This window comes from Richelia intracellularis HH01 (assembly GCF_000350105.1).
In the GTDB taxonomy this organism is placed as follows: Bacteria; Cyanobacteriota; Cyanobacteriia; order Cyanobacteriales; family Nostocaceae; genus Richelia; species Richelia intracellularis.
Genome location: NZ_CAIY01000027.1, coordinates 173,015 through 288,357 on the forward strand (window position 1 = coordinate 173,015; position 115,343 = coordinate 288,357).

The window sequence follows — 115,343 nt, forward strand, 5'->3', positions numbered from 1 at the left end:
AGATATTTATGGTGAAAAGCAATTAAGTTTTAACTTATCTCATTCTCAGGGTTTAGCATTATGTGTAGTTAGTTACGATCGTACTTTAGGTATAGATTTAGAGTATATTCGCCCCATGTCTGACTTACTTTCTCTTGCAAAGCAGTTTTTTGCTCCTTCAGAATATAGTTTAATTCAGTCTCTCCCTCCACAACAAAAGCAAGAAATGTTCTTCCGTTATTGGACTTGTAAGGAAGCTTACTTAAAAGCTACTGGGGTGGGTTTATCCAAGTTAAGGGAAATAGAGATTAACATTGGGATGAAAGACTCAGCAGAATTAAACAATAGTCCTAATTGGCATTTAATAGAAATCAAGCCAGGTGATAATTTTGTTGCTTCGATGGCAGTGAATGGTTTCGATTGGCAAATTAAATATTGGCAATATTAACAGTTGAGGGTTGATATTGACTTAAATTAGTCTAATTTCTGTGTATAGAATCCCGACTTTTAATATCGTAAAAGTCGGGATTCTGAGGCTTGCATGATTTTGTTTATTTTGTTTGCTTATTAAAACCTAGTAGATATTCTTAGTATGTTATTTATTTTTCCATTTATTAAGGTTTGTTAGACTTTTATAATGGAAAATTAATATGCAAATAGCCTTCCCAAAAATCAGCCTGCATAATTAAAAAAAATGCTGATATATTCATCATTATTTATAGTGAATTTATACTGTTAATTGAAACCGAAAAGCTGTATTTATTTTCAAAATACAGCCGGGTATATCTCACCTGTTAGCAAAATGGAAATCAAATATGTGATAAAATAAGTTATATCTTAAGTAGTTTTAAAATAAAACCACTAAGTATTTGTTACTTTACCCATATCATAGTAAAAGTACAATAAAATATTAAGCTGCACCTAAAAAACCATTCTGAATCAAGAATGCAGAATAAGTCATCAACAATTCAGAATCCAAAGGAGGACATACAATCCCGCTACCTGCGAGAGCATTTAATGTCTCTTCACAACTTATTTTTGGTCTTCTGGATTGTAAGTATAAATCAGGGATAGTGATTTGCTCATCAGACCACCTTTCTAGTAGGAAAGGGCGTAAAGTGTACAGTGGATTGTCAGGAGAAGATAGATTATTAATTAATCTTGCTTGCCATTCTTCGTAAGGAATCTTCTCTACTGGAAAACCCATGGAATTAATCCAATCTACCAGATGGCTGAGAGGTTTAGGCTGAGGATGTTGTAAGTGGGAAGCTTTACCAATAAATTCTTCTTGCTGGGATAGATAAACAATTGCCTTACTAACATAATCTACTGGAGATGCATCTAATATATAATCCACATCAGGGAAGCATCCCATTTGAATGCAACCTTTTATAAATAAGTTAATAAAATCACTAGTATTGCACATACCCGTGCAACTATCACCTGCGATTAGAGGAGGTCTATGAATAGTAATAGGAATTCCACGACTACCGGCCAATTTTACAAGCTTTTCGGCCACCCATTTGGTTTGGGAATAACCAAGAAATATGCCCTCCCAATTTTTGAATTCATCATTCTCCCTAACAATTTTACCAGCATATGCAGATGACTCAAACACCGCAACGCTAGAGATATAGTGTACTGCTTTGAGTTTGAATAGGCTTGCCATCCTTAGGACCTCTTGAGTTCCCAAGACATTGGGTGCTTTAAGTGCAGAGTAAGGATAAACATAGTTGAGCATAGCACCACTATGATAAATAGTATCAATATTCGCTGCCAGCATCTCAAAGCCTTCTTGACTAATTCCCAGGTAGGGCAGGGATAAATCCCCTAATACAGGTATTATTCGCGACTCAAATTTCTCTTCCCACAATGCATAAGATTTTAAGTTCAGTTGTAATTTTTGCTTTCCAGCATTAATATCATCTGCTCGTACCAAACAGTAGATGTCTGCATTAGTTTGCCGCAACAATTCGTAGATGATAAAAGCACCTAAAAATCCTGTTCCCCCTGTTAAGAAGATATTATCGACTTTTCCAGCAAATCGGGAGGATTGAGAAGGGGGGACAATAGTAGGTTCTAGAAATATTTCTGCATTTAGATCTAGATCTGTCGATTCTCGAATAATTGATTTGGTTTGACCATTATGTATTATCCCTGCATTAATCTCTGCTGACTCTTCTGCTAAACGTTGGGATAACATGGCAATATTAGGATAATGCCACAACAGTGTAGGAGATATTTCAAACCCCAATATTTTCTCGGTTTTTGTTACCAACAACATTGCCTGGGTCGAATCCAAGCCATACTCTTCCAAAGGTTGTTGAATATCGATTTCTTCAATTTTTACTTGTAATGCTGATGCTAAATTAGAACATAACCAGTCTTGAATTTCTGAATGGGTATAGGCTTGTTTTATAGCCATCATCTTTACACCTCTAACGTAGAACTAATGGGGTAATAGTGGCTGTATTGATCAGCAATTTGTAGTCCTTGCATTTTTAAACTTTGAATCCGGTATAAAAATGCGGCTCCTGTCATTATATGGTTGGCAATATCAACTACATGGCGATTTTCTGGTGAAGTTAGGTAGGAACCTCTTACCCAGTCATTAAAACTACCCATAGCTGGGCCACACCAAATTTGGTAATCTAATTCTCTACCTTTCTCTCCAGTATTCGACCACCGTGAGGATAAACCCAAATACCAACGAAAAATTAATGCCATTTTCAATTTAGGATTATTAAGTGCTTTACCTAATTTGTCAGGATTTCTTTGCGATAAATAATTTGCTGTAACTTCCCAAACTTCATCTAAGGCCATACGGAAAATTTGTTTTTCTAGCTTCAGTTTTTCCGTATGGGGAATTTCTTCAATAGATTTATAATTACGGTAAAGCTCATACAATTTTTGTGCGCGTAGAGCAAACATTGTTCCTCGTTTAAGGACTTGTAATTTCACACCCATTTCAAACATATCTGCGGCAGGTGCCATCATTACATCAGCCATTTCCGCTTGGCTTAGAAGTCTCTTAGCATGTTTGCTAGCTCCAGACTCTAGACAAGATTGATTCACAGAACCAGTCACTACATAGGCTGCACCCATCATAAAAGCAGCAAGAGCAGACCCAGGGGTAGCAATACCTCCAGCAACTCCCACGCGAATGGGATAGGTGTAATTATATTTGGCTTGGATTTCATCCCTTAAGGTAATTATGGAAGGGAGAAGGCATACTAAGGGTCGGTTATCAGTATGTCCTCCAGAATCAGCTTCCACGGTAATATCATCAGCCAAGGGAACTTTATTGGCAAGTTTAGCTTGTAATTCGGTGATTAGTCCCTGAGATACCAAACCCCGAAGTATTTTTTCTGGGGCCGGTTGCATAAATTGGGTAGCAACCTCTCGGCGCGAAATTTTAGCAATGATTTTGTTGTTTATTTCAATTTTATTGACAGAGTTAAGACTAAGTCCTACAGCACGATAATAAACAATATTGGGGGTAATTTCGAGAAAAGCCGAGGCTTCAATTGTTTTAACCCCATATTTTAGATATAGATCAACCACACACCTTTCCATAGATGGCTCATGGGGACTATGAATTAAATTGAAGGCATATGGTCCTTGGGGTAATTCCTTTTGGATGTGTTGAATAGCTGCCTCAATTTTTTGGATTGGTAATCCTCCTGCACCAAAGGAAGCAAGTATTTTAGCCTTACCTAGAGCAATGATCATATCTGCGGAAGCAATCCCATTAGCCATAGCCCCGGTTGCATATGCGCACTTTACACCATGGAATGAGAGAAAATTACAATCACCTAGTTGCTGGGGGAAAATTGGAGGAGTTGCCATCAAAATTTTCACTTCAGCGACATCACTTGGAGATATGTAGCCGTCGTTGGTAATGCCAATTTTATCGTTCGTTCTAACTACATAGCATGGTTTATGAAGAGTAAGTAGGGTTTTTTTTATGGCTTCTGGTGTAAAGCAGATTTTTTCTAAGGAGCCTTTCCAAGTTTGGTTGGTATGATGGTATGAAGTAAGGCGAAGCCCGTTGTCTAATAGGACATTTGCTATGCTCACGGTTGATTTCCTTATCTGAGTTGTTTTATGTGGGAGCACAAAAAATAGGAGAGAATGTAGAACTATCTTTTCTACTTTTCACTTTTCAATTCTTCCAGAAGTTTTTCAGCACAGACGATTTGTAATTGAATAATTTGACTCATTTGCTGGCTAAATTCCTGTCTAGATTTGAGAAAGTTTTTATGGGTTTTGTGAAAAAAACCATTATTTTTGTGTAGTTGTTTATCAGTAAGTTTAGTATTGAATATTGCTATGGTTGACATTGAAGGTGCCGGCTGTGGATTTTTTTTATTAACAGTCTTGACGATTTGTGGGGTAACTGATGGTATCTTTGATGCCTTAGGAATAGCCTTTATGTCAATTCCATGTTTTCCTTCTTGCTGGGGAGCAATGAATTTTGTCTGAGGAGAACAAATAGCCTTGTTAGCAATACCGTGAAAAATTTTTTTATTCTCTTTTGTGACAATTTTGTCAGTGAAACTATCTCCGCCCAAGATGACTTTTCTTTGAGTTGTTTTTGCTTTGTTATTTATTGGTAATTTCGAAGCAATTAAGGGAGATAAGTCTATATCTACTTGATGGCTAATAAGTTTAGCTAGGGCTTTGATTAAACCAGCATGGTCATCTAATCCCCGACGGTTCAAAGATACGGCAAGATGAGGGCGGTCATTTAAGTTCTTATCTATCCATCGAGAACACACATTGCCTGCACCAGTTTCAATAAAGATTCTAGCCCCATCAGCATACAATTTATTTACTAGACGGGGGAAATCTAGTTGTTGACAGAGCCCAGTAGCTATGCTACTGGCTATAGTTTTGCTTCCTAAGGTAATGGGATAATATTCTGCAGCAGAGTAAAAGATTGAATTTGGGAGTTTTTGCTTAATTGGCATGGTGTTTACTCTAGTAATTTCACCATATTCAGATCGCATTGCTGGACAATGGATAACATGGTCGAATGGAGCCCTAAAAGCATTGCATCCAATTGTTTTGATGACGCGATCACAAGCCTTTGGCTCACCTGCTATGACTACTTCCTCAGAGGTATTAATTTGAGTAAGGAAAACTTTTTTCTCGTGTTTTATGCACTCTTGCACGTAAGATGGTGCAGCAACTAAGACGTAATTTGCCCAAATGTTATTATCTGGGGTGTTGTGGGAAAGTAAGTGCCAGTACTCACGAACGGCGTTTTTTGCTCCGGCAAGTCTATCGATAAATAGGGAAGATTGGTGTAAGGAGTTAACGCCTTGAGTAAACTTATCCCACACTTCCATCGCAGTCATCATACTGGTTTCCCCTAAGCTATAACCAAAGACAAATTTGGGTTTGATTTGAAATTCATCCCGCATAATTTGGGTGATAAATCTGGTGAATAGTATATCTACATCAAATATTGCCAGAGGATCATTGAGGAATTGTCTTTCCAAATTTTCCAGTTGTTGGAAGGAAAGTTTGTTAAGACTCCGGGGAAAGACTTTTTGGGAGATGTCTGCAACTAAGTCTTGGAGTTCGGCAATAGCCACATCATCATAAATGTGGGGAAAGAGACGAAATAAGTTACGGGCAATACCAAGGTAGGAGTTGATGGCGGCAGGGTAAACATAGGCAACTTCGCCGATTACCCCTAGAGGATTACCAGTGAAGTAACTACCTAGGGGAGTTTGCCAATCTTTATGGGTTTCTAAGGCTATTAGCATACCCTTATATGCTGAATTTATTTCCCTGATTAGTTCTTCCTGATTGTGCGCCAAGATTACAAGTGTATATTGTCCTATGGGGGATTGTTGATACTTAATCAAGGCTTGGTTTGAAGCATTTACCAGGGAAGTCCCATCATTTACGGTGGCAGCTAATGTATCTAATTTATTAGATATATCTGCGGTGCTATTAGCAACAAAAGGGAATAAATAGAAAGGAGTCTGTTGTAAAAACTTATTACTTTCTCTTTTCTTTTTCTCGACTCCTCTTTTTCTCTCCACCCCCTGTTTTATACTTGCCTCTTCTTCTGACAAAATTATATGAGCATAACTGCCATTAGCACCTATACCATTGATAGCTGCCATTCTTTTACCTGCTTGTTTCTCCAGGAACCAAGGCCGAGATTCTGTGGCGACATAGAAAGGACTACCATGCCACTGCGTCTGATTTTTGACTCCCGTCCACTTCGGAGTTACCGGGATATAATGATGATATAAACAGAGGGCAGTTTTAATTAAACTGGCAATACCAGAGGCTACATGGGTATGTCCTATATTTGCTTTAACACTACCAATTGCACAAGTTAAATTGCTGCTACCATTAGCATAAGCTTGAATTAAACCATCAATTTCTACCTCATCTTTTTGCGGGGTACCACTTCCTACTACTTCCAAATAGTTAATATCTGTATTATTTACTCCGGCATTTAATAATGCTTGTTGACAAACCTCATGAATACAACTTGCATTTGGAGTTCCTAGATTATCTTCCTGTTGTGTAAAGTTAATGGTATCAATAACTGCATAAATCTTATCTTTTCCTTGTTTCACAGTCTCATGGCTTTTTAATACCACTGCACCTGCACCCTCACCAACTACCCAACCATCAGATTTTTCATCATAACCTAGTGTATTTACCCCTTGGTTAATGGGGGCAAACTGGTTATGTAATAGAACATTTTCCACACCACCCGCCAAATCTACTGCACCAACTAGTACCGCATCAGCTTCTCCTGTAGTAAGTAGGTGCTGTGCAACTTCCAGTACTTGGAAAGTTGAATTTTCATCAGTTGTCATGGTAAATACAGGAGCAGTAAAATCCCATAAGGAAGAAATACGACTCGCCATAATATTGGCAATATAACTTACATACTCGCTGCTATCTATGGGGTTGTGAATACTATCCTTTACTATGTTTAACAGTAGATCTATTTTATCTGTTGGGAGGGTTATCTCCCCAGCAACCAAACCTTCCCTAACTTGCCAATCACTATTCCATCTTTGCTGTAACTGATGTACAGATAACTCAGTCTCTGCAGCAATCACTACCGCTACATTACTACCAGGTTTAATATCTGCATCTATTAAAGCTCTTTCTGCCACCTTTAACATTAATAGTTGTTGTTGGTTGAGCTTATCTAATTCATTGGGAGGAATCTTACTAGAAACGGTGTCAATGGTAAACTCTTTAATGTAAGCCCCATCGGGTGCTTTACCATCTTTTAAACCATACTTTTTTAACAATTCAGCTTGAGTTTCTATACCATGCCATCTCTGAGAAGGTAAAGGTATAAAATGCTGCCTTCCTTCGTAAATAGTACGCTCAAAAGCATCTAAACCATCACATTCTCCAAAAAGGGCATCCATCCCTACAATTGCAACCCTAACAGGTTTCATTGGTTCTGAAGGAGTTACTGACTTGTCAAGATTACCTTGTTCTAAAATCATATGGGCATTTGTTCCACCTAGACCAAAAGCACTAATAGCTGCACGTTTTATCGGGTTTTCCCAATGAGTATTATTAGTAACAACCCTTTGGGGAGAAATCACATGATTTTCATCGCCTTGGGGTTGATTAACATTTATTGTTGCAGGGATCATACCCTCATTCATACTCAACAACACCTTAATTAGACTTGCTGCACCTGCCGAGGTTAATAAATGCCCTATATTGGATTTTACCGAACCTACTAATGGTTTGGCTTGATATTGTCCGAAAAAAGACTCAATAGAGTTAAGTTCGGTGGCATCCCCTAATAGAGTACCCGTAGCGTGGCACTCCATATAATCAATTTCCCTAGGACTAATACCAGCCTCTTTATAAGCACGTTGAAATGCCAAGGTTTGTCCCTTTACATTAGGACTAAGTAAATGTTTACCTTTCCCGTCATTGGATAGACCATTACCACAGATAGTTGCATAAATGCGATCACCATCTCGTAATGCATCACTATATCTCTTCAAGACTACCATTCCCGTACCTTCAGCAGTCAACATTCCTCTGGAAGTTTTATCTAGGGGACGACTAATATCATTGTTTTCAGGGTAGCCTTGTATACCAGAAAATAGCATCCGTAGGAATAAAGGATCGGCACAACTAATACCTCCAGCCAGCATTAAGTCTGCTTTATGCGCCCACAAATAGTGAGATGCTAACTTAGTTGCATATTGGGGTGAAGAGCAGGCAGCATCAATGCAAAAATGTATGTTAGATAGAGATAAAGCTTGAGCAATAATAGCCGTAGGTAATCCGGATATCATTGCGTTATAGAGAGAGGTTGGGGATAATTGGGTTACATTAAAGTCTGGTTGTTGTATTAATTCTTGAATTGCAGGGTTAAGGACTTCTTGATAAAGAGATGTAAATATTCTATTAGATAACTTTGTAGGTAGGGAGAGGTTACCTAAAATAACCCCTGTTTTTTTAGAGTTTTGGGCTTTTCTAAATAACCACTATGTTGTAGAGCTTGTTTTGCACTATAAAGTGACCATTTGAAGGTGTCATCTAATTGTTCTAGGAATAACGGGGGGAGATTATATCCGTTGGCATTAAATTCAAAGTTGCGAATAAATGCACCTTTAAGAGAGTAGATTTTATCAGGGGTGCGTTTTTTATGGTTATAGAACATGCTCGGTTCCATCCCCATCTGTTGAAGAGTAATTGAGGATATGGAATCTTTATTATTAATGAGATTTTGCCAAAACTCCTGGGGATTATTGGCATCAGGAAATAAGCAGGAAAATCCAATAATTGCTATTTTTTCCATTATTTTGTTCGTATATTTTTTAATGTATCTCAGTTATAAACTCAGTTATAAACGTCGAAAAAGTGGTTTATAACAAATAATTTTACAGATCAAAATTAGTTTATTCCTTGTATAATCTCTTTTATTCCTGTTTCATTGCCATAAGTTTAGCAGGAAATATAATACCTTTTGCCCCTAAAATTTGAGAGTATAATTTTCCTTTCTCATCATGAATATAGAAATCTGCAGATACTCCTGTAACAGTTTTACTGGTAATTTCACAAGAGACATAGAAGTTTGTATGATCAGGTATTTGCTCAAACTGCTCATATCGGGATAGTCCTCCAGGAAGACAAATTTGTTGGTGAAAATAAGATAACCATAGCCATAACCCGTGAGTACTTAAATCTGTTGTGAACCCATTAATCCAATAAGCAGGAAATTGTCCTTGTTGCTGTTTACTAATTTCTTGCCAAAAGCATTCTGTAGTAATTTTTGTTTGGTCAATATTGATCACTCTTTTTATTTGCTGAAAGGAAGGGCCATGGAATAGTGAAGATACCCCTTTTTGATAGAAATCTTTACCTGTTAGGGTAATTATATTATCTAGACTTAAATTTAATCTTTGGTATATAGGTGCAGGGGGTATATCCCTAAGTAATATGATGTTAGCGCTAAAATGATAAATGGGTTTACCTTGGGGGTTTTTACTCCAAATTTTACCTTGAAATTTTACTTCATGTTTGTCTGCACTTTTAGCTATCTCTTGCAAGTCTAAGAAATATTCACTTGCTAAAGTTTCATTGAATGTAATGCCTTTGAGGACTTTAAATTCCCTACAACTAAAAGCTTTATGTCCAGGATAAATTTTCTCACAGGTATCAGATATCCAAGATACAGCGCAAGTAGCAGGAAGAACAGGATTACCTGCAATTACATGATCATGTAGAAATGGATTTGCTGATAGTTTTAGTTGACGGCGAATAGTATATTTCTTTAATTCTGTTCCTATAAATGCAGATGGGGGAATAGTGGGACTACCAATTATCAACTGGGTTGTATCATTATGCTGTGCTTGTAATTCATTTACTAACATTTGTGTCCCAACTTTTATAGGAATAATATCAATTCCCCGTTTAGTAAACTCCTTTTTTAATTGTGGTGTTACCATTCCACTATCCCAAGCACCCCAGTTAATTGCTACTACATGACAACTAGGGTATTTTTGCTTAACTAAATGAGCTGATTTGTTAAGAATTTCATTTGCGATTGCATAGTCTGACTGTCCTATGTTACCATAAAAGCCGCTGACGGATGAGAATAAAACTAAATATTCTAGCTCACTTGAATTAACACATGATAAAAGGTTTTCTAATCCTTTGACTTTAGCATTATAAACTTTCTCAAAATCATGTTCTGTTTTCTTTTCAATCAGTTTATCAGCTAAGTTTCCCGCACCATGGATAATGCCTGTTACTTTACCCATTCTCTCAACACAAACACTAATTTTTTGATGTAAATCCAGGGTATCTGTAACATCAACATTTAAGTAAGCAACTTTGCTACCAGTTGCCCGAACATCTGATAAAGTTTGTTTAATTTCTCTATTTCCAACAATTTGTTTATAGAGATCTTGTAACCTTATTGGTGTAGGTTTTTCGGACCTACTAATTAGATAGTCCATAATCCGCTTTTTTAAAGAGGGTTCATCAAAGCACTCTTTCGCAAATTCTGGTTCATTATTGATTAATTCAGAACGTCCCAAAATAATAAATCTACAAGGGTATTTTTGTGCTAAGTTAACTATGCATTTAGCGGTAATTCCTTTAGCACCACCACTTACAACAAAAACTGATTCCGGCTTGATTTCTACGTTTACAGACATAATTCTCCTATTTGTTTAAATCAAATTATGTGAAGTGGATCCGGTGAGTAAGTATACAAATATATGAGTCCAATAATGTCTCTAATGTGGGAGTAAATCAAATTTTCACAATGTAGACAGAATACCTATTACGAGGGTATTCAGGAACTTTTTTTGGCGTAGAATTAAGTATAATCATGGTAATAATAATTAGGGCAATTGTGGCTCCAATTAAAACGGGAAATAAGTAACTGCTATTGATATCAGTATTTAATTCTGCCAAACAAATATCTCCTAGCTCTTTTTGTTGGAGAGATAGTTTGATAGATGACCTGTAATTTATATAACCCTTAGCTGTTATGCTTAATTCACCTTGCTGTATAGCAGTATATCTAGAATAAATTACTAGTTGGTAAATTCCCTCTATGTCTGTATAACTAAAAACAGTGGTATCGTCTAATTTCAAATAGACTCTAGCTCCACTAATAGGAGCTTGTCTGCCCTGGTCTATCACACGACCAGTGTATGCGATGCTGGTAGGATATGACATGTATAAATAGCATCAGGATGCAGAAAAAAACAGATAAGATTAGCGAATAGGGAGCAGAAAGCATAGGGAAAACACTATATTCTTGTTACTCCCTTACTATTTTGCTCCTTTAACCTAGTAATTAGGCTATTAGAGTTAACCTTCCTTGAGGACCATAGGCTACTTCAGTGAGATAACGGTTAGGGTCATGTAATTCCGCAAAAATGTAACTGGCTGTATCCTCCGCATTAATATCGGGACTAATATCTATAGCTCGACAGAAGACTCTTGGCCATTCCCAAGTCATACTCTTGCTTAAACCGAATAATCCTGCTCCAATAGCTCCAAAGTTGATTTTCTGTTCTAATCCAAAGGCTCCATCTAATCTAGCTATGGTACAGAAATAGCTACGTCCATTAATATTTGCAGCTTGATTAAGGAACTTTTTCAAATGTTTTGCCATTAAAAATATCTGTTTCACTATTGCTTTTTCCTCGGGAAAGTACGCAACCGGATTGTGGTTATAGCTGATGAATATAGGATGTAGATGTATGAATGCTCCCACAGGTCCATAATTAGTTGTAATTACATTTAGTTGCTGCTGCAGGTGTGCTTCGCTTAAGTCCTCTAAGATAAAGCGGCTGACTCCCAAAGGTAGATTAGATTGTTGGGAAATCAAGGAAGGGGGAAAACTTAAAACTATTACTTTCCAATGACATTTTATTAATTTATTGGCAAGTTCATATGTCGTAGGAGAACCATCATCGGTAATGATAGCGATATATCCTTCTGGTAATGTTATGTCCAGAAAATCTGGTTCAGGAAGAGTTTGTAATCTACAGGGAAGTCGTTTGACATTGTGTTTTAACTCTCTTAACTTACTAGGAAATTGTGTAGGTTGAGACTTTTTTTTTCTCAGTTGCTAGTTGCTGGAGGTAATCAACAATTTGAGCAATAGTACGCAATTCACCCAACTCTTCCACATTATCGGGTTGTGGCAGTTCTGGGTACATTTCCTGCAATGCACCCATGATTTCTACACGTTTGATGGAATCAATCCCTAAATCTGCCTCCATATCCATATCCAGTTCTAACATTTCTACTGGATAACCTGTTTTTTCGCTAGTAATAGCCAATAGATTTTTGGATAAATTGCTCAAATCTACTACTGATATGGCTGCTGGTTCAGTTATTCCCTCATCAACCACTAAATTTTCTTCTGTGAAGTCAACAATATCTTTTTGGACAGTAGCAGTTCCAACTAATACTTCAGTTTCATTTCTAAGAGGAACTTCTAGAGTTGAAGATACTAGGTGCTCAGAAGCAGATTTAGCTACTAAGGATTTCAGGTAATCAACAATTTGAGCAATAGTACGCAATTCACCCAACTCTTCCACATTATCGGGTTGTGGCAGTTCTGGGTACATTTCCTGCAATGCACCCATGATTTCTACACGTTTGATGGAATCAATCCCTAAATCTGCCTCCATATCCATATCCAGTTCTAACATTTCTACTGGATAACCTGTTTTCTCACTTGTAATCACTAACAGGCTTTCAGATAAGTTGCTCAAATCTGCTATTACACTTTCAGTCACATCTTTATTTATAGCAGTATTAATATCTGTTATAGCCTTTTTGTGTAAGGTTTCTATAGCTTCTTCTGCTACAAATGATGTTGGTGTTTGCACAGCTTCTACAGCGACATTAGTACTATTATTCACTGCAGATGAATCCTGAATTTCCCATGATTGAGAATTAGCAGTGACCAAATTCTCTTTTTTCTCAGTTTTAATAGATAATTGGCTGGTAGATTCAACAGGGTTAATTTGAAGTTCTGGTGAATTTGACGGACAAGTGTTTACAATCGGGTTTAGTTTCTCGGAGATGGCAGAGTTTTTCTCTACTAGTTCAACTGCTTCCGCACCTATCAAATGGGAATACTCCTTTTGCATTAGTTGGAAAAAGTTTTTGGTGTATTCCACCTGCTGTTGCAAATATTGCTCATGAACCCTCAAAGTATCACCCTGCTGAGAGTGGAATTGCTGTATGCTTTTATTTAAACTCTCAATCATCTTACATTTCAATTGAGTCATTTCTTTGCTAGAAGCACTATGCGCAAACAAGGAATTTTTTTGCTGCATTAGTTTGAAAAAGCTGCGGGTATACTCTACCTGATGATTGAGATAATTACTATGAATTTCTAAATTATCACTTTGATTTTGCTGAAATTCAGTCAGGACGTACTCTAAACTAGATAAAATGCTTTGATAATTATTGATTTTATGTTGATTCTGCATGTCTGACTGAGAATTGGGGAGAAGAGAAGCATGGGAAACCGAAGTTGGGATCTGGGATGATGAAGTTATTTCCGAATCATAACTTGTAATATTAGCTTTACTTTTCTCTTGAATATTATTAGCCTTTGCACTCAATTCGACCTTTCCTAATTTTTCTTCAGAAGATAAAATAGGTGCAGATTTTTTACCTTCCACTTTTACAGAACCATTTGTCTGGAAACCTATTGAACTTGAACTAACTTCACCCATTGGAACTATTTCTTTTAGTTCTAAATCTGGTTTTAGGATTTCCATGTTCAGTCTACCATTGCTATTTTTTCTAACTGTCTGAGTATAATTGCTACCCTTAGTACTTTGTATGTGATCTACCTGATCAATATTTTGCAATGCCTGTGCAAACCCTTGCTTGGTTTTATCAGACACATAGTTCATACCATTTAACTGGAACTTTAAACCCTTTTTGGTTTCCGTTTCTGGAAGTGGCTTAGGTATATAATAAGGATCAAGGTTTTGCAGACATAAACCAACTACTCGCAATTGTAGTACAGCTTGGCGTAATAAGTGATCACTATTTTTCTGAGCACTTGGATTTAGAGCAATCGCCAAATGAGGACGCTCACCCAAGATATCTTTCACTAAGTTAGTGAGAATCTTACGGGGACCAAATTCAATGAAACAATAACCACCTGCATCATAGATATTTTCAATTTCCTGTTTAAACAAGACAGGGTTGGAAATATGAGTTTCCAAAATTTTCTGAATCTCTGATGAAGTTTGTGGATATTCCTTCGCCGTCACATTCGTATATACAGGTACTTTGGGAATTTGGAACTCCACATCCTTAATAGCAATGGCAAATGACTTCTCGGCAAAAGCAATCAGAGGAGTATGGAATGCTGCTGCTACAGGTAGCAATACTGCATTGCTACCTTGTTGACGTAACAAGTCCTTTAGCTTATGGATATCTGCTGTAGGTCCTGCTAACACTACTTGCGTGGGGGAATTAAGATTAGCTATTGCAACCTTAGGAAATTGCTTTAGTATAGCCTCTATTATCTCTAACTCTGACTTTACTGCCAACATGGTACCAGTATCATAGTTGGGATATTGAGGAGCTGCCATAGCCTGTCCACGAGACTTTACTAGGAAGCAATAATCTTCATCAGTTAGTACTTCTGCGGCCCATAATGCTGTTAATTCCCCAAAACTGTGTCCAGCAACAAAATCGGCTTTAAATCCGGCTTGTTTAAGAATTTTATACAGCCCAGAACTCAACAGACCAATGGCAGGTTGTGCATATTCTGTCCTTTGTAGTGCAGCAGCTTGACTATTTCTTTCCATCTCAGTGAATACCGGATTGGGAAATACAACTTCGGATAATGGCTTTAATTTCTCTTGCAGCAACAGACCATCCATGTAACTATACATTTGCCGCATTTGTGGAAAGTTCATCACAATTTCCTTACCCATTTCCAGGTATTGGCTACCTTGGCCGGAGAATAAAGCTACTACCTTACCATCTAAATTCATTCCTGTTGCACGGTAGAAAATCCCTTGGGGATGTTCCCAAGATTCTTCAGCAGACTTATTTTTCAACAAATCTATACTCATTGCCAAAAACTTACTAACTTGAGTTAGAGAATCAGCAACAAATCCTACTCTTGCATTAGTTGGAGGAATTTCTAAATACTTACAATTCTCAATCAGACTAAGATAGTACTTCTCTCTTTGTTCCGATTGCAACTGATTTAGTGTTTCTTCACACTTCTCTAACAACTTAGAGGGGCTATCTGCATACAGCAAGACCTCAAATCCAGAGTGGTTTAGACGGTAAGCCTGCTCGTGTTCTTTTTGATATTCTTCTAACACTACATGGTAATTAGTTCCACCAAATCCGAAGGAACTTACACCTGCTCTTCTAGGGGGTTGCCCCTCTGCTCTAATCCATGGTCTAGTTTCGGTATTTAAGTAGAAGGAAGAATCCTTAAGGTTGAGTTTGGGATTAGGATTTTTAACATTGAGGGTGGGTGGTAATATCTTATGATGTAGTGCCAAAGCGGTTTTAATTAAACTGGCTACTCCAGCAGCTGCTTTTGTATGTCCAATTTGGGATTTTACTGTCCCCAAGGCAATATGTTGCCGTTTTGCATCAGTTTCTCCAAAAAAGTCTCGTAGGGACGCAAATTCTGTGGGGTCTCCTGCCATAGTTCCCGTCCCGTGTGCCTCAATTAAGGTAACAGTTTCGGGTGCAAAACCTGCATCATTGTAAGCACGACGTAATGCTGCAACTTGCCCTTCCTTGCGAGGAGCATAAATACTCTTAAACTTTCCATCACTGGAGGTACCAATGCCCTTGATAACAGCATATATATTATCCCTATCCCGTTCTGCATCTTCTAGGCGTTTAAGCACCACCATTCCTATACCTTCACCAAGCATCATGCCATCTGATTCAGCATCAAAAGGCTTAACTCTTTCCCCTGGAGAAACTGCAGGGGTTTTACTGAAACTAATATAAGCAGTAATAGAATTATCGGTGTCAACACCACCTGTGATCATCATATCGCAACGATGATCAACTAATTCCGCAATTGACATCTTTAAGGCAGCTAGGGAACTAGCACAAGCTGCATCTACAGTGCAATTTATACCCCCCAAATTCATACGGTTAGCAATCCTTCCCGCAATCACATTGGATAACATTCCAGGGAAAGAATTCTCGTCCCACTTTACATAGGCACTTTTGATTTTCTCAATGATTTTTTCTGTATCCTCATCAGATAAGCCACTATTTTTCAAGACTTTTTTCCAAATAGGATACTGTAATCTAGACGAGAGAGCAATTCCTAATTTAAGAGCTGCCGAACCTAAAACTACCCCCACATTTTCACGATTAAACTGACGTTCTAACCCATAACCAGCATTGGTCATAGCCTCTTTTGCAACTACCAAACTGAGTAATTGGGAAACATCAGTAACTTCTAATATATTAGGGGGTATACCAAATTCCACTGGGTTAAAATCCACATTAGGAATGAATCCACCCCGTTTACAATAAGTTTTATCTTCTAGAGTTCTGGGATTAGGATCGTAGTAATCATCAATATTCCAATGGGAAGTTGGAACATCAGTAATGCAATCTATTTTATTAACAATATTTTGCCAATATTCTTGTATATTTCTTGCTTCAGGAAATATGGATGCCATCCCAATAATTGCAATGGGAGTATGATGCAGTTTACGACCTATATTATTTAACACAGATGTTTCCGACCTCATTTTCTTTTCCTCTATAAACTTAACTACCGCCTGTTCGCAATTATTAATCTGCCCTTCTAATTGTAATAAGGCAGTATCAACCCAAGAAGCAGACATAGGAACAATATTTGTTGATAGTTGATAGTTAACATAAAGTTTTGAAATGATTGAATATCAATCATTTCAACTTGCTTTAAACATTCATCTTGAAGTTTATGATATTGTGGCAAAACTAAGTGGAGGTATGATCCAAATATTTCATTGTGTTTTAGCTTACTTATTTCTCAATTACAGTGTAGAAAAATCACAATTAATTAGTTCTAATACTATCTATTGAATCCCTCAGTAATTTGAACTACAGTATCATTTATATCCTAACCAATAAGCCAAAAGCCTACTTGGATAAAATCAAAGCTAAATAGGATAAACTACTTGCTTTTATCAGGATAATTTAGTGCTAATCTCAGGAAGTAATTTGATTTAAAAAACATATTTTCTACCTTAAGTTGATACCAAATATTATCTTTGTTTTTACCTTATAGTCTTTATCCAACAGCTATTCAACATCGAATTTTTACTTTATAAAATTTAGGTATTAGATTATGAAATGCTTGATTCCTGATACTGTGGCATCAAGTCAATAACATTGTTGTAACTTGAAAAATAGTCTCTAAGAACATTAGCAGCTTGACCTGTAAACTCAATCCATTCTGAATTATTAACATGCTCAGATGTAAATTCCCAGGGAACTTTTATAGATTTAGGAGTAGCTATGAGAACATAAATTCTTTTTTCTCCAGAACTGGTTTGACCATCTAGCCTTATAGCAGCAACGTAGTTAGTATTAATAACAAAGTTCTGTATCTTTATAAAAGCCATAGCAAATTACAAAGTCCAAGATAATATAGTTTAAGAAATATGGTGAAAGAATGTTGACAGATTTGTTACAGAAAAAATATATTTTCTCCGAGCTTATCAAATTGAGTAAACAGGGAAAAAGCTGTAAAAATAAACCATATGAATTGCAATTTAGTATTAAATTTACACATGTTTAATCGACTCAATAATATAGTTTATTGCCGATCTAGCTATAAAGTTTATTAATAAATAACTAACATATATGCAATTTAAAAAAGAGTTAGATATTATTCATTTCTCAAGAAAATATTTATCACTTTTATAAGTACATTTTAAGAACTAGTATCAATAAACGCTAGCTTCTATAAAAAAATACTGTGATTTAATATGTTCGTCTCTATATAAAGGTTAGCCTAATAACATGAAAAATATTTTATTGTCAACTAAGACACAGAGATAATTAATACATGGAGTGTGTTTTTCCAGTACCATATCTTTTTCATAAAAACCTGATATTTTCTACAAAGGCGAGTAAGTTTAGATTGTAGATATGAAAAGCTAATAGGCAATGAAGACTAGATGGATATTGTGTAAAATACTTTTCTTAAAGTTATTGTTGGTTAGATTCGTTAGCTAAATATTATATTCTTTTTTAACCTCTAACCAACTGAGGTTGCATGCCAGTAAGGTTTTGCCAACGCATTAAACCACGATGAACAAATTCCCGATTTCTATCACCAACAAGGCATATACGTCCCATTCTTTCACAAGTTACCAGAATTTCACCCTGTCCCATAAAGGGAGCCACTACCAAATCATTGGGGCTAGTATACAAGTGTAATAAATAATTAATAATTCCCTCTACTCCTTCCACTTGAATTGGTATAGGTGGTTGGGGAATAGATTGTTGGGCAAATATCCCCACATAAATACTTCCAAGCACAAATTCATACTGAAAATTCATCTGTTGCTGGCGACAAAATTGGTAAATATAGCCCTGAGAGCGTAAAACAGCTACAACTTTGGCTTTTCCTATCAAGTAATCGTGATTCCATGTAGATGATAAAGTAGCGATTGCTAATGATGCATCTTGTAATAATAGGTTGATAAATTCGCTACTAGTAGTATCCCCACTATATACTTGATGTCTCCCTAATATCCATTCTCTAATCGATCCAGACTCTTTTACTGAAATAGATGCTGGTGCAATTTTTAACTTAGCGTCCTGGGATACCAGGATATTCTGTAAGGTAATTAGTTGTAATTCTTTTCGCTTTGCTTCAGCCTGTTCTAGGATTTGCCTTTGTTTTTCTATTTCAGTGGTTTCCCCAGATTCCTGGGCAGCTTTTAGAGACTTCTGTGCTTCTCCCAAAATAGTTTTCACTGAACTAGCAGCCCTGGCTACCTGCAAGAGTTTTGTGGGACTATTAGCGATTGCAGTTCCCTTAATTATCTGCTTTACTTCTGGAGCAATATCCTTGGCAATTTGTTTACCATGTTGGAGGGTACGTTTGGAATATCCAATTTCTTGAGCAAATTCCAAGTTTGTTTTGACTGGTGGTGAAATAGTTTCACTACCTCCCAGAGTATATTGATTATCCCCTGACTTAGCTTTCAGGCCCATATGTGTTAGTAATATATCCCTCTCCAGCCATAGTTCTGCTCTTTCTAAGGCTTCTAACTCATTGCGGATCAAATTTTCATCAATCTCTGCCAATCGAGCTTGTTCATTACTTTGATAATCAACAATATGGCATTCAATTTTCTTTATTCCTAATTGCTTATAGGCTGTAAGGCGATGCAGTCCAGCAATTAAATTCAATTGTTTATCTATAGTAATAGGATTCAATAAACCGTTAGCTTTAATTGATTCCTTTAATTGGGTTACTTTTTCATTCTTTATCGGACGACGATTGGCATCAACGTGAATTTGGTTTATGGTTATTTTAGGCATAATTAACTATCAGCAAAAAATTAATTTGTATATTCACAGATGAATATCACTAATATAGTGAATATTGCTCTTATTGATTTTGAATTTTCAGATAAGTTTTACCAAGTAATTCTATTTAATAATGTAGATATTAACACAAGTATATGTCTACTGAATATGGATTGTACTACTAATAGGTTAAAAGTAACTTATTAAGAAGATTTATAAGACAATAGAGAAAAATCTAAAATGCAAAATAAATATTGCCAAATTAATACATAATTATATTTCAACAGTAATTTAATTAATAGCAATATTTAACCCTAGATTTTTATAATCGCTAATATAAAAAGATTAATATTAGCGATTATATTACCTGAGGTAATACAGTATACAAGACAAAATTATGATCAGTTTTACATTTTTTTAATGTACATATATTATATGTATAATTGGTGAAGTTGTAACTAGTAAATACTGAATTAGTCAAAAACTAGTCATACTCAAAATTAAGAACAAAATATGTACTGAAAACTAACATCAAAAAATGTAATCATTATATGGCTTTTGATATAAATTATTTGAAATAATATTCTTATATAGTTAATTGATAGATGTATTGGGGAATAAGTTTTAATTAAACTAAAATTTATATCAACCTATCTAGTTCTAATACTTATTACCTTCTGTTATTGTACAAAGTTTAACAATTCTTGTAATTAGGTATTAAATTATTGACAAAACCTTCAATTATTTTGATAATAAAATTTACTTATTCCACAATATATTGCTAATTGATCAGAGGCACTTTAAAATGTATGTGGAAATCACTAAAATCTCAGGTTCATTTTTATGCTTAATTTAACTAATTAATGATAGACTATTCACACAGAATATGTATATAATTACACTATTATAGGCTAACAAACACCTAAATTTATGTGTAAAAACTATGCTCAGATTTCAATAAATTATTTTTCGAAGTTGATAAAAGATAATAATATACTCTAAGTTTAAAACCGAAAAATATTATTACTAATAATAAATATTCTCTAATAGAAGGATCTATAATTAGATAATAAATCATGATTTAATTATTTTTTAAGTCTTATAAATAAATAGGAACATCAAATTTTAGCTTCAAACCTAAGTTGATTAAAAACAAATCTAATTTACTTATATTTATTATAAAATAAGGCAAGATTATAGCCTCAAGACATAAGAATTTTGCGCTAATGACTGCTGAGACTTATAAATGAATGAGATTGATTTAGAATCATAGCTAAAATTGTTATTTTATAACACAGCTAAAATCAAGTAATACTATTCTTATTAAGAATGTAAATATTCACTTTTTCTAAAAAATTAGTCAGATTCTGACAGAGGTAGAATACGAAATTGCATATATTATCACATGCTTCTATAATTTTGCCAGCCTATATAAATACTTGATTAGAGTAAAAATGAGGTCAATTTGAGGAATTTTGTACTTGATATATTTCATCGATGGAAATCAACTCTTAAATGTAGGTTTATAAAACTATATCAGTGATGAGAGACTATAATTAATAATTTGTGCAAACCTAGTAAAAACTATGAAATATTGCATGATAAAGTTTATTTATGAGAACATTTTTTGTATGTTAAATAACAGATTTATCATTCTTTAAGCAGGATACAAATTTGATATTTTTTTTGTAGCAGATTTTTGCTGCAAAAATCTGCTACTAGTTTTTCGTAAACTTTTTTCTGCTTAATCTTTGATTAAGCTTAAGCTAATGATATATGATAATTTTATTTAAGCTTGACAAATTAATAGGGGAATATGCATATTAGTTTGACTATTAATATAGTAGAGTTTCAAAGAAAATGAATTATTATTCAAATAAGTCTATACTGTTATCAGTTGCAAAAAAGCTAGTAATGCTTAATTATCCAGTTATGTTCTGGAACATTATGAAAAATACAATTGTTCTTGGATCTCATAATTATGAGAAGAAATTAAAGAATGTTATAGCTTGTTCTCTTCCCAACATTTTCAACTTATGAGCCAATGAAATATTTACCTCTAAGTTAAAATTCTAATACAGCCTCAAAAATGATTAAATTTCGTAATATTCTCTTCAAAAGAATATTATTTTGAAAATTTCCATATGTTACTAGGGTAAACAGAATTTACCTAACATTTTGATGAGTTATTTAGGATGGAGAGTTAATCTATTTCTTGATATAAAATAGTCAATAAAGAGAAAACATATATGGGATTTTTAATGACTCATCATAGGTATCAAAATATCAGTAATTATTATATAGACTTGTAATTTTAGTCTATAATCGATCATAAATACTTATGAAAGTATTATTAACTTAATAAGATAGAGTAAAATTTATACAATTATTTTAACTTTTTAACTCCTCAGAGTGTTGGGTATATATACATGTTGATATGGGTAAGACTTGTTCTCCTACATTTTAAGACTACTCATACAATATGTATCAGTGTATTATTGACAGAGCAAATATATAATGAATAATTTTCGATTTCAGATTGTTTATTTTTTAATTGCATATAACACTATATTTATCATTCTCAAAAAAGCGTAACATCTGGTTTCAATATCTTGTGATTTTACTGTTTCTTATGACCACTTTACTATTCTCACTTTGTAATATATCCTTCACATATAAGTGTGCTTTGGTTCCTTTAGACATTAAACTTGTTTCAATCAACCTTTCTGCTAACTGTTTGTTTACTGTTGTTTAGTTGGTATTAGTTGATCTCTGAATTACTTTTATCAAAAAAAATTGCGCAATTTTTAAGTTTAATAACTTAAATATACTTACCTAAATCAACCTGATTCATATTTCTCCTCAATAACCTATTATTTAGATTGTCATCTCATTATGTTAATAGTCATAATTTCAAGTCCCTAAGTTCATCTTCACTTTAAGCTGATCTATTTTATTGTTAAAGCCTTATCAATCTTATTATTAGCTGCTCTATGCTTGTTATCTATTTAATTATGATTGATACTAGTTATGCTATTAACAAATATTTTCATATTTTACTATTTAATTTTAAAGGTTAATGCTTTTTTATACCAGTGAAGTACCATTATGCATTTCACTATTATCAATACTCCACTACCTGAATCATTTCAACAAACTATATTTCCTCTTGTAACTGAAGAAACATTCATTGTTGAAAAGATCAATTATATTAGGGTTTAAAGTGATTAAAACAAAGAAATATGGGACTAATAAAGCACCAATATCAAACTGATTTGCTTGTTAAGCTAAAGTATCTTATACCCTTATAAATCATTTAAACATAAGCCTTAGAAAATGAGATTAGTAAAGGTAATAGAATACAAACAAATAAACAAAAATCTAATACAAATTAGACCATAAGCTTTTACCTTGCAAATAATATCATTAGTTCATCAATACTTTATGGTCTGTTTAAATAGAGCTAGATAGCTCTATTTAAACAGACCATAAAACTAGATGATAGATACTTTCTAGCATATATAATAAATACAAAGCAAAAGACAAAATATTATCGCTATTGTCCTAAAAAAAACAGGAAATTTATGACTAAAAAGAAGGTAAATATAAGTTAGATGATTTTATATATTTAATCTGATTTACTTACTAAAGTTTCTCAAAATACATCCCTACTCTATTACTTTATTAAACATAGCAACCATAATAGAATTGGAATCAAAATATGGCAATAGATAGAAAACGACAATTATTTCCATCATCAATTCAATGGCATATTATTGTAGTCACTTCCATTACTGTAATAGTTGGACTAGTTTCTTTTTACAGTTATTCTAAACTCAGATCAAATACTACTAATCGAGCAGTAAAATTCCCGGAGAAAAGTCAGTTACTTAAAAATCAATCTACCAGAGGAGCAAGGGTTGCTATTACTGCTTTGGGAAATCTAGTTCCAGAGGGTGAAATTACTCAACTTTCTGCACCTAGTTCCTTAAGTGGGGTACGGGTAGAAAGATTACTGGTAAATGAAGGAGATAAGGTAAAGGCAGGACAGGTAGTTGCATGGTTGCAAGGATATACTAAAGCTGCTGCTGCATTGCAACAATCAAAAGACAATTTGAAAGTAGCAAAAGCAAAATTACTACAAGTTAAAGCAGGTGCAAAATCAGGAGATATAAATGCCCAACAAACAATTATTGAGCGTTTAAAACAACAATTACAAGGAGAAATTATCACTCAAAACACGATTATTACACGTCTAGAAGCTCAAGTTAAACATGCTAAAACTGAAAATGATAGATATAAAAAGTTATATATAGATGGAGCCATAGCAGCTTCCATTACAGACTCAAAAAAATTGCAACTAGAGACCTTACAACAAAAACTTAAACAGGCTAAAGCAAATCTAGATAATACTTGTAATAGTATTCAAAATCAATTGAAAGAGTCAAAAGCTAGACTTAATAGTATTAAAGAAGTACGGATGGTAGATGTTAATTTAGTAGAAGCTGAACTCAAAAGCGCCATGACTGCAGTGATGCAAGCAACAGCAGAATGGAATTTAACCCATGTAATTTCTCCTATAGATGGAAAGGTTTTAAAAGTTCATGCAAAAACTGGGGAAGTTGTTGCCACATCTGGGATTGTAGAAATTGGCAAAACATCTCAGATGTACGTAATTGCAGAGGTATATCAAACAGATATTGAAAATGTTCGTATTGGACAAAAAGCAATTATTAGTAGTACGGCTTTTAATAGACAGTTACAAGGAACTGTGGAAGATATTGGTTTATTGGTTGATAAGCAAAGTATCTTAAGTATTAATCCTGGGGCAGACACGGATAGGAGAATTATCAAAGTAAAAATACGTATTGATAATCTAGAAGATAGTCAAAAAGTTGCCAGACTAACTAACTTGCAAGTTGATGTAGCTATCAAAATTTAGAATATTCTTCTTACTCCCTATTCCATTTCACATTTTTCAATCAATCCCCAGAGGTTGTAATTATGCTGTTTAAAACTCCCTTGGGATTGTTACAGTTAGCTAGAAACAAAATTCGTTCTTTAGTAGCTGTAGCAGGTATTGGTTTTATTGTAATTTTAATGTTTATGCAACTTGGGTTTCAAGATGCGCTCTATTCCAGTGCTACCCAAGTACACCGAAGCTTAAGGGGAGATTTATTTTTAGTTAGTTCTCAATATAAGTCCTTAACTGCCATTCAAAGTTTTTTTCGTAGTCGTTTATATCAAACACTAGGCTTTGAAGGTGTAGAGTCTGTCTCTCCGATGTATTTAGGATTTGCTAAGTTCAAAAATCCAGAGAATGGAGAGAAATATTCTATTTATGTAATTGGTTTTGAACCAGGTAAGCCGGTAATGAAGTTACCGGATGTTGAAGCTAATACTGATAAATTAAAAGTACCTGATGTAGTTCTGTTCGATAAAAACTCTCGTCCAGAATTTGGTAACGTTGCCAAAAAGTTCGAGGAAGAGAATAGAGAACAAGTCATTGAAATCTTCCCCTTTGATTCTTTACGGGGATATCAAGTTAGAGTGGGTGGCCTATTTAAATTAGGACCATCATTTGGTGTAGATGGCAACCTAATTGTCAGTGATACCACTTTTTTACGTATCTTTCCTAATAGTCGTCCCTCAGAAATTATTGATGTTGGGGTTGTCTGCCTCAAGCCAGACATAAATCCAAAGAAAGTCATAGCCAATTTACAAGCACAATTACCAAAAGATGTAAAAATATTCACTTACAATGACTTTATTAATTTTGAAAGGAAATATTGGGCAACACGAACCCCAATTGGTTTTATTCTTAATTTGATGTTAACTATGGCTTCCATAGTAGGAATTGTCATTGTTTATCAAATTCTCTACAGTAATATTTCTACTCAATTAACTGCCTATGCCACATTAAAAGCCATTGGTTATAAAAATAACTATCTGTTATTGATTGTTTTTCAACAGGCTTTTATATTAGCTGTAATAGCATATCTTCCAGGTTTTATTATTTCTGTATTGCTCTATGATTTTGCTATGGATGCGACTAAGCTACCAATTATAATGAGTTATCAAAATGCAATTTTAGTATTGATATCATCAATATTAATGTGTATGACTTCTGGGGCATTTGCAATTAATAAACTGCGTTCTACAGATCCAGCAGATATCTTTTAGAGCATCATTTTTTGGGGGTTAAATAATACCAGGGATAATTTTACGTCCGTTTTCTATCATAACTACAATAGTTAATCCTATTTCCATTGACAATTCCCCTTTAACCTATTCTAAGAATAATGACTCATAAAAATAGAAATGTACTCATCACAGGTATTGATGAATTTATCGGTTTACGTACTGCAGAAAAAGCAATCACACAAGGAATGAAAGTATGCGGATTGCAAAGTTGTAAAAAACAGAAAAAAAATGTCCAGGATCTAGGTATTGATATCATTGTTGGTGATATTAATGATCCAATGATAGCTCAAAAAGCTTGTCAGGGAGTTGATGTAGTTATACACACCCATGAACTTGCTAAAGAAGGAGGTGAAATAGAAGAATTTCGACAAGTAAATGTCAAAGGTACCATTAATATATCCAAAGCAGCAAAAAAGTCTGGAGTGAAAACTTTTATCCATATTTCTAATGCTTTAGTGTATGGCTTTGATTATCCTCATCTTGCTACAGAGGATAGTAATCTTGTAGGAGAAAATAACCCTTACTGTGAAACTAAAATAGAAGCGGAAAAAGCATTATTAGAGCTGAATTCTCCCCCCAATTTTGGTGTAATCATTATTCGACCAGGAGATGTTTATGGACCAGGTAGTATCCCTTGGGTTGTAAGGCCAGTAATGCTTATGAAGCAGAAACTATTTGCATATGTTAATGATGGCTCTGGAATAATTAACCATTGCTATATTGACAACCTCATTGATGCCATGTTTCTCTCTATAGAGAAGCAGCCATATGGGGAAATATTTAATATTACTGATGGACAAGAAACTTCTTGTAAAACATATTTTAGCTACTTGGCAAAAATGACTAATTTACCTATACCTTTTGCACTACCAAAAGATGAATTAAAGCTATTTTTAAAATTACGTTATCAAGGACAAAAGTTATTCCGTAAGCCTGTAGACATTTTTCCAGAAGCTGTCGATTTTATGTCACGCCCACATGCATATTCTATTGATAAAGCACGAGATATCCTAAACTATGAACCTAGTGTAAATTTAGAACAAGGTTTGGAAATTACTAAACAATGGTTGCAGAAAACAAACTTAAAAGAAATAATTCTATAGACAAATAGTAATTATAGTTTTTATTCTTTGTCTGGTTGCATCTACTATTTTCTAAAAAATAATTAATTCTCATTAACAAGTGTTCCTAAATTTAACTGTAATTTATAAAAAATATGTTAGATAGTATCATAGACAAATAATTTTTCATGCTTTTTTCAAAACATATATCATATTTGATTGAGATAACTCAGTTTGTATCTTTTTATTTCTTCATAATTAAGTAAAATTGAGATAGATATTTTATATATCTGAAAAATAATTTAGAGTGAGTATTGGTTTACCTATATATGATAGTGAAAACTTTATGAAAGAAGCTATAGACTCAATCTTTGTACAAACTTTTACCGATTTTGAACTGATTATTTCTGATAATGCCTCTACTGAGAGTACTGAATCTATTTATCAAGAATATGTAGCAAAATACTCCCGTGTAAGATACTATAAAAATGATATCCTTGGCGGTGCTCCAAATTATCACCGGACTTTTGAATTATCTACTGGTGAGTATTTTAAATAGGCAGCCCATGATGATGTGATTGCTCCAGATTTTATTAGTAAATGTGTTGCAATATTAGAAATCCTGACACAGTTTTATATCATTCTCTTATTTCTTGCATTGATGAAAGTAGTAATTTTATTAGAAATAATAATGTCCATCTCCATAAGTATTTATCAAAAATAAATGTGAGATTCCACGAGTTATTAGCTAAAAATCTGTGCTATCCAATTTTTGGATTGATTCATTCTAGTACTTTGAAAAGTATAACTCTTCAAGGTATTTATAGAACTGCAGATGCTATTTTCTTATTAAGACTAGCAATGTTAGGAAAGTTTTATGAAATACCTGAATATCTTTTCTTTTTATGCAGTCATCTAAAACAATCATTAAGCATTTTATTTCCAGACCATATGTCATTTATTGATAATAATCATAAATATATATTAGGTCTATTACCTGATCTATATGGTTATGAAAAATGGTTCGATTCATCCAATAATGAAAGCAAATTATTATTTCAGTATTGGCGTGTGTTTTGGGAATATTTACGTTCTGCATGGCTAGTGACAATGATTTGCTATGAGTGCTTCTGTTATCATATAAGTCTTATTAAACAATTTAAGGGTATACAACCACTCCTATTTAAGGATTTCATCGCTGCTAAAATATTATGGGGAAAATTTACAAAATATAAAACTGCTGATACACTTGCTATAATAGTAAATATAATTCAATATCCCAAATAAGAAGTATGTATTTGTTTATATCCTAGGAGAATGGATCTATTTTAGAAGCTTAAAGCCTTCGCAGGGGTATTTCTAACGGAACTATAAGTCATTCACTTTAAATGCCTATTTCCTAGCTTAAAATATGGAAAATATACCGTTACCATTATTCATAAAAAATGTGTAAAGTAAAATAAATTGATATACTTTGATATTGCTAGAAGAAGATTTAGAATCTCTAATAATTATAAAGCCTCAATTAAAATAGGTATATACTTATTACATTGATGCTGATTTTACTCTTAATGGAAATAACAACATTAATATTTATATAAAATATAACTAGATTGAAATTGAATTATTGAGTGAGTTTGGTCAGCCTATGGGAAATACTACTGTTATGCGTAAATATTTTTATTTCATAGCTGTTCTTATTTTTCTATTGCTTAGATATAGTAAAATGCAAAATTTGATACAAATATCATGAATAATTGATGATTATAATTACAATTATTGTTTTTATTTTAAATAAACTAAGCTAAATGCAATAAGATATACAAACAAACCAGTCAATGTAATATATGGCTAAGATCTATTATAGACAATAATCATAAGTACCGATGAAAAATATTTTTTCCCTTTCACATATAGGCTCTAGCAATTTCTGGCATATGAACCCTACTAATTGCTAGGAACAAAGGTAAAATCATAATCTTCAAGAGTTTTTTTGTATATTAGTTTAATAGTTGATTATATTTCAGTTTAAAACCTGGGCAAAATTAGCATAATTTGTGATGCGGTTACGTCCTTTAACTCATGATCTGCTGCCTTAATCCTGATTGCCCTAATCCTCTTAACCCTGATAAAAGAAAGCTTTGTCAAACCTGTGGCACTCCTCTGGTGTTACTACTACGAAACCGTTTTCGTGTGATTAGGGTGCTTTCTGATGAGGGAGGATTTGGTAGAACTTACTTAGCAGAGGATATTGACAAGCTAAATGAAAACTGTGTTGTCAAACAATTAGCACCCAAATTCCAAGGTACTTGGGCAATTTCCAAGGCTATGGAGCTTTTTCAAAAAGAAGCACGACAACTCAAACAGCTTGGAGAGCATTCTCAAATTCCTACTTTATTAGCTTACTTCGAACAAGACAACTATATGTTCTTGGTACAGCAATTTATCGATGGTCATAACTTATTAAAAGAATTACAGTGGAAAGTATCTTATACATCAGAAGATATTAAAGATATTTTATTGAGTTTATTACCTGTACTCAAGTTTATTCATGATCATGGAGTCATACATCGTGATATAAAACCCCAAAATATTATACGTCGTCAAAGTGATGGACGATTATGTTTAATTGACTTTGGTTCTTCCAAGCAATTGACAGCCAGAGTACAGATGAGAACGGGTACTTCTATTGGTTCTCATGGTTATTCACCCTTAGAACAAATTAGAGATGGTGCAGCTTATCCCGCTAGTGATTTGTTTAGTTTAGGGGCTACTTGTTTCCATTTATTGGCTGAAACTTCTCCATTCCAACTATGGATGGAACATGGTTACAGTTGGGTAAAAAATTGGTGTAAGTACTTACGCACTCCTATCGATAGAAATCTAGCTAAAACATTAGATAGACTTCTGCAAAAAGATATAAAGTATCGGTATCAATCAGCAAATGAAGTCCTCCTAGAACTAATAGCTAATATGGAAGTAACTCCTGCTTTTATAACAGAAGAAACTGTAGCAGGTACCCTCCCCAAATTACCAAGTCAATTACCAATTACTCCTAAAAAGTATTTCAAATTAATTAATATATTAGTTGTAATTTTTACAGTGTCTATGTTAGGTCTGGGTGAGTTTTGGTATAAACAGTATATTCATATAGAAAGTAGTATTTATACTAATAGTAATAAGCAAAACCACCAAAAGGTTAATAGTCCTCATGCCTCAACTACAGCTTCTGCAAATTCCTGGAAAAGTTTTTCTTTAGCTAATACATTGGAAGATAAAAATCAACCTATAGCTTGCTTTGCATTTAGTCCAGACGGTACTACTATTGCCAGTGCAAGTAATCAGGCCATTAAATTGTGGAGTGGTAAAACTGGACAGGAAATATCTATTTTAGAGGGACACTCTGAGCTGGTTAATACCTTAGCTATCAGCCCTGATGGGAAAACCCTTGTCAGTGGAAGTGACGATAGTACTATTAAGTTATGGAACTTAGCAACAGGTCAGGAAGTTAGGACTTTTTCCGGGCATAAGAGTGGAGTAAATGTTCTGGCTTTCAGTAATGATGGACATATCTTAGCAGACGGGAGTACAGGCGGAACAATAAGACTATGGAACTTATTGACTAGGAAGGAAATGCTTGCGATTACCAAGCACAAGGGAAAAATAACTAGTTTGATTATTGCCCCTGATAATAAAATCTTGATTAGTGGGAGTGATAACAGTACCATACAACTATGGTATTTGGTTTCTGGTAAAAAAATTCTAACTCTCCAAGGACATTTGGGAGAAATTACCAGCTTAGCTATTACTCCCGATGGCAAGACACTTATTAGTGGGAGTAATGACAAAACGATTAAACTGTGGAATTTGAAATCTGGCAAACAAGTTTCCACATTTAGGGGTCATGTGGGGAAAGTAAATGCTCTGGTAGTCGCACCTAGTGGCAAAATCCTAGCTAGTGGTGGTGATGATAACGCTATTAAACTATGGGAACTCGAATCTGGTAGGCAAATTACTACTCTTAAAGGACATGAGCAAGGAATAAAGGTAGTTGCTTTCAGTCAGGATGGTAAAACTCTAATGAGTGGTTCAAAAAAAATGATGAAAATTTGGGAGATTAATCGTTAGATTTTTTAGGATGATTACTCGTTACGCTTATCAGCGTAACCATAGATAATTCCAACTATATTTTTTTGAAATACCCTAGAACGGTGCAATTTTTCAAGAATGGTTTTTCGCATTATAGATGATAATGGCGGTTATAAAAATAACATTCGATTAGTAGTTAACATTTACTATGATAGAAAATCATTTCATATGGAAAAGGTTAGTTATTTTATCTGGCAATTACAATATATATCCCAATGAATCAATCAAGTTACATTAGTCTAACTCATCAATATTATATATTGACTAAACATTGCAATTACTGCAATATATAGAAGCCTAAAATGACTAATATACCTACTAAAACCGCTTTTTAAACTCCAAAGTAGCCCGGCTATCATCATAAAAGTTGGTTGAACCACGAAGACGAAATTCCCCGTCCATCCTATAGTTTAAACCTAACTGAATCGGGTCATCAGTAGTTAATATTTTAATTCCAGAAGCAGAAATTCTAGGAGTAATATCAATACCAGTCTCAGTCGCCAATTCCAGCTTAGAATTACTTCTACCAGCTTTAGGGTTTTTGTAAATAATAGTCGGAAATATTCGTAACTCACTCAAACCAAAACTATTACCAATTTGATTAAAAGATTGTTGAAAATTATTCAGCACTGCGGAGCCAGCAATATTCATCAAAGCTAAAGTACTACCACCATTTTGGTGTTTTTGACCAAATCCACCCCCTAATAGTGCAATGATCTCTGTTTCGGTTCGGGCTGGGGCACTTCTAAGCACTAAATTATCATTTAATTGACTTGCTAGCCCTTGTACACTTGCTTCCACACGTACATTTTCTAAGGCTGCTAAACCATTATTATTAGGTTTATTAAAATCTGTACTTTGAATTACATCCAAAACTTTGGCAAATAAAACAATATCCAAATATGGATCTAGTCCTTTATCTTTAGTAAAGACAGCTTTGTGGTTATGGCCACGAGCCAAACTCAACTGGGTTGTAAATAAATTTACATTACCTTCTTTTAACCCTATTATTCCATCTGGTGAGGGATTATCCAGAGAACCATTAACATTTAATGTACCTGTAGCTAGGAACTGGAAAATAGGAGGGCTAGAAATTTCTATGTTTTTCCCTAAATTCAATTGTAAATCTAGAAATTTAATACTTGCAAAATCATACTCCAAATTACTCTGACTTGAGTTTTCGATTCGTTTTATCTGTTTGGGTTTTGGAGAAAAACTCTGGCTAGAAATATTATTGTCTGGTATCTGGATAGAAATATTATTGTCTGGTAGGATTACGCGACCTTCACTTAGGTTTACATTACCACTAATATTGGGATTTAAGAATGCTCCAATAACTTCTAACCTTCCGCTAGCATTTCCTTGATATAGGCCCTTAAGATTTAATAATAACTTATCAAAATAAACTGTTAATGGATTATCTATTTGTGTGTTATGGTTACTAGCGATCGGAATTTCTCCATGAGCTTTTACTTTACCAAGACTATAGTTACCTTGGATATTTTTAACAATGATGCGATCAAAATCAAAGTTAATTTCCCCTGTAACTTGTGTCAATTGTCCTGGTAACATTCGGGTTGAAAAGATAGCATCATTTAATCTGGCAATACCATTTAATTGAGGGGATCTCCAAGTGCCATCAACCTTAATGTCTATTTCCCCTTCACCTTTTTGGAAAGCCAATTCATCGGTAAACAAGTTTAATACAGCTAGACCTTCATTTTCAACTTGTATATGTAATTCAATTTTATTGCTTTCTGGGGTGACAGTAGCAAAAGGCAAACTGTAGGGAACACTACCATTAATATTTACTGATTCTAGGTTAATAATTTTCAACTCACTACCAAAATACAAACGCCCATTTGTATAACTAAAGCTAGAATCTGCTAAATTCAAAGGTTTCTGATTAATAGCCCCATTTATAATACTAGCCCTACCAATAGCATGGGGATTATTAATACTACCGGACAATGCTGCTGTAGCGTTTAGATTACCGGTAATATTTACTGGTAACTTGATGTACTTGTTTAATAAATCGAGGGGAAAATTTTCTATCTCCAGCTTACCATGTTGGTCCTGACTGCCAATATTACCTGAAAACGCAATAAGTCTGTTTTTGGATTGAATTCGCAATGGCAGTAGTCTTAAGGATGCATTTTGAAAACTACCTTCGGCAATTATACTATCAGCATTATACAAATAGTTTAATTCCTGATTTTTCCATACCCAATTTTCACCATTAAGTTTGAAATTAACATTCGTACTTTTAGTTGTATCCAAGATAATTTCACCATTTATAATGCCTTTTAAATCAGACAATTGTGGAACTATCCCTGATTCTTGACGTTGTTGCTGTTCTAAAAGTGCTTGTATTTCGTAAAAACGTTGAATTTGTAGTAGCAAATTTAACTGGTGCTTACCTGCAGCCTTGGTTTTTAAATCATTGGACTTACCATAGGTTTGTGTGGCTTTTCTTCCTTGTATATCTTGAATTTCAAATATTTGTAAAGCGGTGATAATATCTTGAACTAGTCCCTGTTTTATATTTATATTTGCCTGGATTTTGGGTGATTTTGCATCTGTGATAATATTACCTGCAAATGTATATCTACTATCACCTTTGATAAGTTCACTCCTAGCCAGTTTAATTGTACTATTTGCATAATTAAACTTTGCTTGTAGGTGTTCACCTGTGATTCTTCCAATTTTTGGGTTGGTTATTGCTAATTCTCCAGAAGTTGCTAATGTCTGCTGATTAATTAGCAAATATCCACTCAATTCACCCTCAATTACTCCTGTGCCGATAGGTGTTTGAGATGGCAGTTGTACACCTAATGTTTTTAGTGGTAGTTTTTCTATATTAATAGATAACTTATTCCCCTGAGTTTTCCCAGTGCCTGATGCTTGATTACCCTTAACTGAAAATAATTCTGGATAACCTTCTTCATTAAAGCTTAGATCAATTTTATCTCTTATACCATTTACATCTAAATTTAAACCACCATCTAGTTTTGTTTGTAGAGTTCCCATTAATTTAGATTCAAAGGCAAACTGATTTACCACAAAGTTATTTAGTTCTATCTGCCCTTGAATGTTTAACTTATCAGGTGTGCCTGTAATTTTACCACGAAAGTCAGTTTTTCCTTCTACAGGTATTGTTGCAGGTAGATTCAATAAGAGTTGGTCCAAGTTGTAATTTTTTAGGCTTATATTTAAGCTCAAATTGTTAATTTCTGGTAATTTTCCATCCTCAATCTTGGTATTTAGATAACCATTAACTTGTAAACCTGGGCTGGTAGATTTTTCCACAACCAGTTTGTTACCCATCCACCGCACCACTCCAGATAATGGATTTTTGAATAATCCAACTCCTTGGGATAGATTTACTTCCCCCACAGCACGTACATTTGCCAAACTGAATTTATCCACTATACCTGTAACTTGAAACTTGCCATCCATCTCACCCCGCATTTGCTCATTAAATTCTTCAGCAGATATACCAGTAGCCGTCACTGCAGCTTTATAACGCCCGTTATTTAATTGAATGTTTTGAGCAATGACTATTCCGCTGGCCAGATTGAGCCTTCCCTCCCCACTAGCTTGAGTATCTATAAATTTAAAGGGAGCTAAAGAGCCAGCAATACTTAATTTGCCAAGTATCCTACCCCAAAATTGCTTTGGCACTTCTTCTACCAGTTCTTGCAATGGGACATGGTCAAATTGGAGTTGTGCTTTATACAGCCCAGATATTAGTTGGATATTATTAACTGCAATAGTACCACCATCAATACTTAACTTGGCATTACCCATTAATTGGAGAGTTTTCGGACTAAGATTATTTATATCTCCTGCTATTTTAAATATTCCATTCAAGGGATTTGCTAGGATTGAGTGGGATCCTTTAATAACTTGGCCCAGCTTAACTCTGGTAGCTATTACTTGAGCTACAACATTTTTCTTATTCAGACGAATATTCGATATGGCTAATGTACCACCACCAATTTTTATCTCTCCTCGTTGTGTATCTATCTTATCGATTGTAAATGGTGCAGAACTACCAGAGAGAACAAAACGGCCATTAACATCTACCCCATTCAAAGAAATATTCGGTAGTTGTTCCTTATTAATAAAAGGTTCTATATGAACATCAGCAGCCTGTAATATAGTATGCCAGTTTTGATTATCCCAAGTACCAGTAGCTACAACTGTGCCATCCCCCACTTCTAATTCCACATTTTGGAAACGAATGGTTTTGTCTGGATAAATAATAGTTTCCCCTTTTGCAGGGTAGGTTGCTTGCGGTGCTTGCCATTCAAGAAAGGTTTGAAAATTTTTAGGGGTACCAGTTAGTAATGCAGTGGCATTAAATTTACTAATTTTTAATGGGAGTTTGAGATTATAAACTTGAGTTAAACTATCTCCAGGAAATTTGTTTGCAACTAAGCGGAAATTGAAACTCGGAGAGTCATCCAACTTCATAATGCCATCGCCTGTTATCTTTCCTCCTAACTTTGTTTTCCCTTGAAGATTCCAAATTGAAATTAAACCACTGCTGGTAAAAAATTTAAACTTACTTTGGATATCTTGAAAATTAACTTTATCAATATAAGTTGGTATGATGGTGGCTACTGTACCGGAAATAACTGGTTGAGTTATTGCACCCCCAACTTTAATATCTGCTTTTACCTTTCCATTTACATATACAGGAACCTCAAATTGTAAGGATTCTAAAGCTTTGGATAATTCTACACTCCTAACCTTTCCTACCAACTGATAACCATCTTGTCTATGAATGATCCCATGTGCAGCCAAGGGAATATTGCCGTAATTCGTAGTGATGTTTTCTAACTTTATTGTCATTCCTTGGAAACTAATATTACCTTGGGATTGTCTGAAAGTTTCTGGTGCTTGAGGAAACTTTATCTGCATACCTTCCACAGCAACTTTCCCAAACATTAGTGCTTCTTGCTTATGTGTTAACTTAATTTTTACATTTCCTCTAGCTCGTCCTCCCTGTAGCTCAATAGGTAATGGTAGGACTTTTGAAACTTCGGGAATAAATATATCCTTTACTTGTATCTGCAAGTTTCCAGATGAAGTTTCGGGATGAACTGAACCTCGGAAATCTATATTACCCCCACTACCAACATTTCCTCCCACTTGAAAAATAATTAATTGGTTATTATCTTGCAATTGAGCCAGACCATTGAGTTGGGACAATGAAACAGGATTTGCGATCAAAGCCTTCTTATCAGATTTGTTGGCTTGGTAGGGTATTAAGATTAATTTTCCATTAGTAATTCGTAGCTTATCTAAGTCTATTTTGATTAATCCAAATCTACTGGAAGTAGCTAAAGTGTTACTAAGCCAAGTTTCTTGAGAATCTTGTTGAATATAAACATCTGGGTTGACTAAATTTATATCTAGATTTAGTTGATGTTGGAAAAGCAATTGCCACAAATTAAAACTGATTTCTAACCCGTCCATAATGATCCTATTCTTATTTGTAGGTATAGCAGGGATCTCAGAAGGGGCAAATTTTACCCCTAATAGGGAAAGTCTTTCTACCTTCCCTAATTTGAATGGGCGATTCAGTGACTTAGTCAAGTTTTCCTCTACCAGAGGAACTAAATCTTTTTGAATAAATGTCCATAACCGCCAAGTACCAACGGTCAATCCAAGAGAGAGCATAATACCCAAAGCAATTCCACTATGTCTGAGTGAAAAAAACCATAATGGTTTGCGATTATTGGGGTATGACTTCATATCTTGGTGGGGAGATTTATTCATTGAATTTGACTTGATGTTGTTATTACAAGGAGGAATTATAGCAGGAGGTAGGAGTTACAGGGTATCAGATAAAAGCTGATTATGTTTTGGATATTGATTATAAATTTATCCTTACTTTTAAGTACATCCTTATAGTAAAAATAGACATTTACATAGAGTAATTCAATATAGCTATAAACTTATTAAGTAAGAGCTATCAAATTGGTAAAACTCAATAACCATACTTTTATAAATATGGTACGATACTGTCTTGAATCAAGAATGTAAATTATCTTTTGCTAGCAGTTATTTCTAAATAATTTCATACGCCTTTAAGACAATAAAAATCGGCGAGAATTATAGTGGATTAAGTATTTGCTAAACATCCTTTATTTTAAATAAAATAATAATATTCTGGTTTCAAACTTCAGCTATTCATGAGTAGAGTTCAAGTAACCTCGAAATTCAGATTTAATCCTTATTTTAATATTTGTTGTTTAATATGTGACTTAGAATATTATATATCATTACTGTGGACTAATAATTTAACTTAATGCATTCACTCAAAATTTGATTTTCTCTATTTTGAAAACTTAAATTAGATGATTTTTAGATTTAAATGTCCAATTTGTCTACTATCCACTCTGCAATCCATGCTGCACATATAACCTGGTTCTAAGAAAATTACAAATACAACCAGAGTAATAGCAATCTTAAGAAATAGAAATATATGTATTCCTAAGAGACTAAAGGATAATCTAATTGAGGCAAAAATATAAAATTATCTGTTAATACGGCTTCACTCACTTAAGTAAATAGTTACTGAAAGAAAATTTCATATTTAAATAATAATTTTCTTATTACTGATATTCTTAACTTAATTTCCGCCTTTAATATTAATAGATCCAAAAATCAAGAACGGACGACTACACCTATGCGCATTTTTGTATTATTGTTTAATGCTGGCACTGATAATGAAGGAGTTCATACAATTCAAGAAGATGATCGCAATAAAATTCTCATGTTTGAATCTAAAGATGATGCTACCCGGTTTGCCCTACAATTAGAAGCTCAAGATTTTCCAACTGCATCGGTAGAGGAAATTGATGCTGAAGAAATCAAGGAATTTTGTCAAAGTGCTGGTTATGAATGGGAACTAATTATTGAAAATGAAGCTTTAGTAATTCCCCCAGAAAGAAATGTGGAAGAAACTAATTGGCAAGAAGATAGAGGTAAAAAAGAAAATGATCTTGATTCAGCAACTAGCCATAAAGCGGAGGAAGAAATTTCAGGTACAGAGTTAGACAATATTCGTCGTCAACTGGAAGGACTACTATAATTAGTACTTTAACGACTTTCCATATGACGTAATAACGTAATGTGTAAGCTTGAGAATAGTTAATTGCAAAGGTGAAAATAAAGTCAGTTATAGATTTATATCATTGTTGATATATAATCAGCCATATGAGAAGATATAACTCATTTGGCTCTGACCTATTGTAATTAAGAAAAATAAAATAAGATTTCAGAGCCAATGGATAAACTTGCAAGGGTGTGGACATCTATAATAACGGAGCAAGTTAACCTCAATAGTCTATACTTTGACAGACTTTCTTCACTAGAACTGATTAAATAATTTTATCACGACTATAAAAGGCGACAGAGATGATGGCCAGTTTGAGTTAGTAGTTAGAACAGGCAATCTATATGACCTTTAATTGCTTGCGTCAGGAAGATATTTATTTTATATAAGTACGGGAATTTACGGTATGCTAGACGTGCCAGATATTCCAAGTTACTTGCCAAACTTCTGATTTTTCCCAGGTTGGGTACATAATATCTATTAATAATGTTACTAGAGCTTTAATAGGCAGTTCAGAGAGTTTAGAAGATTGTGATTAAGATGGAGCTAATTATGATTATCAAATGTCAAACTGGCAATTTGCATATGATAGTAGGAATTATAGCTATAGGCCAATCACACCTTTTCTATGCAGTGCTTTGCAAGCCACTTGTTAAAATTTTGCAGGAAATATTGCACATTGCAATCGCCTGTGTGTCTTACTCTCAAGTAATTCCTGATATTGATATTCACTTATTCACTGGAGCATAAATAACCGCTGGATATACATTATTTTAATACTAGTACAACAACAAAACTTGCCTTGAAAATCTGGCTGATATGTATAGCATGCTTAGATAAAGTACATGGCAATTATATAAAAGAAAAGAATTATTTAGATAACACTACTAACTTCCAGTATGCTACTCCCACTTTATGATTATTCCACAAAACCTGGTCACCATTGTTGTGTTGCAGTCAATTTAATATCTAAACTTTGCCAGTATTCTTTTTCAAGAATATCAATTACCTCATCAATTTGCTGTCGGTACTTTTTTAGTACTATCAACAAGGCTTGGCGATTATATTTTGCCATCATTACCCCTAAATTTGGATTACCACTACCTACGCAACTTGTGTCACGAAAGCCTTAACTAGCAAGGTGTTGAGCTAGCTCTAAAACTTTGCTATCACTTTCCTCCATACAGGCTGTAATCAAGGAAGCACTAACCATAACTGGTAAATGAGAAATCCAACTCACCGCTAAATCATGACTTTCCGGAGAGGAATAATATAATTTTGCTCCTAATTAGCCTACTAATTCTGACATTACTTCAACTACTGACCATGGGGTTGTGTCTGCCAGTATCAATACATAGGGTTTATCAAAAAATAAACTACTTTGTGCAGCCTTAATACCACTATCTGACTTTCCAGCCATTGGATGTCCACCAATAAAGTTTTGCCAATGGGGAGTTATGGCCCTGACTATAGGGTTTTTTACCGAGCCGATATCTATGATAATACAACTTGTAGATATATGTACGGTTAATTCCAAGAACTTTGGCATAATTAAATCCATAGGTGTACAAATAAATATAATATCTGCATGTGTCATCAGATTAGTATCTATCCCTGCTACATCCACACAACCCATATTGATAGCTGTTTTGCAGGTAGATGAACGATGACTAACTCCCAAAACATAATGTCCTTGTGAGCGTAAATCAAATCCTAAAGAACCACCGATAATTCCTAATCTAAGAATGCCGATATTCATAGGTATAATAGTCTAGATTAATTTAGACTCAAAAATTATAAAATGCCATCATGGGTAGAAACTTAATTGATGTTGGAGTAAAAATTAAATCAATAAAATTATTAAGCTGATTTAAGTACTTTCTATCCTGCAGATCTTAGTTTTTTAGTATAATTTTTTCTTTTGTGGCATCTTAATTATGACTATATTGGCAAGTGGTAAACTATTGCACATATGCCCATGTAATCCTTTGATAAGAAGATATGGAAGAACTTCTAATCAAAGTACTTGTATTAGTTTTGTCTCTCTTATTATGAATTTTCACTTTAAGGATTTAACTAATAGCCTTAACAGTTAAAATAATTATCTATAAAAATTTATAAGGTGTGTAGGCTGAAACAACATTTGTCTAAAATTCACATAGTTTGCAATAGTGCCACAAGCAAATCCTTCGCTTCTATTATATTGATTTTTCTGCTTTTACTATTTCTCATGACACAATCAAGGCAAATTGATGTAAAACTCAACATCAACTGCCGCAGATTAGTCTTATATGGTTATCGTGTGTTAATTACACTACCTGTTACTAGTAAATTATAAACCAAGTAATGAGTTTTGAATGTATTTACATCTTCAAATAATCTGTGTTTACATTTATGAAAACTAAATTAGGGCTGAATTGATTTTAAATCCTGTTGACAAAGTGTATTTTTGTCTGACGATCCGCTGGGTTTAGGAAAGCATCCTAATAGTCACAGATTAGCTAACCACTAACAAATCCTTAGTAATTGATTTGCTAACTATTACTTTATCGGTTTCATCTAAATCAATATAAGCAGTATCACCCATATTAATCTCACCATGTAGAATTGCTTCTGCTAAAGGATCTTCAAGATAATTCATAATCACCCGACGCAACGGTCTTGCTCCATAAGAAGAGTCATAGCTTTGTCTGACTAATAATTCTTTAAATTGATCACCTACTTTCAATTTAATGTTTTTTCCTATTAAACGACCAGCAACTTCTTTTAATAATATTTCAGCAATCTGTTTGATTTCTTCTTGTTTGAGTTGTGTAAAGACGATAATTTCATCTAACCTGTTGAATAGTTCTGGACGGAAATAAGCTCTTATCTCCTCACAGACTAAGTTCTTAATGTAATTATAAGCTGCTTCTGCCCCATTATTATTCAATTCAAAGCCCATAACACCTCCACCTTTCTCGATAACCTTAGAACCAAGGTTGGAGGTCAAAATAATTAATGTGTTATTAAAGTTTACTTTCTTACCCCTACGATCCTCAATATGACCATCTTCTAGTATTTGTAGTAGTATATTCAATACATCAGGGTGTGCCTTCTCAATTTCATCAAACAGAACCACTGTGTATGGTTTTCGCCGCACAGCCTCAGTTATTAGCCCGCCTTCGTCGTATCCTGCATAACCAGGGGGAGAACCTATTAGTTGAGAAATATTGTGACGCTCCATGTATTCGGACATATCTAAGCGGATCATTGCATCTTCCGAACCAAATAGGCAAGCTGCCAAAGCCTTAGCCAGGTGAGTTTTCCCTACTCCTGTAGGACCAGAAAAGAGAAAACTGGCAATAGGACGATTAGTATTCCTTAAACCCAAATGAGCACGACGAACAGCACGGGAAACAGCATTAACTGCCTGCTCTTGGCCAATTAGTCTTTGGTGTAAGATTTCTTCCAAGTGAAGTAAAAACTCGGATTCAGACTCAGTCAACTTATTCACCGGTACACCAGTCCATGCAGTAACTATTTGAGCAATATCTTCCTCTTCTACAGTAACACTTTGGACATTTTTCCCTATTTGAGAGTCTTGAAGGTTTGCTATCAATTCCAACTCCCGATCACGTAGTTCACTGGCTCTTGCAAAGTTTTGTGTCTTCACTGCTTCATTTTTCTGCTTGATAACACTATTAAATTCCTCATCTAATCCCTTATTCTTAGTTTTTAGAGAATTACGCAAGTGTACCCGGGAACTAGCCTCATCAATCAAATCAATCGCTTTATCTGGAAGGAAGCGATTATTAATATAGCGATTTGACAACTTTGCAGCTGTTACCAGTGCCCTATCAGCTATCTTTAAACGGTGGTGTTGTTCATAAACCCCACGCAAGCCATGCAAGATTTCTATAGTTTCTTCTACGGACGGTTCACCCACTAAAACTGCCTGTAAACGACGTTCCAGAGCGGTATCCGGTTCAATATTCCGGCGATATTCATCTAGGGTTGTAGCTCCAAGGCATTGTATATCTCCTCTGGCTAAAGCAGGTTTAAGAATATTTGCTGCATCTATTCCTCCTTCAATGCCCCCAGTCCCTATCAAGGTATGAATTTCATCAATGAAGATTATTATATTACCACCAGTGCAGATTTCACCTATAATATTCTTGAGCCTTTCTTCAAAGTCCCCCCGAAAACGAGTGCCAGCTATAAGTAACCCCATATCCAGGCTAAATACTTGTTTCTTCAGCAAAATCTCTGGGACATCCTGGTTATAAATGCGTTGTGCTAAACCTTCTGCAATAGCAGTTTTACCGACTCCTGGTTCACCAATAAGAACAGGATTGTTTTTCGTTCGCCGACCAAGAATTTGAATTACCCTTTCAATTTCTTTTTCTCTACCAACTACTGGATCAAGTTCGCCTAACTCAGCTTCTTTAGTGAGACTTCTGCCAAATTCCTCTAGAGTACTGTTATTAGAATGTCTGATATTGCCACCAAGGTCATTTGTCACTACTGGTACATTTTCACCCAAGCGACGAATCACCAAATTACGGATCTGAGAAACATCTATTCCTAAGTTTTGTAAGACTTTAGTAGCTACACCTTCCCCAGCCCCAGTTAATCCTAAAAGTAGATGTTCCGTACCAATGAAATTATTTTCTAAACGGTGAGATTCCTTAAGGGCCTGTTCAAATAGTCTTTTAACCTTCGGGGTAAAGGGAATTTCTGGTCTTAAGTAACCAGAGCCCCTACCTATAATCCTTTCAACTTCTTGACGTGCCTCTTGGTGAGTTACTCCTAACCCAGTGAGTACTTCGTTAGCAATACCTGTTTTTTCTCCAATTAATCCTAAAAGAATTTGTTCTGTTCCCACAAAATTATGTCCCAGGCGACGTGCTTCTTCCTGGGCAAGCATAACCGCCTTAATAGCTTCAGAAGTAAATTGTTCAAACATAGCAGGCCTTGTTCTCTTGCAGCACGGTCGGGATCAAAGTTACTTCACCCTTACCAGGACGTCCATAAGTACTTTGTTCACAATTAATATATCTTTGTTTAAAGTTTTGTGGCAGTAGTGAGAGCCGTAAGAGCTAAGGTGTATTAGCCGTCTTTGGAATTTAAGGCCTAAAAAAACTTTAGATTATCTTCCTAAACTATAGCCTTGAAATCATAATTCAATGACAGACTATTTAGTTCTATAAACTTTATGGGACAATAATATTATATGATGTAATTTTTTTTGTATTATATTTCAACAATGTTAAAATTTTGGTGTATTAAAAGATTAGTCATTTACTGATAAATATACTTTCCACATTATAAAGTAGAGTCAATACTCTGATGATATGTATACCAAGTTTTTGACTTTAGTTGTTACAAACAATCAACACATTTAGTTTGTTTATGGGGAACAAGAAATACTGCAACTATTTTTACTTAATATATTTCAAGACGACCGTAAATCTAATTCCACTTGGCTACTATAAGTTATACTTGCTGTAACATATTCAGTATTATAGTAACCTTATTCATGGCACTTTAGATGATCTTTGTTAAAATAATATCCTTTAATTTCATCTATTGTTCTCAAGTGTTTGCAAATATATATCTGTACTTTTATCGAAAAATTGAATTTACATTTTTCTGAGTTTCGAGAATCTTCAATTAAGAAAAGAAAAATTATGCATTATGTTCTGCATGTCTCCATTAAAATTATAAATGGATTGCCATATAAAAATTTAGCTTATTTTCCGAAAAATCCATATACTTATTACTCAAAGTATATTCTAAAACTGCTTATTATCTATTCAAATAAGTGCTTATATTATTCTTTATTAAGCTCAATTTTAATTGGATAATAATATTAATTAATTTGTGATATGTCCTCATAAATAAAACTTGTATACTTAGGGAATTAGCCTTTCCTTCGAGGAGCTCTATACATTATCTGGGTATCTATTAATAGTTGATATTATGATTTAGATGCAACCATTTTTTTACAAATAAACAGTAAGTATGATGAGTTTTGCTATTGTATCTAGTTAGCCAAACTCCGAAAGAAATAATGTGTTATTTTATGCTAAACTTAACATAGTAATTAAAAAATAAATTAGCAAAATATGCCAACAAAAACTAAATTAATTAGCTAGTTAGCTTACAGGCAAAACTAATAGGTGACAAGTTATAAAGTTTTTGTAAAATATTTGGGCAAAAAATAAATAATTCTTACCGTCCTAATCAGGGAGTAAAATATCTGTAGTTTGCCAATATTGCAAACCACAGACCTTATGTTTTAAATTAAGTTGTTACTCAATTTAAAATACAAGGCTTTCCATCATTACTGATGCCTAAAATATGTGAATATTTGGTTTATATAATATATTTTTATAATAATGATTAGTAATAATTAATTGCAAACAGAATTAATTTATGTGTGTAATTGAACTAATTTCTGGTTTCTAACCATAGTGAATTTTTGTAAACCAAAATTAGGTTTTTATATCGTTTTATGTCACTAAAACTATGAGTTAAGCTTTTAATCACAATTTTCTGATAAAAACTTCATAGTACCTGAGAATTAGGCAAGCTATTGCAGTTTATTTAGATCAAGCCTATCAGCACAGAATACGCATCAAAGGAGCTTATAAAAGCATGTTCACCCACGTCAAGTCTACCATTCGTCACATCGTACCCGATGACTTGCGGGGACGGCATTTACTCAAAGTGGTCTATGTCGTATTGGAGTCCCAGTATCAGAGTACCTTATCGCAAGCTGTGAGAAATATTAACAATAAAAATCACAATTTAGCAATTGAGATTAGCGGTTATTTGATTGAAGAACTCCGGGATCAAGAAAATTATCAGTTATTTCAAAAGGATGTGGAAAATGCCAATATTTTCATTGCTTCCTTGATATTTATTGAGGATCTGGCAAACAAGTTGGTAGAGGCAGTAAAACCCCACCGTGATAAATTAGACGCTATAGTGGTTTTTCCCTCAATGCCAGAGGTAATGCGGTTAAATAAAATGGGCAGTTTTTCCATGGCACAATTGGGGCAGTCTAAGAGTGTAATAGCTCAGTTTATGCGGAAGCGTAAGGAAAATTCGGGTGCTGGTTTTGAAGATGCAATGCTTAAACTATTGAGGACTTTGCCTCAAGTCCTCAAGTTTTTGCCCTTGGAAAAAGCTCAGGATGCCAGGAATTTTATGCTTAGTTTTCAGTATTGGCTTGGGGGCTCTTCTGAAAATCTAGAAAACTTCTTGTTAATGTTAGCTGACAAATACGCATTAGGAGCTATTGAGGATTTTCGGAATACCTCTCTACAATATGAAGCGCCTATACTCTATCCAGATATGGGTATATGGCATCCTTTAGCCACTACCATGTATGATAATCTGCAGGAGTATCTTAACTGGTATAATGGTCGTGAAGATATTTGTGAGGAGCTAAAAGATCCAATTGCTCCTTATATTGGTTTAATAATGCAGCGTACTCATCTAGTTACTGGTGATGACGCTCACTATGTTGCCATGGTTCAAGAGCTAGAGTCAAGAGGGGCAAAAGTTATTTGCATTTTTGCCTCCGGGTTAGACTTCTCTAAACCTGTAGATACTTATTTTTACGAGCCAGCTAGCAATACCCCCTTAGTAGACTCAGTAATTTCTCTGACTGGTTTTGCTTTGGTGGGAGGACCAGCACGTCAAAACCATCCAAAGGCAATCGAGTCATTGAAAAAACTCAACCGCCCTTATATGGTCGCTTTGCCCTTGGTATTCCAAACAACAGAAGAATGGCAAGAGAGTGAATTGGGTTTACACCCAATTCAAGTGGCATTACAGATTGCTATTCCAGAGTTGGATGGAGCTATTGAGCCAATTATCTTATCAGGCCGAGATGGTACTACTGGGAAAGCAATTGCTCTCCAGGATAGAATTGAGTCAGTGGCACAAAGAGCCATCAAATGGGCTAGTTTACGTATTAAGAGCAGGATAGATAAAAAAATTGCCATTACTGTATTTAGTTTTCCCCCAGATAAAGGAAATTTGGGTACTGCTGCATACCTAGATGTATTTAGCTCTATTTACGAGGTAATGAAAGTACTCAAGAATAATGGCTATAATTTAGCGGAACTACCTACTTCTGCAAAGGAGTTAATGGAAGAAATAATCCATGATGCCCAAGCACAGTATACTAGCCCCGAATTAAATGTAGCCTACCGGATGTCTGTAAGAGAATATGAGGCTTTGACTCCTTATTCTAAGCGTTTGGAGTTATCTTGGGGAGCTCCTCCAGGACAACTCAATAGTGATGGGCAGAATCTTTTAATTTACGGTAAACACTTTGGAAATGTATTTATTGGAGTTCAGCCAACTTTTGGTTATGAGGGTGACCCCATGCGGTTATTATTCTCCCGTTCCGCAAGTCCTCACCACGGCTTTGCTGCCTACTACACATACTTAGAAAAAATATGGGATGCAGATGCTGTGCTACACTTCGGAACTCACGGTTCATTGGAATTTATGCCTGGAAAACAAATGGGAATGTCAGGGGAGTGTTATCCTGACAACCTAATTGGAACAATTCCTAACCTCTATTACTACGCAGCTAATAACCCCAGTGAAGCGACAATCGCCAAGCGTCGCAGTTATGCAGAAACCATTTCCTATTTAACTCCCCCCGCAGAAAATGCAGGACTGTACAAGGGATTACAAGAAATGAGTGAATTAATTAGCTCTTACCAAACTTTGAAAGATAGTGGGAGGGGAGTTCCAATTGTTAACACCATAATGGATAAATGCCGGATGGTGAACCTGGATAAGGATATTGATATTCCGGAAATTGATGCTAGAGATATGAGTTCTGAAGAACGGGATAATATTGTAGGAGCTGTTTACCGTGAATTAATGGAAATAGAATCCCGCTTGTTACCATGTGGATTACATGTTATTGGTAAACCACCCAGCGCAGAAGAAGCAGTTGCAACTCTGGTAAATATTGCTGGTTTGGACCGGGAAGAAGAAGGAATTATTAGTCTACAACGAATTATTGCGAATAGCCTGGATAAGAATATTGATGATATTTATCGCAATAATGACAAGGGAATTTTAGAAGATGTACAGTTGCTAAAAGATATCACCATGGCTACTCGTGCAGCAGTAAGTTCCCTAGTTCAAAAGCAAACAGACTCAGAAGGAAGAGTTTCCTTAATTTCCAGACTGAATAAATTCAATTTAGGTAAAAATGAACCCTGGGTAGAGATACTGCACCAAACAGGTTACCCTAAAGTTGATCGGGAAGCACTTAAACCTTTATTTGAGTACTTAGAATTCTGTTTACAGCAAATCTGCGCGGACAATGAACTTGTGTCATTACTCAAGGGTTTAGAAGGGGAATATATTTTGCCAGGTCCTGGTGGCGATCCTATACGTAACCCAGACGTACTACCTACTGGTAAAAATATACATGCCCTTGACCCTCAAGCTATTCCCACCGAAGCGGCAGTAAGGTCAGCCAGAATAGTAGTTGATCGGCTATTAGAAAGACATATAGTGGAGAATGGTGGGAATTATCCTGAAACAATTGCTTCTGTACTTTGGGGAACTGACAATATTAAAACCTATGGTGAATCACTGGCACAGATTATGTGGATGATCGGTGTACGTCCTGTACCAGATGCATTGGGAAGAGTAAATAAATTAGAATTGATTCCTTTAGAAGAGCTAGGGAGACCAAGAATTGACGTAGTTATAAATTGTTCTGGTGTATTCCGCGACTTATTTATTAACCAAATGAGTCTGTTGGATAAAGGTGTAAAAATGGCTGCGGAAGCAGATGAGTCTCCAGAAATGAACTTCATCCGCAAACATGCAACAGCTCAGGCAAAGGAGATGGGAATAAATCTACGTCAAGCTGCTACCCGCGTATTCTCCAATGCTTCCGGATCCTATTCATCCAATATAAACCTGGCAGTGGAAAATAGCACTTGGGAAAATGAAGGGGAATTACAGGAAATGTACTTGAAGCGCAAGTCATTTGCTTTTAGTGCAGACAACCCAGGGAGTATGAAACAATCTAGAGAGCTGTTTGAAAACACTTTGAAGACAGCAGAAGCAACATTCCAAAATCTTGACTCTTCCGAGATTAGCCTAACAGATGTTTCCCACTATTATGATTCAGATCCCACCAAATTAGTAGCAAGTCTGCGTGAAGATGGCAAAACTCCAGCATCTTATATGGCTGATACAACCACAGCGAATGCTCAAGTAAGGACATTATCGGAAACTGTGCGTTTGGATACACGTACTAAACTGTTAAATCCCAAATGGTATGAAGGTATGTTATCTCATGGTTATGAAGGTGTGCGGGAATTATCCAAACGATTGGTAAATACAGTAGGTTGGAGTGCAACTGCGGGTGCAGTTGATAACTGGATTTACGAGGATACCAATGAAACCTTCATGAAGGATCAAGAAATGCAGGAGCGTTTATTAAAGATGAATCCCAATTCCTTCCGCAAGATGGTAACAACATTACTGGAAGCAAATGGAAGGGGTTATTGGGAAACAAGTGAAGAGAATCTTGATAAATTGCGCCAACTATACCAGGAAGTTGAGGACAAAATTGAAGGGGTTGAGTAGTTATTAGTTGTAATCTCTAGTTTTTTTTCGAAAGATAGAGAAATTATTAATAACCTCTCTATCTTTCAGCTTCTCACATTTCAAATTTTTGATTGTAGGCTATAAGAGCAAGTTTTTTTAGAAATATGCATATTACTTTTATCAATACCAATCTATAATAAGTTCTGATAAGATATTTAAGAAAAGCGAAGATATATTGGCCATATCAATAGAGTAATGGAAGGTAACTTTATTCGAATGCCTCCTACTATAAAATACACTAAGAATATTTGGGATACAAATTACACTGAAATTATTGATGTTCGTTCTCCAAGCGAGTTCTACCATGATCATATTCCTGGTTCCATAAACTTACCGGTTCTTGATGATAATGAACGTGTTGAAGTAGGAAATATATATAAAAAAAATTCTCCGTTTCAAGCTCGTAAAATTGGTGCAGCTTTAGTTACAAAAAATGTTTCTCAACACTTGATTAAATACTTCGCTAACAAGGATAAAGATTACTTCCCCCTGGTGTATTGTTGGCGTGGAGGTCAGCGCTCTGCTAGTATGGCTGCAGTATTGTCCCAAATTGGCTGGCAAGTTGTAATTTTATTGGGAGGTTATAAAACATATCGTAGCTATGTACGTCAAGCACTTGAGGATTTACCCAATCGATTCAATTACCGTGTTATATCTGGTTTAACAGGTAGTGGAAAAACTCTAATATTGCGTCAATTATCCCAGAGAGGGGCTCAAGTTTTAGACTTAGAAAGCTTGGCAAATCATCGCGGTTCATTACTTGGAGAAATATGGTCAAATGAGTCCTTGCCACAACCATCACAAAAGTACTTTGAGACTCTAATTGTACAACAGCTTCAAAAATTTCACTCTCATCAAATAGTATGGGTAGAATCAGAAAGTAGCAAAATTGGAAGGGTTTACTTACCAATTCATTTATGGCGAAAAATGCATATTTCCAATTGTATGCAAATTCAAGTACCCCTAGACGTAAGAGTCAGTTTTATCATCCAAGAATATCCTCATTTAGTTAATAATCCTGATATTTTAAAAGCAAAAATAGCCAGATTAAAATCTCGATATGGAAGTAATACAATCAGTGATTGGAACAATTTAATTACATCCAGTGATCCACATGAATTTGTTAAAAGTATTCTTCAGTCACATTACGATCCTGCATATTTTAAATCCCTAAAAAATAATTATTTAAAAATCAAGCCCACGTTGTATTTAGAAAATTTATCCATACCAACGATTGAAAACTTGGTAGATTATTTAATTCATTATAATGATAACGTGTTATGCTAACTGACTTAAAGTTAAATAATTATTTAAGCTGATAATGGCTTTATTCCAATAGTGTAAATAAAAACATTATTCACTTACTAATAACTTGTCTTATTTGAGTACAAAAAATTAATGTGAATTGATAACATAATTGTAAGATTATTATCTATAAAAGAAAAACATTAACCACACGTTCTGATGCATAATCATTTTTATAATAGTTATTATACTAATATTCGATTTTATCACCTCTGTATTTATCTATAATCTGTTGAGGATATTTAAACAGAAATATTCTAAGAGATTATAAAACTATTGCAAATATCTAATTATAGTATTGACTATAGCATTATACGAAATAAGTATGTAGTATTTAGACAATAATGATTCACAGCATGGTAATTGGGTTAATTAACAATATCTGATTCAATTACAGTAAGTAAATTTCAGCATAAAAAATCTTTTTTCTCAATAGTTAAAAAACATTTGGAGAATTCCACAATAATAATTTATGCCCAACTATAATGACTCCTATACTTTTTTTACATCCTGAGTACATAAAGATTCCTCAAATAAACTCTTAATAAGTAAAGCCTTCCATATGCTTCTAATCCCTGAAAGAGTAAACCATGTTACACTCATAAAGTGTAATATATTACATATTCACTTTAATGTGAAATAACTTTAGAGATAAACTCCAATACATAGATGTTTTTAGAAAAGTAATAAAAAGCTGCATGTATGTATTAATTATGTATGAGTTCATAATAAATATGGACTTCATATTTATATCTATAATAGTTTGGTTACAATAATCAAATTATTGGTAAGTCTATAATTGTGTATATTTTGAATTCCTGGGATAGTTATGACCATATCAATCATTATCTTATTATTAAATATATATACTGAAAGATTTTTCTAGCCTTTCAAATATTCTCTTGACTTTTAATCTTTGATTCATTTATGAACTGATGAAGCTTAGATAAGAACTCGGTAATTTTCTTGAATCATTACTAGAAGAGACCTAATAATAGTGTGAGATTTTACAAAAATATCCAGATGTACCACCCAAATAGTATTTGTTCAAAATGAATATTATATTAAAAGCAAAAGTTAATGAGAGTATTAATTCATAGAAAAGTATAATGATGAAAGTTTTTAATTTTACATAAAGGTACTAGTTCACTTGATTGTGTATTTTTTTATTGAAAATTATTAACCTTAAACCTATATTATCATAATTAATGATTTAAATAGTATGCAATTGCAAGTTGATAATTGAAATAGAAAAATTTGTAAAACTATTGCGAGCTTTATTCTTACTAATTGTAATCACTTATAGATTGGGGATCATATATACATGATCAACAAATACTAATATTAGATATAGGGGTTTATATTATAATTAATTATCAGTAAGTAAGATAAGAATCTATACTGGAAAATTTTTAGTCTATTTAATTATAATCTTATGATACATATATATAATGAATTTATTTAATTATTTGGCTTTTGAGCGTAATGAATCTTAAAACTTATATCGGCATTGATTTAATCTACTATAATTTACCAATTACAATATTTGACTCTATTGCATTACATCAAAAATGACTTATATATTAATTTAAAAGGATCAAATATTATAATTGTATAAAATTCCCTCTATATCATTAGGGAATGTATAGTAAACAAGAAGTTCATGAATAGTACAAACAAAGTTATCCAAACAAATTGAGAGACATACAATATAAATTTATTGAATGAAAGGAGTTATGAAATTGATGATATATGGTAGGTCATGAACGCAATTTACTGAAATTTATTAGGATGATTTAGATGATAAAGTTCATCAAAACATTTCTCTCTATGGCAAATAGCATATACATATTTCTATAACTCTTATAAATTCAGAATAACTTGTTTGAGATATGACAAGGTGTAGTGATAAGAATACTAAAAGAAGTAAACGATTTATCATACATTAATATTTTGTCATTACTGCAATGAATACCAATCACAGTATAAAAGCCAGGTAAGTATACTGAAGGCTAAATTACCTCTCAGGTTAGTGAAGTTTTTCCTAAGTTACCCCGCTCAATATTAGTAACGGTTCACTTTTATCTATTCCTATCAAATGTTTATAAGTATGTTTTTTACTCTTGATTAGGAGAACTGAATTTTTATTTTTCTTGGGTTTAAATATATTAAACATGAATGTTAACTACACAAACTAATTATAACTTTGCCAACCCTATAAAAGCTCTCAATGAACTTTCTTATACTGCTTAATTGATCTTTTGTAAGTGTGGTGTTTTACCTAAATCATATTCTAAAATTTCCTGGAATTAGGGATTATTTATTCAATAAGCTTAGGCTCTATCTATAGAACACCATGAAAAATCTCCGTAAGGTTAAATATTTGATAATATATACACTGGGAACTAGAGAATACAGTTTTGGTTCCTTCCTGAAAAGCAGTCTTAGACGTGAGGCCATTTACCTTTCAGGCAGAGTAAAGTACAAGGAATTTTTGATTAAAGCTTCTTAAGGGTTTAACTATAAAAATTTATATTGTTCTTTGTTTAAAACTATATCTGTGTCTGTTTGGTGGCTTACTCTAATGTTTTTTCTTGTTTCCCAATAATTATTGGCATATGAATTTTAGATCTGAAAATATCTTGAATAAAAGTGTAACTTTTTTATTTTTCCTTCCTCTGAGCTATTCTAAGCTTTGCGGAACGTGATCGCGGGTTTTGAATAATTTCATTAGGTTGTGCAACAATTGGCTTTTTGGTCAATACTTTAAGTAGGGGCGCATTTCTGAAGCCATGTTTTACTAGCCTATCTTCCAAGCTGTGAAAGCTTATAATGGCAATACAAGCATTTGGGATAAGGGAGTGTGGAGCTTTTTCTAATAGTTTCTCTATAGATTGCAATTCATTATTAACAGCAATCCTTAAGCCTTGAAAAACTCTAGTAGCAGGGTGAATCCTACCATGCCTGTATTTACTAGGAACCCAAGATGAAATTGCGTTAGCTAGCTCTGTAGTTGTGTAGAAGGGTCGTTTTTGCACAATTTGTCGTGCAATTCGACGGGAAAGCCTTTCTTCGCCATAACACAAGAAAATATCTGCAAGTTTTTCCTCATCCCAAAAATTAATGATATCTTCTGCTTTTAAAGCCTGTTGTCGATCCATCCGCATATCTAAACCCGCAGTATGGCGAAAACTAAAACCTCTTTCTGGCGTATCTAAATGGTAAGAACTAACCCCTAAATCAGCTATAATCCCATCAAAACTCTCATTAATAAAGTTATAAGCAGAGAAACTTGTGTGGACAAATTCAACCCTATCCTTAAATTCTGCCAAATGTTTTTTTGCTGCATCTAAGGCTTCCTCATCCTGGTCTAAAGCTGTTACCCTGACATCTTTTGCCGCCTCTAAAATTAGGCGAGAGTGTCCCCCACCTCCTACTGTTACATCTAAGTAGTGTCCTCCCGAGATAATCGCCAAACCTGAAATTACTTCGTGGCTTAGTACAGGAAAATGAAAAAAATCTCCCCTCCCCATGTTCTCCAATCCAAGCTCCATATAATAATTGAAGGAGTATAGAAAAATAAAACTCAACCCTTCTCCAAATTACATCTGAATTGGACATTTTTTATAGGGAAGGATAAATGGGAATAATTAAGTTAAGCAAAAGGGTGAAAAACCTAATTTCGTTCCTATGCGAGAATGGTCATTCCCTAACCTCTATTCCTATGATTTGTTAAATGTCCACCAAAACTTGCCCTGGGTCAAATTGGCATACGAACAGTTAAATTTTAAAGTCTTCACAAACTGGAGAATTAGGACAATATGGTAAGAATTGAAACACGCACTGAGCCAATGGTGTTGAATATGGGGCCACACCATCCCTCCATGCATGGGGTTCTACGGCTAATTGTCACCTTAGATGGTGAGGATGTCATTGATTGCGAACCAGTGATTGGCTATTTACACCGGGGAATGGAAAAAATCGCCGAAAACCGTACCACTGTTATGTATGTTCCTTACGTTAGTCGTTGGGACTATGCGGCGGGAATGTTTAATGAAGCTGTAACCGTAAATGCACCAGAAAAATTAGCAGGAATTACTATTCCCAAACGTGCTAGTTACATCCGTGTAATAATGCTTGAGCTAAACCGCATTGCTAACCATTTGCTGTGGTTTGGTCCGTTTTTAGCTGATTTTGGCGCACAAACCCCTTTCTTCTATCAATTCCGTGAACGGGAGATGATTTATGACTTATGGGAAGCTGCTACTGGGTATCGTATGGTTAATAATAACTACTTTCGGGTTGGTGGAGTAGCTGTAGATTTACCCTATGGTTGGGTGGATAAGTGCTTAGATTTTTGTGATTATTTTCTACCTAAGGTAGATGAATATGAACGCTTAGTTACTAACAATCCTATCTTTAGGCGACGTATAGAGGGTATTGGTACTATTGCTCGTGATGAAGCCATTAATTGGGGATTATCTGGTCCAATGTTACGAGCATCTGGAGTAAAATGGGATTTACGTAAAGTTGACCACTATGAATGTTATGATGACTTTGATTGGGATGTACAGTGGGAAACAGGCGGTGACTGCTTGGCTCGTTATATAGTAAGAATGCGAGAAATGCGGGAATCCGTAAAAATCATTAAACAAGCAATCACAGGAATTCCTGGTGGACCATATGAGAACTTAGAAACCAAGCGGATTCAAGAGGGTAAAAAATCTGAATGGAACAGTTTTGACTATCAGTATATTGCTAAAAAAGTTTCACCTACTTTCAAGATTCCTAAAGGCGAGATATATTCTCGCGTTGAGAGTGGAAAAGGTGAATTGGGCATATATCTAGTAGGGGATGATAATTCTCTGCCCTGGCGCTGGAAAATTCGCGCTGCTGACTTTAATAACCTGCAAATCTTACCTCATTTACTTAAAGGTGTGAAGTTGGCAGACATCGTGGTCATTTTGGGAAGTATTGACGTAATTATGGGGTCTGTTGATAGATAGACTTCATTGTAATTATTTATGTTGATATAATAGAGGCGTATTCTGTTACGTCTCTGTAGCCTTTCCCAGAAATCGGGAAAAAGATGAGTGCTTATTTATGCATTTTAATTATCAATGATAAAATTCTTTGTAAATGATGAAGTGTTCCAAAGTCTATATATTGGTCAACAAAAACTAGACTTTTCAAACTTCAGGATTGACTTTATAGATAGCCTATACAAGATTTTACTAAATTATTGATGTGGTTTACAGAGAAAATTCCTGGTATGAACTATAAATAAACAGCGCTTATTAAGCTCGTAAGTAACATAAGTAAAATTTGCCCATATCAAACAAAATTTAAATTTATCAGAAGTTCAATTCCCGAAAACAACTACTGTAAAAAGTTAGATAGGTGCTTTAGCATAAGAATCTTTATGTAATATGGATGGGTAGTCACAAAATTATTCAAGTAGTTTTAAGACTTAAAAAAATCAAGGTATTCGTCTGACAATCAATATCTGGTTGATATACTGCACTTATGGCTAGTCTATGCTTGCATGTAGCCTATTAATCTAAGACTTATCATCCAAGGTTTTAAAAGTTTTCGTATAAAGTACTAAAATCTACGAATAGTAGATAGTAGAATTTTCAATTCAATATTTGATAAATTTTTAATAAATACTTCATAACATTAAAAATTTCAAGGTGGATATTTTCTGGTCGGGCCTTAGAATATGATTGTTGAACGATGACTGTTCTGATCGATTAGCATGTGCTGGATTCTACTAGCATGGAGGAAAATCTGGTTAGGATTTAATCCAGTTTTCCATTTTAATGAATCGATAAATATAAAAACCGAAACTAGTAAAGCTAATCAGTAGCAATTGATAGGTAATTCTATGGATTATAATCCAGCATTATATGAAGTTATAGCTCACCATATTACTACCAGTCCTAAGGAACTAATTACTTTTGCCCAATACATGGATTTAGTATTGTATCATCCTCAACATGGTTATTATTCCAATCAAGAAATAAATATAGGTAAAAAGGGAGATTTCTTCACTTCTGTGCATTTAGGAGCTGATTTTGGCGAATTGTTAGCTGAACAGTTTGTGCAGATGTGGAACATTTTGGGAAATCTACAATCATTTGCTTTAGTTGAAATGGGTGCAGGGCAAGGATACTTAGCACTAGATATACTTAAATATATCCAACAACAGCACCCACATTTCTACTCCTGTATAAATTATATAATTGTGGAGAGGTCACCGGCCTTAAAGGAAGTTCAGCAGAGAAAGTTGGTAGGATACCCTGTTAATTGGCAGACATTAGAAAATATGCCTAGTAATTCTGTTACTGGTTGTTTTTTTCTAATGAGTTAGTTGATGCCATGACAGTGCATAGATTCCATATTATTGAGGGAAAACTTCAAGAGATCTATGTCACGACTAAAAATATGTTGCAAGATGGAGGAAAAGACAAATTCTCCCAACCTTTATTTGCTGAAGTCTCCGGAGAACCATCTACACCAAAAATAAGGGAATACTTTCAGCTAGTTAATATAAATGTTGAGAACTACTCTGAAAATTATCAGAGTGAGGTAAATCTAGCAGTTTTAGAATGGTTAGCTATAGTTAGTGATCGCTTGCAATGCGGTTATATCTTAACCATAGACTATGGTTATCCTGCTCATCGCTACTATAACCCCATGAGATCAAAAGGTACTTTACAATGTTACTGGAAACATCAACGTCATAATGACCCTTACATTAATATTGGCAAACAAGATATTACTGCTCATGTAAATTTTACTGCCCTGGAGAAATGGGGCAATTATTGCGGTTTGACAAAATTAGGTTTTACCCAGCAGGGATTATTTCTAATGGCTTTGGGGTTGGGAAACCGCCTGGCCTCCCTTTCCTGTGGAAACCAAAAAATATCCCAATTGCTATATCGCCGAGATTTACTACACCAATTAATAGATCCGATGGGACTAGGAGGATTTGGTGTTCTATTGCAATCTAAAGGACTTCAAAAATCTAAAATTTCTCAAACACTCAGAGGATTTACTACTCCTGATTTGTCCTAAGTCTTTAATACCAAAACCCTTTCGAGTCCGAAGCTAACATTATTTAGAGCTGAGGGATAATATAATGCAATGACAAATGCAAGTTATAAAACTTTAGAATTAAAATTCTCACTTGAAAATATGAATTGGATATTAGGGGAATACTCTATCTTAATCCTTATCTCTTCTGTACTAGGGTCATTTGAGAGCAAGCTAAACCCATATATATGTGGGTTTACAAAAGTTTGCCCCTTTTTACGATTGGGACTAACTTGGAAAAATTAGAAGACAAGAGAGGAATAACAATCCCCTGATTTGCTAATTTGAATAACATAATTACAAATTGTAATAATTAGAAAGATTATTTTGATATTGGAACAATTGTTTATACTGTTAAATCAACGATTGCTAAAATTATTACAAGGGCAATTTTTGTTAAAAATATAGATGAGAAAAGGAGCATAACTATGAATACTCATGAATTATTAATGCTGATTTCATTATTAACTCCAGGAATTTTACTTTCAGTCATAATCATGGCGACTTTCGCCGCAGGGGGATAGGTTTTCAAGATTCATGCTGGGAATTAACTAATAATTTTATGACTCAGCAATGAACAACTTTCAATTGACAGCAAACGCTCAACCATTGGGAATATAAACAATGAAGGTGGCATTTCTGGGGACTGGATTGATGGGACAACCTATGGCTCAAAGACTATTAGCAGCTAATATTCCGGTTATAGCCTATAACCGCACCCTAGAAAAGTTAGAGCCATTAAAAGCTGCTGGTGCGGAAATTGCAGCCAAACCCTATCAGGCTATTCGTGCTGCTGATTGTGTGATACTTATGCTTACTAATGCTGCAGCTATTTACAGCGTTTTACTTTCTGATCGCTCTTCTGGGGCAGTACAAGGACGCAGTATTATCCAAATGGGGACTATTTCGCCCACGGAAAGTAAGGAGATTCAAGATACTGTGGAAATTGCGGGGGGAGAGTATTTAGAAGCTCCTGTATTGGGTAGTATCCCAGAAGCAAGAACTGGGAAGTTAATTTTGATGGTAGGGGCTTATCGAGAACAATATTATCGTCACTTAGATTTACTAAAGAATTTTGGACCAGAACCAGTATTGGCAGGTAGAGTGGGAAGTGCTTCAGCCCTCAAATTAGCAATGAATCAATTGATTGCTTCCATGACTACAGCCTTTGCTCTGAGTCTGGGCTTTATCCGGCGTTATGGTATAGAAGCAGATTTATTTATGCAGGTCTTGAGAAATAGTGCCCTATATGCACCGACTTTCGATAAGAAGCTATCAAGAATGTTGAATGATAATTATGATAACCCTAATTTCCCAATAAAACACTTACTCAAGGATACTGATTTCTTTATCGAAGAGGCTAAACTCGCAGATCTGAATGTACACAGCATTGAAGGTGTAAAGCAAATCATAGAAATGGCCATGAAAATGTCATTTGCATATGCAGATTACTCCTCCATATTTGCTGCTATTGAATCAGGAGACCACTCAAACTAACCTGCTCGCAATTATCATATCTCTAATATTATTTGCATCCCCTCAGCCTAATTTAATGAAAATTTTGGGGTAGTTTAACTATTATTATTCCCAATCATTTGTAGTCAACTTGGTGGTATTTATCAAAACAGTGTGGGGAATTTGCAGGTTATTACGAGTATCATTTACATCATTATTTTTCACAGTTCCGATGAAAGAGCTTGCAGGGTTTTTCACTTCTTCCAGGTTTGTGGCAAACTTTATACCGTGCTCAATTTTTTTTGTGGAAGAAACCAAATCACTTAGGCCATCAATTAACTTTTTTAAGTTCTGACGAAAGTCGGGGCTACCTGTTAACGCGTCTAAATCAGAGGTAATTTTTTGAGTATTTTCAAAGGTTACCCTGGCAGAATCTAAAGTCTTTTGTAAAACAAGTAAATTATCTGGACTGCTCAGGGTTGTAGTAACATATTTAAGACTGGCTGAGGCCTGGGCTGCATTCGCAGAAAGAGTTTCTAAGTTCCTAATTAGTTGTCCTTGGTTCAAACGATTAAGGGTTGGAGACAAATTATCCAAATTTTTCAGCAATTTATTAGCCTGACTAACTGTTAAACTAATATTCTTGGCCGTAGCACCAAATTCATTTGCCGTATCTCCCAATTTAATAACTGCTTCCGAGCTTGATGTACTAATCTTATCTGCGGCTTTGGAGATAGAGTTTGCAGCACTTGAAAAACTGCCGAACTGGCGTTTTGCAATTCTTGTCAACTTAGTAAGTTCACTGCTCAGTTGAGCTATTTGTGATGCAGCAATAGAGGTATTGTTTAAAGTGTTATCGATATTAGCATAGAAGCTAGGGTCAGTATATACTTTAGCTAAACGACTAGTAGTACGGATGAGCTCGTCCATACTAATACCAATTCTACCCTGAAGACGGGAACCATTACAGACTATAAGTGTATGTTTACAATTAGGGTCTAAAGGACCGGCAACTCTAAGAGTAGAGACAAATGGTTTTTCGGGTGTAATATCAATAACACTTTCACCAATTAACCCAGATTGATTGGCTTCTACAACAATGTTTTTAGGGATAATTAGTTCTGACTGAGAGATTTCAATTTCTACCTCCACAGTATTAGGCCCTGGTTGTATAGAATTAACTCGACCTACTTTAACACCACGATATCTTACAACTGCACCTTTTTGCATTCCCCCAGCATTTGTGAATTCCACGATCACTTTATAGGTTTTACCAAATACAGCAAATCGACTTAACCAGAGAACTGCTCCACCTAAAATAGCCAATCCCAATAATATCAATAATCCTACAGAACCCTCTCTAAAAGTCCTTCCAGATACAAAGGGGATTTTTCTTCTTAGATTGTTTACCTTATCTTTTTCTGACATTAACCTGCTACCTGAATTGGTCCTGATAGATTCCCACTCATAAATTGTCGAATTAAAGGATGGTCTGTATTATCAATCTCGCTTATCCGACCCTGCCATTGGAGTTTACCCTGATGGAGAAACACTATTCTATCGGTTGTACGGCGAATTGTGCTATCCTGATGTGTCACAATGGCATAGCTCCCCCAGGCTCCTTGGATGGACTGCAAATGACAGATCAAATCTTCAATTACTGTAGAGGCAATAGGGTCTAAACCTGCTGTGGGTTCATCATATAGTAGAACTTCTGTACCCTGTTTAGGATTGTCTGGATTGGACATAATTGCCCTGGCAAAACTTACTCGTTTTCTCATTCCTCCTGAAAGGACTGATGGGTAAAGATCTCCCGTTCCTGATAAACCCACCATGTCTAGTTTCTCATTTACTAGTTTCCGAATACATGATCGCGGCAACTTGGAATTTTGATATAGTAAGAAACCCACATTTTCCTCCACGGTTAGAGAATCAAATAATGCTGCTTGCTGAAAGACCATACCAATGCTCACCCCATCAATGCGATCCTCAATTAAGCCTTCTCTTTTAACTCCTTCAATGTATACTTCACCACTATCAGGTTCCATTAGTCCCGCAATTATCCGCAAGATTGTTGATTTTCCTGTACCACTAGGACCAATAATTCCAAGTGCTTCCCCACGACAAATTTGTAAATCGACATTATCTAATACCTTTTTATTACCAAAACTTTTAGAAATACCTTTTAATTCAATAATGACTTTAGACATGGTATTTTATGTTTTATATTTATGGACAGTAAGGAAAACTTCCAATAGAACTATCTTAGAGGGTTTTGCTTTTTAATCTAATTATTATCTACATAAGTAATTGATATATCAAAACTCACTCAGTGTTTAGTATTATTACCATCAGATAATTAAATTAAGTGTTATATTTTATTTCTAAACAACTTTAATTATTATCTAGTAATACTGAGCTGATCCTATCTACTTTCTAGTAGTAATAACAGTTGTTAGCAGTTATGCCATTTGTTTTTCTGTGGATTTTTAACTTTCTAATAATATAGAGTATTCTTCGTATAAATTTTTGCTTAGAATTAAAACTGTTGGGCTGGGGCTTGTTAGCAGTAAAATCTAAAATCTGATTTTAACTACATTATCATTATTCTATTTTTAGTCACTTTCATACTGTAATGGGTTAGAATCTGAATCTACTCGGTATTGGTATATAATTAAGGTGGATATGGCTGTATACATCTTGTTTGACTAATTATCCTTAACAAGAGTGGCAAATTAGGATTTATGTAATCAAGCAATAAGTGGGGGTTTCAAAATTATCCTAGTCACTATATCTAGTAGAAATGTTTCATCTGAATTTATATTAACTTTTCTTTTCGGAAGATTTTGTGAACTCACTTTCAAGAAGTGGTACTAAGGCATAAATCATCTCGTAACTGAATAACCACTTCCTCTAAACCTACAGAATGAGATGCCTTAAACAAAATTTGATCACCTGATTTAATATATTTTTTCAGTCCTGCTAATAACTCTTCATGGCTGTTAAAACACTGGCTAGGTACACCAACTGCTTTCTCTACAATCGCTTCAGTATCCTCACCATCCATTAACACGACCAAACCATCCAACTGTAACTCTCTTACCGTTTCACCGATTTTTTGATGTAATTGCTGTGATTGCTTTCCCAATTCTCTCATAGCACCCAATACAGCAATTCTCCTTTTACCAGGTGTTTGCGACAGCAAATTTAAGGCTGCTATCATCGCTTCTGGTGCGGCATTATAAGTTTCATCTAAAATTACTATTTTATTAGGTAAAGTAAAACGTCGTGATCGCCCCCCAGGTATATCCACCATTATTCCTGTTTGTAAGGTAATCCAATCAATATCTATAATCTTAGCTATAGCTAAAGCAGCCATGTAATTAGAGGCAATATGACGACCAGGCATAGGTAAATTAAACTTCATTCCTTCAATATCTAGGGTTTGTAGGTCAATTAACTTGCCTCGAATATCTCCCCCAGTAAATCCAAATGTAATCACCCTTCCGTGCCATAATTGGCTTGCCACCTCTATAAGCAGAGGATTATCATAATTTAATATTGCCACACTGTCCTGAGACATTTGTGCTAGCAGTTCGCATTTTGCCGATGCAATTGCTGCTTCAGAACCCAGCAAGTCAATATGTGCTTTACCCACATTTGTAATAACCCCAATAGTTGGACTAACAATGTCCGTTAACTCGGCAATTTGTCCTGCACCTCGCATTGCCATTTCTATTACAGAATAATCATACTGGGCATCTAACTCCAATAAAGTTTTTGGCACACCAACCTCATTATTAAAGTTTGCATAAGTCTTATGAACTTTACCCTTAGTAGCTAAAACTCCAGCAATTAACTCTTTGGTAGTAGTTTTACCAACAGAACCAGTTATCCCTATTACTGGTATGTTAAAGTGATCACGCCACCATCTAGCAATCTGCTGGTACGCCGCTAAAGTACTTCTAACTTGCAATATAGGGAAACCTTCATCTTGGTACTCAAAGTCGGCTATAGCAGCAATTGCGCCATTTCTAACTGCTATTGATATAAACTTATGGCCATCAAATTTCTCCCCCCGTAAAGCTACAAAGACTTCACCTTGCTTAATAATCCTTGTGTCTGTTTGTACCCCATTAATGATTTGCACCAAAGCTTCTATCGATAAATTAATAGCCTTAGCACCAATAATGTTGACAAGTTGATTAAGAGTTGCAAAACAAGGCATAATCCCATATTACCTTTGAAAATTTTAACATTTTAAACCCCTTAGATTCAAAGTAATTTAACAGTCTAGTCAGTACATTTATTAATTAGGGTAGAAAGCCTACCTGCTAGGAGGAAATCAAGTTACAATCAAATCAATTTAATAATTTACTTAGATAAAAAAACAAGGTGTATTATTTAGCTGGTATAGTTTATAATCATCCAAATTAATTAGAATAGTACCAAAGAAGTTAAAACCCCTTTAGTACATTTTCTTAGCAGTGGTAATAGTTGGGATAAGCCAAGTGTTGGTATATTTGTTAAATATCTACTAGAAAATGGCAAAGCAGGGGGATACTTACCTAGTTATTACTTGTTTTTATTTCCTTTCCCTTAGGGAATCTTAGGGAAGTAATTTCAATCGTCCATAACTGATTGTCCTTGGTTTTTTATCAAAATGACTTTTACAATCTGATTGGCCATATCACTGTTAATATTCAAACAGTGGTAAAGATCACTGAGGAAATCTTGCTCTTCAGTTGTCATATCGCCGTCTGAAAGCACCATATCTGTAGCTAATGCAAAAGCTGATTCCTTTAAGTTGTCTGGTAAGGAAGATTGTGCTGCTCTAAATAAGGTATCTATTCCTTCAGTCCGCAAAAGATTGAGGAGTTTCTCAAACATATCTACAAGCAGATCATTAGTATAAGACTGAAACAACTTCATCCTAGATAGGATACCTGATACGTGATGCGATTCTTCTTTAGAAATATGACCATTTGAAGCTATTGCAGCTAAGGTAATAGCAACAAAAGCCTCCTCTGGACAAAGAATATCTTGAAATTGATTATGAGAATCTAATACATTCTTATCAAATAAACTCACTTGTTATTTGCTCCATTCAATAAACACCTCGTCTACAGTATTTACACGCATAAAAATGCACTTAAATGTAGAAGAATATAATATCTTGAGGTTTATGTATTTTAGTGTTCCCAGTATTTTGCTCTGGTTAACACCGGAAATAAGTGGTTTTAACATAGGTGATTTTTATTACTAGACTTTAACGAAAATGTTTGGGACTAGCAGGATAAATATTATTTTTTTCGATAGATCCAACAATTGCTAAGCCGATAGCTGAGACTACAATCAATATCAGGACAGAAATTAAAAAGGCATTAACAAATATCCGCAAGGCTTCATCGAAAAAGAGGTAGGTAGTCATAGCTCGCATCTCAACTCTATGTTGCTAGTAATATTTACTTTCTCCAGCTACAAAAAACAATTTTCGCCGAAAAACTACCAGCATTTGCATATTAACAAAACTTTAAAATTTTGGCGAATTGTACAGAAGTTTTGCAAAAGTATTTGCGGTAAAATATAATGGTAATTATCTTATGTGTAAACTTTTAATTTTTTGTACTGAATAATTCCTGGGCAACATATTTACTTTCTATGTAAAAATTTTATATTTTTTGACTATTAGATAATTAAATAACTTCAAGATTTAGGATTTATATAGTAGGTATTAGGTAGTAATAAGAGTAGCAAATTCTAGGAATACAGGTAAGAAAGATAACCTACCGCTACAAAAATAAGGCAAAATATTAAAATATTTGTTGATGAAGTAAATTATAGATATACTTATAGAGTATAAAAAATGATATAGTCACTGAAAATTAGGTTAATCTAACTAGAAAATCAGTAGATATATTAAGAATAATAGATAACTAATATCGTGAAGTTTTGTAAAAATAACTACCAGTAAATTTGCTAAAATCAAAAAGCATATTTAAGAATACATCATAGGGGCTAGGAGTATATTCAGAGTTTTCATATTTAGGAATAGAATTTTGCTTTTTTGAGTATTATAGACTTGAGGTTTGAAAACTAAAAAAGTATAAGTGCTATAGAAAATATAGAATCCAGTAGTGAAACAATCTACATTATAAAATATAAAGTAGTACAGGCTTTAAAAAAACTGTGAAATGATAATATATCAAATACAAGCGTGTCTTTAACATTTATATAGCAAAAAAACTATACATAGACCCTTGTATTCATTTAATAGTAAAATACATTAACTGGGCTACTACAAGTATTTTTAATGCGAATAATTAACCACAGACATTTGTACTGCTAAAACCAGTAAAAACTTTTGCATAACCTAGAAAAACAGAAATTAGTGTGGTAATACTTTTAGCAAAAACCCAATAAATAGCTATAGTAGTATCTACGAATTTCGGTAGTCTCAAGGATTTAATTGTGGTAAGTAATCATTTTGCTTTATTTTATTGTTCTAGCTCTCATTCTCATACAGATTGATAAGCCATTATAAAGATTTGGGAAGTTATAAAGCTATACTTTTATCTCATGCTTTTAATATTTGTATTTGATAATAGTTATACAGTAAAATCTCAAAGGAAATATTAGGCAAATTTAATTGAATATTTCAAGAAACCAATTAAATTGTGTTGTTCAAAAAACAAAATATTTGCTTAATATGTATCAGCTTTACAGGTTAATTTTTTCATAACTATACTCTTTTGCAAATATCTTGAAATATGGATTTACTTTGCAGGTAGTTATTCTAGTTATAAATAGAATTTGAATCTACTACTTATTTCTTGATAAAACTGGAAGAATAACTAGTAAGATCATTATACTAATAATAACTAAAACTTATGTTAATTTAACAGTATCATAAACATACTCAATATTTTTATGCATATACTTAACCCGTTAAAACTCTTTCAAGATAATTTCCATAGAGATATCTAATAAAATTATCTTGAGTTAATGAAATTAAATATTTTATGGTCAAGATAACTCTTGAGTAGTTTATTCTACTACTCAAGAGTTAGTTAAACTCAACAAAAAATACAATACTCCTTGAATTTTCCAAGTATTCTATTAGTTCTGATATTTATATCTAAATTCCCAACTACATTTTGAGTAGGTTTATTTACAACACAAAATTCGGTTGAGATCTCAAGTTTGAGGCAAAATTTAATTGTGCCATTGTTCTCTAGACTATCTGAATATGCAATCGAATGAAAACTTAACTTAACAAATATTCCTTTTAGGATTAATAAAAAGAAAGGTTAAGATTTTATTTCTTAATAAGGCCACCTCTACCTGAATATACTCACTATCAATTCCGCCAGTTTTATCTCGATTTATAACCACCCAATAAATTATGTAATTAGAAGTTAAATAATTTATTAATGCAAGTTTTACTTAATACTTATATATAGCAAGATACTTCTTTTTGTTAATTAAATTTATATATAACTTTTTTGCACAAAAACTATCTTTATATATGGTAATAACTATGCCATAGTTAATAACTTGAAGTCGTCTAGTAATTTATACGGGTACACTATATAGCTATGACTAGTAAATTTATATATAATGCTAATTAATACAAACATTTTTCGATATAGCTTTAAACAGGTAAAATACATAATTACCAACAAAATATTTACAACTAATGCAATATAAATATTTTATACTCCACACAAATTGAAAATGATTTTAAAGTAGAGTATCAGTCAAAATATAATGGTACTTTTATTATCCAATCATTCATTAATATACTGATTTTTAAGATCTGAGAAAGAAAAATAGCTAATTTAATATTAAACCTAGTGAAAAACTATTATTGATTTTAATTAATCACTCTAACAAATAAGGTTTTTTGTTTTATATGAGATGTATTCTGGAATAAAGTTAAAAAGCTATTAAAATATTTTCTGAGATTCAGTGGTTTAAATTTTAATAACTAGAATACTACTCATTTCTTGGTTCATAAAAGCTCTATCTAATCAAACTAGGGTTTTTATGAACCTATTACTTTCCATATAACGTTTACAATAAATTTTGCAATACGTTCTTAGCAAGAAGATTTGTTTAATAAAAAAGAATAAATTAAACAGTATAGCAAGTTTTATTGATACTGTTAATATGATTAATGTATTTATAATTTATGTAGCCAAATACAATGACATCTTAAAACTCTAAACACTCAAAAAATAAAAATGAATTGCTTGTATAAAGTGAAAGTGACACCTATAAGTACTTTTTATTATAATTTCAAAATAAAATGGGTTATTTTTAAGATCGGTAAACCTCAGCAAATCTCACTATAAATTGTGTAGTGTAAAGTATAATTGATGGTATCTAAAAATAGATATATGCTTAGCTAATTCAAAATCTAAAGTATAATATTAATTCAAAGAATAAAAATATAAATTAGGGTTTAACGTATATCATGTGCAAATAGAAAAAATACTTTTATCTAAGTAAAAAATATACACTGCAGATTTTATTAAAAAGAATTTATAGCAATTGGATATGGGATATTTTGAAGATTATTGATTTAATTATCACTAATGTTAGGACATATATTTCTTGCTTGATTAATTTCTGAAATAGACCTGATTACATATGATAGTTAGCATGCTTTTTGCATTTCATATGAGTATGTAAATTATTACACCACAATATTAAATTTGATTTGTGTAGCTAGTATATATGAATTCTTAATGTAGACTAAATCACACTAATTACTAATGATAGTGATCATTAGTAATTAGTGTCCTTATTTTAATGAAGTTATTAGTGAATAATTATGTTAACTTAACATAATTATAAAATTCTAGGTTCAAACTAGCTTAAATAACCAGCACGTGTCAGAGCCACAATAAGGAATTTCGCATTCTATAAATTATGAACAATGACAACTTAGATTTATTTGTATTGACACTTTATATTATCGGTATTACCTATACATTTAATCGTATGGTTGACTCTATCGGTGATCGTATAAAAGTAGAGTGTGATGCAAGAAAAACTATTACCGAGCAATTAAAAAGGCAAAATTTGGAAGATAAGTTAGAGATATCCTTTTCTTTAAAAGGGATATATCCAATAGATGAACCTGATACCCTATTCATGAACGTTAAAAATAAATCTGAGAATTTAGCAATTTATGTGGATTGGGATAATAGTTCTATTGCAGGTATTGATCAGCGGTCACGGCGAGTAATTCGTAAATCACCAGACTTAGTTAGGGATTTGGCTGTACCTCAGATTCCAAGTTTGATTGTTCCTGGTAGAACTCTCAAAGAATCAGTTACTGCAGAAGATGTATTCAAACGAGATAAAGAAACAGGTACATACTCCCCAGCTCTTCCAATAGCTAATATTCCTGGGTTACAAAAAGGAGGAAAACTCCAAAAAAAGCAGTATATGGATTTTATGAGTGGCAAGATAGATTTTGAGTTTTCTCTGGATTTAGTTTTAAGAATAGCAGAGGCTACCTATGGTGTTAACCAAGGAACAAATATTCCTCTTGTTTGTATTGTTAATTGCCCTTTTAAAATTAAAAAACTTCCTTGGACTTATGCACTTCCCTGGAATAGAAAGAAGTAATGTAGTAGAAGAAATAGAAAGAGAGTGGTAAGAAATGAGTTAAGAAGAAGATATTTTGACTATCAACTATCGACTGTAAGTCTCCTAACTTTATCATTAGTTTCCCATATGCAACATAAAATACTAAACTAATTAATAGGAGAGAGTAGGTGTAGGCGGTTACAGAATGGTGTAAACACCATTTTGAGGAAAGTCCGGGCTTCCTAAAGACCTGACTTGCTGGATAACTCCCAGTGCGAGTGATCGTGAGGATAGTGCCACAGAAAAATACCGCCTCTAAATTTTAGATTTCAAATTGCAAATTTTAGATTTTAGAATCAATCGAAAGTCCAAAATTTAAAATTTGAAATCCTTAGGGGTAAGGGTGCAAAGGTGTGGTAAGAGCACACCAGCAGTATCGAGAGGTACTGGCTAGGTAAACCCCGGTTGGAAGCAAGGTCACAGGAGTGATGGTTGGTCTTTTACCGACTCCGCTAAATTAGAGCCGCTAGAGGTGTTTGGTAACAAACATCCCAGATAGATAACCGCCCTCATGAGTTAATTGCTCATGAGAACAGAACCCGGCTTACTACCAACTCTCTCTCTACTAATAGTTTTTACTGAATAGATAAAAAACATCTCCAGAATATATAATTAAGTAGGAACAATGGGACTATAAAGGGGTATAAATAAAATGAAGGAAAGATCACCTTACAAAAAACGATGCTATTACAAATTATGCCTAGCTTTTTTCCAGAAACATTTAATTAGGCTTTATTAGTATATATTTTAGATGTTAGCAAGTCTATTTCTTTATCCAATAAGGTTTGATTACCCTAGATTTAGATTTAATTTATAAAAATTCTTTGAATGTAAGTTTCCTACAGATGAGATCATTTTTTACTTGAAAATTATTAGATTTTTTAGGATACAATTCAGGGTTATGATCAAGACCCTATAAATAATTTTTTATGGGAGACTTATTTTGACCATAAAATAAAAATATCACCATTGTTATACTTCAAATTTAGATGCTTGATAGAAAGCATAATTTTTGTCCATAAGAAGTTTTCTTTATTCTTTAAGGAAAATATTTGTAATTAACTTTTATAGTGATACACATAGAAAACCAAACTAGAATCATTTTCCAAGACTTTTTTCATTTGTATTGTATATTGATACATATAAAAAATACTTAGAATTTGCAATTATTGCTGACCATTAGAAATTTTTTATGATACTTTTGAGAAAACTAAATATTTGTTTTTAGGCCAGTCTGTTGGTAGGATTAAGGTACAAAAAAACAGTTAAATTAATGCCTTATTTTAGTTGTATAGTATAATTTTTACTTTATATTTAGACTTGCATTAGTTTTGAGAATAAATCTGAACTATTTAAGTTTACTCAGGAAAATATAAAGAAATAAGCTAATTACTTTTTTCATAACTCTATGCTTTGAATTGTAGGACTTTACAACACTTACTTAAACCTAGTCTAGATTTATTGCCTCAAGGCAAACTTAATAAAACATATTTTGGACTTGATTTTACTCCTATCATGATTTTTTGCGTTTCCATTCAAACTCTTATTCTTTAGAAAACTTGCTAAGTTGCTTATATCGAAAAAAATATGTGCTGATTCTTCTCTAGAAATGATTGTTATTACACTTTATAAATACCTTGTAGTATAATCTTTAATCCTTATTCTTTAAGATGTCATATACTTAGCTTAAGTCTGTAACATCAATAAATTTTTAGCAGGCTGGTAAATAAATATTATCAAGTTCGCAGTGAGCTACAAATTCATTGTATAAGGGTTAAAGTACTTGCTACAATACCCTTAATTTTGTCTCAATAAGAACTTTCACAGTTGTAAATATGAAACTAAAATCCAAGTTAAGGGAAACTCATTTCCCCTAACTTTACAATCAAGTTTTAAATCATCTGTGTTTGAAACTGAGACCATACTAAATTCCACTCCCACCTATCAGCACAAAAATTTTCTTAACTATATTATCAACATGCTTTAATGAAACTTGCTTATCCACGTCGACAACGCCAACTCGAAACTTTAGTCAAAAAATTAGGCTTGTCACTAGAAGAACCAATAAAGTGGGATTTACTTGACTTAGCACTTACCCATCCTTCTGTTTCAGATTCTGACAATTATGAACAATTAGAATTTTTGGGGGATGCAGTAGTACGTTTGGTGGCAGCAATAGTTTTATGGGAAAAATACCCAGATTTTCCAATTGGAGATTTTGCTGCTATTCGTTCCGTGTTAGTAAGTGATCGCATTTTGTCAAAATTGGCTAAGGAATATGGTTTGCAATTATATTTACTAGTAGCAGGCAGTGCTAGTGGTGATCGAGTAGGACAACAATCCCGGTTAGCAGATGCTTTCGAAGCGGTTCTTGGTGCGTTATATCTCAGCACCAATAATTTGGAGTTAATTCGTCCCTGGCTGGATAGTCACTTTTGCAAACTCGCCACTGAAATTCGCCGTGACCCTGCCAGGCTTAACTACAAAGCTGCTTTGCAAGAATGGACTCAAGCACAGTTTAAGGTGTTACCAGAATACCGAGTAGTAGAGATACCTCCTTCTGTACGTAATCAAGAACGCTTTATAGCTGAAGTATGGCTGAACGGGAAAAAATTGGGGAATGGTAAGGGACGTTCTATTAAAGCTGCAGAACAAGCAGCGGCAAAAGTAGCTTTTTTATCAGTAAATTGCCCACAAAAATCTTAAACCCTTGCTAATTTAAGCTGCTACAAACTATTATATAGCTATCTGTAGCAGCCAATTAAAAAATGCACTTCCTATGATTAATATTATTAGATAATACAAGTATTTACTAATAATTTTTATTACCTATTATGAATTTTAAAGTAGCTAATACCAGAAAGTTATTAACAACTATTAAGCATTCTTTTAACTAACCAGATAATTTATCATTAAAAACTCAGTTACAATAGGTAAGGAGATTAAAAAATTTAGCCACTACAAATACTGTACATACTCATTATCCTCTGTTGAGTATGTACTTCAGTAAAAAGAACACTTTTTAGCTAAAAACACTAAACTTTCAGCCAGAGTAGTATTATGAATTTTGCTTAGCATATAGAACTTTAAATTAATAGTTAGTTCTATTATTAATTAGAATATTTAAGTTATAGTGAGGCTAGTTGTTATTTATAATATTGCAATTTTATTGATTGGTTATAGCAAACTTCTATCACGAAAATAGAATCTGGGATTACAATATATCTACAACTTCAAAGATCAAAAGTAGCTACAGACTTATTATGAGTAACTCCTAAATTTACTCAGTCTTGAAATCAAATATCCAGCTGTATTGACTATATTAGTATTAAGTAATAACTATTGATAATAGAAGGTTGACCAATACTAAGTCAAACTTACTATACTGGAGTTCAAAACATTAGACTGATAATTTTATATCCATCGATTAATGATATATAATATCAACTATTGTTCAATAGTAAATTTTATAAAAGGCTTTTAATTTATTCTAGTATTTGATACTCTAAATACTAGAATAAATCAGATATTTACTTTAGTCTTCTTGACAGCATATTAGTAAATAGACTAACTGACTTAAGAGCTTTCTTCTATTTTTAGAAAAAACTACCTAATAGTAGAACGAAAATCGATTTGTAATTTCATTTGATATCTATCAGTTACCAGGGACATAAAAATCCTTATTTACTAAGTCAAGAAAAGATTTATCCGCTTATAAATTTATTATTAATGGTTTTGATATACTAATATTAGTAAGTATTTTATAACTGCTTAAAAAGCATATCATAAATGTATGATTATGATATGGCTTAGTCATATCTCTTATACTTTGATATATTTCTACTAATTAATTTAAGTAAATAGAGGTTGAGGAAAAATAAGTGCCCTTCAATATACCTTTTAGAACCCATTATTTACAAAAAAATTATGCAATTTATACTTCGCTTTTTCCCAAAATTATCAGTATCCCAGACATTAGTCTCAATAGTAGATATAAAACCGATTTCTTAATCAGGATAAAGTCTCCACTTTTCTTGCTTAAGCGCGATCAAAGCTAATTTTCTCTCTGAAGAATTTGTAGATAATTTATATCTTGGTAAAAATTCAAAAGAGGTGAACTTATGGCAAGGATTGCAAGAATAAATACATAGGACAAGCAAAAAATCTTCTATTGCCTGTAAAACAGAAATAATAACCCCTACAGCAACAGAAGTTATAGCTAAATTAGAGATGGGAGTTATTAATATTAGCTGTGGCTTGGGTTTATTACAGTTTGATAAGAAACAAGAAATATTAAAAATGTGAATAGTCTGTGAACATCACAGGGTTTTTTGAGTATTCTTACAGCAGATAATCAAGTTCAAGAAAATATAGATATTTGGGGCTATACTAGTAATCCTCTAAATTTAATGCAGGACACAAAAAGGCAATTCGACAGCAAGAACATTTTTAGTCCCGGGCATTTTGTTGGAGAGATATGATGAACCTCAGATAACAAGTGAGAATCTGAAATTAAAAATCCTATTCTTCGTATATTTATACTATTTCTTAATAAGAACAGTATTAGACATTAGCTATGCAAATTCCGTATTATAAAAACGGTCAGCAGATCAATATAAAAAAGCTTAAAGGTTTTGATAATAAATAGCCAAAAGATTCTAAATTAATTGATAGTTGCATGCACTATGGGTTTTATCTTTTCATCTATCCTACTTATCAAGTAATTGGCAAATAAATGGATTCCCCTAGTGGTAGAATAAACTTAATATATGCAACTAATAAAGGGAAAATAGCATTAAGTAAATCCACAATAAGGCTTTTGATTCTTATGTAGTTTATTTATTATGTTATCATACATCCTTCTAGGATGGAACATGATAGAACATGATAGGCTAATAGCTGCAAGTAATCTTATGCCCGCTGTTTAAAAAATTCTGCTATCCGCAAAATACTTCTATCCCTATTTTTCTATATTAATAGGTTAATATTTTTCTTTTTTGTCCTCTTATTTTCTCAAAAACTGGGGTTTTCTAAATTCTTTTATGCCACAAAAATACTTTATAATGTCTCCCATATTTTTACAGTGATGGAATCTCTTCTGACAGAGGCCACTTTAAAATATTTCCAAGATGATTTGCCAATTATTATTCTTGCGTAACAGAAGAAATACGATTAGGTGTAATTAATTCTGGGTTGCATACAAGTGAATGCAGCAATTTGTTGTGGTAGTACAGAAGTTTATAATATTTTGCAATCTGAAATGGCAGAAGAATTGTGGTGATCAAAGGTACAAAACCTCTTTTCGACCTAATTCTGGTTGTAGTTTACAGATTAGGAAACATTTACAGGAAAATCAGATAATTATCATACACCCTATAGAATTTCTGGACTATACAATTCAGGATAAGAAGTTAACAGGTATGTAGCTAACCCACAATAATAATTTTATGAATGTCAAGGTTATACGACTTCCCGCTTGAGTACTTTGTGAGTGTCTTCATAAAAGATAAAGGTGGTAATAAAGAACTTTAATTATTTACACTTACATCAATGATTATGCTTTGGGAGCAAGATATTAAATAAATAAAATCCATACAGTAAAATCTATAGAATTAATAAGTAAAGTGAATAATCTTGCATACCCACATAATATATCCTATACATGAATGGTTTCAAAGACTTAGGTAAATGTCATGATTTTTGCTCAATCCACTTATGGCGATCTTGAATCAGTCTAAATATCTGTGAGGAGGAGAATATTTAATACAAGTTACTAGTCTAGCAGCTTGAAAAATTAGAATATTAGGATATAAATATCCCAGCGGTTAAATATACCATTATAATTAATCTGGTGAATAAGTCTACTTGAGTTTATAGAGGTAGTAAACAATGGAATTGACAGTAGAAAATGTAGAAACTGTATTAGATGAAATGCGTCCATATCTTATATCTGATGGTGGTAACGTAGAACTAGTGGAGCTTGATGGCCCCATTGTAAAACTTCGTTTGCAAGGTGCTTGTGGTTCTTGTCCTAGCTCTGCCATGACTTTAAGAATGGGGATTGAACGTCGTTTACGGGAGATGATTCCAGAAATTTCCGAAGTAGAGCAGGTTATTTAAAAGTTAGTTTAGCTTGCTATAATGGCATCATTTGCAGAACAACTCTTCTATTACTTTCAAATAAAGAGCTTTTAGTTAGGAATTTATAGTTATATACCCTATTTTCAGTTTATAACAGTACACTCTTGCTTAAACCCAAAATTATAGGGATTTAGATAAAGGGATACTAGCAAGAGTGACTATTTCTAAATAGTATCACATAGACAGTAAAACATTTAAATAAGTGACAATAAATGGAAAGGTAAACCAAGATCTTAAAAGATTAAACGTATACTCATATTTGCAGTTTTCTTGGTAAAAGAATATAGAGCTAGTCAGAAAAAACGCTAAGGAATAATATAAGGTTAGATTTCGATCGGTAAAACTTTATAAGTGTAAATTAATGAAATTATTAAGTTTCTACTGGGTAGCAGCTTAAAATAATCTTCACTAGTAAATAGGATTACTTAATGTCAACTTAAACACTGGTTTATTTGCTAGCAGGTCTATTTTACAAGATAGAATACCCAAAACTGGAAAGTCTAAAAAATAAACTGTTGGTATTACTCATACTCACATACAACTCTACGTGAAGTTCCATATCAGTTTTATTTAGTCAAAACTTAAAATATTAAGGCACTAGAATAGTGACTAAAATAATATGTTTATCCTTCACAATACAATTCAAACCCCTTATATAAAAATTCCACCCGTGGCTTTATTTGGTTAGATAATATGAAGACTTATTATCTCCTACTAATCTAATAGTTTGATTGTTTCTCTACTATTGAATACTTATGAATTATGATTACTATCAGATGCTTTTATAGGTAATATCTTGACTTGTAAAAACTGTTTGAAATTGAATTTCTGGAAGTTTTAATAGTATACATCTAGCATTTTAGAAGTTGTTTATATACCTACCTATATGCAATATGCTTAAAACTGTCAGAAACAGCTCTTTATTTTAGGAATATAATCAAGACACTAATGCGGAAATTATATATTTCCATTTTAACTAGTTAATTGCAAGGCAGTTTTATTCCTTTGATTTTTTTTCAAGTTGTGGTCAATCCAATCCAAAATTAATTTATTAATTTCTTCTGGATTTTCATCATGAGGACAATGCCCAACATTATCCAAGTATATTACTTGTAAATTTTGATTATACTGGGCAAATTTTTCTGCCAGCACTGGGGGAATTAACTTATCTTGGTTACCCCAAATTAATAGAATAGGAATAGTTAAGTTAGATAAAATATCTTTGATATTAGGACTAAAATTTTTACTGGTAAAACCCTGCAATAAAGCTACAAAGGTACGGGCTGAACCATGGTCTTGTGGAGGCCTTGCAAAAATATCTATTAATTCATCAGTGACAGCTTCAGGATTGGCGTAAGCGATGATAACCCAACGACGTAACACAATAGGATGGCGTACTATGTAAAATAGGGGTTTAAGTAACAACGGTGATACAACCATGTTCTTAATACCCATTACCACAGGATGTAAAAAAGCTGGGGTTATTTTTTCTTCCCAAGAGAGGTCAGGTAAGCTCATAATCACTGCGCTCTTTACTATTTCTGGATGGCTTGCAGTTACAGCTAAGGAGATTAACGAACCTATAGAATTACCTACCAAGACTACTGGCTTACGAATAAAAGCTCGCCAGAAATCATATATTTGCTCTACCCAAAGCTTCACCTTATAATTAGCCGGAGCTTTTTGGGAGGCACCAAAACCCAACAGATCCAAAGCATAAACTGTGTGGTAACTACCCAATACTTCTAAATTATTTCTCCAATGACCAATGGAAGCACCAAAACCATGGATCAAAATCAGCGGTACTTCTTGAAGAGAATATTCGTGGGGGCGAATGAAAGTATAGCGAATTTGCCAACCCCTCCAAACCCAGTTTCTCTGATTTCCTAACTTATCTTGCCACTTCATAAACCTCTCTCAAGCTAATCTCCACAATAAAACTCTATGACCAGGAATTTTAGAGCTGTTTCATATAACAGTAAAATCTATGTTTTTCTATCCCCATCTGTTCTGGTTTACTTAGTCAAGTATCCCTATGAAAGTGAAACAGCCATGACATATTCCAATCTCGATTTTTAAAGTCACTTTACAGATGCTAATGGTATCAATAACTATTAGGAATTAACCCCATTATGACCTTTGAAATTAAGGCTTCCCAAGAAGTTTTCCAATAGAGTATTTAAGACTATACCCCTCTAATATTCTATAGCTTCCAGGTTTTGGGAACCTAAGCATCAAAAACTAGCAGAATAGTCTCTCTCCAAAAGAATATTATTGATATCCAAAGCGCCTAGAGTTTATTTACTCTATAGTCTGAGTATCTAAATAATGGCATTTCAGGAAAAATTATTACAGTTAGTTTGTTATATTATGTAATATTAAGTAATCTAAAATAAAAGTACCAGGGAAAACCCTGCCCATTTTTATACAATACATAACTTACTCCCATGTACCATCAAAATGTTGCAAATATCAAAGAAACAATTGCGCCATAATATATTGGTGTTGTTTACGGCAGGTTTTTTATTCTGGTGTAGCATGGGCTCATTATTACCTACATTACCCCTTTATATGCAAACAGTAGGAGCAAACAGACAGCAAATTGGGATTGTTATGGGTTGTTTTGCTATAGGAATACTGTTATCCCGGAGATGGATGGGAAAAATGTCTGATTCCTACGGACGTAAAATAGTATTATTAATAGGCACTTCTGTAGTGGCTATTTCTCCTTTATGTTATTTGGCAGTGAGTTCCTTACCCCTATTAATGTTGATTCGAACTTTTCACGGAGTAAGTATTGCTGCTTTTGCTACTGCTTATTTAGCTTTAGTAGTGGATTTAACACATGTGAGTAGACATGGAGAAGCAATTGGATATATGAGTTTAGTCAATCCCCTAGGAATGGCAGTTGGTCCAGCTGTAGGGGCATATTTGCAGGCGGAGATGGGCTACTCAGCCTTATTTATTGCTTCTTCTTTCTTTGGTTTACTGGCATTGCTGTGCATTGTATCCGTTATTGACCCTCCTACTCACAAACAACCCACAACAGTAAAACAAAAGGGTTTTTGGACAACTTTAGCTAGTCCTAGAGTTAAAATTCCCTTTCTGGTAATGTTTTTTTTGGGAGTAAATTTTGGGACACTACATACTTTTATTTCCTTATTTATAAAAGATACAGGAGTAGATTTAAATGCAGGACTATTTTATGTTGTAGGTGCAATAGCAAGTTTCAGTTTTAGGTTATTTGGTGGACGGGCCAGCGATCAATTCGGCAGGGGTTTGCTTATAACAGTAAGCCTTGCAGTCTATGGGTTAGGAATGTTTTTTATCTGGCAAGCAAATGATATTAATACTTTTCTCTGGGGAGCATTTTTAGAAGGAGCAGGTTATGGTACAGCTGTTCCTATAATTACTGCGATGATGAGTGACCGCTCCCGGGCTTATGAAAGAGGACAAATATTTGCAGTATGTATTATGGGTTTAGATTTGGGAATTGCAATAGCTGGCCCCATTATTGGCTATATTGCACAACAATACGGCTACCGTAATGTTTTTGCCTTAGCTACGCTATTAACTCTCTGTGCAATTCTTGTATTTCTTGCTTTTTCCAGCAAGAATATTCAAAACTCCATAAGTTTTGCCTTGGGTAAAGGTAGAGACTTTTATGCCTTGAATAATAATCCCCCAAGTTAGTGTAAGGGTAGTACATTTGAGTTGGGACGGGTGAGCATTTTTCTCAAACTGTCTCCCGTAATATACGGACGAGGAGGGATTCGAACCCCCGACACCGTGGTCCGTAGCCACGTGCTCTAGTCCACTGAGCTACACGTCCTTGCGAGTAATTTATGATAGCATAGGTTAGCCAAATAAAGCAAGGAGACTATATAAATTTAATCTACTTAGAGACCCAAAAGCATTCACAGAGGGTAGATATATCGACAAAAATAGCTACCAATTACTACTAAAGTATAATGCTTACAAGCAACTTTGCTGCAATTGCAAGATGGTAATACTCTCAAAAGAGATGTACTAGTAACTGCGAGATTAGTGGGAATTGGGGGTTTGTGTATGGTATTTAAACAGATATCTAACTGAATCCCTTTGTATCAATCACTATCAATACAGAAAGTAGAGATACTAATAGATACTAATTCTATTTGATGAGTATCACTAATGATTAAATCCAATCGATGGTCAAAACAAAAGCGGAAACTATAGTATAGATTGACTGCTTTTTCTATAGCAGCTTTAACCTTAATATGTTGTCTGAAAAAGCGCTGGAAAAATCCATTCAAATTGAATCTGTTCACTATATTATTAGTAAGCCTGGTGGCAGATAAGCGGATTAACTTAGTGGTGAGTAGTAAAAAGACGAATAAGAAAGATATAAGGCTATTCCCTTGTTTATCCAAAATTTAAAATCTATAATTGTTTGACTCTATATCCCGTAAAATAATTACTGCTGAAGTTTTTTAAAAACTACCAAACATAAGATTTATGCCTCCCAGTTGGCCACGAAAACCCAATCGCGAAGATCCAGCCTACCGTAAACTAGATGATCGCATGAACTTTGCTGTTCATTTAGCAATTCTGGCTGCTAGCAATTCTGGATTGTGGTTCTTCCATATTTTTATTAGAACTAACAAGCAATGGCTGTATTGGTTCACTTCTTCCTGGTTGGTTTTACTCTTAATTCATTTTCTCTATGTGGTTTTAATTGCCGATTACACAGAAGCCAATAGTGAAAACGATATAATTTAATTCAAGGGAAAACAGTAACCCAAATTGCTCATTTCCCAATGCTATTTTTAATGTGGCTATAACATGGGAATAAAGTACGAATACAATATTCATTAGATGGGGTTATTCTGATGGTTTCAACTAATACCAACAAAATAATAGAAGCACTAGCATTTGAAATAGGTGATAATCTATACATAGATATAGCCAAGTGGCATCTTTATCTTTCCAATGCAAAACTACATACAGTAGTAGCAGAAAAAATGTACCCATTATTAGTAGATAACACAATAACTGAAGATCGAATTTTTGAGGTGCTAAGTTCAATTCCGGTGAAAATTGGAGGAGGAAAAAAAGAACTGCCTTTGACTGATTTACTGACCTTGCAATCTCAAATGCATCTAGTTAATATCATGAGAACATTTCAACAGGAGATTTGAATTTTATTGCTAGTCAATTTAATGTGGCTGTTTAAAAAAAACTATAACAGCAGAAATAGCCTGGTAATTGTGATAAAATCACAAACTACTACTGCTGTGTAGTAACGGGATGTAGCGCAGCTTGGTAGCGCACTTCGTTCGGGACGAAGGGGCCGCAGGTTCGAATCCTGTCATCCCGATTAGTATAAATTTTATTCCTTTAAATAGATATAGCAACATTAATATATCCTTGACCCATTGATCAAACAGCTTAATTAGATAATTGTGTTAATCCCAATAAATAAGTCTGTATTACTTTTGGCATATTAGTAGACTTAGAAAGTTTAATGATTATTAGACTTTTTCTTGCGGTGAATAGAGTCACCAGATTATTTTCCTACTTTATCAATCCATGAATACATAAAGTATTACTAATACTAATTCAACCCTTGATATGAAAATGTTCAAACTTTGATATAAATATTCAAAACTTGTTGATTTCTTGAGCATATTGAAGAACATGGTACCCCTAAAGGCAATCATTTTTACTTTTATGTAAATATGCTCAACTTAATCAATCATTACCCACCCAACCGCATCGAAATGTATAATTTATCTTAAAAATTTTTCTATAGAATTTTATCTGCCTTCTGATAATCTAAAGCATACTCTAAAACCTTTTGTAATATATGCGTTTAGTCATGAGGTTAAGCATGCTTTTCATTAAAGCAAAGTTTTATTAAGTCGGGGAGTATATAACATTTGAATTAAATAATAGGATATGGCCAGATTCTTTCTGATAGTCACTTAATTAGGTTTTACAACTCATTTTTTTAGTATCCTACAGTAGAATAAATTGAATTAATTAACTGCTAGTTTCTACAACTAACTGAGCCACCCTCACCAGATTCTTGCCTGGTTTTCATTGTGTATAGGATTAATAGTAAAGTGCAATCACTGTTTTCTAAAACAATTTATAAAACTAACTCCGGAATAAACCTTCTAATACAGAGAAGTCATAGATTTAGGATTTCATACCACATGCTTATTGTTTGTATAGGTATTAATAATTGTTCTAGTTTATGATTACGCCGTCCCAAATGTTTCTAACGATGAGAATTATAGAAAATATAATTAAGAGAATTACAGCAATTAGCAGGAGTAAGTAAATCTACTAGTAAAAGTTAAAGGGTTATATTTTTTCTTAGTTATTATATTTACAAACAAATTGCTTGAACACTATAATGGATGTTCTACCTCATATAACTATTCTATAATTGCGCCCTTAACAAGCTCCTCGTCTCAGCATTTCAATAGCTTAAATAGCATAAGTCTTGATCTGATTTTTTTGACTGTAGCACCTCTAATATTACATAAATTAACAGTTGTCAGGAAATTATATCCTTGAATTTTTTTATTAGCAGGTATGATTGATGTCATACGGAAAATGATATAACAATGAGATTTCCTCGAAAAGATCTACATGGCTAACTTTTTCAGTAGACATTCCCATATAAAAGTATTTAATTTTACCCGTAGCATATCAGAGCTGATTGCAACTGCAATAGTCTTTGTGTTTTGCTTGAGTGGGTGTATTCCCTTGGGTAAGATGTCTAGCAAGACAAGGAAGGGGTTTACTATTACAAAAGATGCTAATACGCGAAATAAAAAAGTTATTCTCACAACCTTCACAATACTTGCTGATATGGCTCGTAATGTTGCAGGAGAAAAATCACTTATTGAATCTTTAGTTAAGCCAGGTTCGGAAATTCACGGCTATGAGCCTACCCCCAGTGATATAGTCAGAGCAAAGAGTGCAGACTTAATATTAGATAATGGTTTGGGTTTAGAGCGATGGGTAGAGAAGTTTTATAGCAATTTAAAACATGTGCCTCATATAACCTTGAGTAAGGGCATTATGCCGATCAACATCAGAGACAAGACCTACGGAGGACAAACAAATCCTCATGCTTGGATGTCACCAAAATTGGCTTTGAAGTATGTCGAGAATATTCGTGATGCTTTGATATCATTAGATCCAGATAATACAGAGACTTATACTGCTAATGCACTAGCTTATGGTGAAAAGATTAAACAAATTGATCAGAAGTTACGAAGAACCGTTGAAAAAATCCCGGTGAATAGGCGTTTTATCGTGACTTGTGAAGGAGCATTTTCTTATCTAGCTAGAGATTATGGGCTAAAAGAAGTATATTTGTGGGCAGTTAATTCTGAGAAGCTAGCAACTCCACAACAATTAAGAAAAGTCATCAGAATAGTTCAAGATAATCAGATTCCCGCAATCTTTTGTGAAAGTACTGTTAGTGCAGATGTTCAAGAACAAGTAGCAAAAGAAAGCAACACAAAATTTGGTGGTGTTTTTTATGTCGATTCACTTACCGGAGTAAATGGGGCTGCACCAACTTACTATAGGTTAATAGATTACAATATTAATGCTTTTTCTAATGGTTTTAAAAAGTCGAAAAACTGATGGTTATTTATTAGCTTTGTAGATAAGTGTATAACGTATTATTTAGCATTTGTTTTTTGATAAAAAGCTGCAATATATCATTGAATACAATAGAATTCAACAAGTTATAAAATATTATGTCTATAACTACAGTTAGAGTGGAAAATGTCACAGTTACCTACAATGGTAAAGTAGCTTTATATAGAGCAAAACTAGAACTAAAGTCCGGGTCTATAATTGGCTTAGTAGGGATGAATGGTTCTGGAAAGTCGACTTTATTTAAAGTCATTATGGGCTTTGTACCTCATAAAGAGGGATATATCCTTATTAAGGAAATGCCTATAAAAAAGGCACAAAAGCAGAACTTGGTTGCTTATATACCTCAATCTGAGGACATAGACTGGGACTTTCCTATAAGTGTCCAAGATGTAGTAATGATGGGGCGTTATGGCTATATGAACTTATTAAGAATCCCCAGCTCAGATGACTGGAAGGCGACAGCAGAGAGTTTGTCAAGAACCAACATGAGTGAATTCAAATATCGACATATTGGAGAACTTTCAGGGGGACAAAAGAAGCGGGTATTTATGGCACGTGCCTTGGCACAAAGAGCAGAAATAGTTCTTTTAGATGAACCTTTTGCAGGAGTAGATATTCAAACAGAGAAAGCTATGATTGAACTCCTATTAGAATTAAGAAATATGGGCCACACAATTTTAATTTCAATCCATGACCTACCTTCTATTTCCACATTTTGTGATGATGTGGTTTTTATTAATCGCTCTATTCTAGCATATGGGCCTACAAGAAGAGTTTTTACTGAAGAAAATATTGCCCTCGCATTTGAGGGAATGATACCAACTAAAGAAATTGTGAATGGTAAATAATTGCTCCCTACTTACTAAGTGAATCACAATTCAGCAGTAATATTAATTAGAAAATACTTCAACTCTTTGCTTAACCTTATCTATTTTTATAAGTTTCTATAATTTCCAACTTTTTATGCATAAGAAATTATCTGGAGAAAAATATTTTGATTATTGAAACAATTTGGCAATGGTTTGTTGCTCCCTTACAATTTGAATTTATGCTCAAGGCTATATTTGTCAGTGCATTAGTAGGATTTGTTTGTTCAGTTTTTTCATGTTATATGACCCTGAAAGGGTGGGCTTTAATGGGGGATGCGGTATCTCATGCTGTTCTTCCAGGTGTTATTATCGCCTATATTTTGGGTATTCCCTTTGCGATAGGGGCTTTTGTATTTGGCCTAGGTTCAGTGATTTCAATGGGGTTTATCAAATCCAAAACTCGAGTTAAAGAAGATACAGTGATGGGTTTAGTTTTTACCGGCTTTTTTGCTTTTGGTTTAGTACTGATTTCTAAAATACCAAGTGGTATAGATATAATACATATTCTCTTTGGAAATGTTTTAGGTATTTCCGACCAAAAATTAATTCAAACAATTATTATTTGCACTGTTGCAATAATATTCTTGATGATATTGCGTAAAGACCTACTACTATTTTGTTTTGATGCAACTCATGCTCGTGGTATTGGATTAAATACCACCGTACTGTATTATGTATTATTAACATTATTAGCTTTAACTATTGTTGCTGCGCAACAAACTGTGGGAATTATTTTAGTAATTGCCATGCTAGTGACTCCTGGAGCAACCGCTTACATGTTGAGTGATGACTTTGGCAACATAACATTAATTGCTGTTATTTCTGGAATCTTTTCAGGTGTTGTAGGTACTTATATTAGCTACCATATTGATGCCGCAACAAGTGGATGTATTGTATTATTACAGACTCTATTATTTGCAATCTCCATGGTTTTTGCACCTAAGCATGGACTTTTAGTAAAAACACTAGGAATACATAGTCATTGAATTAGAAACTGTTGAATTGTAATATGAATGATGTGGTCGCAGACCAGTAATATAGCCGGGGTATATCTCTCGAGAAATAAGCAAAATCTAGGGACCTTGGTAAATTCTCACAATTAAAGCACCACCTAGAGTACTTGTAAAACTTATTTAATTTAAAGTTTTTATCTGGTAAATAAGAGAAATATATAGTGTTGGCTTGGCATCCAGATAAAAAGTTATAAATACCGAGCAGATATTGAACCAAGAATACGGTGAATAATTAAATTGAATGAGAAAGTCTTTATTCTCCATAAGAAAAATGGATTATGTCAGTAGATAAAACCCAGTCAAATAGATATCTATAGAAATATTTTGGGGTAAGTTATTTATGCCAGATTTAAATTTTATGGTGGAACAGGGCAAATAATTTTGCCATAGTATCTTCAATGATCTTGATGGTCATTAATAACCCCTGCTGTCACAAAGTCAGGGGGGACTCACTTGACAGCGGAGCAAGGCAATTAAATCAGACACAATGAAGTTATATAATTGTCACTACAACACCTAAATCACTTCTAAAGCAATCCCTATTAAGATTTATGTTACGAGTACTAACGGAGAGAGAGGGATTCGAACCCTCGTATACGTTACCGTATAACAGCATTTCCAGTGCTGCGCCTTAAACCACTCGGCCATCTCTCCAAACACTATGAGGTTTTATCCTACAATGAAATTCTACAAACTGCAATCATTAAAGAATATATTTCACAATTAGTATTAAAAAATGTCGCAAGATTATAAAGTTCAGATTCACGACCATGCTAAAAGTATAAAGTATAGTTTAAAAGTCCCTGATGATTACTATATTCTTCACTCTGCAGAACAACAAGGTCATGAGTTGCCATTCTCCTGTAGAAATGGTGCTTGTACTACTTGTGCTGTAAAAATATTGTATGGAGATATTTACCAACCAGAAGCCATGGGACTATCTCCAGAATTAAAGGATAAAGGTTATGCTCTATTGTGTGTTAGTTATGCTTGCTCTGATTTAGAAGTTGAAATTCAGGAGGAAGATAAGGTGTATGAGCTTCAGTTTGGGAAATTCTTTGCGAAGGGTAATGTGAAATTAGGCTTGACATTGGGTGAAGACTAGACTCTGTAAAAAAAGTCAGGAGATAAATAATGGCTATTCTTACTATTAAGAATAGCCATTGTTGCATTGCTATTCAATCAAGATAAAATCTTTAATCCATAAGAAATATGTTTTTCATCATGAAATTAATCGAATACAATATATTGGCTACACTCGACGCAAAAATGATGACTTAATGAGTTAAAAGTTTTCAAATATATACTAATTAGACCTAAACCATTATCCACAAGATTTATTTGATGGTAGGTAGGAAGATTAACAAGTAAATAATTTCTCACTTAAGTTGATACTTATACCTTGATAGTGACCTTGGTTGTGGAATAGATATGTTTGACATTAGAATTTTCCAGTATCATATATTAGTTTCAAGTTGTATTATTTTCCTTCTAGTCGGAGGATGTGAGTTTGTTAAAAAGTCAGAAGAAACAATTAAAATACAGGTAAATGTAAGTCAAGTGGTTAGTGGGCAAACCTTGGAAGTAAGAGGTATAAATAATCAGTCTACCTTGATTTCTCAAGTTAAATTAATTGGTGTAGAAGCACCTAATCTGCGTCAACGCCCCTGGGGAATGAGGGCAAAAAAAAGACTACAAGAACTGATTGGTAAAGGAAAACCAATCATCCTAGAATTGGATATTCTTATCCAAGATAAAATTGGTAGAACTCTAGCTTATGTGTGGAAAGATGGGACACTATTAAATGAGCAGTTAGTTAAAGATGGTTATGTATTATATGTATCAAGTACACCAAATCAAAAATATACCCCCCGCTTGGAGCGTGCCCAACAATGGGCAAGACTTACGGGCGGGGGAATTTGGAACCCAGAAAAGCCTATGCGCTTAAGCCCTCATGAGTTCAGTCGTCAGTATTGGTGAGAAATAATATGGGGAAAAATAAATGAATGATTTAACAATTTCCTATTGGATTTATAATCAAAAATTTAGTTATGTCTAATCTAAAAATATTTCTCGATGTTGCTACGGAGGGAGCATTGGCTGCCGGAGCCCTTTTGCAAGACTATCTAGGCAAAGTAGAAGATACAATTATGGAAAAAGAGCGACCAGGAGATTTAGTGACTGTAGCAGATAAAGAATCTGAAGCAGTTATATTGGATTGTCTGCACCGCCATTTTCCTGAACATGCAATTCTTGCAGAAGAGTCTGGTAACTTAGGAAACTATCAAAATGAATACCTCTGGGCAATAGATCCTTTAGATGGAACTACCAATTATGCTCATCAATATCCTTGTTTTGCCATTTCTATCGGTTTGTTGATCAATGGTGTTCCTAGGTTGGGTGTAATTTATGATCCTCTTCGTGGCGAATTATTTCAGGCTGCTATGGGTTTAGGAGCTACCCTAAATCGTCACCCTATTTGTGTTTCTCAAACTAATAAATTGGGCAAATCCTTATTGGCGACTGGATTTGCTTATGATCGCCGGGAAACACTAAATAATAATTATGCAGAGTTCTGCCACCTTACCCACTTAACCCAAGGAGTAAGACGTAGTGGGGCTGCATCTATCGACTTAGCACATGTGGCTTGTGGACGTGTTGATGGTTATTGGGAAAGAGGTTTATCCCCCTGGGACATTGCTGCTGGAGTAATTCTAGTCCAAGAAGCTGGGGGAAAAGTTACTGCCTATGATGAGGGGCCACTAAAACTATATTCTGGAAAGATTATGGCTACAAATAGTATAATACACAAAAGTTTAAGCCAAGAGCTGTTACAGGTACCAGCACTGAATACATGGGGCCAAAACTAATTTTGAATTTATAGCCCCTTATAATAACAAACAAATTAGACTAGAAAATGCCTTTAAGACTTAATTTACTAGGCAATTTTTCTGTGTTCTCATGTTAACGTTAAAATCGGCTCATGATGCTTCTGAAATATTGCAAAGATTTTGGGGAAATTTATGGCTAACAAATCTAAAACCAGTCTTGTTGGGTTTAGATCAGAAAAGAAGTCTGAGTGTGGTGATTTATTTTGTGGTTTGTTTGGTAGAAAGAAAAAATAATGGTGTATCAACCCCCAGCAGGAGCCAGGGACTTGCTGCCCTTGGGTGTGGCTCAAAAACGCTGGATTGAAGATAAGTTACAGCAGGTGTTTCACCGTTGGGGATATCACAGAATTATTACCTCAACCCTGGAGCGTATGGACACATTGATGGCCGGGGGAGCAATTCAAGACTCCACAGTCATTCAACTGCAAAATGCCAATGATGAAGAATTAGGGTTACGTCCAGAATTAACAGCTTCCATTGCCCGCACAGTGGTAACTCGCATGGCTGGTAATTCCTATCCTCAGCGTCTTTACTACAATGATAGGGTTTTTCAACGTCCGCCCAATATACAACATAATCAACCTCAAGAATTTTTTCAAGCTGGAGTGGAATTGCTCGGTGGTGGTGGATTAATCGCTGATGCTGAAGTCTTGATGATTGTTGCTAATTGCTTACAAGGTTTAGCAATCAAGTCATGGCATTTAATTCTCGGAGATGCAGGAATTACTCGCTCACTATTAAAAATTTTCCCTCAACAGGTACGTCCTCAAGTACGCCAAGCAATTGCTAACCTTGATCGAGTTGCTATTGAAAAATTGTCATTGAGTGAAGAGCTAAAGGCACATGCTAAAACCATATTAGATTTACGTGGTAAGCCTCATGATACTCTCAAAAAAATCTATAAATTTGATTTAGGAAAACCCCAGAAAGAAGCAGTAAATAACCTAAAAACGTTAGTGGATTTAATTGAATCCCAAGTCGACTTATCTTTAATCCTTGATTTAAGCCTCATTCAAACGATTGATTATTATACTGGAATTGTATTTGAGGTCGTTAGCAACGCAGAAACAGGAGTAACTATTCTAGGTAGAGGAGGTCGATATGATCAACTATTAGGGCTATATGATCCTCAGGGAGAAAGTATACCTGGTATTGGTTTTGCCTTTTCAATAGAAGGTTTATACCAAATACTTTTACAAAATCAGCAATTGCCACAGGCAATTCCTACTACTAACTGGTTAGTAGTTCCAGAAACCCCCGACGACTATGGTTTAGCCTTTGCCCATGCCCAAAAACTCAGGGATTCCCAACATTTAGTCAGAGTCGAAGTAGATTTGGTTAGCAAAACGGCCGCAGAAGTCAAACAATATGCTATTGACCGAGGCATTCTTCAAATTGCCTGGATTAAAGCAGGTTCTTTACCAGTAATTGAATTAGTCCACAACCAAGAGAAATCGCAGAAGTTTAATTATTTGCTTAACAAACCCAGTAGATGATAGTTTTATCTTTTGCACTTAATACTTGATTTAGGTTTTACCTTAATGAGTGATATCTATCACTATTGTAGACATATAACAATAATGAAGACAAAAGACGGTCTTAAGTTCAAATTCGCTTAAATAAGCAAAACCAAAAGTACCAAATCCAAAGAAAGAAAAACATAAGAGAAGAAAATCCATGACACATACAATTGTAACAGGAGTCTGTGAGGGTATTGCAGACTGTGCAGATGCTTGTCCAGTAGCTTGCATTCACCCAGGCCCAGGTAAAAATGCCAAAGGTACTGATTGGTATTGGATTGACTTTGCCACTTGCATTGATTGTGGTATTTGTCTTCAAGTATGCCCTATTGAAAATGCTATTCTTCCAGAAGAAAGACCAGACTTACAGAAAACTCCATAAAGAATAAATTTCTATAAGGAAAAGCTCATTATTTTTTAGCAAAATAGCAAGACCATATTTAGTTTGAGACGAACAATAAATATCTTCTTTCAGGTAAGATTTACATACGTTTTGTAAACTTGATTTTAATAGTATGGCAACTGAATTATTATTGCAAATTTTAGACTAATGCTATTATTTAAAACTTTGTTAACAAAAAGTCAGCAAAATGCTATTTATATAGCTTAGACTGAATTTTCGAACTTACCTACAGGTTATTTTAGCTTAAAACCTAGATACCAAAATATATATGATATTGAAACTGCTTAAGAATCACTGGAATATAACCAAATTTTCGAAAAAATCCCTACACAGATAGCAATTTATCTATAGCATTGAGTATAAATCATTACCTTATATATTCCTATGATATTACCATAGAAATAGTTGTAACTATTTGAGTCAATATAATAGTTATTACCAACTATACAATAGCTAATGAGTTTATGTTTCAGCATTTCACTAGCAGTTTGTTGTCAACATATAGGTTTAAATTTGACTAATGTAAATGAATATTCACTTAGAACATATTAGTTATACAATTTGATTATTCCAGAATACAATTGGTAGACTAAGCCTATGACTGCTAGTCTTATTAGTTATTTATCACTTTTACTTTCTCTCTATAGCCAACATTGCAAATTCAGCATTTTCATGTCCAAAAGCAATTATCGATGAAAAGACCATAGGCCTAATTATATAGGGAGGCTAAATAATATGTTTCTATATATCAAGGCGTTGATATACCTGATCTAAATGTTGGAGATGATATTGAGGATCAAAGCAAGTTGCAATTTCTTCAACAGATAACTTCCCATTAATACGGTCATCTTGACTAATTAAACTACGGAAATTTCCATCTGGCTTGTTCCAAGCTTTGTTTGCATTTTCTTGTACCAGTATATAGGCTTCTTCCCGACTCACTCCTTTTTTTAACAAAGCTAATAATACTCGTTGGCTAAATACCACACCCCCGTAACAATTCATATTCCGAGCCATATTCTCAGGATATATGAGGAGATTTGTTACTAAATTAGTTGTCTCCTCCAACATAAAATAGGTCAAAATACAAGCGTCTGGTAGAATCACCCTTTCTACAGAACTGTGGGAAATATCTCTTTCATGCCATAATGCTACGTTTTCCAAAGCAGCCACTGCATAACCCCGAATAATTCTTGCTATTCCAGTTAAACGCTCTGAACAAATTGGATTGCGCTTGTGAGGCATAGCACTAGAGCCTTTTTGACCTTTAGAAAAGTATTCCTCTACTTCTAAAACATCTGTTTTTTGCAGGTTGCGAATTTCCACAGCAAAACGCTCAATTGATGAAGCAAGCAGTGCTAATAATTGTACGTAATTAGCATGACGATCGCGGGAAATTACCTGAGTCGAGGCACTATCTGGTTTTAATCCTAACTTCTTGCAAGCAAGCATCTCTACCCTAGGTTCTATATTTGCATAAGTACCAACAGCACCAGAGATTTTTCCGACAGCAATATTTTCCTGTAATTGGTTTAAACGTTCTTGATGGCGTAAAACCTCAGCTAGCCAACCAGCTAATTTAAAACCAAAAGAAATAGGTTCTGCATGAATACCATGGGAGCGGCCAATCATTACTGTATATTTATATTCCCTGGCTTTATTACGTATTGCTACGATTAACCTACCCAGGCTTTGTAACAACAAATTCAAACTAGCTACTAATTGCAATGCCAAAGCTGTATCTAGCATGTCCGAACTAGTCATACCCATATGTATATAACGTCCTGCATCACCAACAAATTCATTAATATTTGTCAGGAAAGCAATTACATCATGGTTGACTTCAGCCTCAATTTCTAATATCCGTCTAGGGTCAAAATTAGCCTTTGTCTTGATCTCTGCAACTGCCTCTTTTGGGATATAACCCAGTTCAGCCTGTGCCTCACATACAGCAATTTCTACTTTTAGCCAAGTTTGAAATTTATAATTATCATTCCAAAGATTGGACATTTCTGGCAAAGTATAACGCTCAATCACAATTCTCTATATTGTAAATACAACTGTCACATTGTACAGGAGAATGGAATAAAGGAGGCACGAGAAAAATGGAGTAAGATAAAGGGAAACAATCATAAACTGATTAGTTCTGCAACATACATGATTAGAAACATCATGGATATATCATAATAACAGTTTCCACAATAGTATTTATGTAACTCTTCTACCTGTAGATATTGTTGGTAATTTCCTTCGTTTCAACATCTGAACAAATCTTTTGATTTTTTCATTCTTAAACGTTACATCTTCACACAATAGAATCAGGGAATAATTGATGATATTAACAAATAATTGATTCTTCGATGATATCTTGAGCAAACTTCACAACGTATCTCAAAAAAAGTGTTTATTAGAAATACTCACAGCCTAGCCACTTAAAGTCAACTAGCTAGCGTTACAAATGAATATATTGCAATAATAAACTCTTGTTATAGATGATATTAAGTAAATAACATACCATGATTATATGGGAATGATATAAACTTTCTGAGTAACCTTGTGCAACCGAACTTTGCCCTATTCATGTCCAGGCAGTTAAATTAAAATGACGCATTTATTAAGTAATTCACAGGAAAATCAAAAATAGTATCATAGGAAATTTAAGAGATTTTAACTTTCAAGTAAAAATCTGAATTAAGCCTACTTGTACATTCTATTGTTCTCTAACGATTAGAGATAATGTCAAAATTATATTATGGACACCATGCTAGGTACTCCATTTTCGCTAAACCTTGCTGGGAAAATGGGATATTTGTTCATTAGTTGTGATATTAACCTTAAAATTAACATATGGAAACTGCTCCCCTGTTCATAGCAGTAGCGTTTCGAAGAATACTGGATTGGTAGCGTTGACGACTGACAATTCAGGAACAAGGATCATAGTAAGTAAACTAGCTGTTATGATAGTCATCTAGCTTGTGCTTCATGTTTGCAGAAGTAAGATTGGCATACCAATCAAATATCCCCAGAATGACAGTATGATTATTTCCAAACACCAAGTCTTAAAAACTTTACTCGGTTTTCAAAAAACCAATAAAGTCATTTAACTTGTTGAAACATACAGCTATAGAGGAAGCATTTCATATTTTTGGGTTTTGGAATCATAAATAAATATTTAAACTCCATAAACCAGACCAAGGACCAAATATTCAAGTATTGTGATAGCATTTGGAAATTGCTACATAAATTTAAATATTCATGATGGAATTATGGTGATGGAATTATGGCTCTGACGCAACAGCAAAAACAAGAAATTATTTCCCAGTATCAAGTTCATGATACTGATACTGGCTCATCTGATGTACAAGTTGCAATGCTAACAGAGCGGATTCAACGCCTCAGTAGTCACTTGCAAGCTAATACAAAAGACTATTCTTCCCGTCGCGGTTTATTAAAACTTATTGGCCAGCGCAAACGCCTTTTGGGTTATATAAATCAACATAATCCTGAACACTATAAAGCCTTAATCCGACGTTTAGGTATTCGTGGGTAGGTTTTATCCTGTGTCTATAGAAACAGAAAGAAATCAGCTTGCCTTTGCATCAAGCAAAAAGCGTGAAAATTCTAATGAGGCTAATACTAAAACGGCAAAGAATTTTCAGAGTAACCCTGCTAAGCGAACAGGATATTCTGAAAATGCCGGCTATATAAAAGAGCAACTAGCAATACCTAGGGCAGTTAGTCAAAGGATGATAAGAAGAGTTGCTGCATTTTGTGGTATACCAACCTTACTAAGCATTTCGACTCTTATTATTAGCTATTTGATATTGACTTACACGAAGGTTGTATTGTCTCCTGTAATAGTATTGCTATTAAGCCTAGGTTTCTTTGGATTAGGATTTGTCGGTATTACCTATGGTGCAATATCTGCTTCCTGGGAAGAAAATAGAACTGGGGGAATTATAGGTTTGCAAGAGTTCAGTACCAATTGGGGACGAGTGACAGATATATGGCGTGAGAACAAGCAGAAAAAGCATAATCAATAGTGTTTGTGTTTAATATTTAAATATGAACTTTCTCTGTTGGGTAAAAATATAATCAACGTTTGATCGTCCTTGGAAATAGTGTTTTCTCTGATTCTAGATAATAATTGTCCAGAGTCAGCTGTTAATATTAAATTTTATTCAAGTCAGACCCAACACTGCTAAGTATAATTACATACAAATGTTGCTTTTATCATACGGCCCGTGTGCCTAACGGGTCGATGTTAAAGACAAGATTTAGGTTTTTAGCCAAAGCCACTAGGAAAATAAATTTTTATGGAAATTTTTCATACCAGTAAGAATGGTGTACTTAATTATCATTAGCTAAGTTATTTGATAGGTAAATTGAACACAGTCAGGGAATTTGGCATGATTGTAGTAATGAAAATCGGCTCCCCAGAAGCAGAAATTGACAGAGTTACTGATGAACTCTGTACTTGGGGCCTGAGTCTGGAGAGGATTATTGGTAAGCATAAAGTGGTTATCGGTCTAGTTGGTGAAACTACTGATTTAGATCCATTACAAGTTCAGGAATGTAGCCCTTGGATTGAACAGGTATTAAGAGTGGAAGAACCCTATAAGCGGGCTAGTCGGCAATATCGTCATGGGGAAGCTTCTGAAATAGTAGTAAATACTCCAGAAGGGGACGTAGTGTTTGGAGAACACAAACCCTTGGTTGTAGTTGCTGGTCCTTGTTCTGTAGAGAATGAGGAGATGATTCTTGAGACAGCAAAATGTGTTAAGGCCTCAGGGGCAAGATTTTTGCGTGGTGGTGCATATAAACCTCGTACTTCTCCTTATGCCTTCCAAGGACACGGTGAGAGTGCCTTGGAATTATTGGCAGCAGCTAGTAAGGCTAGTGGTTTAGGTATTATTACAGAAGTAATGGATTCTGCTGATTTAGATATTGTAGCTGAGGTTACGGATGTGATCCAGGTAGGATCAAGGAATATGCAGAATTTTTCCTTATTGAAAAAGTTGGGAGCACAAGAAAAGCCCGTCTTGCTCAAGAGAGGTATGGCTGCAACAATAGAAGATTGGCTGATGGCTGCAGAGTATATTTTAGCTTCAGGAAACTCCAATGTAATTTTATGTGAACGGGGAATCCGCACTTTTGATCGCCAATATACTCGTAATACACTTGACTTATCGGCAATTCCAGTATTACGGAATTTAACGCACTTGCCAATTATGATCGATCCCAGCCATGGTACAGGTTGGTCATCCTATGTGCCATCTATGGCAAAAGCTGCAATTGCTGCTGGTTGTGATTCTTTAATGATTGAAGTACATCCAAACCCTCCAAAAGCTTTGTCTGATGGCTCTCAATCTTTAACACCAGAGGCCTTCGATGGTTTAATGAAAGAACTTTTAGTAGTGAGCAAAGTCATGGGAAAGCTGTGATAAACAGAATCTGCTGTATTATAAATATTCCTACAAAAACACTATAACAGTTATCCTGGGCATTGTGTTTTAATGATAAAAATGAAGTAGTTGGGGGACTTTCCCCCCAATTGCCCCTAAACTTAAGACCTTAACTCCCTTGATATTTTTAGCATTGACTACTAAAACTTATAAATTTGGAAAGTAGAGGTTTATATGTTTGGACATTATTCTTAAGTTAAGAGAAATAGAGTACTATCGACACTGAACTTTTTCTTATTCCGTTATTATCTCAACGCATCCTCCTACGTCTACCGCCAAAACTCCTAGTGGGAGTGCGATTTATAGAGCGGCGGTTACTGCCAAAACCACTATTAGAATTACGTCTTATTATAGGGCTAGACTTACCAGAACTTTTCAAATTACTACTACCAAATCCAGAACCAGTACTACGATCACCAGTTTTCTGTCTTTTGGGTGTGCGTATACCTGCAGAAGCGTCAGAGCTTCTTAAAGAGCCTGTCTTGCGGAAAACGGTACGATTCTTAACCTCTGCCGGAGGCTGATTATAGCGCTGGCGGTAATTATCCACTGCTGCATTATAGCTATTACCATAACCACCGTAGCCACTGAGGTTAGCACCTGGCTGATAAACGGGTGGTACATAATATTGTGGTCTAAACAACAAACCACCTAAGGCTTGACCTGCTAGAGCTCCAGCAAAGGGTGTCCAGAAGTTACTTTCCTGACGTACAACTACAGTTTCTTGTTGTCCAGTTTTAGGATTAATTTTATTCTCAGTAACATTATGGACATAATCCAACTTAAAGTCCTCTGTGAGATAGAGCACTGATTGCTCATCATCTACCTTAAGATAGGTTTTTTCACCTTGTTTTATCTGCTCATTTGTTAGTCTTGCCATTTTTAACTTACTGGAAGTATAAATTGGTGTAGGGCTGTTGAGCAAAAATAATGTATAGTTACCATCGCCATCATTATACCTGGCTTGTTGTACTGGATACTGACCGCTCCTAATTTGAGTTTGAGGTACTCTTTCTGCCTGGGCACTTCCATTAGTTAAATTACTAGACTCCTGAGCACCACTACAACTGACTGTAGTCAGGCATAAAGTCAGCGTTAAAAAAACAACCGTAAACTTTTCTAATATCTTCATCAGCATTTTACTATAAATCCCCTTTCTTTTTGAGCTTAACAATGACCCTATGTCAACAGTCAAGTAGGGGCTACCACACTGCAAAATATTATTCAAAATTACGAGGCAATAACTTATACAGATAATAGCCTAATTGAATGAAGTATCTCTTGAATATCTGCTAAAAAATTCTAAAGCCTTCTGCGAACAGAAAATAAATTCTTTTCCTTACAAGTTTTCTGTTACAAGAGGTTTCACAACTTAGTTAATTAAGTAAGATCCTAAATTTTCTAGCACTTAAAAAATTGACCTAAAACTTCAATCAAGTGTTAGGAATTTTGTATGATATGAATTGTACTTCATAAAATTCACAGTTTATGTAAGATTAGAAATGACTTTGTATAATTATGAATAGCCCCAATTACTAAATTACAAACCTATAATAGGGTGAATGTGTATTCTGACAATTATGTTAGGGATTCAGATAATTATTCAACTATTATTTCTATGTTATTACAGTATGAAATAATTACAAGTAATACATTGGTTACAGAATTATAATTTAACCCCTTATTGATTCTCAAAAAATCTCATCAGACTTCATTCTCTTATCTCCTAATCGATGAGAATAACTTTATAAGGGTATCAATTCAGGATAATACTGAATTAACTGATCGTTGGTAAGATCATCCCCAAATTGAGCAGGGGAAAAGTGAATTTGGATGGCCTGGAGTAGATGATTATAATGTAAATTAATAATGGCTTTAAGACCCTTTTTAAGGGCTGTAGTATCGGCTATACTTGTTTCTAGATCTTCTACTTCTCCTTTATAAGCTACTGTAATCATTACTACTACATTACGAGTTACCGGAAGGGATAAAGGATATTTATCATCTGCTTCAATATAGCTTGAACTGCTCAGATAACGTTCAGCAGAATCAGTAAATATTTCATTTACATAATCTCCAGCATCTCCTTCGTCCCAAAATACATCTCCTTCATTGGCAGCAGATAGCCAGTTTTCATCGTATTGTAGTAGTGTCTGACACACTTCTACTAATTCTTCTCCCAAAATATCCAAATTACCATCTGCATTGATTGCCTTACGAGCCACATCATTTAACACTCCCAAAATTGGAGCAATATCAGGGCCAGTTAAATGTACAAATAACCTGCAGACTACATAACGGGTATATCCCATCATTTTATTAAATGCGTTCCGCATATTTTACTCCTAAACAATCACATTCATTACAGCAGTGGTATATTGCATTATCTTTGTGCAACATACTCACCTTAACCAAGGTATTTTTCTAAGATAACCCCTATGCACCCTTTTATAGGTTACTTGCCTTTATAAAGCGCATACCATTTGTAAAAATACGAGACCATTATCTAATAATTTTCTCCTTTTATTGGTTGCTTATTAACAGCCTGAATTATATGAAGCACGGGGATTATCCTTATGTACTCACTTAATTACCTAGATAGTATTATCTTTTAAGTAAAAAAATAAAGATAAAAGAGATAATAACTTATGGTGTATTTCCTGGTGTTGTTCATAGGACAGATATACGAAATTACTCATCCATATCATATATGTCTTTTAGTTTAATTATCGTCTCTGATTCTGGTTTTCACACCTCAAATACATCTGCTGCATACAAACAGATTCAGGTTTTTTCTGAATGTCTTATTTACTTCCCTGATTTGTATTTTAGTATTTTCTTATTATGATCTTATTATTATATAATCTAATTGTTCATATAATACTTATTTTTCCATGACAAGTAATTATCTACTCCAATTACTCTATTACTAACATTCCTAATGCTTTACTGTCTAGATAGACTAGCAGATATTTTTCAAAACTTGTAATATTTTCCACAGTATGTAACTCCTTATTAGTAATGTTCCTCCTCAACATTAATACTTGCAATAACTACTAAATATATAAAACTATAGTGATAATAAAAACAAAATATAATATTTTGCAGGAGGGGTAAAATTAAATATTTATTCTTTTCTTTTTATAATAACTCTATTGATATATAAGTATTTTGCTGAAAGTCTAAATTACGACATACAGATAAACTCATTGTAAGTGGCTTATGATGAAAATTGAGAGACAGGATACTCACCATTTTCATGAGTCTGCATTCAGAATGATTGATGCTATAAAATTATGTTTAACTATAGCCTTAGTTTCCAAGAATACCTTGAGTTGTTGAGGAGTATATTCGAAATTATCAATAGTTTGTAACTATAGTTAAATACAAGTCTGGCAATATTACTAACCAACAAAAATACTCTGATTATGGAGATTGCAATTACTTCATTTTCACATCTTGAAATTTAAATCAGATAACTATCCGTATGATAGATATCTGATATTATTTGTGTAATAAATGTGTTTTTTTATTTAGAAATAAAGTACAATTACTGATGTGATTCTTCCATATTTCCCATAACCTTAGTCAAAATATATTTTGACTAAGGTTATGATGGGATTGCTAGGCAACACATATTTCATAATATGGCCTGCCATAACAACAAGTTTTTTTAATTCTTACAGACAATTCTTCAAGGAATAATTCAATTGGGTTAAATGAAAATACTTACTCCTGAGTATCTTCCTGGTTCTGCTTTAAGGAACCAGTGGGGGCATGAACCTTGGATTTCATGTAAGTCTAGTTGTACGTAACATTCATTAATGATTGATGACTTTTGTTCGACAAAACAAATATTGTTTTGTCAGGTGGAATTTGAGAAGACAACATATATGAGTGGTTTAACAGAAGTTGCTGCCGTTCAATTATTAGCTAGTGGGTGACGAAATAATGAGTGAAGCAGAAAACCCAAATCACAAAGCTGTGAATGAGTCGTTAAATGCTCTAAATTCACCATTATCCAAGCAGGTGTGTCCCTTCTATTATGTGAAGTTCCAGCAGCCAATGGTAAATTCCCAACAACCGCCGGCATTGGGAATGAATGATGATAATGAACCATTAACTATAGACATCTCGGCAAATAAGGGTATATCTAAAACTTGCTGGTTTGTAGAAACAGATAGAGAAAAGCAAGGCTTATCTGATGGTGAATCCCAAAAATCTCTGGAATTGAACACAAAATTGTGTGGAGAGGATAATGACTTATATCAACAATTGAAAGAGCTTAAACAGGCTCTAGCTAACACTGAAGAATCTTTACAATTGCAAAAGAAACGTTCCTGTATCACAGAGTCACTATTTGTTCAACAAACCCAAGAATTGAGTGTAGCACAAAATCAAATAAAAACTCTATGTACCGATTTAGACATGGCGGTAGAAGCAGTACAAAATGCAAAACGTCAAGAAGATTTAGCGAGGAATTATAAGATGCATTTAGAGCTGAGCCAACAACGTCTGGCTCAATTGGAAAGGGAATGTACCACGATGCAGGCAAACTATGATGAGCAATCTCACCAACTACTGCAATCAGAAAATAACTGCCGGGAATTGCGTGCCAGGTTAATGCGGCAACAACGTCAAACACTTCAATTCAAGGCAGCATTAGAAAAATGCTTAGATGTATCTGTACCTACCACGGATTTCCTAGAGGATATAAATAGTGAAGTCTTTGAACATAATACTAATATTTCTCAATTAGCTAAGACATTATTATTCCATACCCAACCGATTCAACCATGGTCTGCCAATACTGAATCTGTTGCTGATGATTTAGAGCATACTTGGGAAGAATTATATTTATCATCGGATGAAGGGAGAGTTGAAACTACTCCAGTACAATCCTTACACTCTTACTGTGAGACCACATTATCATCTTCAGTATTTGAAGAGTGTCCTGCAGAGGATAGTAAATCTAATATTGTTTCAGAAAATAACATTATAGGGAACCAAGCATGGGGTGAGAAATTAGACTTTGCAATCCAAACTTTATTAGAGCATCAAAATCCGTCTAACCTTTCTGCATCAGAAATTGAAGCAATTACTTCATTAGAATCTAATTCTTCATCAACTTATAATATCCATTTAAGTCCTGAATATGAGGAAAGAAGTGATGCCCAGTCAATAGTAGAAGCTAGGGAAATGAGGAAATCAATTTTACCTGCTATTGAAAACGCAGATAATTATTCCGTTACAACAATTGTTGAGCCTTCGGAATTGCCAATTACTGAAGATTATTGGTCAGATGTGCCACTAGTCTCTCCTTCAGATGTATTGGGGAATAGCAACTCTGATAATTCTTGGAATAATTATGATGAAGAAAAGGTTTCCCCATCACCAGTAGTTTACCCCCAACGTCCTCCTAAAGGGAGGAAATCTTTTGCATCGGTAGAGCTACCGAATTTCCCTTCTTAAAAATCTGCGGAATAAACAGTTTGAATTAACAATCATGTCATCGAAATTCTTTAGCTGCACAAAGAGAACAGACTTGCCAACGCCTTATTTCCCCTGGGGGGGTAGGGCATTGACACTTGGGGCACAAAGGTATAAATTGTGAACGTTTATCAGTTAATTTTTTCCAATTGGTAAAAGCTTCATTGATACTTGTTTTTTCTTGATGATTGCAATCAGAAATATTAATGGTCTCAATATAACTAGGATGTTCCTGGGGTAGGTTGTTGTTGCTATAATCACGGGTCTGGTTAGCTTGATTTTGATTGTGCTGCCAAGAGCCGGTGGAAAAATGAATATCTTGCAAAGGAGAAGGTAAAATAGAATTGATTTTCACTAATAACCTTTTGCGTTCGAAAGTGAGGTTTTGAGACCAAACGGCACTATAGGTAGCAACCCGCAATACTCCCCTTTTTATTGACGTTGGCTGAGTATGTGCTGCAACAACTTCCCCTACGATTTTCTCCCATGCAACTAGCAGGATTTGTAAAGGCTCTTCTGCCAGTTTCGTCTGGATTTGCAAACATCCTAAAATATCATTAACCGATTGCCAAGACATTATATTTGTGTAATTACCTTAATTAAGCAATGAAGTTATTAGTTATTGACATCAATATTGTTTCATTGGAAATGGAGAAGAAAAAATATTCAACAATTAGTAAACTCTACTGGAAATAACTCAATTGCCTTTGATACATACTCTATAAATAGGTAAAACTTTGATTTTTCCGATAAATCTCAGTAAAAGTTGACTAGCAACCTGAGAAATGGAGAAAAGAATGTTAGACTCACTTACATCACGAAAGAATTAAGTTATATGAAGTAAAAAATTTAAATCTTAGAATTTAAATTTTTTTGACCCTATTGTACATTTTGTTTACCCAGAAGTTAAGCCGAAAGTTAGGTAGGCAATGAGCGAACACCCCAGATCAAATCCCAATAATTCATCTCCTAAAAGCACCGCAATTATATTGAATCCAATTCTTGCCCAGGCATTGGCAAGCCTAGAAGTGCAACTAGATGGAGAATTAGCCCGTTATAGACGTACTAGAATTGGTTCTAGAACACCAAACCCTCCTCGTATAGTTAACTCTACCAGCAAGCAATCATTGGGATTAAAATCATTTAGTCCCATAGTAGATCCCAGTAATTCATTAGCCATAACAGAAAGTAAAACTGATACATCTGCAAGCATAGCAAAAACAAAGGAAATAAGGGAAGTCTGTAAACAAAACCAGTCGACTAAAACAGCAAAAACTCCCAATGCATATTCATCTGGTAATATTGCTCCTGCAGATGCGAAAGGTGATGTTAATATCAGTGCTGCAGACGCCAGAAAATACTTTATAGAACCAGAAGATTGTTTAGAATATTCTGGGGCACCTTTGCATAGTTTGATGGAAGAGCAAAAACAAACAACAACCCAGAGCAAAAATAAAAATGATATTAGCATACTAATGCTAATATCCAATTTGGGTATTGGTTGCATGTTGTTGCTACTATCTGCCGTGGCCATTGTCTATTTGGTAATCAACCGGAGAATCTGGCCCCAAATTAACTTCATTAGGTTACTTCAGAATCAACTGCCTGAAATTACAGACACAAGAGTAAGTAATTCAAATATTACAAACCAAAAACAAACTCCTAGTTATCCAATACGTCAATACCCGAATTTAGCAGTACAAGATGTACCAGAGGTTGATAAGCCTAGAAATGTAGTGGGATTAAACCCTAAAACTGAGAATAACACTGTTGTCGTTCCCATACAGACATTTGAAAAATCAACCCCCAAATCTAAAGTTACTTCTACTCCAAAAACTTTTCCTGCAGCCTCCCATTTATCATTAGCTATTAAACCTTCATCTGATGGTTTTTACCACATTGTGACTGAGAACCAGAGTAATAATATCCTAACCAAAGCGAAGACAATTGTTGGAGATGCTTACCTATCAAATAATAAGAAAATTATTTATTTAGGTGCTGTTAAGACTAAAGCTAGAGCAGAGAAACTACTAAAACAATTAAAAGCTCAAGGTCTTATTAATGCCACAATTAAGCAGCCTTAAGCTTTAGAATAGGGCAATTTAGGTGATAATAAGAGCATTAAGATTTGAGTAGGGATGGGGAAAAAGTGAAAAAACAAATATAAGTAATTTAACCTCCACCCTTCACATTTAAAATCCATAATCGAATAGATGATTGAAGAATATTAATGGAGGGTTTGACATGAGTCTAATCGACCGTATCCTGCGGGTAATTCGTGCAAACTTTAACAGTTTAGTTTCAAATGCTGAAGATCCGGAGAAAATTCTTGAGCAAAATATGATGGAAATGCAGGAGTATTTGATGCAATTACGGCAGGCGATTGCAGCTGCAATCGCAAATCGAAGACGAACAGAACGCCATGCAAATCAAGCTCAGTCTCATTCTGAAGAGTGGTATCGCCGAGCCAAACTAGCTGTAAATCAGGGTAGTGAAAACTTAGCTAGGGAAGCACTCACCAAGCGTAAAGAATATCAGGAAGCCACAACCACTTTGTTAAAACAGGTAGATGAGCAAAATGAGGTGGTAGCAATGCTGAGAAATAATATGCGAGCCTTGGAGTTGAAAATCTCCGACATGAAAACCAGAAAAGATATGTTTATTGCCCGTATCCGTTCTGCTGAGACTTCTGCAAAACTCCAGGAGATACTCAATGGAGTCAGAGAAATAGGTAGCCTGAGTGCTTTCGAACGGATGGAAGACAAAATTTTGCATTTGGAATCGCAACAAGAAGTAATGCCTGTAAGTAGTACCACAATTGATACTTTAGAAGATAGCAGTAATATTAACGGAGAACTCACAAATATAAAAATGCAGCCAAAATATATAGGATATCCAGAATCAAAACAATTACCAAAGAACGATAATTAATACGGCCAGGAAATTATTTGTATGTACTAGTATAAATGGAATTTACCTTCTCCTCTTTAACCCAGTCCCATTTTATAAATGGGACTGGGCAATTGCTGAATTGGTAGCATATCTTAAAAAAATAAGAGAAATACTTGTGGTTAGTCATCAATCTCAATCTGAAAGGATTACATTGAAATAAGTAGCCATAAAATTTTGTAAAAAAGCTAATTGCCTACAAGGCATGTAAATCTATTACAGGAAAAACAAAATTATGGGATTGTTTGATCGCGTGAGACGACTGGTCAGTGCTAATTTAAATGATTTGGTAAATAAAGCTGAAGATCCAGAGAAAATACTGGAACAGTCTATATTGGAAATGCAGGAAGATATAGTACAATTGCGGCAGGGTGTGGCTCTAGCAATTGCTGCTCAGAAACGTACCGAAAAACAATATAATGATGCTGCCAGTGAGATCAATAAGTGGCAGCGAAATGCGCAACTAGCATTGCAAAAAGGTGATGAAAACCTTGCCAGACAAGCCCTAGAGCGCAAGAAAACCTTCAGTGAAACATCAACAAGTCTCAAGACAAGTTTAGATCAACAAATTGCTCAGGTAGATAGTCTTAAACGAAACTTAATTCAACTAGAAAGCAAACTTTCCGAGGCGAAAACCAAGAAGGAAATGCTCAAGGCCCGGATTACTGCTGCTAAAGCCCAAGAGCAATTAGGTAGTATGGTTAAAGGAATGAATACCAGCAGTGCTATGGCAGCTTTTGAGCGCATGGAAGAAAAAGTGATGATACAGGAAGCTCGTGCCCAATCTGTCGCTGAGTTAGCCGGCAGTGATTTAGAAAATCAATTTGCTCAATTAGAAAGTAGTGATGTTGATTATGAATTAGAAGCTTTAAAGGCACAAATGTCTTTAACTAGCAGAGAAAAAAACAGTCAACCCCAACTACCCCAGCAATCTATTAAAAACCAACCTATTCCCGAAAATCAAGAACCTGTGGATACCGAGTTAGACACTCTACGTAAAGAATTAGATCAAATGTAGGTTTTTTCCCTTTGTTTTATTTCAATTCTCCCACACATTCTTGGTTGTGGGACTTTACTTTGCACACTATATAATAACATCTGGGAAATGTGGCTCATCAGATTGCTAATTATAACAACATCATTTAATTTTTATAATTAGTATATAGGATAGGAACTACTATAACTATACATTAAATAGAATTTATTAATAAGTTCTCTTTCATTCTTCATTACTGTAAACAAATAGTTTATAGGGAATAACAATATTATCTTACTATTTTTATAGTTCCAAGAATCCAAAGTTAATTTGAATTAGAATGAATACTATATAAGATATACTTAGTATTATTCACAGGTTTATATTAATTTCATCTTACTTAAGCTCAATGTAAGCTTACACATTTTCCTATAAATATTATAGATTATTGTTTTTTCAATTTTTAGAGGGTTTAATTAAATATTCAAATTTATTAATCATAATTTTTACAATTCCATCAAAATGCCTAAATATTATCCTATACTATACTTAACATAAATTCTAGTGATATTGGCTTATTATCCAAAGTATGCTTAATATATATATTTTGGAATTTATCATCATCTATAATATTTCTTAATAGACTCAGCTATATTTCATATCAAAAATAAGTTCTTGTAACTCTAAAAGTAGATAAAATTTGAGTTGAAATATAATACAAAATTATTTGCTTCGAGAGAATCAGCAATTATTTTTCACCATAATTTAAAAATAATATTGGCAAGAAAGACAATATACTTATTATTCATAGACATTAATAAAAATCTACAAATTTCAAGTCAAATACTTCATGCCCAATAATAGTTTCTCTTAAAAACCTGGTGGTACTTTTAGTAGTGTAGTTACTATTTCTATCTTAGAGCCATAGCCTAATTGCGCTACGAAATTGATTAATAATATTATTGGTAGTTTGGGGCAGGTTAGATAGTTCCTCAACTAAATCTTCTGGAGTCACACCAAAAACCATTAGTATCAATACAATGATCAAAACTGCTATCATTGTACTAACCACAGTTTTGACAACCTTAAGCAATGTTGTAAATACTAACCAAGCAACCATCAAAGCTGCAACTAAAACAATTAAGCTCATTAGTCTAATGTTAGATATATGGTTTTTGCATGTTATGTCATTCTAGTGCATCCAAGGAATTTTCATGCAATTGCTATTTATTAAATGTGAGTTTTAAATAAAAATAGGTAATTACTAATAGTTTAATCAAGGTTAAAGGATATAAACAGGAAGTATTAGCCTAATACTTCCTGTTTATTCAAAGTGTGAAGTGCTATCTATTTTTTGAAGTGAGCACTTAAATCCGTTTATTATCCCCATTTAAATTTACATGTATGGGTGCTAAAACTAATAAACATAATTAAATATCCCAAGTTTAAGCATGATATTAATTCTGACTCAGCACAAAAATGATAATTATTAGTTTTATAAAATTAAGTTAGAAGCTATATTAGGAGATACTAACAGTCATTCTTCATTTTCTACACTTTTTTATTTTACAACATAACCCGTACTCCATATTATCAGGTATGCGTGTTTTATACGATGCCTTCATAACCATGTAAATCTTTTCTACAAATTTTCTTAAGTTATCCTAATAAAAACTAACACCCTCTTAACCACAAATATGGTAATTAGTAGGATTGATACTGACACTGCAGCTTTCCACAAAAAGTATTAAAGCTATTAATGAATGATATGAGCTGTGCAATTTATATTTTGTTAACCCCATATTTTTGTCCAAAACATATTTTGGAATAACTTGTAATTCATACACCCATAATTGTAAAATTGGACTCTAAAAATAAAATTCTCAGCACAAACATCAAAAATAATAAGAATACCATTTACCATTCAGTAGTTTATGCTGGGATATTTTTAAATATTAAGGATTTGCTAATTCTGCTATTTAAGCAGCTGTAATTTTGTATTTATAATAGGGAAATGAAAATAACACTTGCTTTAATTATTATGTAGTTATACTAACAATCCCAGACCACTGAAATTTTTTTAGATTATCCCGACGGTAGGAAAAAAAGTACTCAGGAGTTTGATAGGTACAATACGGAGCAACTGCTATTTGTTCTCCACGAATACCCATTAGTTCCATTTGTAAATAATTTATCCTTCGAATATCTAAACGAACATGACCTGGCTTTTCATCTGGTATCACTGGGGGGTTATTTAGGACTTGCAATGTATTAATAATTGCCTCTTCCTCTTCATAATTGAAAATACTAGCTCCAACTTCTACCGCTGTTTGTTTTGAAACCTGGTAAACTACCCCTGTGATTGCAGGTCCCATGACAATGCGAAGGTTAGTTAATTTACTCCCATTTGCCAATAATCGATGAATTGCTTGGGGAATAATTTTGGCTGCCGTTCCCCGCCAACCTGCATGTATTGCTGCCACATTACCTGTTTGGCTATCTGCAATGAGTATGGGGGTACAATCAGCGCTAGCAACCCATACAGCTTGCAAAGGCTTCTCACTTATCAACCCATCAGCCAATGCCCAACTAGATACTTCACTCTTATTTTGAGCATATCTTTGCAACCGGCTATTGATTTCTCCAGGAGTTATTACCACATTCCCATGTACTTGCTCTAAGCGATACCCAGAAGCATCTTCATGCAATACTCTGGTTAACTCGGTTTCTGGGGGATGAGACCAAAATTTTTGAGTAAAAAATCCATGGGGCCAATCCTCTAATAAACTACAAGTCAAATAGGGTAGTCCTTGCCAACTTTGCCAGTTCCAACTGTACATATTCCAAACTAATATCAACCAACAAAAACAGTCGCCAATCAATGCTAACTTTAACAAATAGAATAAGAGGAGTAAGGTTTAAAGGTTAACGTATTTTTCCTATCTTTACCCCTTCTAGATAAATTTAGGGTAACCCTAGTGTTATTGGACAAACAACAGTTAGAAAAAGCTCTAGCAGTAAAGCGCAAGTCTGTTTATTTACCATTTTCTCTACATATTTTTGACATAGTCTCTTCTACAAACGATATTCTTTGGAATTTAGTCGATCAGGGTGCAGAACCTGGATGTGTAGTTATCGCAACTCAGCAAACTTCAGGTAAGGGACAATGGGGACGTCAATGGTTATCACCCCTAGGAGGATTATATCTTTCTGTAACAGTTCCTACCCATAACTTATCTGCCAACAGAAGTTATCAACTAACATTTGCTACCGCTTGGGGAATTGTTAACCAATTGCAAAACCTTGGTATAGACATATCTATAAAGTGGCCTAATGATTTAATTCTTGAAGACCGTAAACTGGGTGGTATTCTTACAGAAACCAAAGTAAACAAAGGAAAAATTACCCAAGCATTGATTGGCATTGGTTTTAACTGGAAAAACCCAGTACCTGAAACAGGTATTAATTTGGAAATGTGGCAATCTAATAAAGTGCAAAAAATAATTCCCAATCTAGAAATTTTGACTTCTCAAGTTTTGCTTGGAATAGAATTAGGAATACAGTGTCTCTTCCAAGAAGGAGTAAATGTATTGTTGTCAAGTTACCTCAAGTTACTAACTAATATTGGTAGCTGTATATATATCAATAATTCTTTTGGGACTGTAGTTGGTGTAACTCAGACTGGTGAGCTTCATATTCACATGCAAACCGATGACACTAGATTGGATCGAAATCCAGATATTTATCTCCAGCCTGGTCAAATTAGTCTTGGGTACCAAAAACCTTAATTAAATTAACTTTGGAATTACTTTGTGCTTGCACGAATTCCACAAAGGGAGCCAGTAGCATTCTGGCTCAATCTTTATAAGCGCACTCAAAATAGAATCAGAGAGGAAATTGCTTCAGATAATCAAAATCCCTAGGCCCGTTTGCACAGACTATATAATACTCCAGAATAATACAGGTTTTTATGAGCAGAATTGCTTGAGCCCGCTTGATAGTGTTTTATTGTTGATCCAAAATCAACCAGTAGTAATTAAAAAGAAAATCACATCAAGATATTATTTTTTCCAAAGGGATACCTTTACATTTAAGACTTGGTTATAAAAACCCAATTCAAATCAATCCTAAGCCGGATACTTACAAATAAGTAAATACAGAGCAGAAAACTATACCAAGCGACAATAACTACTTACATAATCTAAACCTCATAACCCAAAATAATTATTATCAACTGCTACAACTGTTGTAAAAGCTCATATCAAACAACCAACAATTAAGGACACATCATATAAGCAATAATCAATACTCTCTCAAATCCGTCTTTGAAACTTTTATGACGAGAGTGGGATTTTCACTTCTGTCATGCATAACTTAATAGGAGTAATTGCAATCATATAACTAATAACATTATCAAGAGTGGTATTTACACTACAGAAATGCTCTTCTAACATCTAACAGATTAGTCTAATCCCAGTAATTACCAAGTTCGAGGTAAATATAACACACTAAGTTATAGGAATTGCCTATTTCAATTATCTTATTAAAATTAATATTGGTTTACTTATGGGCATACTTATTTTTCCGATGAAAGCTTATAAAATTATGGTTGCAGACTGCGATAAACAAAATTATTAATTGTGACGAAACTTAACAGATTATCAACTAATTAGATGGGCTGTATCTCTAATACAGGAAAAATTGTTATAGAAAACTTGTGGTAATGCAACTAATTAGAGATTTAAAAACCCATATAAGGTATGATTTGTCTATGCTAGGAGTTATTTTTATGTTTTTTATTGTGTTTTATATTTAGTTTGAGTAATTCAGTACTAAGTAAATTAAACCTTGCAAAAAATTTTACAATTAGAGTCAAATAAGACTTAACTTTACATCTATGTAAGGTAGAAGACCAACATGAAAATGGAAATGTAAATGTAAATAGTTAGTCAATATTTTTTATTTTCCTACAAATATCCATGTTCGTTAAGAAAACTGGAGTCAATATCGTTTTTACTATCATTTCCCTTGAAAGGTATAGTTGATTTACCAACATTGAGGAACCTTTCCACATACTTACCTAAAATATCTCCTTCTAAATTCACCCAACTACCATATGTTAAATATTGGAGATTAGTGTCAGTATAGGTTGTGGGAATGACAGCTATCTTAAATTTGCACAATTCCTGATCGTATTCTGCTACTGTAAGGCTGATACCATTAACAGCAATACTGCCCTTGGGAACAATATAACGGGCTATTGCATCTGGCGCAACGAACTCCATTTCCCAAGAAGTGGCTGTTTGTATAACACTTATCATCTGACCTATTCCATCGACATGACCCATGACAAAATGTCCCCCAACTTTGCTATTAACCCTCAAAGAAGTCTCCAAATTCACGTATTGGTTGCTTGTTAATGCTTGTCCTAATGTAGTTTTTTGGAGGGTTTCTGGGGAAATAGTAGCAATGAACCCATTGTCAAGTTTCTTTTCTACTGTTAAACAAACACCATCCACAGCTACACTATCTCCATAAGCCAAATCAGTCATCATTAATTTTGAGTTATCACCAACACAAGTAATCTGCCAGGAATTTCTCCCTACAGGTTTGATTTTTCCTAATGTCTGGATTAATCCTGTAAACATGGCTTTCCCTATCGATTCAATTCTATTTACCACTTAATTAATTTGAAAATGAACTAGTAATTCCCATAGTATTTTTTCTATTGGGAGCATATTGACTCACTATGTTTTCTGTATAAATCACACAACATTCTGTTTTAAATCAAGGCATACTTAATAAAGCAAGTTATTGTTGGATCTTTTTGCTAAAAATTACTCTGATATTAACAATTTGGGGATTTAATGGGGGCAATTCTATAAGTGCTAAAACTCGTATTTATATTTCTTCCAGCCTTGAACAGAAAAAGCATGACTTGTTAATGTTTTTACCTAGTGCTCAAAGTATTATAGAGGCATAGCCAATGATTGAGATGAAAGTCGCCGGCATAGCATTGGATGCCATTACCCGTAGCCCCATTATACTCTTGAAAGATGCTTCCGAACGCCGCGCTTTGTTGATATATATTGCTCTGGAACAAGCCAGAGCAATTATCGGCCCATTGGAAAACCAAAAGCCTCCTAGACCTTTAACTCACGACTTAATGATGAACTCTCTTGGGGAATGGAACATTAACATAGAAAAAATTATTATTCATTCCTTAGAAAGAGATACATTTTATGCATCTGTGATTTTGCAGCAGGGAGAATTTAGAAAGGAAATAGATTCCCGCCCAAGCGATGCAATTGCATTAGCTTTGCGTGCCAATGCATCCATATGGGTTATGGAGGAAGTCATTGCCAATGCCTCTATCCCTATAGATCGGGATGCAGATGAGGCTGAGCAAGAAGCATTTAGAGAGTTTATTTCTAATCTTTGTCCAGAAGACTTAATCCGCTATTTTGGAACTAGTGAAAACAGTTAAATATTTATTTGGGGTTAATTAAGATAACATACATAATTCAGGATGCAATATCGACCAGATGCAATATCGACGTTTTGGCAAAACAAATCTTTTCCTCTCTATATTTTCCCTGGGGACTATGCGTTATTTGACAACACCAAAGAATGCATATGACACTATTAATGCTACGATTTCACACGGAATAAACCATTTAGAAACAGCCAGGGGTTATGGTCAAAGTGAGGAATTTTTAGGGAGGGCATTTGCCGCAGGACTTCCAGTACCTCGTTCTCAACTCTATATTACTACTAAAATACCTCCCACTGAAGATGCAGACACAATGAATCGGTATATCGATGAATCCTTAGCTAGGTTAAATGTATGTTATATCGATTGTTTAGGGATTCATGGTATAAATACCTGGGAGCATTTAGAGTTAATTAAAAATCCTAATGGCTGTATGCAGGCTGTATGGAAGGCCATCGATGATGGGCGAGTTAAACATATAGGATTTTCTACCCATGCACCCTTAGAAGTTATTTTAGCTACTATTAATACGGATTTTTTCGAGTTCGTTAATCTACATTATTACTATTTTTTTCAACGTAATGCTCCGGCAGTTGAGTTAGCCTATCAAAAGGAAATGGGCGTATTTATTATCTCTCCTAGTGATAAGGGGGGACGATTGTATACTCCTCCTCCAACTTTAGTTAAGCTGTGCCATCCTTTTTCACCCTTAGAAATCAACTATAGATTTCTGTTAAGTGATTCTCGTATTACGACGTTGAGTGTTGGTGCAGGAAACCCAGATGAATTAATCAAACCTTTACAAACTTCTGATAGTATTCATCCTTTGACAGAAGAAGAAAAAAGAGTGTTCCATACTTTAGCAGATTATTCTTATCAAGCATTAGGCAATAGCCAGTGTAGTCAGTGCTACAAGTGTTTGCCCTGTCCGGAAAATATCAATATCCCGGAAATATTAAGACTAAGAAATCTTACTATTAGCTATAACATGAAAAACTATGGGGAATACCGTTATGGAATGCTAGAAAATTCTGGTCATTGGTTTCCCGGAATGAAGGGGAACAGGTGTACAGAATGTGGTGACTGTTTACCTAGATGTCCAGAGAATCTAGATATTCCCAGTCTATTGCAAGATACCCATACAAGATTGCAAGGAAAACCTGGTAGAAGGTTGTGGGGATGAGTATAGGTCAAGAAGGCTAGGGATTACTACTAAACTTCACTATATCTCTTTATCCACATAATATTCTTTTTCAGAACAGAGTCAGTAAGATTTGACATAGTTGAGCATAACATGAATTGAATTAGTCAAAACTTCTTAATCAAGTTAATTTTTAATTTTCAATGTACGATAAACTTAATAAAAACCAACCCTATAAACGACCAACATGGCATGAATATTTCCTAATGTTGGCTAAATTAGCAGCTACTCGTTCAACTTGTCTAGCCTTCCCTGTAGGAGCTGTAATTGTTAAAAATAAACAGATACTAGCCACAGGTTATAATGGTCCTCCCTCTGGTTCTGCCCATTGTATTAATCAAGGCTACTGCTACCCTGACCTCAGCAGTTGTGATGCCAGCAAAACTTTACCTTCACGGGCTATACATGCAGAGGCTAATGCAATTGCTCAAGCTGCTAAACATGGTATTTCTACAGACATGTCAAGTATTTATGTTACCTTAGAACCTTGTTTATCTTGCCTTAAATTAATTATTTCTGCCGGGATTAAAGAAATATTTTATGAAACCACTTTTAACACACAGGATAAAGCTTATATCAGAGATTTATTTATAAATGAAGGTTTAATTAGATTAAAAAAATTAATTTATCACCTGAAATAGCTATTAGAGCATCCCAATTTCTCCTTAATCCTACATCTTTGACTCGAGACACTAATACACTTCATTAGTTGTACTTGAATAGAAGCCATTAAAAAGGCATTATCATACAAACATATTTGATTTATTAAAAAAATAAAACCCGAAGTGAATTGACCAAGTTATACTACCATGAAAATTACTATCCTAAAAAATACAAATAGTATTTTCAGTGTAATTAAAATTAATTTATTAAACAACATAATGAAAAAATAACACTATTTTAAATACCAGTGATTTTAACAGGGAATTGAGATTCAAGATACAGGCTTGTTTGTATTTATGGCAGTATTATGTATAACTTTCCTAAAAAATACTTGTGATTACTATAGAGCAACACAGTTATTTTGTAATCTGAAATACAAGCAATTTACTGCATTAGCTAGGAAGAGTTTGTAAAGTAAATAACTGTTTTTGCCATAACTATTTTTGAATAATATTGTAATAGGAGTTAGTGTGAGACATGATTCATAGTATAGAAACTAGTAGTACAGTTACAGGTAGTTCATATTACAGCAAATAATATAACTTTTATCTTTATCTAAGTAATAGATTATAAATATAGCTATAGAAGAGTTAATATATAAAATCGACTCTAATTCCACATTTTTCCTAGACTTAAATAAAAGTGAGCATAGATATTTTATTATTAATAATTTGATAGAGAAATTAATTGTGATAAGAACTTGAGGAGTATTACGACTGTTGTGATAATGGATTCTGAACATCTCCTAATGCTATATTCTAAGGCTTAAATTTATCGGATACAGTATATTAATTTGCTTATAAGTTATTGTCTAAAACGATCAATAATCATATTATTTGGTTGGTAGAATATCTAACTACCTTAATGTTATAAATATCTATACATATCTGCGTTAAAATTGCTTGTAGTGCATGTAAGTCATTGCTTCTTATTATGAAGAGATATACAACTATCACAGCTGGGGCCTGTCAAATAGATCCTATAAGTCGATATAGTTTCTGGAAAATAGTGAAAAGTAGTAGGTTGGTAGTTTAATATCGGAATACTAAATATTGAGAAAGTATTGAACTAAAAGTTATTAATGTAGATAAGAATTTGAATGAAAATAATTTTCATTCAAATTCTTATAAAATTTACTGTGACATAGTTTTCCAGGATAGTCATAGTATTTTCATGAAGCACACATGATTAAATGAAACACTGAGTTTCATTTTTTTGCTTTTAGTTCAATATGCTGATTTTAAGCTATTTACGATGGTCAGGATATGTATGTTATTTTTGGAATCTTATAAATTTCTGAACCATTTAAATTACTCATAGAATTTTCCTGAGTTTGCCTTGCTAAAAAATAGCATACCCTTACTTTTGTAATAATGATAGTCATTAATTGCAAGTATATTTTTGCCTTTTAGTAGGAAAATATAATTTTTATTTTTGGACTATTGGAAGCATTGAATAAGACCTTTCACCTCATAAATCATGATTCCCTTAACTCCATTATTCTTCTCAAGATTTTTACATACTAATTCATTTAACTTCCTTTTAATAAGACTATCTTTTTTGCTAAAGTATATTTTAGCAAATGCCCGTTACTTTTTACATTAAACTATGAATCTTAACAAGTGATATCTACATTAAAGTTTTATATTTAAAGTAAAAAAAACGATGTTTCAAGAATCAAGTAGTAGAAGGGTAATTCCTATCAAAAAAAATCTTAGGATATGGATTCTTAGAATAAAGTAATTATTATTTTATGATTTATAGATATTGCTAAAAGTTTATAATAGTAGCTTGCTTTTCCTCTTTAATCCTGAATATTACTTGCTATTAGTTGCTTTTATCTTAGAACCCTATAGATACAAGATATTGTTCTCATTTAGCAATTAAATATCTATTCTTATTTATTACTAAATATAACTATTAGCTGCGAGAAGCGGAAAATTTTTCTGATTTTAATCCTTATTAACAATTTTTTGTTGGAGATAGAGTTATAGGCACCTATGCTATTGGTATGATGTTATTTTGCAATAGTTTATAGATTGAATGAGATATAATCAGGAAAATTTATGGATATGACTGCTTAATAGCTTACTAGATTAACTTCCCAATTATGTATTCTTTTTGGTGATGCAATACCTAGTAATAATAAACTCTCTGATGTTATTGATAAATTGGTAAAATAGAATGTACTAATTTTGTGAGTATCCAATTATCTCTCAGTCTGTTCAATTTTTACTTAGAGAAGGGAATTTACATTTATTAAGTTTAATGTTTAGTATGAAGGCAAAATTAGTTAGTGTGTGTAATAAAGTAATTAGGCCTACCTAGGACTATTCTTATAGGCTTTAAAGTGGTTAATAAGAGAATCCAAATCATTAGCAACCTCAATTCAGATACTACTATAATAATAATAATTAAAAATAAGGTATTGCCTGGTTATGTCAGGATACAGGATATCATTGAAATCACATGCCTAGAGCACTAAAACTTTAGCCTTAGCAGCTTTGATAATTCACCATCATCCAGGATAACTAGCTGAAAATATAAAGAAATATACCTGAATTATTTGGAGCCTACTATTTTTTTACAAAAATAACTTATGAGCTATCCTAAGTTTATTCTCTATGGGTGAGTCATAACACATCGTTGATAATAACAGAATTTTTTATAGTAACTATATGCTATATGAACAAATTTCCATTTTTGTGTGATGAAATATTTTCGGAGGTAAGGATTAGAGATATTCTATACTGTCAGTATTATTTATTTTTCAAGAGCAAGATGTGATACAAAATCCATCATATAGGGTTTTTTATTAATTTTATCAAAAGAATGTAAGATAAAGTACTTTACCTTTAAATAATATTTAATGATCTTATTCGTTAACTACTAAGTAATAATCTTGGGATAAAAATTATGTGATAAACGTATGAATAAAAATTGTGAAAACATATAGGTTGTAAATATTCCCTCTTCATTCTCACATAGCAAGTTAAAATACTTGCAGGAAAAAGTTTAATAAATAGTCTTTAAACTTGTCATGACTAATTCTCAGGATATTGCAACATTAGCTCGGTGGATGGCAGCTGACTTTAGTAATCAGCAACAAGCTTTTGATAACCCCCCGTTATTTGCTCATATTCGAGTATGTATTCGTCCCCTCCCCTGGAACTTGTTATCTGGAGTCAGTTTATTGTTAGAGCAGGCTTATAATTATAATTTAAATCAACCTTATCGCTTGAGGGTCATGAGAATAATTCCTGCCAAAGGAAATATTGTAATTGAGCACTATAACTTTAAAGAAGAGAAAAAGTTTTATGGTGCATCCCGTAATAGAGAACAATTAAAACG

The 115,343-nt window shown here is 34.0% G+C and carries 66 protein-coding genes, 3 tRNA genes, 1 other RNA gene and 3 pseudogenes (2 of these 73 running past the window's edge); 45 read left to right on the forward strand and 28 right to left on the reverse strand.

Annotated features, from left to right (window positions below):
* Positions 1 to 427 carry the 3' portion of a 4'-phosphopantetheinyl transferase HetI gene (gene hetI / locus RINTHH_RS02395; RefSeq protein ID WP_008232468.1) on the forward strand. It extends 293 nt beyond the left edge of the window, so the window shows 427 of its 720 coding nt (coding positions 294-720); the start codon falls outside the window, past its left edge; the stop codon is at positions 425 to 427.
* A gap of 462 nt (positions 428 to 889) precedes the next feature.
* Here hetI and RINTHH_RS02400 read toward each other — a convergent pair whose 3' ends face one another.
* The 6 genes and pseudogenes from RINTHH_RS02400 to RINTHH_RS11470 form a co-directional block, all read right to left on the reverse strand.
* The gene (locus RINTHH_RS02400; protein ID WP_008232470.1) at positions 890 to 2,407 is read right to left on the reverse strand and encodes a thioester reductase domain-containing protein; all 1,518 of its coding nucleotides are present in this window, start codon (positions 2,405 to 2,407) and stop codon (positions 890 to 892) included.
* Between the two features lie 2 nt (positions 2,408 to 2,409).
* On the reverse strand, positions 2,410 to 4,059 hold the full coding sequence (locus RINTHH_RS02405; protein WP_008232472.1) for a PfaD family polyunsaturated fatty acid/polyketide biosynthesis protein: 1,650 nt from the start codon (positions 4,057 to 4,059) through the stop codon (positions 2,410 to 2,412).
* A gap of 71 nt (positions 4,060 to 4,130) precedes the next feature.
* A pseudogene (locus RINTHH_RS02410) lies at positions 4,131 to 8,803 on the reverse strand (PfaB family protein).
* A gap of 121 nt (positions 8,804 to 8,924) precedes the next feature.
* Entirely contained in the window at positions 8,925 to 10,667 is a 1,743-nt protein-coding gene (locus RINTHH_RS02415; protein WP_008232486.1) for an SDR family NAD(P)-dependent oxidoreductase, read from the reverse strand.
* Positions 10,668 to 10,764: 97 nt separating this feature from the next.
* Positions 10,765 to 11,196 carry a peptidase associated/transthyretin-like domain-containing protein gene (locus RINTHH_RS02420; RefSeq protein WP_052312023.1) on the reverse strand — a complete coding sequence of 144 codons (432 nt, stop codon included), beginning with the start codon at positions 11,194 to 11,196 and terminating at the stop codon, positions 10,765 to 10,767.
* Positions 11,197 to 11,317: 121 nt separating this feature from the next.
* Positions 11,318 to 11,854, reverse strand: a complete 537-nt coding sequence (locus RINTHH_RS11470; protein ID WP_008232488.1) for a COG3321: Polyketide synthase modules and related proteins — start codon at positions 11,852 to 11,854, stop codon at positions 11,318 to 11,320.
* A 52-nt stretch (positions 11,855 to 11,906) separates the two neighbouring features.
* Between RINTHH_RS11470 and RINTHH_RS11475 the strand changes: the two genes are divergently transcribed.
* Positions 11,907 to 12,077: a hypothetical protein gene (locus tag RINTHH_RS11475; RefSeq protein WP_331270888.1), complete on the forward strand. Its 171-nt coding sequence runs from the start codon at positions 11,907 to 11,909 to the stop codon at positions 12,075 to 12,077.
* On the opposite strand, the gene RINTHH_RS02425 is transcribed toward RINTHH_RS11475, so the two are convergent.
* From RINTHH_RS02425 to RINTHH_RS02435, 3 genes are all read right to left on the reverse strand, one after another.
* Positions 12,057 to 16,850 (reverse strand): type I polyketide synthase, encoded by a 4,794-nt coding sequence (locus RINTHH_RS02425; RefSeq protein ID WP_008232489.1) that lies wholly within the window; start codon positions 16,848 to 16,850, stop codon positions 12,057 to 12,059. The genes RINTHH_RS11475 and RINTHH_RS02425 overlap by 21 nt on opposite strands.
* Positions 16,851 to 17,333: 483 nt before the next feature.
* The gene (locus RINTHH_RS02430; protein WP_008232490.1) at positions 17,334 to 17,612 is read right to left on the reverse strand and encodes a hypothetical protein; all 279 of its coding nucleotides are present in this window, start codon (positions 17,610 to 17,612) and stop codon (positions 17,334 to 17,336) included.
* 631 nt (positions 17,613 to 18,243) lie between these two features.
* On the reverse strand, positions 18,244 to 19,545 hold the full coding sequence (locus RINTHH_RS02435; protein ID WP_008232491.1) for a ParB/RepB/Spo0J family partition protein: 1,302 nt from the start codon (positions 19,543 to 19,545) through the stop codon (positions 18,244 to 18,246).
* 3,709 nt (positions 19,546 to 23,254) lie between these two features.
* Between RINTHH_RS02435 and RINTHH_RS02440 the strand changes: the two genes are divergently transcribed.
* From RINTHH_RS02440 to RINTHH_RS02460, 6 genes are all read left to right on the forward strand, one after another.
* Positions 23,255 to 24,475: an ABC exporter membrane fusion protein gene (locus RINTHH_RS02440; protein WP_008232492.1), complete on the forward strand. Its 1,221-nt coding sequence runs from the start codon at positions 23,255 to 23,257 to the stop codon at positions 24,473 to 24,475.
* Between the two features lie 62 nt (positions 24,476 to 24,537).
* The gene (gene devC / locus RINTHH_RS02445; protein WP_008232495.1) at positions 24,538 to 25,716 is read left to right on the forward strand and encodes an ABC transporter permease DevC; all 1,179 of its coding nucleotides are present in this window, start codon (positions 24,538 to 24,540) and stop codon (positions 25,714 to 25,716) included.
* A 119-nt stretch (positions 25,717 to 25,835) separates the two neighbouring features.
* Complete coding sequence (locus RINTHH_RS02450) at positions 25,836 to 26,840, forward strand: NAD-dependent epimerase/dehydratase family protein (RefSeq protein ID WP_008232500.1); 1,005 nt, start codon at positions 25,836 to 25,838, stop codon at positions 26,838 to 26,840.
* Between the two features lie 265 nt (positions 26,841 to 27,105).
* Positions 27,106 to 27,357: a glycosyltransferase family 2 protein gene (locus RINTHH_RS11150; RefSeq protein ID WP_231291145.1), complete on the forward strand. Its 252-nt coding sequence runs from the start codon at positions 27,106 to 27,108 to the stop codon at positions 27,355 to 27,357.
* A 218-nt stretch (positions 27,358 to 27,575) separates the two neighbouring features.
* Positions 27,576 to 28,085, forward strand: coding sequence for a hypothetical protein (locus RINTHH_RS11155; protein ID WP_231291146.1), 510 nt, complete (start codon positions 27,576 to 27,578; stop codon positions 28,083 to 28,085).
* 795 nt (positions 28,086 to 28,880) lie between these two features.
* Entirely contained in the window at positions 28,881 to 30,926 is a 2,046-nt protein-coding gene (locus RINTHH_RS02460; RefSeq protein ID WP_008232513.1) for a serine/threonine-protein kinase, read from the forward strand.
* 339 nt (positions 30,927 to 31,265) lie between these two features.
* Here the strand turns inward: RINTHH_RS02460 and RINTHH_RS02465 are convergent, their stop codons facing one another.
* A complete protein-coding gene (locus RINTHH_RS02465; protein WP_008232514.1) occupies positions 31,266 to 36,737 on the reverse strand; it encodes a translocation/assembly module TamB in 5,472 nt (1,823 codons plus the stop codon).
* 913 nt (positions 36,738 to 37,650) lie between these two features.
* On the opposite strand from RINTHH_RS02465, the gene RINTHH_RS02470 reads away from it, so the two are divergent.
* Positions 37,651 to 38,055 carry a DUF3110 domain-containing protein gene (locus RINTHH_RS02470; RefSeq protein ID WP_008232516.1) on the forward strand — a complete coding sequence of 135 codons (405 nt, stop codon included), beginning with the start codon at positions 37,651 to 37,653 and terminating at the stop codon, positions 38,053 to 38,055.
* A 576-nt stretch (positions 38,056 to 38,631) separates the two neighbouring features.
* Positions 38,632 to 38,829: a hypothetical protein gene (locus tag RINTHH_RS02475; protein WP_008232517.1), complete on the forward strand. Its 198-nt coding sequence runs from the start codon at positions 38,632 to 38,634 to the stop codon at positions 38,827 to 38,829.
* A gap of 187 nt (positions 38,830 to 39,016) precedes the next feature.
* Here RINTHH_RS02475 and RINTHH_RS02480 read toward each other — a convergent pair.
* Both RINTHH_RS02480 and RINTHH_RS02485 read right to left on the reverse strand, forming a co-directional pair.
* Positions 39,017 to 39,838 (reverse strand): annotated as a pseudogene (locus RINTHH_RS02480) (prephenate/arogenate dehydrogenase).
* A 738-nt stretch (positions 39,839 to 40,576) separates the two neighbouring features.
* Entirely contained in the window at positions 40,577 to 43,027 is a 2,451-nt protein-coding gene (locus tag RINTHH_RS02485; RefSeq protein WP_008232521.1) for an ATP-dependent Clp protease ATP-binding subunit, read from the reverse strand.
* 1,694 nt (positions 43,028 to 44,721) lie between these two features.
* Between RINTHH_RS02485 and RINTHH_RS02490 the strand changes: the two genes are divergently transcribed.
* Positions 44,722 to 48,708, forward strand: a complete 3,987-nt coding sequence (locus tag RINTHH_RS02490) for a magnesium chelatase subunit H (protein ID WP_008232522.1) — start codon at positions 44,722 to 44,724, stop codon at positions 48,706 to 48,708.
* Positions 48,709 to 48,924: 216 nt separating this feature from the next.
* Positions 48,925 to 50,016, forward strand: a complete 1,092-nt coding sequence (gene mnmH, locus RINTHH_RS02495) for a tRNA 2-selenouridine(34) synthase MnmH (RefSeq protein ID WP_008232523.1) — start codon at positions 48,925 to 48,927, stop codon at positions 50,014 to 50,016.
* Between the two features lie 2,681 nt (positions 50,017 to 52,697).
* Here the strand turns inward: mnmH and rsmH are convergent.
* On the reverse strand, positions 52,698 to 53,588 hold the full coding sequence (gene rsmH, locus RINTHH_RS02500) for a 16S rRNA (cytosine(1402)-N(4))-methyltransferase RsmH (protein WP_044304421.1): 891 nt from the start codon (positions 53,586 to 53,588) through the stop codon (positions 52,698 to 52,700).
* Between the two features lie 267 nt (positions 53,589 to 53,855).
* Between rsmH and RINTHH_RS02505 the strand changes: the two genes are divergently transcribed.
* The 3 genes and pseudogenes from RINTHH_RS02505 (at position 53,856) to RINTHH_RS02520 (ending at position 58,629) form a co-directional block, all read left to right on the forward strand.
* Complete coding sequence (locus RINTHH_RS02505; RefSeq protein ID WP_008232525.1) at positions 53,856 to 55,040, forward strand: NAD(P)H-quinone oxidoreductase subunit H; 1,185 nt, start codon at positions 53,856 to 53,858, stop codon at positions 55,038 to 55,040.
* Between the two features lie 881 nt (positions 55,041 to 55,921).
* Positions 55,922 to 57,114, forward strand: a pseudogene (locus RINTHH_RS02515) (class I SAM-dependent methyltransferase).
* Between the two features lie 642 nt (positions 57,115 to 57,756).
* Positions 57,757 to 58,629, forward strand: coding sequence for an NAD(P)-dependent oxidoreductase (locus tag RINTHH_RS02520; RefSeq protein WP_044304423.1), 873 nt, complete (start codon positions 57,757 to 57,759; stop codon positions 58,627 to 58,629).
* Between the two features lie 84 nt (positions 58,630 to 58,713).
* On the opposite strand, the gene RINTHH_RS02525 is transcribed toward RINTHH_RS02520, so the two are convergent.
* The 5 genes from RINTHH_RS02525 to RINTHH_RS10960 all read right to left on the reverse strand — a co-directional run bounded on the left by RINTHH_RS02525 (position 58,714) and on the right by RINTHH_RS10960 (position 64,018).
* Complete coding sequence (locus tag RINTHH_RS02525) at positions 58,714 to 60,015, reverse strand: MlaD family protein (protein WP_008232529.1); 1,302 nt, start codon at positions 60,013 to 60,015, stop codon at positions 58,714 to 58,716.
* On the reverse strand, positions 60,015 to 60,797 hold the full coding sequence (locus RINTHH_RS02530; RefSeq protein WP_008232530.1) for an ABC transporter ATP-binding protein: 783 nt from the start codon (positions 60,795 to 60,797) through the stop codon (positions 60,015 to 60,017). Before RINTHH_RS02530 ends, RINTHH_RS02525 begins: the two co-directional genes overlap by 1 nt.
* A 650-nt stretch (positions 60,798 to 61,447) precedes the next feature.
* On the reverse strand, positions 61,448 to 62,815 hold the full coding sequence (locus RINTHH_RS02535) for a UDP-N-acetylmuramoyl-tripeptide--D-alanyl-D-alanine ligase (protein WP_008232531.1): 1,368 nt from the start codon (positions 62,813 to 62,815) through the stop codon (positions 61,448 to 61,450).
* A gap of 395 nt (positions 62,816 to 63,210) precedes the next feature.
* A complete protein-coding gene (locus tag RINTHH_RS02540; RefSeq protein WP_008232532.1) occupies positions 63,211 to 63,678 on the reverse strand; it encodes a tellurite resistance TerB family protein in 468 nt (155 codons plus the stop codon).
* A 178-nt stretch (positions 63,679 to 63,856) separates the two neighbouring features.
* Complete coding sequence (locus RINTHH_RS10960) at positions 63,857 to 64,018, reverse strand: hypothetical protein (RefSeq protein ID WP_008232533.1); 162 nt, start codon at positions 64,016 to 64,018, stop codon at positions 63,857 to 63,859.
* A gap of 3,506 nt (positions 64,019 to 67,524) precedes the next feature.
* Between RINTHH_RS10960 and RINTHH_RS02550 the strand changes: the two genes are divergently transcribed.
* The 5 genes from RINTHH_RS02550 to RINTHH_RS02565 all read left to right on the forward strand — a co-directional run bounded on the left by RINTHH_RS02550 (position 67,525) and on the right by RINTHH_RS02565 (position 74,370).
* Positions 67,525 to 68,229, forward strand: coding sequence for a hypothetical protein (locus RINTHH_RS02550; protein ID WP_044304424.1), 705 nt, complete (start codon positions 67,525 to 67,527; stop codon positions 68,227 to 68,229).
* Between the two features lie 141 nt (positions 68,230 to 68,370).
* Positions 68,371 to 68,813: RNase P RNA component class A (gene rnpB / locus RINTHH_RS10095), an RNA gene on the forward strand.
* A 1,423-nt stretch (positions 68,814 to 70,236) separates the two neighbouring features.
* Positions 70,237 to 70,956: a ribonuclease III gene (gene rnc, locus RINTHH_RS02555; protein WP_008232535.1), complete on the forward strand. Its 720-nt coding sequence runs from the start codon at positions 70,237 to 70,239 to the stop codon at positions 70,954 to 70,956.
* A 2,501-nt stretch (positions 70,957 to 73,457) separates the two neighbouring features.
* Positions 73,458 to 73,676 carry a hypothetical protein gene (locus tag RINTHH_RS02560; RefSeq protein ID WP_044304426.1) on the forward strand — a complete coding sequence of 73 codons (219 nt, stop codon included), beginning with the start codon at positions 73,458 to 73,460 and terminating at the stop codon, positions 73,674 to 73,676.
* 463 nt (positions 73,677 to 74,139) lie between these two features.
* A complete protein-coding gene (locus RINTHH_RS02565; RefSeq protein WP_008232537.1) occupies positions 74,140 to 74,370 on the forward strand; it encodes a NifU family protein in 231 nt (76 codons plus the stop codon).
* A 993-nt stretch (positions 74,371 to 75,363) separates the two neighbouring features.
* Here RINTHH_RS02565 and RINTHH_RS02570 read toward each other — a convergent pair.
* On the reverse strand, positions 75,364 to 76,299 hold the full coding sequence (locus RINTHH_RS02570) for an alpha/beta fold hydrolase (RefSeq protein ID WP_008232538.1): 936 nt from the start codon (positions 76,297 to 76,299) through the stop codon (positions 75,364 to 75,366).
* Between the two features lie 546 nt (positions 76,300 to 76,845).
* Here RINTHH_RS02570 and RINTHH_RS02575 point away from each other — a divergent pair.
* Positions 76,846 to 78,084 (forward strand): MFS transporter, encoded by a 1,239-nt coding sequence (locus tag RINTHH_RS02575; RefSeq protein ID WP_408005747.1) that lies wholly within the window; start codon positions 76,846 to 76,848, stop codon positions 78,082 to 78,084.
* Positions 78,085 to 78,149: 65 nt separating this feature from the next.
* On the opposite strand, the gene RINTHH_RS02580 is transcribed toward RINTHH_RS02575, so the two are convergent.
* Positions 78,150 to 78,223 (reverse strand) — tRNA-Arg (locus RINTHH_RS02580).
* Positions 78,224 to 78,888: 665 nt separating this feature from the next.
* Here RINTHH_RS02580 and RINTHH_RS02585 point away from each other — a divergent pair.
* The 6 genes from RINTHH_RS02585 to RINTHH_RS02610 all read left to right on the forward strand — a co-directional run bounded on the left by RINTHH_RS02585 (position 78,889) and on the right by RINTHH_RS02610 (position 83,914).
* On the forward strand, positions 78,889 to 79,152 hold the full coding sequence (locus tag RINTHH_RS02585; RefSeq protein ID WP_008232541.1) for a 2TM domain-containing protein: 264 nt from the start codon (positions 78,889 to 78,891) through the stop codon (positions 79,150 to 79,152).
* Positions 79,153 to 79,262: 110 nt separating this feature from the next.
* The gene (locus RINTHH_RS02590) at positions 79,263 to 79,571 is read left to right on the forward strand and encodes a DUF3181 family protein (RefSeq protein WP_008232542.1); all 309 of its coding nucleotides are present in this window, start codon (positions 79,263 to 79,265) and stop codon (positions 79,569 to 79,571) included.
* Between the two features lie 105 nt (positions 79,572 to 79,676).
* Positions 79,677 to 79,750 (forward strand) — tRNA-Pro (locus RINTHH_RS02595).
* A 1,283-nt stretch (positions 79,751 to 81,033) separates the two neighbouring features.
* On the forward strand, positions 81,034 to 82,041 hold the full coding sequence (locus tag RINTHH_RS02600; protein WP_008232543.1) for a metal ABC transporter substrate-binding protein: 1,008 nt from the start codon (positions 81,034 to 81,036) through the stop codon (positions 82,039 to 82,041).
* 116 nt (positions 82,042 to 82,157) lie between these two features.
* On the forward strand, positions 82,158 to 82,907 hold the full coding sequence (locus tag RINTHH_RS02605; RefSeq protein WP_008232544.1) for a metal ABC transporter ATP-binding protein: 750 nt from the start codon (positions 82,158 to 82,160) through the stop codon (positions 82,905 to 82,907).
* A gap of 146 nt (positions 82,908 to 83,053) precedes the next feature.
* Positions 83,054 to 83,914, forward strand: coding sequence for a metal ABC transporter permease (locus tag RINTHH_RS02610; RefSeq protein ID WP_008232545.1), 861 nt, complete (start codon positions 83,054 to 83,056; stop codon positions 83,912 to 83,914).
* Between the two features lie 594 nt (positions 83,915 to 84,508).
* On the opposite strand, the gene RINTHH_RS02615 is transcribed toward RINTHH_RS02610, so the two are convergent.
* Positions 84,509 to 84,595, reverse strand: a tRNA-Ser gene (locus tag RINTHH_RS02615).
* Between the two features lie 82 nt (positions 84,596 to 84,677).
* Between RINTHH_RS02615 and RINTHH_RS02620 the strand changes: the two genes are divergently transcribed.
* The 6 genes from RINTHH_RS02620 (at position 84,678) to RINTHH_RS02640 (ending at position 88,734) form a co-directional block, all read left to right on the forward strand.
* Complete coding sequence (locus RINTHH_RS02620) at positions 84,678 to 85,046, forward strand: 2Fe-2S iron-sulfur cluster-binding protein (protein WP_008232546.1); 369 nt, start codon at positions 84,678 to 84,680, stop codon at positions 85,044 to 85,046.
* 326 nt (positions 85,047 to 85,372) lie between these two features.
* Positions 85,373 to 85,921 carry a thermonuclease family protein gene (locus RINTHH_RS02625; RefSeq protein WP_008232547.1) on the forward strand — a complete coding sequence of 183 codons (549 nt, stop codon included), beginning with the start codon at positions 85,373 to 85,375 and terminating at the stop codon, positions 85,919 to 85,921.
* A 71-nt stretch (positions 85,922 to 85,992) separates the two neighbouring features.
* Complete coding sequence (locus RINTHH_RS02630; RefSeq protein WP_044304427.1) at positions 85,993 to 86,811, forward strand: inositol monophosphatase family protein; 819 nt, start codon at positions 85,993 to 85,995, stop codon at positions 86,809 to 86,811.
* A gap of 91 nt (positions 86,812 to 86,902) precedes the next feature.
* Entirely contained in the window at positions 86,903 to 87,136 is a 234-nt protein-coding gene (locus RINTHH_RS10650) for a hypothetical protein (protein ID WP_155943888.1), read from the forward strand.
* A complete protein-coding gene (locus RINTHH_RS02635) occupies positions 87,066 to 88,328 on the forward strand; it encodes an ATP phosphoribosyltransferase regulatory subunit (RefSeq protein ID WP_044304429.1) in 1,263 nt (420 codons plus the stop codon). The genes RINTHH_RS10650 and RINTHH_RS02635 overlap by 71 nt, the downstream gene beginning before the upstream one ends.
* Positions 88,329 to 88,509: 181 nt before the next feature.
* Positions 88,510 to 88,734: an indolepyruvate ferredoxin oxidoreductase subunit alpha gene (locus RINTHH_RS02640; protein ID WP_008232550.1), complete on the forward strand. Its 225-nt coding sequence runs from the start codon at positions 88,510 to 88,512 to the stop codon at positions 88,732 to 88,734.
* Between the two features lie 762 nt (positions 88,735 to 89,496).
* Here RINTHH_RS02640 and purB read toward each other — a convergent pair.
* Positions 89,497 to 90,792 carry an adenylosuccinate lyase gene (gene purB / locus RINTHH_RS02645; protein WP_044304431.1) on the reverse strand — a complete coding sequence of 432 codons (1,296 nt, stop codon included), beginning with the start codon at positions 90,790 to 90,792 and terminating at the stop codon, positions 89,497 to 89,499.
* Positions 90,793 to 92,035: 1,243 nt separating this feature from the next.
* On the opposite strand from purB, the gene rpsO reads away from it, so the two are divergent.
* The 3 genes from rpsO to aroF all read left to right on the forward strand — a co-directional run bounded on the left by rpsO (position 92,036) and on the right by aroF (position 94,199).
* Positions 92,036 to 92,305, forward strand: coding sequence for a 30S ribosomal protein S15 (rpsO, locus tag RINTHH_RS02650; protein WP_008224779.1), 270 nt, complete (start codon positions 92,036 to 92,038; stop codon positions 92,303 to 92,305).
* A 10-nt stretch (positions 92,306 to 92,315) separates the two neighbouring features.
* Positions 92,316 to 92,798 carry a PAM68 family protein gene (locus tag RINTHH_RS02655; RefSeq protein WP_008232552.1) on the forward strand — a complete coding sequence of 161 codons (483 nt, stop codon included), beginning with the start codon at positions 92,316 to 92,318 and terminating at the stop codon, positions 92,796 to 92,798.
* Between the two features lie 366 nt (positions 92,799 to 93,164).
* Positions 93,165 to 94,199, forward strand: a complete 1,035-nt coding sequence (gene aroF / locus RINTHH_RS02660) for a 3-deoxy-7-phosphoheptulonate synthase (RefSeq protein ID WP_008232553.1) — start codon at positions 93,165 to 93,167, stop codon at positions 94,197 to 94,199.
* A gap of 271 nt (positions 94,200 to 94,470) precedes the next feature.
* Here aroF and RINTHH_RS02665 read toward each other — a convergent pair whose 3' ends face one another.
* Positions 94,471 to 95,358: a hypothetical protein gene (locus RINTHH_RS02665; RefSeq protein ID WP_008232554.1), complete on the reverse strand. Its 888-nt coding sequence runs from the start codon at positions 95,356 to 95,358 to the stop codon at positions 94,471 to 94,473.
* A gap of 607 nt (positions 95,359 to 95,965) precedes the next feature.
* Positions 95,966 to 96,556, reverse strand: a complete 591-nt coding sequence (locus RINTHH_RS02670; protein ID WP_044304434.1) for a DUF1517 domain-containing protein — start codon at positions 96,554 to 96,556, stop codon at positions 95,966 to 95,968.
* A 1,615-nt stretch (positions 96,557 to 98,171) separates the two neighbouring features.
* On the opposite strand from RINTHH_RS02670, the gene RINTHH_RS02675 reads away from it, so the two are divergent.
* Entirely contained in the window at positions 98,172 to 99,692 is a 1,521-nt protein-coding gene (locus RINTHH_RS02675; protein WP_008232557.1) for a hypothetical protein, read from the forward strand.
* A gap of 37 nt (positions 99,693 to 99,729) precedes the next feature.
* Here the strand turns inward: RINTHH_RS02675 and RINTHH_RS02680 are convergent, their stop codons facing one another.
* The gene (locus RINTHH_RS02680) at positions 99,730 to 100,287 is read right to left on the reverse strand and encodes a DUF721 domain-containing protein (protein ID WP_008232558.1); all 558 of its coding nucleotides are present in this window, start codon (positions 100,285 to 100,287) and stop codon (positions 99,730 to 99,732) included.
* 352 nt (positions 100,288 to 100,639) lie between these two features.
* On the opposite strand from RINTHH_RS02680, the gene RINTHH_RS02685 reads away from it, so the two are divergent.
* The 3 genes from RINTHH_RS02685 (at position 100,640) to RINTHH_RS02695 (ending at position 103,677) form a co-directional block, all read left to right on the forward strand.
* Positions 100,640 to 101,794: a hypothetical protein gene (locus RINTHH_RS02685; protein WP_044304436.1), complete on the forward strand. Its 1,155-nt coding sequence runs from the start codon at positions 100,640 to 100,642 to the stop codon at positions 101,792 to 101,794.
* Positions 101,795 to 101,954: 160 nt separating this feature from the next.
* Positions 101,955 to 102,641, forward strand: coding sequence for a PspA/IM30 family protein (locus RINTHH_RS02690; RefSeq protein WP_008232560.1), 687 nt, complete (start codon positions 101,955 to 101,957; stop codon positions 102,639 to 102,641).
* A gap of 253 nt (positions 102,642 to 102,894) precedes the next feature.
* Positions 102,895 to 103,677 carry a PspA/IM30 family protein gene (locus RINTHH_RS02695; RefSeq protein WP_008232561.1) on the forward strand — a complete coding sequence of 261 codons (783 nt, stop codon included), beginning with the start codon at positions 102,895 to 102,897 and terminating at the stop codon, positions 103,675 to 103,677.
* Positions 103,678 to 104,551: 874 nt separating this feature from the next.
* On the opposite strand, the gene RINTHH_RS02700 is transcribed toward RINTHH_RS02695, so the two are convergent.
* A complete protein-coding gene (locus RINTHH_RS02700; RefSeq protein WP_008224763.1) occupies positions 104,552 to 104,785 on the reverse strand; it encodes a hypothetical protein in 234 nt (77 codons plus the stop codon).
* A gap of 889 nt (positions 104,786 to 105,674) precedes the next feature.
* On the reverse strand, positions 105,675 to 106,475 hold the full coding sequence (gene pgeF / locus RINTHH_RS02705) for a peptidoglycan editing factor PgeF (RefSeq protein WP_008232562.1): 801 nt from the start codon (positions 106,473 to 106,475) through the stop codon (positions 105,675 to 105,677).
* A 138-nt stretch (positions 106,476 to 106,613) separates the two neighbouring features.
* Between pgeF and RINTHH_RS02710 the strand changes: the two genes are divergently transcribed.
* Positions 106,614 to 107,423 (forward strand): biotin--[acetyl-CoA-carboxylase] ligase, encoded by an 810-nt coding sequence (locus tag RINTHH_RS02710; RefSeq protein WP_008232563.1) that lies wholly within the window; start codon positions 106,614 to 106,616, stop codon positions 107,421 to 107,423.
* A 1,179-nt stretch (positions 107,424 to 108,602) separates the two neighbouring features.
* On the opposite strand, the gene RINTHH_RS02715 is transcribed toward RINTHH_RS02710, so the two are convergent.
* Positions 108,603 to 109,283: a riboflavin synthase gene (locus RINTHH_RS02715; RefSeq protein ID WP_008232565.1), complete on the reverse strand. Its 681-nt coding sequence runs from the start codon at positions 109,281 to 109,283 to the stop codon at positions 108,603 to 108,605.
* 338 nt (positions 109,284 to 109,621) lie between these two features.
* Between RINTHH_RS02715 and RINTHH_RS02720 the strand changes: the two genes are divergently transcribed.
* The 4 genes from RINTHH_RS02720 to RINTHH_RS02735 form a co-directional block, all read left to right on the forward strand.
* On the forward strand, positions 109,622 to 110,122 hold the full coding sequence (locus RINTHH_RS02720; protein ID WP_008232567.1) for a bifunctional nuclease family protein: 501 nt from the start codon (positions 109,622 to 109,624) through the stop codon (positions 110,120 to 110,122).
* A gap of 58 nt (positions 110,123 to 110,180) precedes the next feature.
* Complete coding sequence (locus RINTHH_RS02725) at positions 110,181 to 111,311, forward strand: aldo/keto reductase (protein WP_044304437.1); 1,131 nt, start codon at positions 110,181 to 110,183, stop codon at positions 111,309 to 111,311.
* Between the two features lie 161 nt (positions 111,312 to 111,472).
* Positions 111,473 to 111,970 carry a deoxycytidylate deaminase gene (locus RINTHH_RS02730; protein WP_231291148.1) on the forward strand — a complete coding sequence of 166 codons (498 nt, stop codon included), beginning with the start codon at positions 111,473 to 111,475 and terminating at the stop codon, positions 111,968 to 111,970.
* A 3,062-nt stretch (positions 111,971 to 115,032) separates the two neighbouring features.
* Positions 115,033 to 115,343, forward strand: partial view of a chromophore lyase CpcT/CpeT gene (locus RINTHH_RS02735; protein ID WP_044304438.1) — the 5' portion only. Its footprint extends 283 nt past the window's final position; 311 of the gene's 594 nt are visible here — the first part of the coding sequence; its start codon is at positions 115,033 to 115,035; its stop codon lies beyond the right edge, outside the window.

Excerpts from the sequence above, each read along its gene's own strand:
- RINTHH_RS02400 (WP_008232470.1), bottom strand. The coding sequence starts at position 2,407 with ATGATGGCTATAAAACAAGCCTATACCCATTCAGAAATTCAAGACTGG.
- RINTHH_RS02415 (WP_008232486.1), bottom strand. The coding sequence starts at position 10,667 with ATGTCTGTAAACGTAGAAATCAAGCCGGAATCAGTTTTTGTTGTAAGT.
- RINTHH_RS02420 (WP_052312023.1), bottom strand. The coding sequence starts at position 11,196 with ATGTCATATCCTACCAGCATCGCATACACTGGTCGTGTGATAGACCAG.
- RINTHH_RS02425 (WP_008232489.1), bottom strand. The coding sequence starts at position 16,850 with ATGTCTGCTTCTTGGGTTGATACTGCCTTATTACAATTAGAAGGGCAG.
- RINTHH_RS02430 (WP_008232490.1), bottom strand. The coding sequence starts at position 17,612 with ATGGCTTTTATAAAGATACAGAACTTTGTTATTAATACTAACTACGTT.
- RINTHH_RS02435 (WP_008232491.1), bottom strand. The coding sequence starts at position 19,545 with ATGCCTAAAATAACCATAAACCAAATTCACGTTGATGCCAATCGTCGT.
- RINTHH_RS02440 (WP_008232492.1), top strand. The coding sequence starts at position 23,255 with ATGGCAATAGATAGAAAACGACAATTATTTCCATCATCAATTCAATGG.
- devC (WP_008232495.1), top strand. The coding sequence starts at position 24,538 with ATGCTGTTTAAAACTCCCTTGGGATTGTTACAGTTAGCTAGAAACAAA.
- RINTHH_RS02450 (WP_008232500.1), top strand. The coding sequence starts at position 25,836 with ATGACTCATAAAAATAGAAATGTACTCATCACAGGTATTGATGAATTT.
- RINTHH_RS02460 (WP_008232513.1), top strand. The coding sequence starts at position 28,881 with ATGATCTGCTGCCTTAATCCTGATTGCCCTAATCCTCTTAACCCTGAT.
- RINTHH_RS02465 (WP_008232514.1), bottom strand. The coding sequence starts at position 36,737 with ATGAATAAATCTCCCCACCAAGATATGAAGTCATACCCCAATAATCGC.
- RINTHH_RS02470 (WP_008232516.1), top strand. The coding sequence starts at position 37,651 with ATGCGCATTTTTGTATTATTGTTTAATGCTGGCACTGATAATGAAGGA.
- RINTHH_RS02475 (WP_008232517.1), top strand. The coding sequence starts at position 38,632 with ATGATTATCAAATGTCAAACTGGCAATTTGCATATGATAGTAGGAATT.
- RINTHH_RS02485 (WP_008232521.1), bottom strand. The coding sequence starts at position 43,027 with ATGTTTGAACAATTTACTTCTGAAGCTATTAAGGCGGTTATGCTTGCC.
- RINTHH_RS02490 (WP_008232522.1), top strand. The coding sequence starts at position 44,722 with ATGTTCACCCACGTCAAGTCTACCATTCGTCACATCGTACCCGATGAC.
- mnmH (WP_008232523.1), top strand. The coding sequence starts at position 48,925 with ATGGAAGGTAACTTTATTCGAATGCCTCCTACTATAAAATACACTAAG.
- rsmH (WP_044304421.1), bottom strand. The coding sequence starts at position 53,588 with ATGGAGCTTGGATTGGAGAACATGGGGAGGGGAGATTTTTTTCATTTT.
- RINTHH_RS02505 (WP_008232525.1), top strand. The coding sequence starts at position 53,856 with ATGGTAAGAATTGAAACACGCACTGAGCCAATGGTGTTGAATATGGGG.
- RINTHH_RS02520 (WP_044304423.1), top strand. The coding sequence starts at position 57,757 with ATGAAGGTGGCATTTCTGGGGACTGGATTGATGGGACAACCTATGGCT.
- RINTHH_RS02525 (WP_008232529.1), bottom strand. The coding sequence starts at position 60,015 with ATGTCAGAAAAAGATAAGGTAAACAATCTAAGAAGAAAAATCCCCTTT.
- RINTHH_RS02530 (WP_008232530.1), bottom strand. The coding sequence starts at position 60,797 with ATGTCTAAAGTCATTATTGAATTAAAAGGTATTTCTAAAAGTTTTGGT.
- RINTHH_RS02535 (WP_008232531.1), bottom strand. The coding sequence starts at position 62,815 with ATGCCTTGTTTTGCAACTCTTAATCAACTTGTCAACATTATTGGTGCT.
- RINTHH_RS10960 (WP_008232533.1), bottom strand. The coding sequence starts at position 64,018 with ATGACTACCTACCTCTTTTTCGATGAAGCCTTGCGGATATTTGTTAAT.
- RINTHH_RS02550 (WP_044304424.1), top strand. The coding sequence starts at position 67,525 with ATGAACAATGACAACTTAGATTTATTTGTATTGACACTTTATATTATC.
- rnc (WP_008232535.1), top strand. The coding sequence starts at position 70,237 with ATGAAACTTGCTTATCCACGTCGACAACGCCAACTCGAAACTTTAGTC.
- RINTHH_RS02560 (WP_044304426.1), top strand. The coding sequence starts at position 73,458 with ATGCAGCAATTTGTTGTGGTAGTACAGAAGTTTATAATATTTTGCAAT.
- RINTHH_RS02565 (WP_008232537.1), top strand. The coding sequence starts at position 74,140 with ATGGAATTGACAGTAGAAAATGTAGAAACTGTATTAGATGAAATGCGT.
- RINTHH_RS02570 (WP_008232538.1), bottom strand. The coding sequence starts at position 76,299 with ATGAAGTGGCAAGATAAGTTAGGAAATCAGAGAAACTGGGTTTGGAGG.
- RINTHH_RS02585 (WP_008232541.1), top strand. The coding sequence starts at position 78,889 with ATGCCTCCCAGTTGGCCACGAAAACCCAATCGCGAAGATCCAGCCTAC.
- RINTHH_RS02590 (WP_008232542.1), top strand. The coding sequence starts at position 79,263 with ATGGTTTCAACTAATACCAACAAAATAATAGAAGCACTAGCATTTGAA.
- RINTHH_RS02600 (WP_008232543.1), top strand. The coding sequence starts at position 81,034 with ATGGCTAACTTTTTCAGTAGACATTCCCATATAAAAGTATTTAATTTT.
- RINTHH_RS02605 (WP_008232544.1), top strand. The coding sequence starts at position 82,158 with ATGTCTATAACTACAGTTAGAGTGGAAAATGTCACAGTTACCTACAAT.
- RINTHH_RS02620 (WP_008232546.1), top strand. The coding sequence starts at position 84,678 with ATGTCGCAAGATTATAAAGTTCAGATTCACGACCATGCTAAAAGTATA.
- RINTHH_RS02625 (WP_008232547.1), top strand. The coding sequence starts at position 85,373 with ATGTTTGACATTAGAATTTTCCAGTATCATATATTAGTTTCAAGTTGT.
- RINTHH_RS02630 (WP_044304427.1), top strand. The coding sequence starts at position 85,993 with ATGTCTAATCTAAAAATATTTCTCGATGTTGCTACGGAGGGAGCATTG.
- RINTHH_RS10650 (WP_155943888.1), top strand. The coding sequence starts at position 86,903 with ATGTTAACGTTAAAATCGGCTCATGATGCTTCTGAAATATTGCAAAGA.
- RINTHH_RS02635 (WP_044304429.1), top strand. The coding sequence starts at position 87,066 with ATGGTGTATCAACCCCCAGCAGGAGCCAGGGACTTGCTGCCCTTGGGT.
- RINTHH_RS02640 (WP_008232550.1), top strand. The coding sequence starts at position 88,510 with ATGACACATACAATTGTAACAGGAGTCTGTGAGGGTATTGCAGACTGT.
- rpsO (WP_008224779.1), top strand. The coding sequence starts at position 92,036 with ATGGCTCTGACGCAACAGCAAAAACAAGAAATTATTTCCCAGTATCAA.
- aroF (WP_008232553.1), top strand. The coding sequence starts at position 93,165 with ATGATTGTAGTAATGAAAATCGGCTCCCCAGAAGCAGAAATTGACAGA.
- RINTHH_RS02665 (WP_008232554.1), bottom strand. The coding sequence starts at position 95,358 with ATGCTGATGAAGATATTAGAAAAGTTTACGGTTGTTTTTTTAACGCTG.
- RINTHH_RS02670 (WP_044304434.1), bottom strand. The coding sequence starts at position 96,556 with ATGCGGAACGCATTTAATAAAATGATGGGATATACCCGTTATGTAGTC.
- RINTHH_RS02675 (WP_008232557.1), top strand. The coding sequence starts at position 98,172 with ATGAGTGAAGCAGAAAACCCAAATCACAAAGCTGTGAATGAGTCGTTA.
- RINTHH_RS02680 (WP_008232558.1), bottom strand. The coding sequence starts at position 100,287 with ATGTCTTGGCAATCGGTTAATGATATTTTAGGATGTTTGCAAATCCAG.
- RINTHH_RS02685 (WP_044304436.1), top strand. The coding sequence starts at position 100,640 with ATGAGCGAACACCCCAGATCAAATCCCAATAATTCATCTCCTAAAAGC.
- RINTHH_RS02690 (WP_008232560.1), top strand. The coding sequence starts at position 101,955 with ATGAGTCTAATCGACCGTATCCTGCGGGTAATTCGTGCAAACTTTAAC.
- RINTHH_RS02695 (WP_008232561.1), top strand. The coding sequence starts at position 102,895 with ATGGGATTGTTTGATCGCGTGAGACGACTGGTCAGTGCTAATTTAAAT.
- RINTHH_RS02700 (WP_008224763.1), bottom strand. The coding sequence starts at position 104,785 with ATGAGCTTAATTGTTTTAGTTGCAGCTTTGATGGTTGCTTGGTTAGTA.
- pgeF (WP_008232562.1), bottom strand. The coding sequence starts at position 106,475 with ATGTACAGTTGGAACTGGCAAAGTTGGCAAGGACTACCCTATTTGACT.
- RINTHH_RS02715 (WP_008232565.1), bottom strand. The coding sequence starts at position 109,283 with ATGTTTACAGGATTAATCCAGACATTAGGAAAAATCAAACCTGTAGGG.
- RINTHH_RS02720 (WP_008232567.1), top strand. The coding sequence starts at position 109,622 with ATGATTGAGATGAAAGTCGCCGGCATAGCATTGGATGCCATTACCCGT.
- RINTHH_RS02725 (WP_044304437.1), top strand. The coding sequence starts at position 110,181 with ATGCAATATCGACGTTTTGGCAAAACAAATCTTTTCCTCTCTATATTT.
- RINTHH_RS02730 (WP_231291148.1), top strand. The coding sequence starts at position 111,473 with ATGTACGATAAACTTAATAAAAACCAACCCTATAAACGACCAACATGG.